This is a genomic window from Symbiopectobacterium sp. RP (genome assembly GCF_050472005.1).
Classification (GTDB): domain Bacteria; phylum Pseudomonadota; class Gammaproteobacteria; order Enterobacterales; family Enterobacteriaceae; genus Symbiopectobacterium.
Window position 1 is genome coordinate 453166 of the sequence record NZ_JBGOGS010000002.1, and the last position, 115343, is coordinate 568508.

A 115343-nucleotide genomic window follows, 5' to 3' on the forward strand; every position below is an offset into this window, starting at 1 on the left:
TGGTGCCCAGCCTGCCGGAACGTATTGATGGCGTGCTAACTTGCCCGAACAGTAACTGTATCAGCCGCAGTGAACCAGTCACCTCGTCGTTCAGCGTCAAGCAACGCGATGGCGATGCGCACCTTAAGTGCAAATACTGCGAGAAAGAGTTTGAACGTCAGGCCGTGCTGGCTGACCGCTAATCCGTTGTGCGACGTGTGCAGGGTCATCAATGCCATTGCCTGCGCCGCGCTTTTCTGAATAATGGTAAGTTGTATCCCGCCCGGCGCAGGCCCGGCGGGAATTGTCCCTTCGAAAATAGCCACGTCGAAATCTAGGAGAAGCCATGTCACGTAGCATCAGCACGGAACACGCCCCAGCCGCTATCGGCCCTTATGTACAAGGTGTCGATCTTGGCAGCATGATCATCACTTCCGGTCAGATCCCAGTAAACCCGAAAAGCGGCCTGATTGCCGAGGACATCGTCGCACAAACGCGTCAGTCTCTTGAAAACGTGCAGGCCATTGTGGAAGCGGCGGGCCTGAAAGTCGCTGACCTCGTGAAAACCACGGTATTTGTGAAAGACCTGCAAGACTTTGCCACCGTTAACGCGACTTACGAAGCCTTCTTTACTCAGCATCAAGCACCGTTTCCGGCGCGCTCCTGTGTGGAAGTGGCGCGTCTGCCAAAAGATGTGAAGATCGAAATCGAAGCCATCGCGGTACGCCGCTAAGCGCACTCGGGGCGATACCCTCGCCCCGTCAGACTGATGACAAAGCGCGTTGTTAGGTGAAGTGCGGCGATGGGGTCGTAGCGGCGTAAGCCGCCGGAGCGCCCCTCGTCGTGATTCACCGAGAAACACGGACACACCCAGCAATATTATTGCCTCGCTTATTGTTATTTCCCTACGTTTATTATGCTTTTTTGTTCGTAATTTGCCTTATGGCGCAGAGATAAAAAACTACTAATCAAATCAATACATTATTTTTATTTTGTACAACGCCATTGCACACCCTTTCTACGTTGCTCGAAATTCTTTGTTCTAGGTCAATAAATTGCGAATTTCTTTTCACCAAAAACTACATATAGTGTCTATCATGAATACAGGCACTATATGTAGTGCTTATCCACAATATCATCCACACCCCCCCGCAGCCCTTGTCCGCTGCGGATTCCGCTTGTGGACAACTCTGAGGAACGAACGTTGAAACCAGTAGTGATTAAACGGGACGGTTGCCAGGTGCCTTTTGATGAGATGCTCATCAAGCAGGCGGTCGAACGTGCTGCGCATGCAGCAGGAGTTGATGATACAGATTACTGTGCAACCGTGGCCTGTGCAGTCGCTCAACAAATGCAAGGGAAAGCACGTGTGGATATCAGTGATATCCAGAACGCCGTTGAAAACCTGCTAATGTCTGGCCAGTATAAGCAGCTTGCACGTACCTACATTGAGTACCGTCACGATCGTGGTGTCGCCCGCGAACAACGCGGCTGTTTGAATCAGGAAATTCGTGGTCTGGTTGAACAGAGCAACATGGCCCTGCTCAACGAGAACGCCAACAAAGACAGTAAAGTAATCCCTACCCAGCGCGACCTGCTGGCCGGTATCGTTGCCAAACACTACGCCAAGCAACATATCCTGCCGCGCGACGTGGTGCTTGCTCATGAACGCGGTGAAATTCACTACCACGATCTGGACTACTCCCCGTTCTTCCCGATGTTCAACTGTATGCTGATCGACCTTGAAGGCATGTTGACCAAGGGGTTCAAGATGGGTAACGCGGAGATTGAGCCACCAAAATCCATCTCAACCGCGACAGCAGTGACGGCCCAAATCATCGCTCAGGTGGCAAGCCACATCTACGGCGGCACCACCATTAACCGTATCGATGAAATTCTGGCACCGTTCGTCACCGCCAGCCATAAAAAGCACCGGGAAACTGCTGATGAGTGGCACATTCCCGATGCGGACGCCTATGCACTGTCTCGTACCGAAAAAGAGTGCTACGACGCCTTCCAGTCGCTGGAATATGAAGTAAATACGCTGCACACCGCCAATGGTCAGACACCGTTTGTCACCTTTGGTTTCGGTCTCGGCACCAATTGGGAATCGCGCCTGATTCAGCAATCCATCCTGCGCAACCGCATTGCTGGTCTGGGCAAAAACCGTAAAACCGCGGTGTTCCCCAAACTGGTGTTCGCTATCCGCGACGGTGTCAATCACAAGGCTGCCGATCCGAACTATGACATCAAGCAGCTGGCACTGGATTGCGCCAGCAAGCGGATGTACCCGGATATCCTCAATTACGATCAGGTGGTTAAGGTTACCGGCTCGTTTAAGACGCCTATGGGCTGCCGCAGTTTCCTTGGCGTGTATGAGGAAGAGGGTAAGCAGATCCACGATGGTCGCAACAACCTCGGGGTAATCAGCCTCAACCTGCCGCGCATCGCGCTGGAAGCGGAACATAACGAAGAGCGTTTCTGGAACCTGTTGGATAATCGTCTGCAACTGGCGAAAAAAGCGTTGATGACGCGCATCGCACGTTTGGAAAACATCAAAGCCCGTGTCGCTCCAATCCTGTATATGGAAGGTGCCTGTGGTGTGCGCCTGAAAGCGGACGACAACGTTGCTGAGATCTTCAAAAACGGTCGGGCATCGATCTCATTGGGCTATATTGGGGTTCATGAGACCATTAACGCGCTATTTGGCAACCAGACACACGTGTTCGACAATGAGCAACTGCGTGAAAAGGCGGTCGCCATCGTCGCACGCCTGAAAGCCGCGACCGATCAGTGGAAAGAAGAAACCGGCTACGGTTTCAGCCTTTACAGTACGCCGAGTGAAAACCTGTGTGACCGTTTTTGCCGTATCGACACCGCTGAATTCGGCGTGGTACCAGGCGTGACCGATAAAGGTTACTACACCAACAGCTTCCACTTGGACGTGGAGAAGAAGGTGAATCCTTACCAGAAAATCGACTTTGAACAGCCCTACCCACCGCTGGCAAACGGAGGCTTCATTTGCTACGGCGAGTATCCGAACCTGCAACATAACCTTAAAGCGCTGGAAGACGTCTGGGATTACAGTTATAGCCGTGTGCCCTATTACGGCACCAATACGCCGATCGATGAGTGCTATGAGTGTGGCTTCACCGGTGAGTTTGAGTGCACCAGCAAAGGCTTCACCTGCCCGAAATGTGGCAATGACGACTCCGCACGCGTATCTGTGACGCGTCGGGTATGTGGCTATCTGGGCAGCCCGGATGCACGTCCGTTTAACGCCGGGAAGCAGGAAGAGGTCAAACGTCGGATCAAGCACCTCGGCAATGGTCAACTGGGCTAAACAGCCCGCGCCGTGCCTGATGGTCGCAAGGATGCGACCAGCTTTGCACGTTTATCGGCGTCAACAGACGCCGGATATCTCTGCTTCGTAAACCATTACTCAGAAAACCATTATCCAGCAAACAATGCCATACCATGAATTATCATCAGTACTACCCGGTTGACGTGGTCAACGGGCCCGGCACGCGCTGTACGCTGTTTGTTTCCGGCTGCGTGCATCAATGTCCAGGTTGCTACAATAAAAGCACTTGGCGGCTCAATTCCGGCCAGCCTTTTACTCAGGCACTGGAAGACCAGATTATTGCCGATTTGCAGGATACGCAGATTCCGCGCCAAGGCTTGACGCTCTCCGGTGGCGATCCGCTCCATCCGCAAAACGTACCGGATGTGCTACGTTTGGTGGAACGCATTCATGCCGAATGCCCCGGAAAAGACATCTGGATGTGGACAGGCTACCTGCTCGCTGAGCTTACGCCCGCACAACAACAGGTTGTGGCACTTATCAACGTACTGGTAGACGGTAAATTTGTACAGGATCTCAAAGATCCTGCGTTAATCTGGCGCGGCAGCAGCAATCAGGTTGTCCATCGTTTGCGATGACAGCCGCAGACTTAACCGTGTAGCTCCGGCGCAAGCGGCGGGTTGCCCCAAGCGCGTAGTTCCTCGGCCTCGAGCACCGTTACACCGGCTTTTGGTTCGGGTGAAAAGGCGTGATTCATCAGTGCACGGGCCACGGCTTTTCCTTCAATCGCTCGCCATTTAGCAGGCATCCACTTGAGCAGCGGTGCGGAAAAGTGCTCCAGCGGCCATCGCGTTGTCCGTTCGCCCAACAGCAGTGAAGGGCGTACCAGTGTCAAATGTCGCCAGCCTTGCTGGCGCAACGCCACCTCCATCTCACCTTTGATACGTGAATAGAAAAACGGTGACGTAGCACTGGCACTCATCGCACTCACCGTGAGCAGGTGTGTAGCGCCCAGCGCCTTGACCCGCGCGGCACTGTCGAGCACCAGCGTATAATCCACAAAGCGAAACGCTTGCTTGCTGTCCGCCAGCTTGCGCGTGGTCCCTAGGCAGGAAAACACAATATCGATGATCGGTTCATGCAATTGCGCCAGCGCAACACGCACGTCCTCATGACAAGGATTGACCAGTTTATCCTGAGCGGGCAGTGGCCTGCGCGTAGGCGCATAGATATAGCTAAGCGACATTATTTTGATAACAATTAGCTGTATTTTTTTGCGACATATCAGGGCATTGGCTGTAATCATTTTTAAGTCGGTTGGCTATAACCTCTACCCTGCTATTGGCTTGCAGCAGCTTCAGCAATTCCTGCCCAATCAATCCTGTCGCGCCTAGCAGCAATACTCGACTCATGGCTCCTCCTGTTGCCAGATGCATTCAGTTATCCGTCGTTTTCCTCATCGCGGTGCCAATGGCGTTTGGTACCAAAACCCAGCGTATTGTCCGTCATCTTCAGGGTATCGATCCGCAAGCGCCAAACGGGTGAGGTCGTCCCCCGGGCGATAGGAAAACGCTGCGTGTAGCGCTCGCGGGCCGAAACCGCCTCTTCACCTTGTAGCAGTAATGCCTGACCGCTGAACTGCACGCCTTTGATCAGCATAACGGTTTTAGGTTGGCCGGCAATCGTCCCGGCAATCGCCGGATAACGCAGCATCATTTCACCATGGCGCGTTGAGGTTTCTGTCATGATGTAGAAAGCGACCTCATTTTCGTCATAAGTATAGAAGCAGCTCGCACACCATAATTCCGAATCTCTCCCTACGCATAGCGTCAACACATGCAGCTTTTTCATATAGCGGGAAATAATCGACAGCTCATTTCCTTTGCTCATCAGGCCTCTCCTAGTGCTATGACACGCATGACACACCCGCGCACGTTAAAACAAAAATCAGAATATTACGCATTACCGATTCCACCGCTATATACCCTGTGCTGTGTGTGATTGCACGGTAACACCTTATCGTAGTTCGATAAGTTACTCGTAAGCTCTCATAATGCGTCATGGCGGTGAAAAATCAACCTGTTGTAATCATTACGCCGTGCTGTATAGCCAACCGACTTAAAAATGATTACAGCCAATGCCCTGATATGTCGCAAAAAAATACAGCTAATTGTTATCAAAATAATGTCGCTTGGCTATAATGCAAACAGGCAGCGTCACCGCTGCCGAAAGCGCAGGCCATGTCTTCATGGGTAAAAAGCTAGTGTGGAATCGGGAATGACGGATGCGCGTTGCTGACGGCACACTTTACACGATGTGTTGGGGAGAGAGTTTGACGTTGATGGGGTTATAGGGGGACACCGTAGGCAAAGGGGCAATATACGCGTTTTACCTGAACACACAGTATGACAGGCTGTCCCGCCAGAAGCGCGGGACGGTACAGGCACTTATTTACCCGCTGATTCCATACCCACCAATCCGACCTTCAGATAGCCCGCCTTGCGCAAGGTATCCATAACACGCATCATGGTTTCGTAATCGACGGTTTTATCTGCTTGGAAGAAAATGGTGGTCTCTCTGTTGGCACCCGTTTGCTCATCCAGCAGGTTGGTAAGTCCTGTCTCACTCACGGCAATATCACCCACATACAGCTGTTTGTCCGCCTTCACCGTCAAATACACCGGCTTTTCGGGACGAGGTTGCGGCACCGCCGTGGATGCCGGCAAGTCGACACGAATATCGACAGTCGTCAGCGGCGCTGCCACCATAAAGATGATCAGCAGCACCAGCATCACGTCAATGAACGGCGTGACGTTGATGTCATGCATCTCGCTGTCACCGCTCGTATCATCGTGCAAATGCATCGCCATAACTTAACCCACCCGCAGTTTTTGATTAGCCGTAGTCAAACGGTTACCGTTACTCGCAGCCACATCCAAATCGCGGCTCACCAGCAAAAGCACCTGTGCCGCCACATCACCCATCAGCGCTTTATAGCTGCCAATTCCGCGAGCGAACACGTTGTAAATCACCACCGCCGGGATAGCAGCGACCAAACCAATCGCAGTGGCCAACAGCGCCTCGGCGATCCCCGGCGCGACGACGGCCAGATTGGTGGTTTGCGTTTGAGCAATACCGATAAAGCTGTTCATGATACCCCAGACCGTCCCGAACAGCCCAACAAAGGGGGCCACCGCCCCAACCGTTGCCAAATAGCCGTTACCGCGCCCCATTTGGCGACCGACAGCGGCCACACGACGCTCCAGACGGAAGGCGGTACGCTCTTTGATGCCATTATTGTCATCAGAACGGGTGGAAAGGGTTAATTCATTTTGCGCATCGACCAGTAATATCGCCGCTGTGCTATCGGCTTTAAAGGCCTCAACGATATCTGCCGCATCATCTAAGGTGCGCGCCTGCTCCAACGCCGCATATTCACGACGCAGGCGAAGTTTTGCACCCACCAGTTCGACGCTTTTACCGAAAAAGATCGCCCAGCTAACCACAGAGGCCAGCAGCAAACCGATCATGACGGATTTCACCACCAGATCCGCATGCTGATACATGCCCCAAACGGAAAGATCGGTTTTCATAATGTTGCCTGCACTGCCTTGCGGCAGAGCCAACGGCGATGCAGGCACCGCGGCAGCATCAGCGACGGTAGGGTCAGTCGCCGCAGGCGTCGATGCCGCAGCAGCTTCTTGTGCAGGTGCACTGGCGGCAGCGGTGTTGGCAATAGGTGTAGAAGCAGGTGCTGCGAACGCATTTCCACTTAGTCCTGCTGATGTGACCAGCCCCGCCGTTAAAACCAGAGCCATCAACATGCTACGGGAAAATGCGCTGAACGCGCCGCGTTGTGTAAGCCAGGCGGGCAATGCCTGGGAAGAAATATGACCGACAGCCGTTTTCACGCTGTGCCTCCACCTATACCAATGAATAGTACAACACCAATGAGCAGTGCAACGAATCGACGGGAAATGATAGCAAACTGAGCACGAATTGGTAGTATAGCCAAGCGACTTAATTTTGATTACACCATGTGGACTGAGAACAAAATCTCTGTATCGCAACCACTCTCTCTTTTTTTTGCTTTTTGCTTGTGCCCATTTATGCTCAATGGGGTTAAGATCTGGCCAATATGTAGGCAAATACTCCACCATATACCCTGCATCGATGATGACTTGTTGAATATTATGTTTTTTGTGAAAAGTTGCATTGTCCATCACGATTACCCTGCTTTTAGGGAGTACTGGGATAAGGACTTGTGTGACCCAGGAATAGAAAACATCGCTGTTAATATTGATATCAAATAATCCGATAGCAAACAGCGTTGTGCCTAATAAAGCGCCGATAACATTTGTTCTTCCTTTGGCTCCCCCGTTCTTCAGGCCAAAACACCGTTGACCTTTTGGGGAATAGCCGTGAGTCCGTGGGGTATCGTGTGGAAAACCACTTTCATCAATAAAAACAATAGGCTTACCTTCTTTTTCATACTGTTGTATTTTTTGTTGAAATGCTTGCCGGGCGCTTTCGTCGGCTTTCGGATGACGTAGAGTTTTTTTATAGGTCAATCCCAGCTTTTTAAGAGCTTGCCAAATGGCCTTCTGACAAACGCCAAAACGCTCTGCACGTTCTTTTTGGTAAGCATCTGGATATGGTTCAACATCTTTTATCAACTCGGATTTATCGCTCTTTCGCTGACGCGTGGTCGATGCTTTTGACGCTATTTGATTAATCCAACGCGATACAGAGGCAGGGCCAATCCGAAATTGCTTCGCTGTTTCCCGGATACTCAACCCTTCTTCTTCCCGTGTAGATATCACTTTACGTCTAAAATCAATTGAATAGCTCATTTAAATAATGTAATCAAAATTAAGTCGTTTAGCTATATTTGCCAAAACCTTTGATGACATCAGCCTTATCCCGACGTTTGTGCTGACGCCGTTAACCTACCTTGGCGGCGTGTTTTATTCGCTGACGCTGCTGCCGCCATTCTGGCAAGCGGTGTCCAAGCTCAATCCCGTGGTGTACATGATAAGCGGTTTCCGCTACTGCTTTCTCGGCATTCAGGATGTACCGCTAGCTTTCACCATGGCGGTGTTGCTGGTGTTTATTCTGGTGTTTTACGTGCTGGCGTGGTGGCTGATCGAACGCGGGCGCGGCCTGCGAAGTTGAGAGAAAAACGGGGCCATTATGGCACCGTTGCTTTTAGGCGACCTGAACCGGAATCGCCTTCGCCTAGCGCAACATCACGTTATCACCGGAGAAGTTATCACCGGAGAAATAGGCGACTTTCGGGTGATACGTGCGCGCTTCTTCGTCTGACATCTGTACATAGGAGCAGATGATCAGTTTGTCGCCGACGCAGGCGCAGCGTGCCGCCGCCCCATTGACAGAAATAATGCGTGATCCTCTTTCTGCCGCAATGGCATAGGTAGAGAAACGCGCCCCGTTATCCACGTTGTAGATATCGATGGCTTCGTATTCCAGAATGCCCGCTGCATCCATGAAATCCTGATCGATGGCGCAAGAACCTTCATAGTGGAGATCTGCTTGGGTGACTTTTACCCGGTGCAGCTTACCTTGTAGCATGGTGCGTATCACTGTCGGTTACCTCGGTTAATGTCTGTCATGCCAGTCAATCGAACAGAGCGACCTGCTGATTATCAATCAAGCGGGCCTTACCCAGCCAAGCTGCCATCAATACCACCGCGCGCGTGCTGGCCACAGTCAGTTCTTGCAGCGTATCCGCATCGCGAATGTAGAGCTCATCGGGCGTGAACCCGGCTTCGCGTAACGCTTCTGCGGCACTGGTTACTATTTCCTCAAGCTGGCGATCGCCGTTGCTGAGTTTATCTACCATCTGATCCATGATGCGTTTTAGCGCGGGCGCAGACTGGCGCTCTTCCGGGCTAAGATAACCATTGCGCGAGCTGAGTGCCAGCCCGTCCGGTGCACGGACAATCGGCACTCCGACGATATCAATGTCGTAGCCCATGTCGCGCACCATTTGGCGAATCAGCGCTAACTGCTGGTAATCCTTTTCACCAAAGCAGGCGATATCGGGTTGTACCATGTTAAACAACTTGCTGACAATGGTTGCCACACCGCGAAAATGGCCCGGACGGCTGGCGCCTTCCAGCATGGCAGACAACCCCGGCACCTCGACAAACGTTTGCTGGCCCAGTCCATGCGGATAGACTGTCTCTGGTGACGGTGCAAATACCAGATCCACGTTACAGCGGGTTAACTTTTCGCAATCCTCTTGCAAGGTGCGTGGATAACGTTTCAGATCATCGGGTTTATCAAACTGCATCGGGTTGACGAAAATGGAGACGATAACAATATCGGCGCGTGCCCGCGCCTCGTCTACCAGCGTCATGTGTCCGTCATGCAGATTGCCCATGGTAGGCACCAATGCAATGCGTTTCCCCTCTTGACGCCAGCGGCGAATCTCACGGCGTAATAGCAAAGGGGTTTCAAGAATCAACACGGTCTTGCTCCTTTGTACTCATCATTTTTATCAATACTTGCTGTGGTAAAGGGTTTAGCTTAACGGAACGAATGTTCCTCGGCAGGGTAAAGTCCCTGCTCAACTTCCTGCACATAAAGACGCGCGGCGGCGGGGATGTCGGCGCTATGTGCTAAAAAGTTTTTAGCAAATTTGGGTGTGTTCTCGCCGGTGATGCCGAACGCATCGTGCATCACCAGAATTTGGCCATCGGTGACGTTACCTGCGCCAATGCCGATAACCGGGATCGACAATGCCTCGGTGACACGCTGTGCCAGCGGAACCGGCACGCACTCCAGCACCAGCAGTTGGGCTCCCGCAGCCTCCAACGCTAACGCATCATCCAGTAATTGCGTCACCGCAGCCTCATCGCGTCCCTGAGCTTTGTAGCCACCGAAAATATTCACCGATTGCGGCGTCAATCCCAGATGGCCGCACACGGGTACCGCGCGCTCGGTCAGCATTTTCACCGTGGGGGTAAGCCATTGGTCGCCTTCCAGTTTAACCATGTTGGCACCGGCGCGCATCACTTCCGCCGCATTCGTAAACGTTTGCTCTGGCGTGGTATAAGCCATAAACGGCAGGTCAGCAAGCAGCAGGCACAGCGGGGCACCGCGCCGTACACAGCGGGTGTGATAGGCAATGTCACTGACGGTCACTGGCAGCGTGGAATCATGGCCTTGTAACGTCATGCCCAGCGAATCCCCCACCAGCATCACGCGAATGCCATTGTCGTAGAATAAGCGGGCAAAACTGGCGTCATAGGCGGTAATGGTCGCGAATTTACGCTTATCCTGCTTACACTTGCGTAGGTAGGTTAGGGTTGTCGGTTTCATTGGCAGCCTCCCAGAATCGAAAAAGTCAGGAGAGCATCTTAAAGGAAGCTTGCCTTAAGGCATAGCCGTTGAAGGGGGGAAATGCGACTTGGGTGATATCAGCCTTGCTCCTCCCACAGCGTCATGCCATTGCGTGGCACGGCGGACAGGCGCAATGCCAGTGCTTCACCGTCAGGAAAGTGCAAATCCGGGGCGATATCGGCCAGCGGATACAGTATGAATTCCCGGTTTTTCATGTCGTAGTGAGGAACGGTTAAACGCGCGGTGTGCAGGGTTTCATTGCCATACAGCAGAATATCCAGATCCAGCGTGCGCGGCCCCCAGCGGTGCGCTTTGCGCTCGCGGCCATGCTGCTGTTCAATGGCTTGGGTGTGGTCGAGCAGAATTTCCGGCGCGAGCATGGTGTCCAATGCCACCACCGCATTGAGATAATCGGGTTGATCTTGTGGGCCCAATGGACGGCTGCGATAAAACGGTGAGCAGCACTGCACGCGGGTGTGCGGCAGGTTGTCCAGCGCGGCCAGCGCGGAGTTAACCTGTTGTAGTGGATGCGCCAGGTTGCTACCCAGCGCCAGATAAACGCGTGTCACGAGGTTCTTTCTCTGCGCGGCGCACTCGGCTTACGGCGTCGAGAGTGGCGATGTGGCGTAGGGTCATCATCCAGCGTGCTGAGCATGGCTTGCTGGCGCGGCAGCGTGGCGACTTGGAATTCACCCCACCATTGAGAGAGACGTTGCAGCTCTGGCTGACGCTCAATTTCGGCACGCAGGCACAACAAATCGTAGGCAGCGCGGAATTTCGGATGCTCCATCAGCTTGTAGGCGCGTTTGCCCTGACGCCGTGACAGGCGCAACTGCAGCTGCCAGATATCACGCACTAACGAGGTGGTACGTTTGGGAATGGCAAGAGAACGGCACTGTTCGTCCAAAATGTCGTTCATGGCAAGGGCGAAGGAGTCGAAGTAGGTTAATCCACTCTCCTGTGCCAGTTTCTGTGCATGCTCGATCAACGGGTACCACAGCATGGCGGCAAACAGAAACGCCGGATTAACGCGCATGTCATTTTGCAACCTCTGGTCGGTATTCTTTAACACCAGCTCCACCATTTTTTCCAAATGGCTATCGCTGTTAGGCGTGAAGTGGCGGCTGATCAGCGGGAACAGTGGCTGAAACAGTTGGTATTCGCACAGCAAACGGTACGTCGGGTAACCGTAGCCAGCTTGCAACAGCTTCAGAGATTCCTCAAACAGGCGTGCGGCGGGGATATCGTGCAGCAATGTCGCCAGACGTGGAATCGGCTCGGCGGTTTCCGGGCTGATGGTCATGTTCAGTTTGGCGGCGAAGCGCACGGCGCGCAGCATGCGTACCGGATCTTCCCGATAGCGGGTTTCGGGATCGCCAATCAACCGGATCACGCCCTGACGCAGATCGTTTAATCCGCCGGTGTAATCACGCACGCTGAAATCGGCGACGCTGTAATAGAGGCTGTTAATGGAAAAATCGCGGCGTTGCGCATCTTCTTCAATGCTGCCAAAAATATTATCGCGTAACAGCATGCCGTTCTGTGCCTGCTGCGAAGTGGTTTTTAGCTGCTGCTCCTGATGTTGCTCGTGATGGCCGCGAAAGGTCGCGACTTCGATCACTTCAGGGCCAAACATCACGTGAGCGAGGCGGAAACGGCGGCCAACCAAGCGGCAATTGCGAAATAGTTTACGTACCTGCTCCGGCGTCGCATTGGTGGTGATATCAAAATCTTTTGGCTTTTTCCCTAGCAGCAGATCTCTTACGCCGCCGCCAACCAGATAAGCTTCATAGCCCGATTTGTTCAGGCGATAGAGTACCTTCAGCGCATTTTCGCTGATATCACTGTGCGAAAGGTTATGCTGGTCGCACGGAATCACGGCCATAGCCTGACGCACGGGCTCCGCGGTGGCCACGTCATTGTCGCGGCTGAGTACCTTGCGACAGAAATTAGCGACTCGGGTAAAGATGGTACACCTCGATAGTGATGAAAAAATAACGGTACAACAAAAAATAGCGGCTAATCATAGCTCACCGCGCCACCTTTGAGAATGCCGATGTTGCCTCAGCCACCCCGATTAACGGAATTGATGCGAGCGACCAATGGCTAATGGCCCATTGTAAAAGGCGCGGCAACGCCATGTCCTGCCACTGCTCCGGCACCGGCTGATTAAGAAAGCGCAGCGCGCTTAACAGTACCGGGCGCGGATCGCCATCCGGTAGCGCTGGTGTGTGGTTCTGCTTGGAAAGCTTATTTCCCTGCGCGTTGAGCGCTAGCGGTAAATGGATGTAATCCGGTACCGGATAACCTAGCTGTTGATAGAGCGCGATCTGCCGGACGGTGGGGGCGATCAGGTCTGCGCCGCGCACGATTTCCGTTACCCCTTGATCGTGGTCATCCACCACAACGGCAAGATTATAGGCGAATAATCCATCGCGGCGGTGAATGATAAAATCTTCCTGTGCCAGCGCCGGATCGGCATATAGCTCTCCACGCAACCTGTCGTGAAAGTGCAACACCGGGTTGTCTTGGCGCAAACGAAGGGCGGCGTGAGTAGGGCCCAGTTGGCGCGTACGGCAATGGCCATCATACTGCCCGCCCAGTGAATGAATGCGTTGGCGCGTGCAATCGCAGTAGTAGCACTGGTGGCGCGCTTTCAGTGTGGCCAGCACGTCCAGATAACGCGCATGCCGTTGGGACTGATAAAGCACTGGGCCATCCCACAGCAAACCGTAGTGTTCCAGCTGTGAAAGAATGCGGCTTGCCGCGCCGGCCACTTCGCGCGGCGGATCGATGTCTTCAATGCGCACCAGCCATCGGCCACGATGGGCGCGTGCCTGTAGGTAGCTGCCTAATGCTGCGATCAGGGAACCAAAATGAAGATCGCCGGAAGGCGATGGGGCAAAACGGCCGGTATAACGATGGTTGTCAGGCATACGGGTGAACAATGCCTGCACGTCACTCCCGCATTCGGTGCATAGGTATCTACACAAGCCTAAAAACTCCTTTAAAAACAGTTAGTTACTATTTCATGCTGTTTTTAATAACTTCCTAATTTATAAGCCATTTTTAGACTTGTGTAGATACCTATGCATTCGGTGCCGGGAGATGACGCTACGGCAAAAACGTAAAGCGGAACAGCTTTTCCGCCCTACTGTGGGATTATCCCGCCATCTGTTTCTCGCGGATTTCCGCCAGCGTTTTGCAGTCAATGCATAAATCGGCGGTAGGACGTGCTTCCAAGCGACGGATACCAATTTCAACACCACAAGAATCACAGTAGCCGAAGTCCTCGTCTTCGATTTTCTGTAGTGTTTTGGAAATCTTTTTGATCAACTTTCGTTCCCGATCGCGGTTACGCAGTTCCAGACTGAACTCCTCTTCCTGTGCGGCGCGATCGACCGGATCCGGGAAGTTGGCTGCTTCATCGCGCATATGGGAAACAGTGCGATCCACTTCATCCCTGAGTTGATTGCGCCATGCTTCAAGAATACGCTTGAAATGAGCCAATTGGGCGTCGTTCATGTACTCTTCGCCCGGCTTTTCCTGGTAGGGCTCCACTCCGGCAATTGCGAGAATGCTCAGAGAAGATGTCTTACGGTTTTGCTCTTCTTGCATGTTGCTTCTCCTACATAACACGACACGCACTATCGATCCCTAAGGGGGGAGAAAAACAGGCCGCTATAAATAGCAGATGGAACTGGGGTTGGCAATAATTCCTGTCACAGGCCTGATAAGGTGCCAGGAACCTCGTCGTCACATCCGATAATAAACAACAGGTAAAGGCACCTACCGTCTTTATCGCGTTACGGTTAACGGCAACGGGTACGTGAGCGTAATACCGTCAGGGCATAATGTGGTGGCATAGCAAAAAATTTCAACCCCCTTTTGCCGTGCTTCGCAAAATAATTCTGCATAACGGGCATCGATGTGCTGTGCAGGCGCAACTTCGGCGATGCCAGAGTGCAGCACCGCGAAAAACAGCACTGCATGTTCGCCGTTTTCAGCCACCTGCATCAATTCGCGCAGGTGTTTTTGCCCGCGCTGCGTCACGGCATCGGGAAAAAATCCCTAGTGAGGCGACATATACAACGGCGTTTGTTGCAATAATGTAACTGACTTCACCTCAATATATCAGTTAATCTGCCCCGGTGCCTGTAATAGCAGGTCAATGCGGCTGTTCTCCGTGCCGTATTTCACTTCGGGGGTGATTTGGCGGTAGCCGGCCAACTCAGGAATGCGTTGCGTCAGCAGCGCTTCATACACCAGATGATTGGCGCGCAGCGTATTGACACAAATCCAATGCCCCTGCGCGGTTTCTGTAAGTTCCCAGCTGTGCGCGTATTTACGCTTGAGGTTATCTGAGGTGGAGTACCACACTGTATAGCCAAGCGACTTAATTTTGATTACACCATATGGACTGAGAACAAAATCTCTGTATCGCAACCACTCTCTCTTTTTTTGCTTTTTGCTTGTGCCCATTTATGCTCAATTGGAGCCTGTTTAAGATTTTGTGTAAATGCCTTTCCTCAGAAGTGACCGTCAAGGCGGTCACCGAACTCGATAATAAAGCGACTCATTGCCATACGCCAGTCCTGTAAGGGCATCGTCCATTTCTGTGATGCCGCCTGGATTGCCAGCCATACGACCTTCTTCACCGAGTCATCAGTCGGGAACACCTTGCGTTTCTTGATTACATGCCGGATAGCGGTGATCCCATGTCCCACCGAACGTCTCCAGCGCCTGAAGCGCGGCCTCTTCGGTTGGAGCCTGATACACTGCTTTGAGGTCGCGTGTTACCGCCTTATCGTCCTTCCAGGCAACGAAGCGCAGACTGTTGCGCGCCATGTGCACGATGCACAACTGGATGCGGGCTTCCGGGTAGACCGTGTTGATGCCATCCGGGAACCCTTTCAGGCCGTCCACACAGCCAATGAGGATGTCGGTCAGGCCACGGTTTTTCAGTTCTGTCAGCACGTTCAGCCAGAACTTTGCGCCTTCATTTTCGGCCAGCCACATCCCCAGTAGCTCTTTCTGGCCTTCGATATTGATACCCAGCGCCAGGAACACAGACTTATTGATAACGCGGCTGTCCTGCCGGACTTTCAGAACGATACAGTCAAGGTAAACAATGGGATAAACCGCATCCAGGGGGCGATTTTGCCATTCAACAACCTGCTCCATAACGGCATCGGTGACCTTCGATACCAGGGCGGGTGAGACATCCGCGTCATATAGTCAACCGACTTAAAAATGATTACAGCCAATGCCCTGATATGTGGCAAAAAAATACAGCTAATTGTTATCAAAATAATGTCGCTTGGCTATATAGCTAAATAGCTAAACGACTTAATTTTGATTATATTATTTAAATGAGCTATTCAATTGATTTTAGACGTAAAGTGATATCTACACGGGAAGAAGAAGGGTTGAGTATCCGGGAAACAGCGAAGCAATTTCGGATTGGCCCTGCCTCTGTATCGCGTTGGATTAATCAAATAGCGTCAAAAGCATCGACCACGCGTCAGCGAAAGAGCGATAAATCCGAGTTGATAAAAGATGTTGAACCATATCCAGATGCTTACCAAAAAGAACGTGCAGAGCGTTTTGGCGTTTGTCAGAAGGCCATTTGGCAAGCTCTTAAAAAGCTGGGATTGACCTATAAAAAAACTCTACGTCATCCGAAAGCCGACAGAAGCGCCCGGCAAGCATTTCAACAAAAAATACAACAGTATGAAAAAGAAGGTAAACCTATTGTTTTTATTGATGAAAGTGGTTTTCCAGATGATACCCCACGGACTCACGGCTATTCCCCAAAAGGTCAACGGTGTTTTGGGCTGAAGAACGGGGGAGCCAAGGGAAGAACAAATGTTATCGGCGCGTTATTAGGCACAACGCTGTTTGCTATCGGATTATTTGATATCAATATTAACAGCGATGTTTTCTATTCCTGGGTCACACAAGTCCTTATCCCAGTACTCCCTAAAAACAGGGTAATCGTGATGGACAATGCAACTTTTCACAAAAAACATAATATTCAACAAGTCATCATCGATGCAGGGTATATGGTGGAGTATTTGCCTACATATTCGCCAGATCTTAACCCCATTGAGCATAAATGGGCACAAGCAAAAAGCAAAAAAAGAGAGAGTGGTTGCGATACAGAGATTTTGTTCTCAGTCCATATGGTGTAATCAAAATTAAGTCGCTTGGCTATATCAGAACAGAACATCGTGCACTGAGATGAAGAAAAAGGTACCCTGCGCGCCAGTCGACGTGAGTGCATTGGCTGCCTGACGTTGCGTTACCAGCCGCTGAATAAACCCTCTGATGAGGCGATGCAGCAGGCGCTGCTCAACTGGGTGCGCGAGCAGGGTCTGGCTGCGCTCAACTTGCAAAACGACGCGGAACAGCTGCGGATACGCGTGGCTTGCGCGCAGCGTTGGCTTGCCGAGGGCGACTGGCCCGCCGTGGACGATGAGGCTCTGCTGGCAAAGTTGGATACTTGGTTGTTGCCGTCGCTGCACGGCGTGCGCGATGTGCGTACACTGCGACAGCGGCTGGAAAGCGCGCTGCCGCGCCATTACACCGCACCGGGCGGCAGCCATCTGCCGTTGCGCTATCATTACGATCAGCCGCCGGCGCTCGCGGTGCGTATGCAGGAGATGTTTGGTGAGCGGCAGAACCCCACAGTGGCAGAAGGGCGCGTTGCCGTGGTGTTGGAACTGCTCTCTCCGGCGCATCGACCTTTGCAGATCACGCGCAATCTGGCCGCCTTCTGGCAAGGCGCATACCGTGAGGTGCAAAAAGAGATGAAAGGGCGTTATCCCAAACACGTATGGCCGGACGATCCTGCCAATACTGCGCCGACGCGGCGCACGAAGAAATACCAGACTCCCTGATACGTTATTGCAACGTATTTCAGACGGTTCTGCTTTTCTGAAACCGGGCGGAATAACAGAGTAAGTGACGACAGTCAGCGCCTACGTCTATAGTGGTGCTGTTATTGTCATTAACCTGACGGAGAAGTAACCGCAATGTCACAGGACGATCGTGAACCTATCGGACGCAAAGGAAGAGCGTCAGGACGAAAACCGCCGCGCGCTCAGGCGACCCGGCGTCGTAGTCGAAGGGATGACTATGAAGAAGAGGATGACGTCTATCAGGATGACATTGATGAAGAAGACGACGAGGACGAGATGAGCAAAAAACCGCGTAAAAAAAGACGCTGGCTTGGGTTGTTCATTAAGCTGTCGCTGGTCTTCGCCGTGGTGCTTGCGCTGTATGGCGTCTATCTTGACAGCCAGATTCGCAGCCGAATCGAAGGCAAAGTGTGGCAGCTGCCTGCGGCCGTTTATGGCCGCATGGTGAACCTCGAACCGGGCATGTCCTACAGCCAGAAAGAGATGATAAACCTGCTGGAAGGGATGCAATACCGTCAGGTATCGCGTATCACCCGGCCGGGCGAATTCAGCGTGCGTGGTAATACCATTGATATACTTCGTCGCCCGTTCGATTTCCCCGATGGTAAGGAAGGGCAGATCAATGCCCGACTGATCTTTACCAACGATCGTCTGGCTCAGATCCAAAACTTGGAGAACCAACGTAACTTTGGTTTCTTTCGTCTCGATCCGCGCCTGATCACCATGATGCAATCCCCTAACGGGGAGCAGCGGCTGTTCGTGCAGCGCTCCGGTTTCCCGGATTTACTGGTTGATACGCTGGTCGCGACTGAAGACCGCCATTTTTACCAGCATGACGGCATCAGCTTCCTGTCTATTGGCCGTGCTTTTCTGGCGAACATCACGGCTGGCCGCTCGGTGCAGGGCGGGAGTACCCTGACGCAGCAGCTGGTGAAAAACCTGTTTCTTACCAATGAACGCTCCTTGTGGCGTAAAGCGAACGAAGCCTACATGGCGTTGATCATGGATTACCGCTACAGCAAAGATCGCATTCTTGAGCTGTACCTGAACGAAGTGTATCTCGGCCAGAGCGGCAACGATCAGATTCGTGGTTTCCCGCTTGCCAGCCTTTATTACTTCGGTCGTCCTGTTAATGAACTGAGTCTCGATCAGCAGGCATTGTTGGTCGGTATGGTAAAAGGCGCTTCGCTGTATAACCCGTGGCGTAATCCGCAACTGACATTAGAACGCCGTAATCTGGTGCTGCGTTTGCTGCAAAACCAGCAGATTATTGATGAAGATCTCTACAACATGCTGAGCGCCCGCCCGTTAGGGGTGCAGCCGAAAGGAGGCGTGATCACACCGCAACCTGCCTTTATGCAACTGGTGCGTCAGGAGTTGCAGCAGCGACTGGGGGATAAGGTAAAAGATCTTTCCGGCGTGAAGATTTTCACCACGCTGGATCCGGTGTCGCAGGATGCGGCTGAAAAAGCGGTGGAAGAGGGGATTCCTGCGCTGCGTGCGGCACGCAACGTTAGCGATCTGGAATCTGCCATGGTGGTTGTCGATCGTTTTAGTGGTGAAATTCGCGCCATGGTGGGTGGGGCTCAAACCAAATACGCCGGTTTTAACCGTGCCATGCAGGCGCGTCGTCCTGTGGGTTCACTGGCAAAACCGCCGACCTACCTGACCGCATTGAGTCAGCCTGACACCTTCCGTCTCAATACCTGGTTGGCGGATGAACCACTCTTGCTCAAGCAGCCGAACGGGCAGGTGTGGCAGCCGAACAACTACGATCGCCAGTTCCGTGGACGCGTGATGTTGGTGGATGCATTAGCCAACTCGCTGAACGTGCCGACGGTCAATTTGGGGATGACGGTTGGGCTGGAGCAGATCAGCAATACGCTGCAACGTTTGGGTATCCAGAAAGAGGTGATCCAACCGGTGCCTGCCATGCTGCTGGGGGCCATCAGCCTGACACCGATGGAAGTGGCGCAGAAGTATCAAACCATCGCCAGCGGCGGTAATCGCGCGCCCTTGTCGGCGCTGCGTTCGGTGATCGCGGAAGACGGTAGCGTGCTGTATCAAAGCTTCCCGCAGGCTGAACGCGCGGTGCCGGCTCAGGCTGCGTACCTGACGCTGTATGGCATGCAGCAGGTGGTTGAGCGCGGAACTTCACGCTCATTGGCGGTGAAGTTCCCCAATTACCATCTGGCGGCGAAAACCGGGACCACCAACGATCTGCGCGACAGCTGGTTTGCCGGTGTTGATGGCAAAGAAGTGGCGATCACCTGGGTAGGGCGCGATAACAACGGTCCGGCAAAACTGACCGGTGCCAACGGTGCGTTAACGCTGTATCGCCGCTATCTGGAAAACCAGACGCCGCTGGCGCTGATGCTGACACCGCCGGAAGGCATCGCAACTATGACTGTCGATAGTGGCGGCCAGTTTATCTGTAATGGCAGCGCAGGCCGGGCATTGCCGGTGTGGACGGAAAACCCGCAAGCGCTGTGCCAGAGCGCACAACAGCAGCAACAAGTGCCCGCACAGCAAAACGACAGCGGTGTCGCTGATTGGATCAAAGAGATGTTTGGTCAGTAACCACGCCGTTTACGCTGATGAACAACGCCCCAACGCGATCTGTGCCGGGGCGTTGTGTTTTTTGGGATTAAAACTCTTGCGAGAGGGATCTTGTTACGCCTATCATTCCCGCTCTTGATAATAATCATTATCGTTCTCTTTTGCGTCGGTAGCACCACGCTAAAAAGCACTGCTATAGCCAAGCGACATTATTTTGATAACAATTAGCTGTATTTTTTTTCCACATATCAGGGCATTGGCTGTAATCATTTTTAAGTCGGTTGGCTATACCTGACAAACAGCGAACAGCAACAACGGGTTACGACGGTTATGCAAAATCCAGACACCTCTTCTCATGAATCGGTGCGGGCTGATAATGGGCCGGATACCACCCTTCGTCTCGACGATGTCAGCTTTGCTGTGCCTAGTCGCACCCTGCTGCATTCGCTTTCTCTGACATTTCCCATCGGTAAAGTGTGTGGATTGATTGGTCACAACGGTTCAGGTAAATCAACGTTGTTGAAGATGCAGGGGCGTCATCAAACGCCAAGTAGCGGCGTGATATCGGTCAAGGACACGCCGTTGCCCTGCTGGGACAGCAAATCCTTTGCCAGACAGGTTGCGTATCTGCCCCAACAACTCCCTGCCGCGGAAGGTATGACGGTGCGTGAGCTGGTTGCGCTCGGACGTTACCCGTGGCACGGGGCGCTTTGGCAGTACCGATCGCGAAAAGGTGGAAAACGCTATCGCCGTCGTGGGGCTGAAGCCGTTCGCTCACCGTTTGGTGGTGAGCGTCAACGCGCCTGGCTGGCAATGACGGTGGCGCAGGACAGCCGCTGTCTGCTGCTGGATGAGCCGACGTCAGCGTTAGACATTGCGCATCAGGTTGAGGTACTGGCCCTGATCCAACGCATGAGCAGTGAGCAGGGGGTGACGGTGATCGCTGTGCTGCACGATATCAATATGGCGGCACGCTACTGTGATTATCTGGTGGCATTGCGCGGTGGAGAAATGATTGCGCAGGGGACACCGGATGCCATCATGACGCCGCAGGTGCTTGAAGCGGTGTACGGCATTTCGATGGGGATCCTGCCGCATCCTGGCGGCGGTGCGCCAGTCAGCTTTGTGTGCTAAAGATGACTTTGTTATCCCATCGTATCAATGACGATCGCCGTCGCGTGCTGACGGCGTTGTTGCTTTCCCCCTGTGCTTCTCTGCCTAGGCAAAAACCGAGGCACCGCAAGACCTGCGGCGCATCGTGGCGCTCGAGTGGTTGCCTGCTGAACTGCTGCTGGCGCTGGGGGTTATAGCCAAGCGACATTATTTTGATAACAATTAGCTGTATTTTTTTTCCACATACTAGGGCATTGGCTGTAATCATTTTTAAGTCGTTTGGCTATAACGCTGTTGGGAGTGGACGATGGCGTGGCAAGTAATCTGGGCTTAGTCCTAGTGCTGGCGCGCTTAACCACGCTCGGTGTCGCGATTTTCCTCAACGCTCAGCTGGTGAACGTGGCGGGAATTATCGGCTTTGTTGGCCTGTTTGCCCCGTTGCTGGCCCGCATGCTGGGCGCTCGTCGCTTGTGGCAACGGCTCTGGCTGGCGCCATTGTAGGGGCGTTGCTGCTGGGATTGATCGATCAAACCGTGCTGTGGCTGCTGCCGCGCTTACGCCCCACGCACCAGCCTGCGTTGGCGAAAGCCGGAGAGATTAACGCCGTGGCCCCCCGCTGGGGCAGCTGGCAGGGATAATGCTGTTGCTGGGCGCTTTGGCAATAGCGCTGATGCTGGGTAAAGGTGCACAAGGCTGGCAATGGAGCTACGGTGAGGCGATGGCGGGCACACTGATCCAGAAACTGACGGCTAACCCGATGGGCAGCCCGGAAGTGTTATAGCCAACCGACTTAAAAATGATCACAACAGATGCCCTGATATGCGGCAAAAAAGCATAGCTGGCTGTTATCAAAATAATGTCGATTGGCTATAGGTATCAGCGCGGATGCCGCGACCGGGGTTATTCTGTTGCTGTTCCTGATACCGGGAGACGCCAGCGCATGGCAGCTGCTAGCGGGCAGCGCGGGTGCGGCGTTGAAACTGCTGGTGATGATCACCATTGCCAGTCGCGGTGGGTTTTCCACCCAGCGCATGCTATTGGCGGGGATTGCTCTGAGCACCGCATTTTCCACCGTGCTTACGCTGCTGCTTGCGAGTGGTGATCCACGTATGAGCGGTGTAATCACCTGGATTTCTGGATCGACATACGCCGTTGAATCTGAACAGGCGATCAACACTGCGGGTGTGGCACTGGTGTTGGCGCTAATGGTGCCCTTGTGCCAACGTTGGCTGCGCATTTTGCCGTTGGGCAGCGTGACCGCCCAGTCATTAGGCGTCGCTATCACGCCTGTGCGCTTGCTGATTTTGCTGTTGGCATCAGTGTTGACCGCTATGGCAACCCTGACGGTGGGACCGCTTAGCTTTGTCGGGCTGATGGCTCCCCATCTGGCGCGCATGATGGGGTTCTCCCGCGTGATCCCTCAACTTTGCTGTTCCGCACTGAATTGGCGGCATATTGATGCTGTTGGCCGATTGGGCGGGCCGCATGATCCTGTTTCCTAATCAGGTGCCTGCTGATCTGCTGGCGACCTTTATCGGTGCGCCTTACTTTATTTATCTGCTGCGTAAGCAAGCCCATTAACGACCTGTTGGCAGTGAAAACCTTGCCAACAGGTAAATCCTATTTATACATTAAATGCAAACCATTATCACCATGATTCTCATTACCTAATATAGTTAAACGACTTAATTTTGATTACATTATTTAAATGAGCTATTCAATTGATTTTAGACGTAAAGTGATATCTACACGGGAAGAAGAAGGGTTGAGTATCCGAGAAACAGCGAAGCAATTTCGGATTGGCCCTGCCTCTGTATCGCGTTGGATTAATCAAATAGCGGCTTTGTTGAATAATAGTGAGTCATGCTGTTCTGGCATGCTTGTTTTGGGCAAAAATGCTGGTCACACCGGGAGCACCACCAAGATCTTGGTGTAACATACTGATTTTACGTTAATGGAATCCGCAGCCTTTATGGCTGTGCAGTATAATATCTATTTATTCAACAAAGCGTCAAAAGCATCGACCACGCGTCAGCGAAAGAGCGATAAATCCGAGTTGATAAAAGATGTTGAACCATATCCAGATGCTTACCAAAAAGAACGTGCAGAGCGTTTTGGCGTTTGTCAGAAGGCCATTTGGCAAGCTCTTAAAAAGCTGGGATTGACCTATAAAAAAACTCTACGTCATCCGAAAGCCGACGAAAGCGCCCGGCAAGCATTTCAACAAAAAATACAACAGTATGAAAAAGAAGGTAAACCTGTTGTTTTTATTGATGAAAGTGGTTTTCCACACGATACCCCACGGACTCACGGCTATTCCCCAAAAGGTCAACGGTGTTTTGGTCTGAAGAACGGGGGAGCCAAGGGAAGAACAAATGTTATCGGCGCTTTATTAGGCACAACGCTGTTTGCTATCGGATTATTTGATATCAATATTAACAGCGATGTTTTCTATTCCTGGGTCACACAAGTCCTTATCTGTATTAGTCGCGACTAATACACTTAACCCAATTGAGCATAAATGGGCACAAAAAAAAAGCAAAAAAAGAGAGAGTGGTTGTGATACAGAGATTTTGTTCTCAGTCCATATGGTGTAATCAAAATTAAGTCGCCTGGCTATATTACAGCGCGCTTAGTGACAGCTATGCCTATGGCGCGCCGCGCAGCGTGTCCATGAGTGTGAATTACAACTTCTGATGCGCAAACGCCCCGATCGCACGATTGGGGCGTTTCTCTTGGCGTCGATTACAATTGGGCAAAACAGCGGCGTGCTGCCGCGATGGTGTGCTCAATATCCTGCTGGCTGTGCGCCAGTGACATAAAGCCCGCTTCAAACGCTGATGGAGCCAGATAAACGCCTTCGGCCAGCATCAGGTGGAAGAAACGCTTAAAGCGCTCCACGTCGCACTGCGTTACATCCTGATAGCAGGTTACGCTCGGTGCATCGGTGAAAAACAGACCGAACATGCCGCCCACGTGATTCACCACCAAAGGAATATGCTGCGCTTTGGCCGCTGCTTCCAGCCCCTGTGCCAACTGTGTGGTCAATGCGGTGAGGGTGTCGTGCACCCCGGGTTTAGCCACTTCGCTCAGGCAGGCAAAACCCGCTGCCATGGCAATCGGGTTACCGGACAGCGTCCCCGCCTGATACACCGGGCCAGTTGGGGCCAGCGCTTGCATCACATCACGTCGTCCACCAAAAGCGCCTACTGGCATACCGCCACCAATGATTTTACCCAGACAGGTCAGGTCGGGCACTACGCCGTAGTGCGCCTGTGCGCCGCCTAGTGCTACGCGAAAGCCTGTCATCACTTCATCGATGATCAGCAGCGCGCCGAATTCATCGCACAGTGCACGTAAGCCCGGCAGAAACTCAGGCAGTGGCGGAATACAGTTCATGTTGCCAGCCACTGGCTCAACGATAATCGCTGCAATGTCATCAGGGTATTGCTCGAAAGCCTGACGGACTGAATCCACATCATTATAGATGCAGGTCAGGGTATGACGGGCGAAATCAGCGGGTACGCCAGGGGAATTAGTCTGGCCCAGTGTCAATGCGCCCGAGCCCGCTTTGACCAGTAGGCAGTCCGCGTGGCCGTGATAGCAGCCCTCAAACTTGATGATTTTGTCACGGCCCGTGAAGCCGCGCGCCAGACGAATGGCGCTCATGGTCGCTTCGGTACCGGAATTCACCATGCGCACCATATCCATCGACGGCACCAGCGAGGTCACCAAGCGCGCCATGTGCACTTCCATTTCAGTTGGTGCACCAAAACTTAATCCGCGCTCTGCGGCGACGATCACCGCCTGACGAATGGCGGGATGGTTATGCCCGAGCACCATGGGGCCCCAGGAACCGACATAATCGATATGAGCGTTACCGTCCGCATCGTAGAGATGTGATCCTTCCGCCCGCTCGATAAACAACGGCACGCCGCCGACGCCGTTGAACGCGCGCACCGGCGAGTTGACGCCGCCGGGAATAAGCTGCTGTGCCGCAGCGTAGAGACTTTCTGATTTATTCATGGAAAGAGTCCTGAAAAGAGAGCGGAGTTTTGCCTATTGTAAACAACGCTGTCGCGTTATCAAATTTGCGTCATTGATGTCAGAGGGCATAGGTATCTACACATCTTTTGCAATATAGCCAAACGACTTAAAAATAATTACAGTAAATACCCTGATATGTGGCAAAAAAATACAGCTAATTGTTATCAAAATAATGTCGCTTGGCTATATCTGCTATTACGTTGCTGCATGATCTCAACTTATCCATCGGCGGGATTGATGCCCGCCTTAACCGGCGTTATCAGCGTCTGGTTAAGCAACACATGACTCCCCCAGCACCACTGGCGTCAGCCGTTAAAGACCTTGCCTGCGCGCAGAAAACAACATTCGCCACTACTCAGGCCGGTTGGCGTTTTTTTAATAATGAACGTATTAGCTTCAGTCAGCTCAATGAACCGATTATTTCGCTGGCTCTCCGGCAGGTTGCACTTAGCCCGCATCCATACGCTCTCGTCGTTCACGACTGGTCTCATTTACAGTTTCGTACCCACAATGGGAAAGAAGAACGTTTGAAAATGACGCATGGTGGCGACGTCGGTTATGAACTACAAACCCGCCTACTGGTTGATGCTGCAAATGGTTTACCAATAGCGCCCCTGTCTCAAACTCTAACCGATAGGGCGGGTTGTCGTTCAACGCTAACCGAGGGCTTGTCTGAGAGTCTGACTCATATGGATGCTTTGAGGGCTGATATCGCCCACGTTGAGTCTCTTGATACCGGGAAGAAGTTAGTTCATCTCATTGACCGTGAAGGTGACTTTATCGGGCATATGCGCACATTAAGCTCCCAGGGAATATGTTGGCTTATCCGGGGAAAGGAAGGGCATCGGGCCGAGTGGGGCGGTGACACCCGTAAAATTGGTGAAATTGCAGACGATCTGCCATTTATCGCAAACGGACAGGTTGGCTGGAAAGGGAAAAAAGCCAATATGGAGATCGGGGAAACATCCGTGATCATAACGCGAACAGCAAAACCGAAGCGGAAAGACAAGAGCACCGGACGGCGAGTGAAAGTTCAGCCAGGCGTAGCTCTGACACTCAGATTAGTTGTGGTTCGCCTTACCGATACTCACGGTAAATTTATCTGTACTAGCTCAGACCTGATCTGACAGTTACCGATTATTTATACAGGTGTCTGTCAGATTACATCTGGTTCAGATTCTTTTCTGCCCAGATCCGTTTTCCATCGAGTAAAGTGGCCATCGGCGTACGCCCGCAGCACATTTTTCCCTGATGAGTTCTCTCATTATTGTAATGCCACAACCAGTTGTCCAGATCTACCTGCAGGCTTTCCAGGTCTCCATATAACTTCTTGCCGAACGTAACCTGATAAAAATCCTGCAAAATGGTTTTATGGAAGCGCTCGCAGATGCCGTTCGTCTGCGGAGACGTCGCCTTCGTTTTCGTATGCTCGATATCGTTGATAGCCAGATAAAGCTGATAATCATGCTGCTCCACTTTACCACAGTACTCCGTACCCCTGTCGGTCAGTATTCTCAGCACCGGCAGTCCCTGAGCCTCGTAGAACGGGAGTACGCTATCATTGAGCAGGTCGGCGGCGGTGAGCGGTGTTTTATTCGTATACAGCTTGCAGTGCGCCACTTTCGAGTACGTATCCACGAACGTCTGCTGGTAGATACGGCCCACCCCCTTCAGATTGCCCACGTAGAAGGTGTCCTGCGAGCCCAGATACCCGGGATGTGCTGTCTCGATTTCACCGCAGGCCTCATCATCGTGCGCCTTCTTCTCCAGGGCTGCGATTTGAGCGTCGGTAAGGACAATGCCTTCTCTGGCGACCTTTTCCTCAAGCGCCTTCAGGCGTTTACGGAAGTTCTCCAGGTCGTGTCGTTGCCAGATGGAGTGCACGCCGCTGCCGGAGATAAATACGCCTTTTTTACGCAGCTCATTACTGGTCCGGTGCTGCCCATGGGGCGGGAACTCAATAGCATAATCAACAACCGCGCGTTTAGTGGCTTCGTCGGCGCGGTTCTTCAGGTTCGGAACCCGGCGGTTCTGGTTAAGCAGCGCATCAATGCCGCCTTCAGCAGCCAGTTCCTGATAACGGTAAAATGTATCGCGTGACACGCCCATGATCTTGCAGGCTTTTGATACGTTATAGCCAAGCGACATTATTTTGATAACAATTAGCTGTATTTTTTTGCCACATATCAGGGCATTGGCTGTAATCATTTTTAAGTCGGTTGGCTATACTGAGTTCTTCGGCGAGATTGAGCAGGCCGGCTTTGTGTTTGATAATGGGATTGTTAGTATGAAGCATGAGAGTTACCTCGCGTTTTGTTTAAGGATTAGACACCCATATCAAAACCGGTAACTCTCAACCTTTCAAGGTCCAGTGTCAGATCTAGTCGCGACTAATACAATTTATCGGACGCTGGACGCTGCTCACAAACGTTAGCAACGAGATCACCAGCGCGGAAGTCGCTCGCTGGTATTACTGGCGCTGGGGTATTGAATCCTTTTTTAAGCTGCTGAAAGGTGCCGGTCATGATGTAGAAAAATGGCTTGAGCGCAGTGCTGGTGCCCTGCTACGCAGGTTATTGATAGCTAGCATGGCATGTGTGCTGGTATGGCGGCTGCAACGCGCTGAAGGAGACGACAATGCGGCAGCCCGTCAGTTAATTTGCCGATTATCCGGACAACAACAAAAACGAGGGCGTAAAGAAAGCGCCCCAGCGCTGCTTGCCGGACTATCCATCCTGCTAAATACCTTGACGTTATTAGCAGACTATACCCCGGAAGAACTTGCCCACTTAGCTATGGTGGTTTTTAACCCTTTATGATGTGTAGATACCTATGGTCAGAGGGAGAGGGAGGCGTTATGTGATGGATGGGTGTATATAGCCAAGCGACTTAATTTTGATTACACCATATGGACTGAGAACAAAATCTCTGTATCGCAACCACTCTCTCTTTTTTTGCTTTTTGCTTGTGCCCATTTATGCTCAATTGGAGCCTGTTTAAGATTTTGTGTAAATGCCTTTCCTCAGAAGTGACCGTCAAGGCGGTCACCGAACTCGATAATAAAGCGACTCATTGCCATACGCCAGTCCTGTAAGGGCATCGTCCATTTCTGTGATGCCGCCTGGATTGCCAGCCATACGACCTTCTTCACCGAGTCATCAGTCGGGAACACCTTGCGTTTCTTGATTGCATGCCGGAGCACGCTGTTCAGTGATTCTATAGCGTTCGTCGTGTAGATTACCTTGCGAAGTTCCTGCGGGTACGAGAAGAATGTCGACAGGTTGGCCCAGTTTGACTGCCAGCTCCGGCTTATCTGCGGATAGCGGTGATCTCATGTCCCACCGAACGCCTCCAGCACCTGAAGCGTGGCCTCTTCGGTTGGAGCCTGATACACTTATGAGGTCGCGTGTTACTGCCTTATAATCCTTCCAGGCAACGAAGCGCAGACTGTTGCGCACCATGTGCACGATGCACAACTGGATGCGGGCTTCCGGGTAGACCGTGTTGATGGCATCCGGGAACCCTTTCAGGCCGTCCACACAGCCAATGAGGATGTCGGTCAGGGCACGGTTTTTCAGTTCTGTCAGCACGTTCATCCAGAACTTTGCGCCTTCATTTTCGGCCAGCCACATCCCCAGTAGCTCTTTCTGGCCTTCGATATTGATACCCAGCGCCAGGAACACAGACTTATTGATAACGCGGCTGTCCTGCCGGACTTTCAGAACGATACAGTCAAGGTAAACAATGGGATAAACCGCATCCAGGGGGCGATTTTGCCATTCAACAACCTGCTCCATAACGGCATCGGTGACCTTCGATACCAGGGCGGATGAGACATCCGCGTCATACAGTTCTTTGAACGCAGCGGCAATTTCGCGGGTGGTCATCCCTTTGGCATACAACGATAAAATCTGGTTATCCATCCCGGAGAGCCGGGTCTGGTTCTTCTTCACCAGCTGCGGTTCAAAGGAACCATCACGATCACGTGGTGTACGCAGTTCCAGTGGACCATCGCCGGTGGTAACAGTCTTTGTGGAGTATAGCCAAGCGACATTATTTTGATAACAATTAGCTGTATTTTTTGCCACATATTAGGGTATTGGCTGTAATCATTTTTAAGTCGGTTGGCTATAGCTATTGCGCGTGTTAGTTCCAGATTTGGACTGGTGCTTCTCATGCCCGAGGTGATGGGTCATTTCAGCATTAAGGGCAGCTTCAAAGCTAATCTTTTTCAGCAGGCGATCAAACGGGTTGAGAGCGTCAGGGGTTTTGAGATTTTTGGCCAGCTCGTTAGCCAGAGCCTGTAACTGTTTTTCGTCCATAAAGTAACCTGCTTTTGATGTTGGATTGAACATATAGCCAACCGACTTAAAAATGATTACAGCCAATACCCTAATATGTGGCAAAAAATACAGCTAATTGTTATCAAAATAATGTCGCTTGGCTATATCAAAATCAGGCAATTACACAATCTCGTGTACAGGCTCCAGCATAACGTTCTCCAATTCGCTTAAAAGCGATAATTATTTTGTGCTAAATCGCGCGTATGGTAGCGAAATGGCGCAGGGGTTCAATGTGAGCCACCGCTAAAATGTTACATTTTTATGACGGTCGTTCAATTATTGTGCTTTACTTAACAAAATGCCCCCCGATAGACCTCATTTTGGTGTGACTTTTATCACGAAACGGTTACATATCCGGTTCGTTATTTTCGCTTTTTGCTCGAATTTGCTCTTTATCAATCATTTCTTTTCTTTTCTGTGTCTGAATACCCTTAATGAAGATCCGGAAAGGTGACACCATCATGGAAAACAGCACAGCCTACCGCGAAACCGACGTTATCGTGATTGGCGGCGGCGCGACTGGCGCGGGAACCTTGCGTGACCTAGCACTCAGGGGACTGCGTTGCTTGCTACTGGAGCGCTTCGACATCGTGACAGGCGCGACCGGGCGTAACCACGGGTTGCTGCACAGCGGTTCGCGCTATGCGGTAACTGACAGTGAATCCGCGCGCGAATGTATTGAAGAAAACCAGATTTTACGCCGCATCGCTCGGCATTGCGTGGAGCCAACCGATGGCCTGTTCCTGACACTGCCTGAAGACGATCTGGCTTATCAATCCCAGTTTATCGCGGCCTGTCAGCAGGCGGGTATCAATGCGCAGGCGATTGATCCGCAGGAAGCGCTGCGCCTCGAGCCTGCCGCTAACCCGCAGTTGATTGGCGCGGTGCGGGTGCCGGATGGCACCGTTGATCCGTTCCGACTCACCACCGCCAATATGATGGATGCCTGCGAACACGGGGCGGAAGTATTGACCTACCACGAAGTACTGGAACTGATACGTCAGGGCGATCGTGTCACCGGCATGCGCGTTTTCGACCATAAACAACAACGTACTCTCGATCTCTATGCGCAGGTGGTGATTAACGCCGCTGGCATCTGGGGACAGCGCATTGCCGAATATGCAGATTTGCGCGTGCGTATGTTCCCTGCCAAAGGCGCATTGCTGATTCTCGACCACCGTATCAACAATATGGTGATCAACCGCTGCCGTAAGCCTGCCGATGCCGACATTTTGGTGCCGGGTGACACCATTTCTCTGATCGGTACCACCTCAACCCGCGTGGACTATGACCAGATAGACAACATGTCCGTCACGCCGCAAGAGGTAGAGATCCTAATGCGTGAAGGGGCGAAGCTGGCGCCGATGATGGCCCAAACGCGCATTTTGCGCGCCTACGCGGGCGTGCGTCCGCTGGTGGCAAGCGACAATGATCCGAGCGGGCGCAGCGTAAGTCGCGGCATCGTGCTGCTTGACCATGCCGGTCGCGACGGGTTGGAAGGGTTTGTCACCATTACTGGCGGCAAATTAATGACGTACCGCCTGATGGCGGAGTGGGTCACCGACAAGGTGTGTGAAAAGCTGAGGCACAGTGCGCGCTGCACCACAGCGGAACGACCACTTCCGGGCTCCTCCAGCGCGTCTACGCAACAACCTGCTGCCGCAACGTCTGGCACGCGCGTATTTTCTGCACCGCTGCGCGGGTCCGCGATTTACCGCCACGGCGATCGCGCCACGCGCGTGCTGTCTGGCGAGTATGCCGACAGCAGTCTGGTGTGCGAATGCGAAGCGGTGACGGCGGGGGAAGTTCGCTATGCCGTGGAAGCACTCAAGGTTAACAACCTGATTGATCTGCGGCGGCGTACCCGTGTCGGGATGGGAACCTGCCAAGGCGAGCTCTGTGCGTGCCGTGCCGCCGGATTACTGTGCAAGCTTGGGCAATCGACACCGCCACAAGCGTTGGCGCAGTTAAGTCAGTTTTTAAATGAGCGCTGGAAAGGCGTTCGCCCCATCGCATGGGGTAACGCGTTGCGTGAAAGCGAATTCACCAGTTGGGTGTATCAGGGCTTGTGTGGGCTGAGTATTGAGGATCAGCAGGAGGAACAACATGCGGTATGACGTCGTCATTATCGGTGGCGGGTTAGCCGGGCTCACCTGCGGTATTCGTTTGACGGAGCAAGGAAAACACTGCGCCATTGTCAGCTCAGGACAAAGCGCCTTGCATTTCTCTTCGGGATCGCTGGATCTGCTGTCCTTTCTGCCAGATGGTGAGCCGGTTCACCATCCCCTTGAGGCGCTGTCAGCGCTGGCAAGTCAGGCTCCCGAGCATCCCTATTCGCTGATGGGTGAGGCCGCTGTACGCCGTTGGGTGCCAGAAGCCGAAGCCTTATTGGCGCGCTGTGGCGCGACCATGACGGGCAGCCATCAACAAAACCACCTGCGTTTGACGCCGCTCGGAAAATATCGCCCGTGCTGGCTGAGTCCACCGGAAATTGTCACGCGGGAACAGGGCAAACCGCTGGCATGGCGCGCTCCGCTGATTGTGGGCATTGAAGGCTTTCTGGATTTCCAGGCCTCTATCGTGGCTGATGCGCTGCAAGCTCAGGGCATTGCGGCAAAGAGTGCCGATTTACATCTACCCGCGTTGGATCGTCTGCGCGGTAACCCCAGCGAGTTCCGTGCGGTAAATATCGCTCGCGTGCTGGATCTGCCGGAAAACGCCAGCGCATTGCTGGCGGAATTGACGCGGCTGAGCGCTCATCACGATGTCGTCATTTTACCGGCTTGCCTGGGACTGGATACGCCGGATGCCGTGGCTATGCTGCAAAGTGCCTTGGGCAAACCTGTCAGTCTATTGCCGACACTTCCGCCGTCGTTACCAGGGGTTCGCTTGCATCAGGCGATGGTGCGCCGTTTCCGCCAATTGGGCGGCATGGTGATGCCGGGCGATAAAGTCGAGCGTGCCGTCTTGGGAGCAACAGAAAAGGCGCTTTATACCCGTAATCATGTCGATATCCCGTTGCGGGCTCAGCAGGTGGTGCTTGCCAGCGGTAGCTTCTTTAACAACGGGCTGGTGGCAGAGTATGATCGCGTTGTGGAGCCGGTGTTTGGTTTTGATGTGCACTATGCCGCGCTGCGTAGCGACTGGAGCCGGGAACAGGTACTGGCACCTCAGCCGTATCGCCTGTTCGGTGTGAAAACCGACGAGAAGCTGCGCCCGCGTATCAAGGGCGTCACGGTGCCCGGCGTCTATGCGATTGGCGCAGTATTGGCAGGGTTTGATCCTCTGGCGCAGGGCTGTGGCGCGGGGGTATCTTTATTGAGCACGTTGTCGGTTGCCGATACGTTGCTGCAAGGGGAGGTTGCATGAGCCTGCTCAATGACACCAGTTTTGATAATTGTATCAAGTGTACGGTGTGTACCACTTACTGCCCGGTTTCCCGAGTGAATCCTCTTTATCCGGGGCCGAAACAGGCCGGACCGGACGGTGAACGCCTGCGTCTGAAAGATCCGGCGCTGTATGACGAGGCGCTGAAATATTGCACCAACTGCAAATGCTGCGAAGTGGCCTGCCCGTCGGATGTCAAAATTGGCGATATCATTCAGCGCGCCAAAGCACGCTATAACCCGCATCGTCCTTCACTGCGTGACACCATACTCAGTCATACCGACCTGATGGGAACGGTATCCACGCCGTTTGCGCCATTAGTGAACACAGCGACCGGGCTGAAACCAGTGCGCCAGTTGCTGGATAAAGCACTGAAAATTGACCATCGACGTCAGTTGCCTAAATACTCGTTCGGCACTTTCCGACGCTGGTATCGTCAACAAGCCGAAGCGCAAAAACAGTTTAGCGAGCAAATCGCGTACTTCCACGGCTGCTACGTTAATTACAACCATCCGCAGTTGGGCAAAGACCTGATCCGCATCTTCAATGCGATGGGGATTGGCGTGCAACTGCTGGAAAAAGAGAAGTGCTGCGGTGTACCGCTGATTGCTAACGGTTTTCATACCAAGGCCAGAAAGCAGGCGCAACAAAACGTGGGCTATCTGGAAGGCGCGGTTCAGGGTAAAAATCTTACTATGGTAGCGACGTCATCAAGCTGTACGGCAACGCTGCGTGACGAATACCCGCATTTGCTGGGGGTCAATAACCACGCGGTACGCGATAGCATTACGCTGGTGACACGTGAGCTGTATCGCCTGTTAGAACAAGGCAAAACGCTGCCGCTGAATCCGCTGCCGCTGCGCGTGGCTTATCACACGCCGTGCCATATGGAGAAAATGGGGTGGGCGTCCTACGCACTGGATTTATTGCGCCGTATTCCCGGGCTGGAACTGATGGTGCTGGAATCCCAGTGCTGCGGTATCGCCGGAACTTACGGTTTTAAAAAGGAAAATTACACTACCTCGCAGGGCATTGGCGCGCCGCTGTTCCGCCAAATAGAGGAGAGTGGAGTGGATATGGTGATCACGGACTGTGAAACCTGCAAATGGCAGGTAGAGATGTCGACCAGTAAACCTTGTGAGCATCCGATCACGTTATTAGCACGCGCACTGGCGACGGAAAAATAATCCCTTACAGACGCGAATGATACAGCTAAGCGACTTAATTTTGATTACATCATATGGACTGAGAACAAAATCTCTGTATCGCAACCACTCTCTCTTTTTTTGCTTTTTGCTTGTGCCCATTTATGCTCAATGGGGTTAAAATCTGGCGAATATGTAGGCAAATACTCCACCATATACCGGCTTTGTTGAATAAACATATTTTATGCTGCACCCCCGGTGAAACGACAGATCCTCGCAACGCAAAATCATGCAGTTAGGCCTCATAAGAAAACTGTAAACCTGAGGTGACAAGCATTTTCTACCAAAACTGGCTGACAAAACAGCATGACTCACTATTATTCAACAAAGCCCCATATACCCTGCATCGATGATGACTTGTTGAATATTATGTTTTTTGTGAAAAGTTGCATTGTCCATCACGATTACCCTGTTTTTAGGGAGTACTGCGATAAGGACTTGTGTGACCCAGGAATAGAAAACATCGCTGTTAATATTGATATCAAATAATCCGATAGCAAACAGCGTTGTGCCTAATAACGCGCCGATAACATTTGTTCTTCCCTTGGCTCCCCCGTTCTTCAGCCCAAAACAACGTTGACCTTTTGGGGAACAGCCGTGAGTCCGTGGGGTATCGTGTGGAAAACCACTTTCATCAATAAAAACAATAGGTTTGACTTCTTTTTCATACTGTTGTATTTTTTGTTGAAATGCTTGCCGGGCGCTTTCGTCGGCTTTCGGATGACGTAGCGTTTTTTTATAGGTCAATCCCAGCTTTTTAAGAGCTTGCCAAATGGCCTTCTGACAAACGCCAAAACGCTTTGCACGTTCTTTTTGGTAAGTATCTGGATATGGTTCAACATCTTTTATCAACTCGGATTTATCGCTCTTTCGCTGACGCGTGGTCGATGCTTTTGACGCTATTTGATTAATCCAACGCGATACAGAGGCAGGGCCAATCCGAAATTGCTTCGCTGTTTCTCGGATACTCAACCCTTCTTCTTCCCGTGTAGATATCACTTTACGTCTAAAATCAATTGAATAGCTCATTTAAATAATGTGATCAAAATTAAGTCGTTTAGCTATACCGCCTTATATAGCCAACTGACATTATTTTGATAACAGCCAGCTATGCTTTTTTTGCCGCATATCAGGGCATTGGCTGTAATCATTTTTAAGTCGGTTGGCTATATCAAAATCAGGCAATTACACAATATCGTGTACAGGCTCTCCACGCACAGCAAAAAGGGCTGTCCTCTCGGACAGCCCCTTCGCTATATTTAAAGCCTGGCAGTTCCCTACTCTCACATGGGGAAGCCCCACACTACCATCGGCGCTACGGCGTTTCACTTCTGAGTTCGGCATGGGGTCAGGTGGGACCACCGCGCTATCGCCGCCAGGCATATTCTATTTTATCTTACCCGTCCTCACGGACCAGCAAGACCAATCTGTCTACAAGCTGAACTTCACGAGTTCTGATTCTCTACACCAACACCAAAACACCTTCGGCGTTGTAAGGTTAAGCCTCACAGGTCATTAGTACTGGTTAGCTCAATGCATCGCTGCACTTACACACCCAGCCTATCTACGTCGTCGTCTTCAACGGCCTTTCAGCGTCCTCTAGGGACAAGGGAGAACTCATCTCGGGGCAAGTTTCGTGCTTAGATGCTTTCAGCACTTATCTCTTCCGCACGTAGCTACCGGGCAATGCCATTGGCATGACAACCCGAACACCAGTGGTGCGTTCACTCCGGTCCTCTCGTACTAGGAGCAACCCCCCCCAATTCTCCAACGCCCACGGCAGATAGGGACCGAACTGTCTCACGACGTTCTAAACCCAGCTCGCGTACCACTTTAAATGGCGAACAGCCATACCCTTGGGACCTACTTCAGCCCCAGGATGTGATGAGCCGACATCGAGGTGCCAAACACCGCCGTCGATATGAACTCTTGGGCGGTATCAGCCTGTTATCCCCGGAGTACCTTTTATCCGTTGAGCGATGGCCCTTCCATTCAGAACCACCGGATCACTAAGACCTACTTTCGTACCTGCTCGAGCCGTCACTCTCGCAGTCAAGCTAGCTTATGCCTTTGCACTAACCTCCTGATGTCCGACCAGGATTAGCTAACCTTCGTGCTCCTCCGTTACTCTTTGGGAGGAGACCGCCCCAGTCAAACTACCCACCAGACACTGTCCCCAGTCCGGATTACGGACCCAGGTTAGAACATCAAACATTAAAGGGTGGTATTTCAAGGTTGGCTCCATGCAGACTGGCGTCCACACTTCAAAGCCTCCCACCTATCCTACACATCAAGGCTCAAGGTTCAGTGTCAAGCTATAGTAAAGGTTCACGGGGTCTTTCCGTCTTGCCGCGGGTACACTGCATCTTCACAGCGAGTTCAATTTCACTGAGTCTCGGGTGGAGACAGCCTGGCCATCATTACGCCATTCGTGCAGGTCGGAACTTACCCGACAAGGAATTTCGCTACCTTAGGACCGTTATAGTTACGGCCGCCGTTTACTGGGGCTTCGATCAAGAGCTTCTCCTTGCGGATAACCCCATCAATTAACCTTCCAGCACCGGGCAGGCGTCACACCGTATACGTCCACTTTCGTGTTTGCACAGTGCTGTGTTTTTATTAAACAGTTGCAGCCAGCTGGTATCTGCGACTGCGCAAAGCTTCAGGAGCAAGTCCCTACACCTCGCACAGCGTGCCTTCTCCCGAAGTTACGGCACCATTTTGCCTAGTTCCTTCACCCGAGTTCTCTCAAGCGCCTTGGTATTCTCTACCTGACCACCTGTGTCGGTTTGGGGTACGATCCAATGTTACCTGATGCTTAGAGGCTTTTCCTGGAAGCTGGGCATCTGTCACTTCAGTACCGTAGTACCTCGTCATCACGCCTCAGTGTTTAATAGCAACCCGGATTTACCAAAGTCACCCACCTACACGCTTAAACCGGGACAACCGTCGCCCGGATGACATAGCCTTCTCCGTCCCCCCTTCGCAGTAACACCAAGTACAGGAATATTAACCTGTTTCCCATCGACTACGCCTTTCGGCCTCGCCTTAGGGGTCGACTCACCCTGCCCCGATTAACGTTGGACAGGAACCCTTGGTCTTCCGGCGAGCGGGCTTTTCACCCGCTTTATCGTTACTTATGTCAGCATTCGCACTTCTGATACCTTCAGCAAACCTCACAGTTCACCTTCAACGGCTTACAGAACGCTCCCCTACCCAACAACACTAAGTGTCGCTGCCGCAGCTTCGGTGCATGGTTTAGCCCCGTTACATCTTCCGCGCAGGCCGACTCGACCAGTGAGCTATTACGCTTTCTTTAAATGATGGCTGCTTCTAAGCCAACATCCTGGCTGTCTATGCCTTCCCACATCGTTTCCCACTTAACCATGACTTTGGGACCTTAGCTGGCGGTCTGGGTTGTTTCCCTCTTCACGACGAACGTTAGCACCCGCCGTGTGTCTCCCGTGATAACATTCTTCGGTATTCGTAGTTTGCATCGGGTTGGTAAGTCGGGATGACCCCCTAGCCGAAACAGTGCTCTACCCCCGAAGATGAATTCACGAGGCGCTACCTAAATAGCTTTCGGGGAGAACCAGCTATCTCCCGGTTTGATTGGCCTTTCACCCCCAGCCACAAGTCATCCGCTAATTTTTCAACATTAGTCGGTTCGGTCCTCCAGTTAGTGTTACCCAACCTTCAACCTGCCCATGGCTAGATCACCGGGTTTCGGGTCTATACCCTGCAACTTAACGCCCAGTTAAGACTCGGTTTCCCTGCGGCTCCCCTATGCGGTTAACCTTGCTACAGAATATAAGTCGCTGACCCATTATACAAAAGGTACGCAGTCACACCCCGAAGGATGCTCCCACTGCTTGTACGTACACAGTTTCAGGTTCTGTTTCACTCCCCTCGCCGGGGTTCTTTTCGCCTTTCCCTCACGGTACTGGTTCACTATCGGTCAGTCAGGAGTATTTAGCCTTGGAGGATGGTCCCCCCATATTCAGACAGGATAACACGTGTCCCGCCCTACTCATCGAGCTCACAACCTGTGCGTCTTCGTGTACGGGACTATCACCCTTTACTGTGCGACTTTCCAGACGCTTCCACTGACACACAAGCTGATTCAGACTCTGGGCTCTTCCCCGTTCGCTCGCCGCTACTGGGGGAATCTCGGTTGATTTCTTTTCCTCGGGGTACTGAGATGTTTCAGTTCCCCCGGTTCGCCTCATGCCACTATGTATTCATGACATGATAGTGCAACGAATTGCACTGGGTTTCCCCATTCGGGTATCGTCGGTTATAACGCTTCATATCAGCTTGCCGACGCTTTTCGCAGATTAGCACGCCCTTCATCGCCTCTGACTGCCTAGGCATCCACCGTGTACGCTTATTCACTTAACCTCACAACCCGAAAATGTCTCGGGTGTGAAAGCTTGAGAGAATCACAATATTGGTAGTGAGCCAATATTGCTCGTTTCAATTTTCAGCTTGTTCCAGATTGTTAAAGAGCAAAATACTTCGCAGCATACTGTCAAACAGTACACTCTGAAGTATTGGGTATCAAGACGGTAAATGGTGGAGCTATGCGGGATCGAACCGCAGACCTCCTGCGTGCAAAGCAGGCGCTCTCCCAGCTGAGCTATAGCCCCATCGAATAGTAAACCTTTGCCAAATCGCTCTCAGGCAAGGCGCGAGTTCGCGAAGCATACATCAGTATGCGAGTGGGCGAGCATACGCAGCATTGAGAACGATTTTGGTAGGCCTGAGTGGACTTGAACCACCGACCTCACCCTTATCAGGGGTGCGCTCTAACCACCTGAGCTACAAGCCTATAAGGTCTTCTAACCGCTCGATTTCTTTCATCAGACAATCTGTGTGAACACTTCACAGAATCAGTACCATCAGGTAAGGAGGTGATCCAACCGCAGGTTCCCCTACGGTTACCTTGTTACGACTTCACCCCAGTCATGAATCACAAAGTGGTAAGCGCCCTCCCGAAGGTTAAGCTACCTACTTCTTTTGCAACCCACTCCCATGGTGTGACGGGCGGTGTGTACAAGGCCCGGGAACGTATTCACCGTAGCATTCTGATCTACGATTACTAGCGATTCCGACTTCATGGAGTCGAGTTGCAGACTCCAATCCGGACTACGACGTACTTTATGAGGTCCGCTTACTCTCGCGAGGTCGCTTCTCTTTGTATACGCCATTGTAGCACGTGTGTAGCCCTACTCGTAAGGGCCATGATGACTTGACGTCATCCCCACCTTCCTCCAGTTTATCACTGGCAGTCTCCTTTGAGTTCCCGACCGAATCGCTGGCAACAAAGGATAAGGGTTGCGCTCGTTGCGGGACTTAACCCAACATTTCACAACACGAGCTGACGACAGCCATGCAGCACCTGTCTCAGAGTTCCCGAAGGCACCTTCGTATCTCTACAAAGTTCTCTGGATGTCAAGAGTAGGTAAGGTTCTTCGCGTTGCATCGAATTAAACCACATGCTCCACCGCTTGTGCGGGCCCCCGTCAATTCATTTGAGTTTTAACCTTGCGGCCGTACTCCCCAGGCGGTCGATTTAACGCGTTAGCTCCGGAAGCCACGCCTCAAGGGCACAACCTCCAAATCGACATCGTTTACAGCGTGGACTACCAGGGTATCTAATCCTGTTTGCTCCCCACGCTTTCGCACCTGAGCGTCAGTCTTCGTCCAGGGGGCCGCCTTCGCCACCGGTATTCCTCCAGATCTCTACGCATTTCACCGCTACACCTGGAATTCTACCCCCCTCTACGAGACTCTAGCTTGCCAGTTTTGAATGCAGTTCCCAGGTTAAGCCCGGGGATTTCACATCCAACTTAACAAACCGCCTGCGTGCGCTTTACGCCCAGTCATTCCGATTAACGCTTGCACCCTCCGTATTACCGCGGCTGCTGGCACGGAGTTAGCCGGTGCTTCTTCTGCGAGTCACGTCAATCAGCAAGGTTATTAACCTTGCTGCCTTCCTCCTCGCTGAAAGTGCTTTACAACCCGAAGGCCTTCTTCACACACGCGGCATGGCTGCATCAGGCTTGCGCCCATTGTGCAATATTCCCCACTGCTGCCTCCCGTAGGAGTCTGGACCGTGTCTCAGTTCCAGTGTGGCTGGTCATCCTCTCAGACCAGCTAGGGATCGTCGCCTAGGTGAGCCATTACCTCACCTACTAGCTAATCCCATCTGGGCACATCTGATGGCGTGAGGCCCGAAAGTCCCCCACTTTGGTCTTGCGACGTTATGCGGTATTAGCTACCGTTTCCAGTAGTTATCCCCCTCCATCAGGCAGTTTCCCAGACATTACTCACCCGTCCGCCGCTCGTCACCCAGAGAGCAAGCTCTCTTGTGCTACCGCTCGACTTGCATGTGTTAGGCCTGCCGCCAGCGTTCAATCTGAGCCATGATCAAACTCTTCAATTTAAAGTTTGATTTGCTTCTACTCGAGAAGCGATGCTCAAAGAATTATTACTGTCAGTTCGTAATGAATTAACTGTTGTTCACTCTTCAAGACTTTTATTTTTTTAAGCCCGAAGGCTTTACGATAAAGTCCTGTGAGTGCCCACACAGATTGTCTGATCAATTGTTAAAGAGCGTTGCCACATCTACCGTGGCGCGGGAGGGGCATACTACGCTGCACCGCTGAAAAGTCAACGTTAATTTTTTTTTCAATTTCGCGTTCGGCTTTTCTGTTTTACTTCTTACCGTTACCACAACCGCGTGTCGCTGTTGCCGTGTCAGTAGAGGCGCAGTATAGACACTTCTCGCGCCCTGACAAGGGCTAATTTCAATTTTATTTTCGAGTGGGTGTTTTTTCGGCAGAGCGTACTAAACATCAGCATTAAACGCGTTTTTTTTGCACCAAGCTGAGCAAATTCATGTGCGAAATGCTCAACCTGTTGCCAATCGGTGTATTCAATCTCTTTACTGCTGTCCGTCTCACCACCGGTCATTCTCATAATAAGCTGAATCATCACCCGGTCGAGCCAACCATAGCGCGGATAGCGCAGTGCACCGGCAAACACACCGCACAGTGCTGGCTGCCACGGGGAGCGCAGCAAAAACTTCCGGGTGTAGGGATTGGTTTGTGCCGTGCGCTTTTCTGGCTTACGCGCGGTCAGATTCACAGAGAAGAAGGCATTTGGCAGACGCTGCAATTCCCCCACGTGTTGTTTGATAAAAGCATAAACCTCGGGCTGGAAATGACCATAACGCACCGAAGCACCGATCAGAATGCGATCGTAATGCGCGGGTTCGATATTGTCAGCGGCTGTAATGTTCACCACATCGCACTCGACCTTACCCTTTAGCACCGTCGAGATATAAGAGGCGATAGCCTTGGTTTGACCATCCTTACTGGAAAAAAGTATCAACGCTTTCATAGGTCATTGCTCTTTGGCTTTTTGTTTTAGGTTATGCGCGCCAGAACGTAGGTGTAAACAACACCAGCAAGGTAAACACCTCAAGACGCCCGAACAGCATGGTTGAAATCAGAATCCATTTCGCTGCGTCATTCATGGTGGTGAAGTTATCGGCCACTACCCCTAATCCCGGCCCCAGATTGTTTAACGTCGCCGTGACAGCGGCAAAAGCAGAAAAATCATCCACACCGGTGGCTATAACTGCCAGCATACTGACAATAAACACCAACGCATAGGCGGAGAAAAAGCCCCATACCGCTTCGAGGATCCGCTCCGGCAAGGCACGACGTCCAAGTTTGATGGTATAGACCGCTTTAGGGTGCACCAATCGTTTGAGCTCGCGGTGTCCTTGCAAGAACAACAGCAGGATACGAATCACTTTTAAGCCACCGCCCGTCGACCCCGCGCACCCGCCGATAAAAGCAGAGCACAACAGCAAAACAGGCAAGAATAGCGGCCAGGCGGCAAAACTGCTGGTGGTAAACCCTGCGGTGGTCGCCATGGATACCACCTGGAAAAACGCCTGATTCAGCGTCTGGATACCGCTGCCATAAACATTATGGAACCACAGCACCAGCGTGCACACCGCCACCAGCGACATCTGAACGAAGATGAACATGCGAAATTCCGGATCGCGACCGTACACCTTGAGACTTCTGCCACTCAGCATGGCAAAGTGCAAACCGTAATTACAGCCAGAAATCAGCAGAAACACCGCGATGATGGTATTGATAGTAGGGCTGTTGAAATAGCCGATGCTGGCGTCATGGGTTGAAAAGCCACCGATGGCAATGGTGGAAAAGCTGTGCCCGATAGCATCAAACAGTGACATCCCCGCCAACCACAGCGCTACCGCACAGGCCACGGTAAGCAGCACATAGATCATCCATAATGTTTTCGCGGTTTCTGCGATGCGAGGCCGCATTTTATTATCTTTCAACGGGCCAGGCATCTCAGCACGGTAGAGCTGCATCCCTCCAACGCCGAGGATAGGCAGAATCGCCACCGCTAATACGATGATCCCCATCCCACCGAACCACTGCAACATCTGCCGGTAAAACAGAATGGCCTTTGGCAAAGAATCCAACCCGACCAGTGTGGTCGCGCCCGTGGTGGTTAAGCCGGAGAATGATTCGAAAAAGGCATCGCTGACGCTAAGGTTTGGATGTTCAGAGAAGATAAAGGGCAATGCCCCTACGCTACCCAGCACGGTCCAAAACAGCACCACAATCAAGAAGCCTTCTCGCGAGGCCAGCTCATGCTTGTGTTTACGATTGGGAAACCAGAGCGCGCTGCCGATAAACAGGGCAACCAGAAAGGTTTGCGTGAATGCCCGTCCTGCGCCGTCACGATAAATCAGAGCAACCAGGCCAGGGATAAACATGGTCCCGGAAAACAGAATAACCAGTAACCCAACAATGCGGGTAATGGCGCGCAGGTGCATGGATAAACATCCTTAACGAGTCATCAAACAGCGCTGAATTATTATCATATAATGGATATTTGCAACGTTCCCCTGCTTATATCGCCCAAACGGCGCACCGTTTCTTGGTAAGCACTGTCAGGGATCGCCACCTGCAACGTCACTTCTGCACCATAATCGCAGTGATTCACTTCACCACCCATCTGCCGAATCAACGCGCTGACGGGCGCATGTAAGGTATAGCCAAGCGACATTGCTTTTTCGATAACAATTAGTTGCATTTTTTTGCCACATATCAGGGTATTGGCTGTAATCATTTTTAAGTCGGTTGGCTATATAGTCGCATTGTAGCCGATACGCCGTGCGCAGCACTTTTTCCAGCGTTTCCACGTGCTTCAATGCGTGCTGGACACCGCCACCATACGCCTTGACCAATCCCCCAGTACCTAGCGGAATGCCGCCATAGTAACGCACCGAGGCAGCGGTTATCTCACCGATTCCGCTCCCCATCAGCTGCGCCAGCATGGGTTTTCCCGCCGTTCCTGAAGGCTCACCATCATCCGAAAAGCCCTCAATGAAAGGCCAAACACGCGTTTCATCATCCGGACTGTGGTGATGGCCATATCTGAGTAGTGGAGCGGTCGTCCACGCCGTTCAGTAGTGTTTTTTTCCGTCCATGCAGCAATGGCTGATTCATCTAGCCATACGGTTAGAGAACCGCGCTGCTTGAGGGCCTTGTTATAAGAGGGCCAGTTGGTAATTTTAAAATTTTGTTTTGCCATGGAGACCTGATTTTGAAACAACTGTGTTGATCTGCTCCGATGATTACCCAAAAGTTCTATTTATTCAACAAAGCCAACAATTAGCTGTATTTTTTGCCACATATCAGGGCATTGGCTGTAATCATTTTTAAGTCGGTTGGCTATCATTGTGCTATAACACACAAACCTCTGCATCCAACCATCAACAACATGCCCCTGACGGGGCGTATGAGGTTGCTGATAAACAGCCCGACTCCCACTGTCATTCCCGCGAAGGCGGGAATCTCTTGCCGAAGGAACGCGTTTATTCACACAGAGATCCCCGGCTTCCGCTGAGGATGACGAGGGGGGTAGAGTGACTTTGTCAGCAGTCTGCCCCCCTGACCCATAGGTATCTACACATCATAAAGGGTTAAAAACCACCATCAGCTAAGTGGGCAAGTTCTTCCGGGGTATAGTCTGCTAATAACGTCAAGGTATTTAGCAGGATGGATAGTCCGGCAAGCAGCGCTGGGGCGCTTTCTTTACGCCCTCGTTTTTGTTGTCGTCCGGATAATCGGCAAATTAACTGACGGGCTGCCGCATTGTCGTCTCCTTCAGCGCGTTGCAGCCGCCATACCAGCACACATGCCATGCTAGCTATCAATAACCTGCGTAGCAGGGCACCAGCACTGCGCTCAAGCCATTTTTCTACATCATGACCGGCACCTTTCAGCAGCTTAAAAAAGGATTCAATACCCCAGCGCCAGTAATACCAGCGAGCGACTTCCGCGCTGGTGATCTCGTTGCTAACGTTTGTGAGCAGCGTCCAGCGTCCGATAAATTGTATTAGTCGCGACTAGATCTGACACTGGACCTTGAAAGGTTGAGAGTTACCGGTTTTGATATGGGTGTCTAATCCTTAAACAAAACGCGAGGTAACTCTCATGCTTCATACTAACAATCCCATTATCAAACACAAAGCCGGCCTGCTCAATCTCGCCGAAGAACTCAGTATAGCCAACCGACTTAAAAATGATTACAGCCAATGCCCTGATATGTGGCAAAAAAATACAGCTAATTGTTATCAAAATAATGTCGCTTGGCTATAACGTATCAAAAGCCTGCAAGATCATGGGCGTGTCACGCGATACATTTTACCGTTATCAGGAACTGGCTGCTGAAGGCGGCATTGATGCGCTGCTTAACCAGAACCGCCGGGTTCCGAACCTGAAGAACCGCGCCGACGAAGCCACTAAACGCGCGGTTGTTGATTATGCTATTGAGTTCCCGCCCCATGGGCAGCACCGGACCAGTAATGAGCTGCGTAAAAAAGGCGTATTTATCTCCGGCAGCGGCGTGCACTCCATCTGGCAACGACACGACCTGGAGAACTTCCGTAAACGCCTGAAGGCGCTTGAGGAAAAGGTCGCCAGAGAAGGCATTGTCCTTACCGACGCTCAAATCGCAGCCCTGGAGAAGAAGGCGCACGATGATGAGGCCTGCGGTGAAATCGAGACAGCACATCCCGGGTATCTGGGCTCGCAGGACACCTTCTACGTGGGCAATCTGAAGGGGGTGGGCCGTATCTACCAGCAGACGTTCGTGGATACGTACTCGAAAGTGGCGCACTGCAAGCTGTATACGAATAAAACACCGCTCACCGCCGCCGACCTGCTCAATGATAGCGTACTCCCGTTCTACGAGGCTCAGGGACTGCCGGTGCTGAGAATACTGACCGACAGGGGTACGGAGTACTGTGGTAAAGTGGAGCAGCATGATTATCAGCTTTATCTGGCTATCAACGATATCGAGCATACGAAAACGAAGGCGACGTCTCCGCAGACGAACGGCATCTGCGAGCGCTTCCATAAAACCATTTTGCAGGATTTTTATCAGGTTACGTTCGGCAAGAAGTTATATGGAGACCTGGAAAGCCTGCAGGTAGATCTGGACAACTGGTTGTGGCATTACAATAATGAGAGAACTCATCAGGGAAAAATGTGCTGCGGGCGTACGCCGATGGCCACTTTACTCGATGGAAAACGGATCTGGGCAGAAAAGAATCTGAACCAGATGTAATCTGACAGACACCTGTATAAATAATCGGTAACTGTCAGATCAGGTCTGAGCTAGTACAGATAAATTTACCGTGAGTATCGGTAAGGCGAACCACAACTAATCTGAGTGTCAGAGCTACGCCTGGCTGAACTTTCACTCGCCGTCCGGTGCTCTTGTCTTTCCGCTTCGGTTTTGCTGTTCGCGTTATGATCACGGATGTTTCCCCGATCTCCATATTGGCTTTTTTCCCTTTCCAGCCAACCTGTCCGTTTGCGATAAATGGCAGATCGTCTGCAATTTCACCAATTTTACGGGTGTCACCGCCCCACTCGGCCCGATGCCCTTCCTTTCCCCGGATAAGCCAACATATTCCCTGGGAGCTTAATGTGCGCATATGCCCGATAAAGTCACCTTCACGGTCAATGAGATGAACTAACTTCTTCCCGGTATCAAGAGACTCAACGTGGGCGATATCAGCCCTCAAAGCATCCATATGAGTCAGACTCTCAGACAAGCCCTCGGTTAGCGTTGAACGACAACCCGCCCTATCGGTTAGAGTTTGAGACAGGGGCGCTATTGGTAAACCATTTGCAGCATCAACCAGTAGGCGGGTTTGTAGTTCATAACCGACGTCACCACCATGCGTCATTTTCAAACGTTCTTCTTTCCCATTGTGGGTACGAAACTGTAAATGAGACCAGTCGTGAACGACGAGAGCGTATGGATGCGGGCTAAGTGCAACCTGCCGGAGAGCCAGCGAAATAATCGGTTCATTGAGCTGACTGAAGCTAATACGTTCATTATTAAAAAAACGCCAACCGGCCTGAGTAGTGGCGAATGTTGTTTTCTGCGCGCAGGCAAGGTCTTTAACGGCTGACGCCAGTGGTGCTGGGGGAGTCATGTGTTGCTTAACCAGACGCTGATAACGCCGGTTAAGGCGGGCATCAATCCCGCCGATGGATAAGTTGAGATCATGCAGCAACGTAATAGCAGATATAGCCAAGCGACATTATTTTGATAACAATTAGCTGTATTTTTTTGCCACATATCAGGGTATTTACTGTAATTATTTTTAAGTCGTTTGGCTATATTGCAAAAGATGTGTAGATACCTATGCCCCCTGACAGGGGATATTGTCAGTGAAAATCACTGAGGTGCAGGTCCGTTTTTCTCTTTCTCCAGCAGTTTTTCCAGCGCATCACCACCAATATGGCGGAAATCCTGCCCTTTAACGAAGTAGAAAATGAACTCGCAGATGTTCTGGCAACGGTCGCCAATGCGTTCGATTGAGCGGGCGCAAAACAGCGCGGTCAATACGCTCGGAATGGTACGTGAGTCTTCCATCATGTGCGTCATCAGTTGGCGCACAATGCCTTCATACTCTTTATCGACCTTCTTGTCTTCGCGATAAATACGGATAGCTTCATCCAGATCCATGCGCGCAAAGGCGTCCAGTACGTCATGCAGCATTTCTACCGTATGACGACCCAACGATTCCAAGCTAACCAGCAAATGCTGATGCGAATATTTCTCCAATGCGGTGCGACAGATTTTATCCGCTACATCGCCAATACGCTCCAGTTCAGAAATGGTTTTGATGATTGCCATCACCAGACGCAAATCACTCGCCGTTGGCTGACGCTTAGCGATGATACGCACACAGGCTTCATCGATGGTCACCTCCATCAAGTTCACCTTGGCATCACCTTCAATCACGCGCTGGGCCAATTCCGCGTCACGGTTGTGCATTGCCGTAATGGCATACGTCAGTTGCTGCTCAACCAAACCGCCCATGGTCATCACTTGGGTGCGAATGTGCTCAAGCTCAGCGTTGAACTGCCCGGAAATGTGTTTGTTCAGATTCAGATTGTCCATGATGCTTCCTGTAATTAACCATAGCGACCGGTAATGTAGTCTTCGGTCTGTTTCTGTTTGGGCGCGGTAAACAGGGTATCTGTATCGCTAAATTCGATCAGTTCGCCCAAGTACATAAATGCCGTATGATCCGAACAGCGTGCCGCCTGTTGCATGTTGTGGGTGACGATCACCACGGTATAATCTTTCTTCAATTCGGAAATCAGTTCTTCGATACGGCCCGTAGAGATAGGGTCCAGCGCCGAACAAGGTTCATCAAGCAGCAATACATCAGGACGGATAGCGATACCGCGCGCAATGCACAAACGCTGCTGCTGACCACCCGAGAGACTGTATCCGCTCTGGTGCAGCTTATCTTTGGTTTCCTGCCACAATGCGGCTTTGGTCAATGCCCACTGCACGCGCTCATCCATATCGGTGCGGGAAAGTTTTTCGAACAAACGCACACCGAAGGCAATATTGTCATAAATCGACATCGGGAACGGGGTTGGCTTCTGGAACACCATGCCCACCTTGGCACGCAGCAACCCCACATCCTGCTTGTCAGTAAGAATGTTTTTACCATCCAGCAAAATATCCCCCTCCGCACGCTGTTCCGGATACAGCTGATACATTTTATTCAGCGTGCGCAACAGTGTGGATTTGCCGCAGCCAGACGGGCCGATAAATGCGGTAACCTGATTGGTGGCAATATCCAGCGTAATGTCTTTCAGCGCATGGAATTTTCCATAATAGAAATTCAAATTGCGCACCTGGATTTTGTAGTTGGATGTCTCGGTAGCCATACTCATTAAGACTTCTCTCTTTTAACTGGTGTGTCGTCCGACACACCGTTGAATCCATTAATGTTTCTTTTTCGCGAACAAAATACGCGCGACAATGTTCAGCAGCAGCACGCACAGCGTAATCAGTAGCACCCCCGCCCAGGCCAGCTGTTGCCACTCTACAAACGGGCTCATGGCAAACTTAAAGATGGTGACGGGCAGGTTAGCGATCGGGTGCATCATGTCGGTGTTCCAGAACTGGTTGGACAGCGACGTAAACAGCAACGGTGCGGTTTCCCCGGCGATGCGGGCGATTGCCAGCAGTACGCCAGTGATAATGCCGGAGACAGAGACTTTCAATGTGATGGCCGAAATCATTTTCCACTTCGGCGTTCCCAGCGCATAAGCCGCTTCACGCAGGCTATCGGGAACCAGTTTCAGCATGTTCTCTATGGTACGAATCACGATAGGCACCTGCAATAGCGCCAGCGCAATCCCCCCCGCCCACCCCGAGAAGTGCTGCATCTTTGTCACGACAATCGAGTAGACAAACAAGCCAACCACAATCGAAGGTGCTGACAATAAGATATCGTTAATAAAGCGAATCACTTCGGCAACAATGGATTTGCGACCATATTCCGCTAGGTAGATACCCGCCATAATGCTGAGCGGTGTACCAAAGACCGTGGCCCAGAAAATCAGCAATCCACTGCCGACAATGGCGTTGGCAAGCCCACCACCTGCGGTATTGGGTGGCGGCGTCATTTCGGTAAACAGCGCCAGCGACATGCCGTCGATTCCTCGCACTACGGTAGAGAACAGGATCCACACCAGCCAGAACAGGCCAAATGCCATGGTTGTCATGGAGAGGCATAGCGCAATGCGGTTCTTCTGGCGACGCCAAGCCTGCATTTTCTGCCGGGTACGCGCCAGAGTGGCTTCTTGTTCCATTCCTAACGCCGCCATTAGCGTGCCCCCTCATTTTTTGCCAAAAGCATAATCATCAACTTAGACAGCGCCAGCACGATAAAGGTAATCACAAACAGGATAAGACCAAGCTGCATCAATGCCGCCGTATGCAGGCCAGATTCCGCTTCGGCAAACTCGTTCGCCAGCGCGGAAGTGATACTGTTGCCGGGCATAAACAGAGACAGGCTGTCCAACTGGTAGGTGTTACCGATAATAAAGGTCACCGCCATGGTTTCACCCAGTGCACGCCCCAGCCCCAGCATGACGCCGCCAATCACCCCGTTTTTGGTGTATGGCAATACGATGCGCCAAATCACTTCCCAGGTGGTACAACCAATACCGTAGGCTGACTCTTTCATCATTACCGGTGTTTGCTCAAACACGTCGCGCATTACGGCAGCGATATAAGGAATGATCATGATGGCCAGAATCACACCGGCGGCCAGAATACCGATACCAAACGCAGGACCAGAGAACAGTGTGCCCAAAATAGGAATGCCGGACAGGATACTCCCAACCGGTTGCTGGAAGTATTTGGCAAACAACGGTGCGAAAATAAACAGACCCCACATGCCGTAAACGATACTCGGAATGGCGGCCAATAATTCGATGGCAACGCCCAACGGGCGTTTCAGCCAGTTCGGTGCTAACTCCGTCAGGAACAGGGCGATACCGAAGCTGATAGGAATAGCAATGATCAGGGCAATCAGCGAGGTCACGACGGTACCGTAAATCGGCACCAGCGCACCAAACTGCCCGGCAGGCGCGTCCCACTCTTTAGTCCACAGAAACGCAAAGCCAAACTTCTCAATGCTCGGCCAAGATGCCACAATCAGCGATACGATGATGCTGCCCAGCAGCAGCAGCGTGAGCAGCGCGGAGAATCTCACCAGTGCGCTAAAGATGACGTCGCCCAGCTTTCCGGGGGCTTTCATGGTTGGCTTATACTCAGCCATAGGGCTCTCTTCTTCAGTGTTAATCATTTAACAGGCAAAGGCAGACGGGCTTCCTGCCCATCCGCCATAACTTATGTCAGTGCCTTGTTAACCGCACAAGGGCTTGCATAGCGTTTCAATGCTTATTTAAACAGCGCGTTACCACTGCTGTCTTTTACACTGGTTTTCCATGCGGCACGAATCTGCTCAATCACTTCGGTTGGCAGCGTAGCGTAATCCAGCGCTACCGCTTGCTCACCTCCTTTCTTGAACGCCCAGTCAAAGAACTTCAGCACTTCAGCGCCCTGCTCTGGTTTTTCTTGTTTCTGGTGAACCAGAATGAAGGTGGTAGAGGTGATTGGCCATGCGTCAGCAGTGTGCTGGTTGGTCAGGTCCTGAGCAAAAGATTTGCTCCAGTCGATGCCTTTGGCCGCATTGCTGAATGATTGGCTGGTCGGTTGAACGGCTTTACCGTCGGCAGAAATCAGCTTGGTGTAAGCCAGGTTATTCTGCTTGGCATAAGCGTATTCAACATAACCGATTGAGCCTGGCAGACGCTGAACGAACGCGGCAATACCGTCGTTACCTTTACCGCCCAGACCGGTCGGCCAGTTAACCGTAGAACCAGCAGCAATTTTCTCTTTCCATTCAGCGTTCACTTTCGCCAGATAGCTGGTGAACACGAAAGAGGTACCGGAACCGTCAGCGCGACGAACGACGGCGATATCCTGATCCGGCAGTTTAACGCCCGGGTTCAGTTTAGTGATGGCCGCATCATTCCATTTTTTGATTTTACCTAGGTAGATATCACCCAGCGTTTTACCATCCAGCGTCAGTTCGCCAGATTTAATGCCCGAGACGTTTACCGCCAATACCACACCACTGATTACGGTAGGGAACTGGAACAGGCCATCTTCAGCCAGCTTCTCATCAGCCAGTGGTGCATCAGATGCACCGAAATCAACGGTTTTTGCTTGAATCTGCTTAACGCCGCCAGAAGAACCAATACCTTGATAGTTAACTTTATTACCCATTTCTTTCTGGTAAGAGTCTGCCCACTTGGCGTAGACCGGCGCTGGGAACGTAGCACCTGCACCGGTAAGGTTAACGGCAGCTGAGGCGTTGACCGCCGTCAGGGAAAAGGTTGCCATAACAAGACCGGCAACCGTGGTACGCATCAGTTTCATAATCCCTGTATGAACGCCTCCCCGTTTGCAAGGCTTCCGTTGTTCTGACATTGACGAGTAGTTGCAGCTCTGTATCCGGCCTTGTTGCAGTCACAGTGCTGCGGGCCACTATGAGATTCGCTGACCTGAGCCTTATTCTCCTGACGGACTTTATGTCCAAGGAAATATTCAGGTTTATCAGGTCACGGTCTTATCGTCTTTGTCATCACTCTGGCCGCCATAGCAACCTTTCAGCATTCACCCTTTTTAAGAGTAAATAGTTATCGGTATCAGCGAGTAATAGGGCCTGATACTGACATGATTTTTGTCGTACTTACGCTCATGGGCGGCTAGCGCCCACACAGTTCGCGCCAGCTTGTTTGCCATCGCCACGATAGCCACACTGGTCGGACGCCGTTTTTTCAGTTCTGTTATCCATGGTCCCGGCTCTTTCGCCACTAATGAAGCAGCCCTTGCTCCGTGGATAAACAGCATTCGCAAATAAGTGTCACCGCGTTTGCTTATCCCCAGCAGGCAAACTTTCCCTCCTGAACCCGTTTGTTTCGGTACAAGACCGACATAAGCAGCGAACTCTCGCCCTGATTTAAACGCGGATGCTTCTCCCATGGTGGCAACCGCCAACCGCCGCTGTAGCGATTAACGGTCCCACACCGGGAATTTCCATCAGCTGCTTACAGGTTTCATTCTGTCGCGCCACATTGTTAAGCTGTTTTCAAGGCCATCTATCAGCATGTCCAGCTCACTCAGTCTGTTGTACAGGTCTTCCAGCACGGTGATGAGATACGGCTGCAGCTTCGTTTTCAGCCGCTCCAGTGCAGCCGGTAGCTCCCTGTCCATCGCTGCCCGACCTTTATGGATGGTTTCGCCAAACTCCAGTAATGTTCCCTGCAGAGCGTTAATCTGTGCAGTTCTGAACTTCACCAGTTGTCTGCGTGAACGGTGCAGAACCAGTACCGATTGCTGTTCTTCCGTTTTTACGGCTATCGCCTTGCCTGGCTGCTGTACCGCCATCCAGATAGCGCGGGCATCCATGACATCATTCTTGTTGCCCATGACGAACGCCTTGACGAACCGTCCCTGCATCAGCCGGACTTTATGCCCCAGCTTTTCCAGTTCCCGGGCCCAGTGCTGAGAGCCTCCACAGGCCTCCATGCCAATCAGGCAAGGCTCCAGGTTACTGAAGAACGTCAGAAAATCCTTTCTGCGCAGCTGCTTGTCCACCACTTCACCTGTGTGCTCATTGACGAATGTGAACCTGAATCAGATGCTTTGCGATATCAACGCCAACCGGTGTATATTTCATGCTGTGGAGTCTCCAGTCTGAGGGAGCTTTATGCATCCCGTATTGGGCACTATGATGCCGAAAATCTGCGAGGCTCCACACCTGCCGACTTCACGCTTTCAACCATCATGCAGCTCCGAAATTAATGAGTGGGGGCGTTCATCTCATTTTCCTGTGGGATTTTTTAAAGGTGTCGACCCAGATTCTTTATTGATCAGAGTGTAGTTCGCAGGAGGAAAAATAGGACAATTACATGACAGTAAAATGTATTGAATGTGACAGTTTTATGACATTCAAAAAAATATTCACGATCAATTGCATTAAACGCGGCATTTTACCTGAATACGCGTGGCGTTGATTCAGGCCATAGCGCGTAACTAGGCCAATAGATCTGTATGAAAAGTATCAGGAAATAACGGGGAAGGCGACAGCAGGCAGTAACAGGAGCCCTCCTCAACGAACCCCAATGGCGCAGCCAGAACGCCACTGGCAATATCATCTCTGAGTAATTGCCATGGACCAATGGCAACCCCCAAACCGGCAACAGCAGCCTGTAAAGGCTTTGTTGAATAAATAGATTTTATGCTGGCAGCCCAGCGAAACGACGGATCCTCACAACGTAAAATCATGCAGTTAGGCCTCATGAGAAAAGTGTACACCTGAGATGACAAGCATTTTCAATCAAAACTGGCATGGAAAAACAGCATGATTACCTATTATTCAACAAAGCCGCCTGTAAACTGAAATAAAAGTGCTCGAAGGTTTGTCCATTATTGTCATGAAATGGGTATTGTGTGACCGAACTCCACGTTTGCCAAGCGCTTAAGCGCGTGCGGCTGTGTAAGCGCGGCGTAGTGGTGTGCAATGACATCCCGTTTTTAGCGGGAGAAAACCAATCAACCACGTTATCAGGCCGACACACAGGCCCGACTTTTTTACTGAACAGGTATTCTGCATGGTAACCGTCGGGTAACGGGAAATCATCGCGCCGAATGGCCAAATCAATGGCAGTGTTAAATGAAAATGCGCCTCCGCCCGCAACCAGATGAATATCCCGATCCGGATGTTTTGCCTGAAACGCTGGCCAACGAGGAATGAGCCAACGCATCAGCAATGTCGGTTCACATGACACTACCCAGCGCCGCGGCTGGCACGGAGTTCATTGGTGGCGCGCTGCATGACTGTCAGCCCTTCATTCACTGCCTGCGCCAGCGTGCGGCCTGCTTGCGTCAGAAAAACGCGGCGACTGCGCCGTTCAAACAGCGCAACCCCCAAATCATCCTCCAGCATACGCACCGCACGACTAATTGCACCGTGTGTAAGATGTAACGCTTCGGCGGCACGCGTGAAGTTCTCAAACCGTGCTGCGGCCTCAAAACAGCGCAAGGCTATCAATGAAGGAAGGCGGGTTTGATTGACGTCTGATGGTGAGTTTAACTCACATTATTGTCAGAAATCATCGTTAGTTATCCCTATCTTGTTTGCATAGCATATTGATATCTAATTTGATATTAAAAAGGTTATGTATGGTCGAGTATAGCCAACCGACATTATTTTGATAACAGCCAGCTATGCTTTTTTGCCGCATATCAGGGTATCTGTTGTAATCATTTTTAAGTCGGTTGGCTATATCTCGCTGTATTCACAATAACACTGTTTGCCGTTATTAGCTCTGGGCCTGATTTTGCCATGGTGACACGCAATAGCCTGATGCTGTCGCGCCGTGCGGGAATCCTAACGGCTGTCTGGATCGGTGACGGCATTCTGGTCCATGTGAGCTATACCCTGATAGGCATCGGGTTGATCATTCAGCAATCACAGTGGCTGTTCAACATGATCAAACTGATTGGTGCGGCATACCTCATTTGGCTTGGAGTGAAAATGTTACGAGCCAAACCCGTCAGCACCCAGCTCGATACCGGTATCGCCTCCGTCTCTGATTGGATATAGCCAAGCGACTTAATTTTGATTACACCGTATGGACTGAGAACAAAATCTCTGTATCGCAACCACTCTCTCTTTTTTTGCTTTTTGCTTGTGCCCATTTATGCTCAATGGGGTTAAGATCTGGCGAATATGTAGGCAAATACTCCACCATATACCCTGCATCGATGATGACTTGTTGAATATTATGTTTTTTGTGAAAAGTTGCATTGTCCATCACGATTACCCTGTTTTTAGGGAGTACTGGGATAAGGACTTGTGTGACCCAGGAATAGAAAACATCGCTGTTAATATTGATATCAAATAATCCGATAGCAAACAGCGTTGTGCCTAATAACGCGCCGATAACATTTGTTCTTCCCTTGGCTCCCCCGTTCTTCAGGCCAAAACACCGTTGACCTTTTGGGGAATAGCCGTGAGTCCGTGGGGTATCGTGTGGAAAATCACTTTCATCAATAAAAACAATAGTTTTGCCTTCTTTTTCATACTGTTGTATTTTTTGTTGAAATGCTTGCCGGGCGCTTTCGTCGGCTTTCGGATGACGTAGCGTTTTTTTATAGGTCAATCCCAGCTTTTTAAGAGCTTGCCAAATGGCCTTCTGACAAACGCCAAAACGCTCTGCACGTTCTTTTTGGTAAGCATCTGGATATGGTTCAACATCTTTTATCAACTCGGATTTATCGCTCTTTCGCTGACGCGTGGTCGATGCTTTTGACGCTATTTGATTAATCCAACGCGATACAGAGGCAGGGCCAATCCGAAATTGCTTCGCTGTTTCTCGGATACTCAACCCTTCTTCTTCCCGTGTAGATATCACTTTATGTCTAAAATCAATTGAATAGCTCATTTAAATAATGTAATCAAAATTAAGTCGTTTAGCTATATCTGGCACGTGGATACTGGGTTAAAAGGACGTTTACTGCGGCGATTGCGCCACGCCTGAGCGTAGCGCTTCTACAGTGATTACAGCAATGTAGGCACGGCTTCTCTGACGGGCTGTGGCCACACACCGCACTGCACCTGACCAATGTGCGCCAGTTGCAGTAGCAGCATCACCAAGCGGGACTGACCGATACCGCCACCAATGGTTTGCGGCATGTCACCACGCATCAGCGCCTGATGCCACTCCAGTGCCAGACGATCGACATCCCCTGTCAGTGTCAATTGACGTTGGAGCGCCTCAGCATCGACACGAATCCCCATTGAAGATAGCTCGAAAGCATCGTTTAACGCCGGGTTCCACACCAGGATATCGCCATTCAACCCTTTCAGACCCTGTTCACCCGCTGACGACCAGTCATCATAATCCGGCGCACGTACATCGTGACGCTCACCGTGAGACAATGCCCCACCAATGCCGATCAGGAATACGGCACCCAGCTCTTTGGCAATGGCACGTTCACGCCCTTTGGCATCCAGTTCAGGATAACGCTTGAGCAACGTATCGCTGTGGACAAAATGAATGGTTTCCGGCAGGAAAGGCGTCAGGCCAAACTTGCGGCTAACCTCTGCTTCGGTGCTTTTTATTGCCTGATAAATGTGGTTAACGGTGGATTTCAAATAATCGATGGAACGCTCGCCATCCCCCATTACGCGTTCCCAATCCCACTGATCGACATAAATAGAGTGGATCGGGCTCAAGCGATCTTCATCCGGGCGCAGCGCCTTCATGTGAGTGTAGATCCCTTCCCCAGCGCTAAAGTCATAGTCACCCAAGGTTTTACGCTTCCATTTCGCTAGGGAGTGCACCACTTCAAACGTGGCGTCAGGCAACGCTTTCACGTGTACCTGCACCGCTTTCTCGCTGCCGGAGAGGTTATCCTGAGTGCCATCGCCCACGCGGCTCAATATTGGGGCCTGAACTTCAATCAAACCCAGCTTCTGTGCCAACTGTGCAGAGAAAAAGGATTTCACAAACGCAATTTGTTGTTGTTTTTCGATATAGCTCTTTTTCATTTACCCATGTCCGTCGTCACTGTCTATAGCGCAATTAAGCAATAGAATGGTGGTGAAATTCAATAATCCAGCAAAGAAACAGGCATCATGGTTTTGATTCCTCATTTAACGCATGCTAAAAATGAGAAAGAACCAAATATAAGGAAAAATTATGACTGAAATTTATCAGATCGATAATCTCGATCGCGGCATCCTAAACGCTTTAATGGAAAATGCCCGCACCCCTTATGCCGAATTGGCCAAGCAGTTTTCTGTCAGTCCCGGCACCATCCACGTTCGCGTCGAAAAAATGAAGCAGGCAGGCATTATTGTCGGCACCCGGGTTGATGTCAGCCCCAAGCAACTCGGCTATGACGTGTGCTGCTTTATCGGCATCATTTTAAAAAGCGCCAAGGATTACCCCTCAGCCCTGGAGAAACTGAATAACTTGGAAGAAGTGGTAGAAGCCTACTACACCACCGGGCATTATAGCATTTTCATCAAAGTAATGTGCCGTTCCATTGACGCACTGCAACACGTACTTATCAACAAGATCCAGACCATCGATGAAATTCAGTCTACGGAAACCCTGATCTCGCTACAGAACCCGATCATGCGGACGATTTTCCACTAATGTTCAACATGGCCCGCAGCTGGACGACCTTCCGCAGAGCGGAGTATGGCTACTGGTGAGCTCAACCCACGGTGCCGGTGAATTACCGGATAACCTGCAACCGTTGTTTAAGCAGATTAGCGATCGGAAAGCGGATCGTGGCGCAAAAAGGATCGGCGAGCACGATATTCCCGAGGATCCAGCAGAAATCTGGTTGGCTCCGTGGGTTGAATTACTCAATTAAGCGGTTTATTTGGCCACTTAATTGTGTATAACTTTATGTATATCCGGGTGAAAACCGGTAGTTATCCCAATAACAACCGTTGTTCGTTTTTTGTCATGTGAATAACCAACAGTTTTGATCCCAAGCTATACGGTACAGGATCACAGATCATTCACAGCAAACGATCATCAACAATTTGTTGATCTTCATCTGGAAAAAGTACTTATCCACAATCAGTATGGATCCTAATAATAGATCCAATAAAAAGATCTCTATATAAAAAGATCTTTCTTTAACTACCGACGATCCAACGGGCTTGTCGTTTGCGTAAACTTGAGTAGAATCCCCTTCCCCAAGGCAAGCAATAATCTTAGGCACACATCGTTAACCCGACTATTCTCGTTAACACCACGCGAGGTGCAGTACCATGTTTTATCCAGATCCTTTTGACGTCATCGTGATAGGCGGTGGCCATGCGGGTACAGAAGCCGCCATGGCTGCGGCACGCATGGGGCGTCAAACCCTGTTATTGACACACAATATCGATACGCTGGGACAAATGTCCTGCAATCCGGCTATTGGTGGGATCGGAAAGGGACATCTGGTTAAAGAGATCGACGCCATGGGCGGCCTGATGGCTCGCGCTGTCGATCGGGGCGGTATTCAGTTTAGAATACTCAACAACAGTAAAGGTCCTGCCGTTCGTGCTACCCGTGCACAGGCGGATCGCGTGCTTTATCGTCAGGCAGTACGCACTGCGCTGGAGAACCAGCCAAACCTGACGATCTTCCAGCAGGCGGTTGACGATCTTATTGTCGAGAACGATCGTGTAGTCGGTGCTGTCACTCAAATGGGACTGAAGTTCCGTGCCAAAACGGTGGTGCTGACCGTTGGGACATTCCTTGATGGTAAAATTCACATCGGTCTGGATAACTACAGCGCTGGACGTGCTGGCGATCCGCCCTCCATACCGCTATCGCGCAGACTGCGTGAGTTGCCGTTGCGTGTCAGCCGCCTTAAAACCGGTACGCCACCGCGTATCGATGCACGCAGCATTGATTTCAGCGTGCTGGCACAACAGCACGGTGATAACCCAATGCCGGTATTCTCGTTCCAGGGGAACGCCAGTGAGCACCCGACGCAGATGCCGTGTTACATCACGCACACCAATGAAAAAACCCATGAGGTGATCCGCAATAACCTCGATCGCAGCCCGATGTATGCCGGTGTGATCGAGGGGATTGGCCCGCGTTATTGTCCGTCGATTGAAGACAAGGTGATGCGCTTTGCCGATCGCAATGCGCATCAGATTTTCCTTGAATCAGAAGGGCTGACCAGTAACGAGATTTACCCCAACGGCATTTCGACTAGCCTGCCCTTCGACGTACAGTGGCAAATCGTTCGTTCGATGCAAGGCATGGAAAACGCCAAGATAGTGCGCCCCGGCTATGCTATCGAATACGATTTCTTCGATCCGCGCGATCTTAAGCCCACGCTGGAAAGCAAATTTATCCACGGTTTGTTCTTTGCCGGACAGATAAACGGCACAACCGGTTACGAAGAGGCTGCTGCTCAGGGCATGCTGGCTGGCTTGAACGCCGCACGTCTGGCGTTCGATCAGGACGGTTGGTTCCCACGTCGCGACCAAGCGTATCTGGGCGTGCTGGTGGACGACCTATGTACGCTCGGTACCAAAGAACCCTACCGCATGTTCACCTCACGTGCCGAATACCGCCTGATGCTGCGCGAAGACAACGCCGATCTGCGTCTCACTGAAATTGGTCGTGAACTCGGAATGGTGGACGATTATCGCTGGGCGCGCTTCAACGAGAAGCTGGAACAGATTGAGCAGGAACGCCAGCGTCTACGTGAAATTCGTGTTCATCCCCACAGTGAACAGCGAGAGGCGGTGAACGCGTTGCTGAAAACGCCCCTGTCGCGCGAAGCGACCGGTGAGGAACTGCTGCGTCGTCCCGAGATGGATTACGCTACCCTGACTTCGTTATCGATGTTCTCGCCCGCGCTCACGGATGTTCAGGCGGCAGAGCAGGTTGAAATTCAGGTGAAGTATGAAGGGTACATTGCGCGTCAGCAGGACGAGATTGAAAAACAGCTGCGCAATGAGAGTACCGTACTGCCTGCGGATCTGGATTATGGCCAGGTGAGCGGGCTTTCCAACGAAGTGAAAGCCAAACTCAACGACCACAAACCGGGGTCCATTGGTCAGGCTTCGCGTATTTCGGGAATTACCCCAGCAGCGATCTCTATTCTGCTGGTTTGGCTGAAAAAACAAGGGCTACTGCGCCGCAGCGCCTGATAACCGAACAGATAGTGCACTACGGTGTGTCATTTTGTGGCTGTTCCTAGCAGCCACGTTTCATCAGATATGGCAGGTTAAGCGCGTGAAACACAAATTAGACGCTCTGTTGCAGCGGGCTGGCATTTTGGTCAGTGAACAACAAAAAAATTCGCTAATCCAGTATGTCGACATGCTGCACAAGTGGAACAAGGCCTATAATCTCACGTCAGTGCGCGACCCGCAGGAGATGCTGGTACGGCATATCATGGATAGCATAGTGGTTGAGGCGCATTTGCAGGGCGAGCGGTTTATCGATGTGGGTACCGGACCGGGATTGCCGGGTATTCCACTGGCTATTGTACGCCCCTCAGCGTCATTCACTCTGCTGGATAGCTTGGGAAAACGTGTGCGTTTTCTGCGTCAGGTTCAGCATGAACTCAAGCTGGATAATGTCTTTCCAGTGCAGTCTCGGGTCGAGGAATTCACTGCTGAACCGCCTTTCGATGGCGTTATCAGCCGCGCTTTTGCTTCTTTGCTTGATATGCTGGAGTGGTGCAAACACATGCCTGCACCGGCAACCGGATGCTTTTATGCCCTGAAAGGGATAGTGCCAGAAGAAGAATTAGCCGCATTGCCTACGTCGATAGTGGTAGAGCGTATTGTGCGTTTATCGGTGCCTGAACTGGACGGTGAACGGCATTTAGTGATTCTTAAACCAAACTAATTTTGCGTTTTATCAAATAAATTATAACTAATTGTATCAGAGAGACCTTTTAAGTCTGAAGGGTATTATCTGCGGAAAAATGGACACCGATCACCATTTTTTTACAAAACCTAGCAACCTTGCACTCTATTTGTTTTTCTTCGAATAGTAACCAGAGAAATTAATTGCTGTAGTTGATTGCAGATGAAAAACCCAGATGTTAAAGACATAAAAAAATAATGTTAATAATGTCAATATGCAGTGCACGGGATGTTTTCGGGGCGTTTTAAAAAGAGTCGTTATTTAACTAATTGAATTTAATTAAGATAAATAGCTATTTTTGCTAAAGACTTAAAAAAATCAGATCTGATATAAAACCTATATGTCATTTTTATGTGATTGATATCACATATTATCGGGTTATTGAAAGGCTTATGGGCTGCGGCGGCTGCCTCGATTGTTAGTAAAAATAGGGCTTGAATAAGAGATTTAAATTATTGTTCACCTTTTTGATACTTATCGATTGAATTCGCAGGCGTGAACCGTATAATTTGCTCGTTTTTTGCCGCTTGACTCGATGGAATAAAGGCAGTTTTATACGCCAGTCAGCCTCTGGAAAAGGAATGAAGAGCAAAACGCATGTCTGTCTCCCTTTACAGTGGAAAACCGGCCTTTTTGGGGTTGATGCTACAGGCGGCTACGTTCGTTTTGGTCAGCGCCGTTTTTTGCCTGCGGAGTGTTGAGGCGGGTGCTTCCGCTTTAGCCGGAGGGCTGGCGGTATGGCTGTCGAACGTGTGCTTTGTGCTGTTAGCCTTGCGTCATCAGGCGGGTAAGCCCATAGAAGGGCGTGTTGCCTAGTCGTTTGCCATTGGCGAGGCGTTGAAAGTATTTATCACCATCGCGTTGCTGGTGGTGGCGTTGGGTCTGCTCAAGGCGGCGTTTGTTCCCCTTGGTCTGACCTACTTGGCGGTGCTGATTATGCAGATAGTGGCGCCAGCCATCGTTAACCGTTACCGTATTAACAACAACAGGGTAAGGAACATCATGTCTGCATCTACTCCCCAAGAGTATATCGGTCATCACCTGAAACATTTACAGGTAGGTTCGGGGTTCTGGTCGATTAACGTCGATTCGATGTTTTTCTCAATCGCACTTGGGATCCTGTTTCTGGTCATTTTCCGCAAGGTTGCAAAGAACGCGACCAGCGGCGTGCCCGCTAAACTGCAAACCTTTTTGGAGATGATCATCGGTTTTGTTGATGGCAACGTGCGTGACATGTTCCATGGCAAAAGCAAACTTATCGCCCCTCTGGCGCTGACCATTTTCGTTTGGGTGTTCCTGATGAACGCCATGGACCTGTTGCCGATCGATCTTCTGCCCTTTATCGGCGAACATTGGATTGGATTGCCTTACCTGCGCGTAGTACCGACGGCGGATGTCAACATCACACTGTCCATGGCGCTAGGCGTGTTTATTCTGGTGCTGTTCTACAGCATTAAAATGAAAGGCGTTGGCGGTTTTGTAAAAGAACTGACCATGCAACCTTTCAACCATCCGGTCTTTATTCCCATCAACCTGATTCTTGAAGGTGTCAGCCTGCTGTCCAAACCGGTTTCACTAGGCTTGCGACTGTTTGGCAACATGTATGCGGGTGAGTTGATCTTCATCCTGATTGCCTGCTTGCTGCCGTGGTGGTCCCAATGGTTGTTGAATGTACCTTGGGCAATATTCCACATCCTGATCATTACGCTTCAGGCCTTTATTTTCATGGTTCTGACGGTTGTTTATCTCTCGATGGCATCTGAAGAGCATTGATTTTTCTTTCAACACAATAACGTTCTAACTGAAACAAACTGGAGACTGTCATGGAAAACCTGAGTGTGGATCTGCTGTACATGGCTGCCGCGTTGATGATGGGTCTGGCGGCGATCGGTGCTGCGATCGGTATCGGCATTCTGGGTGGTAAATTCTTGGAAGGTGCGGCTCGCCAGCCTGACCTGATTCCTCTGCTGCGTACACAGTTCTTTATCGTTATGGGTCTGGTTGACGCCATCCCGATGATTGCTGTTGGTCTGGGCTTGTATGTGATGTTTGCGGTCGCCTAACCCGGTATCGCCGGTTAGATATTTAACATCAATTAGTTAACTTAAAAGAGGCATTGTGCTGTGAATATTAATGCAACAATCCTCGGCCAAGCCATTGCGTTCGTCCTGTTTGTCTGGTTTTGCATGAAGTTTGTATGGCCGCCGTTAATGGCTGCCATCGAGAAGCGTCAGAAAGAGATTGCTGACGGTTTGGCTTCTGCGGAACGTGCCAAAAAAGATTTGAACTTAGCGCAGGCCAATGCCACCGATCAGCTGAAAAAAGCCAAAGCGGAAGCTCAGGTGATCATCGAGCAAGCCAATAAACGCCGTGCTCAGATCTTGGATGAGGCCAAAGCGGAAGCAGAAGCTGAACGTAGTAAAATCGTGGCGCAGGCGCAGGCTGAAATTGAAGCCGAACGTAAACGTGCTCGTGAAGAGCTGCGTAAACAGGTTGCCATGCTGGCGATTGCCGGTGCCGAGAAGATTATTGAACGTTCCGTGGATGAAGCTGCTAACAGCGACATCGTTGATAAACTGGTCGCTGAACTGTAAGGAGGGAGGGGCCGATGTCTGAATTTGTCACGGTAGCTCGCCCCTACGCCAAAGCAGCTTTTGACTTTGCGGTTGAACATCAGGCCGTTGAACGCTGGCAGAACATGCTGGCGTTTGCCGCTGAAGTCACACGCAATGAACAGGTTGCCGCTCTGCTGTCCGGTGCTATGGCACCGAATCTGCTGGCGAGCACTTTCATTGACGTGTGTGGCGATCAGCTGGATGAGCCTGGCCAGAACCTGATTAAGGTGATGGCGGAAAATGGGCGTTTACTGGTGCTTCCTGAAGTTCTGGAACAGTTTGCGCAACTCCGCGCCGCACAGGAGTCGACGGTTGACGTCGAAGTCACCTCCGCAAGCGCACTGAGTGAACCGCAGCTGGACAAGATTACTTCCGCCACGGAAAAACGCCTGTCACGCAAAGTGAAGCTGAATTGCAAAATTGATAAGTCTGTTGTCGCAGGCGTGGTGATCCGCGCGGGCGATATGGTGATAGATGGCAGCATTCGCGGCCGTCTGGAACGCCTCGCAGACGTCTTGCAGTCTTAAGGGGACTGGAGCATGCAACTGAATTCCACCGAAATCAGCGAACTGATCAAGCAGCGCATTGCTCAGTTCAATGTGGTGAGCGAAGCTCACAATGAAGGTACTATTGTTTCCGTCAGTGACGGGATCATTCGCGTATACGGCCTGGCCGACGTGATGCAGGGGGAGATGATCTCCCTGCCCGGCAACCGTTACGCTATCGCCCTGAACCTAGAGCGCGACTCCGTTGGTGCGGTGGTGATGGGTCCGTACGCTGACCTCGCCGAAGGCATGAAGGTCAAGTGTACCGGCCGTATTCTGGAAGTGCCGGTTGGCCGTGGTCTGCTGGGCCGCGTGGTGAACACCTTGGGTGCACCTATCGACGGCAAAGGCCCGGTTGAGAACGACGGGTTCTCTCCGGTAGAAGCGATCGCACCAGGCGTTATCGAACGTCAATCCGTTGATCAGCCGGTACAGACGGGCTACAAGTCCGTTGACGCCATGATCCCGATTGGTCGTGGTCAGCGTGAATTGATCATCGGCGACCGTCAGACGGGTAAAACCGCACTGGCTATTGACGCCATCATCAACCAGCGCTATTCCGGCATCAAGTGCGTGTACGTTGCCATCGGCCAGAAAGCCTCCACGATCTCCAACGTGGTGCGTAAACTGGAAGAGCACGGCGCATTGGCCAACACCATTGTTGTGGCCGCAACGGCGTCTGAATCTGCCGCACTGCAATATCTGGCTCCGTATGCCGGTTGTGCGATGGGTGAATACTTCCGCGACCGCGGTGAAGATGCACTGATCATTTACGATGACTTGTCCAAACAGGCCGTCGCTTATCGTCAAATTTCCCTGCTGCTCCGTCGTCCGCCAGGTCGTGAAGCTTACCCAGGCGACGTTTTCTACCTCCACTCCCGTTTGCTGGAGCGCGCGGCACGCGTTAACGCCGATTACGTAGAAGCGTTTACCAAAGGTGAAATTAAAGGGCAAACCGGTTCATTGACGGCGCTGCCGATCATCGAAACGCAGGCGGGTGACGTTTCCGCGTTCGTTCCGACCAACGTAATCTCGATTACCGATGGTCAAATCTTCCTGGAATCGAACCTGTTCAACGCCGGTATCCGTCCTGCAGTTAACCCCGGGATTTCCGTATCCCGCGTGGGTGGTGCAGCACAGACCAAGATCATGAAGAAACTGTCCGGTGGTATTCGTACCGCACTGGCGCAGTATCGTGAACTGGCGGCGTTCTCCCAGTTCGCTTCGGATCTGGATGATGCAACGCGTAAGCAGCTGAATCATGGTCAGAAAGTAACTGAACTGCTGAAACAGAAACAGTATGCGCCGATGTCGGTTGCGCAGCAGTCTCTGGTGCTGTTCGCTGCGGAACGTGGCTATCTGGCTGATGTTGAACTGGCGAAAGTAGGCAGCTTTGAAGCGGCGCTGTTGGCGTATGCCGACCGCGAACACGGCGATCTTCTGCAACAAATCGACCAGACTGGCGCTTATAACGGTGAGATCGAGGGTAAGTTCAAAACTATCCTTGATACCTTCAAGGCAACCCAGTCCTGGTAACGCCCGTAGGCCTGCCTGATGGCAGGCCTACGGGCATTGAGGAGATGCAAAGATGGCCGACGCAAAAGAGATACGTAGTAAGATCGCAAGCGTCCAGAACACGCAGAAGATCACTAAAGCGATGGAAATGGTCGCCGCTTCCAAAATGCGTAAATCGCAGGATCGTATGGCGGCCAGCCGTCCTTATGCAGAGACCATCCGCACGGTGATTGGTCACCTGGCGTTAGGGAATCTGGAATATAAACATCCGTACTTGGAAGAGCGTGACGTTAAGAGCGTCGGGTATTTGGTGGTGTCCACGGACCGCGGCCTGTGCGGTGGCTTGAACATTAACCTGTTTAAAAAACTGCTGGCAGACATGAAAACCTGGAGCGATAAAGGTGTGCAGAGCGATCTGGCGATGATCGGTTCCAAAGGGGTTTCGTTCTTCGGTTCTGTGGGCGGTAACGTTGTTACTCAGGTTACCGGCATGGGGGATAACCCTAGCCTGTCCGAACTGATCGGGCCGGTAAAAGTGATGCTGCAAGCCTACGACGAAGGTCGTCTGGACAAGCTGTACATTGTGAGTAACAAGTTCATCAATACCATGTCTCAGGAACCCCAAGTGGTTCAGCTTCTGCCTCTGCCGCCCGCGGACGATGGCGAACTGAAGAAGAAATCTTGGGATTACCTATATGAACCCGATCCTAAGTCGCTGCTGGATACCCTGTTGCGCCGCTATGTGGAGTCTCAGGTTTATCAGGGCGTCGTAGAAAACCTAGCCAGTGAACAGGCCGCTCGTATGGTTGCGATGAAAGCCGCAACGGATAACGGCGGTAGCCTGATCAAAGAGTTGCAGTTGGTTTACAACAAGGCTCGTCAGGCCAGCATCACGCAGGAACTCACCGAGATCGTATCGGGAGCCTCCGCGGTTTAAACTAGGTTTACGAATTACGTATTGTCGAATTACGTAGAGGATTCAAGATGGCAACTGGAAAGATCATCCAGGTAATCGGCGCCGTGGTCGACGTCGAGTTCCCGCAAGATGCCGTACCTAACGTGTACGATGCGCTTGAGGTTGAAAACGGTGCTGAAAAACTGGTGCTGGAAACGCAGCAACAGTTGGGCGGCGGCGTTGTTCGTTGTATTGCAATGGGTTCTTCTGACGGTTTGCGTCGCGGGCTGAAAGTGAACAGCCTAGGCCATCCGATCGAAGTACCGGTAGGTAAAGCCACGCTGGGCCGTATCATGAACGTACTGGGCGAACCGGTCGACATGAAAGGCGAGATCGGCGAAGAAGAGCGTTGGGCGATTCACCGTCAGGCGCCGAGCTACGAAGAGCTCTCCAACTCCCAGGAACTGCTGGAAACGGGTATCAAGGTTATCGACCTGATGTGTCCGTTCGCCAAGGGCGGTAAAGTGGGCCTGTTCGGTGGTGCTGGTGTAGGTAAAACGGTAAACATGATGGAGCTGATCCGTAACATCGCGATCGAGCACTCCGGTTACTCCGTATTTGCCGGTGTAGGGGAACGTACCCGTGAAGGTAACGACTTCTACCACGAAATGACCGACTCCAACGTTATCGACAAAGTATCACTGGTTTACGGCCAGATGAACGAGCCGCCAGGCAACCGTCTGCGCGTAGCACTGACTGGCTTGACCATGGCGGAAAAATTCCGTGATGAAGGCCGTGACGTACTGCTGTTCGTCGATAACATCTACCGTTATACCTTGGCCGGTACGGAAGTATCCGCACTGCTGGGTCGTATGCCTTCTGCGGTAGGTTATCAGCCGACGCTGGCGGAAGAGATGGGCGTGCTGCAAGAACGTATCACCTCTACCAAAACCGGTTCTATCACATCTGTACAGGCCGTATACGTCCCTGCGGATGACTTGACTGACCCGTCGCCAGCCACCACCTTCGCCCACTTGGATGCGACCGTGGTACTGAGCCGTCAAATCGCGTCTCTGGGTATCTACCCGGCCGTTGACCCGCTGGACTCTACCAGCCGTCAATTGGATCCGCTGGTGGTTGGTCAGGAACACTACGACGTAGCGCGTGGCGTGCAGTCCATTCTGCAACGCTATCAGGAACTGAAGGATATCATCGCGATCTTGGGTATGGACGAGCTGTCTGAAGAAGACAAACTGGTCGTTGCCCGCGCGCGTAAAATCCAGCGCTTCCTGTCGCAGCCGTTCTTCGTGGCAGAAGTATTTACCGGTTCTCCGGGCAAATACGTGTCACTGAAAGACACCATCCGCGGCTTTAAAGGCATCATGAACGGTGAATACGACCATCTGCCGGAGCAGGCGTTCTACATGGTTGGCTCCATTGACGAAGCAGTGGAAAAAGCCAAGAAACTGTAACGTCTGTTAGGAGGTTGATATGGCTATGACTTACCATCTAGATGTCGTTAGTGCAGAACAGGAAATGTTCTCCGGCCTAGTGCAAAAGATCCAGGTGACGGGGAGTGAGGGCGAACTGGGTATCTACCCAGGCCACGCCCCGCTGCTCACTGCCATTAAACCTGGTATGGTGCGTATCGTTAAGCAACACGGCGAAGAAGAGTATATCTATCTGTCCGGCGGCGTCCTTGAGGTGCAACCGAACTCCGTGACCGTGCTGTCCGATACCGCCATCCGTGGGCAGGACCTTGATGAAGCGCGCGCGCTGGAATCCAAGCGTAAAGCGGAAGATCACATTCGCAATTCGCATGGCGATGTGGATTTCGCACAGGCTTCCGCAGAATTGTCGAAAGCGATTGCGAAGCTGCGTGTTATTGACCTGACGAAAAAAGCGATGTAACTTGCGCATTCTGTAAAAAAAGGCCAATCTAGCGATCGGCCTTAATGAGATGGTCACCCCCACCCTGTGAGCGGTACGCTATAGCCAACCGACTTAAAAATGATTACAGCCAATGCCCTGATATGTGGCAAAAAAAATACAGCTAATTGTTATCAAAATAATGTCGCTTGGCTATAACAGGGTGTTTTTCTTTCTGAAGGGGATCATCATGCAAAACGTTACGCTTATTGGTATCGATCTCGGTAAACATTCCTTCCACGTTCACTGTCAGAACGAAAAAGGTCATGCGCTGCTGCGTAAAAAGTTTTCCCGCACTCAGCTGATTCATTTTCTTGTATCCTGCAAGGCGGCGACCGTGGTGATGGAGTCCTGCGGTGGTGCACACTTCATGGCTCGCCGAGTCGCTGATTTAGGCCATGAGGCAAAGTTGATTTCCCCACAGTTCGTTCGCCCTTTTGTTAAGAGTAACAAGAACGATTTTGTTGATGCAGAAGCTATAGCCAACCGACTTAAAAATGATTACAGCCAATGCCCTGATATGTGGCAAAAAAATACAGCTAATTGTTATCAAAATAATGTCGCTTGTTTATAACAGCGAGCCTGTTAGCCACACGCTTGGGGGATGGTAAAAACCATGCCAGCAGCCGTGATTTTGCGGCTTCGACAGGGCTGGTTCCCCGCCAGTACAGCACGGATGGGAAGACGACACTGATGGGTATCAGCAAGCGGGTATTTATGCAGCGGCTGGAATACAACCAAGGGCGTCTGGCAGAGTGGGTTACAAAGCAGCTTGTCAGCCATCACTCGAATGTGGTGGCGTGTGCGCTGGCGAACAAACTTGCGCGGATAGCCTAGGCGGTGACAGTCCATCAGGCGGCGTTCAGCAAATAAAAGAGCCACCGAAAAAAATCGCTGGCTCAGTGAGTTAACAGATTACTTTCTGGTTTTGCGAGAGCCTGTTTAAGATGTTGTGTAAATGCCTTTCCTCAGAAGTGACCGTCAAGGCGGTCACCGAACTCGATAATAAAGCGACTCATTGCCATACGCCAGTCCTGTAAGGGCATCGTCCATTTCTGTGATGCCGCCTAGATTGCCAGCCATACGACCTTCTTCACCGAGTCATCAGTCGGGAACACCTTGCGTTTCTTGATTGCATGCCGGAGCACGCTGTTCAGTGATTCCATATAGCCAAAAGACTTAAAAATGATTACAGCTAATTCCATTATATGCGACAAAAAAGCATAGCTGGCTGTTATCAAAATAATGTCGGTTGGCTATATCAAAATCAGGCAATTACACAATCTCGTGTACAGGCTCTTCTCAGTCCATATGGTGTAATCAAAATTAAGTCGCTTGGCTATATGATGACAAAAATGAAACACTGTTTCTTTTGTGTTTGTCACAAATGGAAACATATAAAACAAAAGTCTGTTTTTCCTGAAACCGGAATTCACTATTCTCCGTCGCGTTTTAGCCATTTTTTCGGAAAAGATGAATTAAAAAAACCACCAGTAAGGTTTAGACTTGGGTACACTTTCTTTTTCCTTGCCTCGCGCGGCATTGTGGTATTTTTCGTTGAAAAATATGTAGTAATCCGCAGCGATAACGGGTTTACTTTCATCCAATTGAATCCGTGGGTTATCAATTCGTTTCATCAGGGTGGTGCATGTCTAACAGTGTCATGAGCGTGGTTATCCTTGCCGCTGGCAAAGGAACACGTATGTTTTCCGATCTACCAAAAGTACTTCATCCGCTCGCTGGTAAGCCGATGGTTCAGCATGTGATTGATGCGGCTATGGAAACGGGTGCCAAACAGGTGCATTTGGTCTACGGACACGGCGGCGATTTACTGAAAGACAGGTTAACCAACCCGGATTTGAATTGGGTTCTGCAAGCGGAGCAACTCGGTACCGGGCATGCCATGCAGCAGGCGGCGCCGTTTTTTGCTGATGATGAAGATATTCTGATGCTGTACGGTGATGTTCCTTTGATATCACCCGCCACGCTGGTGCGCTTGCTGGCGGATAAGCCACAGGGTGGCATTGCGCTTCTGACGGTGAAACTGGACGACCCCACCGGTTATGGCCGCATTGTGCGCGATGATAACGGGTCTGTGGTCGGGATTGTCGAGCACAAGGACGCGACGGAACAGCAGCGTCAGATTAACGAAATCAACACCGGCATTCTGGCAGCAAACGGTCAGGATCTGAAACGCTGGCTGAGCCAGTTAAACAATAACAACGCGCAAGGCGAGTATTACATCACTGACATTATCGCTATGGCTGCTTCAGAAGGCCGCCGGGTTGAAGCCGTACATCCTGATAATCTGAGCGAAGTGGAAGGGGTTAATAACCGTCTGCAGCTGGCGACGCTGGAACGTGTCTATCAGCGGGAACAGGCCAATAAGTTGCTGCTGGCGGGCGTCATGTTATTCGATCCCTCTCGTTTTGATCTGCGTGGGACATTAACCCACGGACGTGATGTGAGTATTGATGCTAATGTGATCATTGAAGGCCAGGTCTCATTAGGGAATCGGGTTGAGATTGGTGCGGGCTGTATCATCAAAGGCAGCGTGATCGGTGATGACTGTGTCCTCAGCCCGTACACCGTGTTAGAAAATGCGGTTTTGGACGCTGAGTGTACGGTAGGGCCCTTTGCGCGCCTGCGACCGGGGGCCGAGCTGGCACAGGGTGCACACGTTGGCAATTTTGTTGAGTTGAAAAAGGCGCGTTTGGGTAAAGGTTCCAAAGCAGGCCATTTGACCTATCTTGGCGATGCGGAAATTGGTGATGATGTGAATATTGGTGCAGGCACCATCACCTGTAATTATGACGGTGCCAACAAGCACAAAACCGTGATTGGCGATCGGGTGTTTGTCGGCTCTGACAGTCAACTGCTGGCCCCTGTGACCGTAGCCAGTGGCGTGACCATCGGTGCTGGCACCACGGTAACGCGCGATGTGGAAGAGAATGCGCTGGTGATAAGCCGGGTAAAACAGCGTCATATTTCAGGTTGGGCGCGGCCTGTTAAGAAAAAATAAGTGATGTCGCCTCCCATTTTGTGGAGGCGGTTTTGCACAGTGTTTTAGGCTAAAGCACTCCGCAAAACATAATAATCCCCCACTCTCTACAAGGCTCGGGGACGCCGGAAAAACCGGCACGATCAGGTCTAAGACGTCGAAAGTGACACAATATGTCACGCGTATAGGAATACACATCCATGTGTGGAATTGTAGGCGCAGTTGCGCAACTCGATATTTCTGAAATTCTGTTAGAAGGGCTTCGCCGCCTTGAGTACCGTGGTTATGACTCTGCGGGGCTGGCGGTGGTTGACGCAGAGGGGCACGTTGCCCGCGTACGTCGCTTGGGTAAGGTACAGATGCTGGCACAAGCGGTGGAAGAGCATCCGCTGGCGGGCGGTACGGGCATTGCTCATACCCGTTGGGCAACGCACGGTGAGCTGTCAGAAGAAAATGCGCACCCGCACGTCTCCGGCCCTATTATCATCGTTCACAACGGCATTATCGAAAACCACGAACCGCTGCGTGAAACGCTGATCGGGCGTGGCTATCGCTTTGTTTCCGAAACCGATACCGAAGTGGTTGCGCACTTGGTGCACTGGGAACAGCAACAAACCGGCGGCGCGCTGGTTGACGTGGTAAAACGCGTTATCCCTCAACTGCGTGGCGCTTACGGCATGGTAGTGATGGACAGTCGCGATCCGAGCGTGCTGGTGGCTGCGCGTTCTGGGAGCCCGCTGGTGATTGGCCGTGGTGTCGGTGAAAACTTCCTTGCGTCTGACCAACTGGCTCTGTTGCCAGTGACCCGCCGCTTTATGTTCCTAGAAGAAGGCGACGTGGCTGAAGTGACGCGCCGCACTGTGCGCATTTTCAACCGCGCGGGCGAACTGGTTGAACGCGAAGAGATTGAATCCAAAGTCAATTATGAGGCGGGTGACAAAGGTGCATACCGCCACTACATGCAGAAAGAGATTTACGAACAGCCGTTGGCGATCAAAAACACCCTAGAAGGGCGTTTTAGCCACGGTGAAGTGAATCTGTCTGAACTGGGTCCAAAAGCGGATGAACTGCTGGCTAAAGTGCAGCATATTCAGATTATTGCCTGCGGTACGTCCTACAACTCAGGCATGGTATCGCGTTATTGGTTTGAAGCACTGGCGGGTGTGCCCTGTGATGTGGAAATCGCCTCTGAATTCCGCTATCGCAAACCGGCGGTGCGCGCCAATAGCCTGATGATCACCCTCTCTCAGTCCGGTGAAACTGCGGATACGCTGGCAGCGTTGCGCTTGTCCAAAGAGCTGGGGTATCTGGGATCGCTGGCTATTTGTAACGTGGCAGGATCATCGCTGGTTCGTGAATCCGATTTGGCGCTGATGACCAAAGCCGGTACGGAAATTGGCGTGGCGTCCACCAAGGCGTTTACCACCCAGTTAACGGTGTTGCTGATGCTGGTGGCGCGTATTGGCCGTCTGCGCGGTATGGATGCCCAGATTGAGCACTATATTGTCCACGGTCTGCAAGCGCTGCCTGCGCGTATTGAGCAGATGCTGTCACAGGACAAGCTGATTGAGTCTCTGGCAGAAGGTTTCTCTGATAAGCACCATGCGTTGTTTCTGGGACGCGGCGATCAGTACCCTATCGCAATGGAAGGAGCGCTAAAGCTTAAAGAGATCTCTTACATTCATGCAGAAGCGTATGCGGCCGGTGAGTTGAAGCACGGCCCGCTGGCGTTGATTGATGCGGATATGCCTGTGGTGGTGGTTGCGCCCAACAATGAGCTGTTGGAAAAACTGAAATCCAACATCGAAGAAGTGCGCGCACGCGGCGGTGAGCTGTATGTGTTTGCCGACGAAGAAGCGGGCTTTACCAGCAGCGAAAACATGCGCATCATTCCGCTGCCGCATGTGGAAGACGTTATTGCCCCAATCTTCTACACCGTGCCTTTGCAGTTGCTCTCCTACCACGTGGCGCTGATTAAAGGCACCGACGTTGACCAACCGCGTAACCTGGCGAAATCGGTGACGGTAGAGTAACTGCCGCTATGCTGAGCTGCATAACTGGACCTGCCCTATAGGCATAGATATCTACACATCTTTTGCAATATCTGCTATTACGTTGCTGCATGATCTCAACTTATGCATCGGCGGGATTGATGCCCGCCTTAACCGGCGTTATCAGCGTTTGGTTAAGCAACACATGACTCCCGCAGCACCATTGGCGTCAGCCGTTAAAGACCTTGCCTGCGCGCAGAAAACAACATTCGCCACTACTCAGGCCGTTTGGCGTTTTTTTAATAATGAACGTATTAGCTTCAGTCAGCTCAATGAACCGATTATTTCGCTGGCTCTCCGGCAGGTTGCACTTAGCCCGCATCCATACGCTCCCGTCGTTCACGACTGGTCTCATTTACAGTTTCGTACCCACAATGGGAAAGAAGAACGTTTGAAAATGACGCATGGTGGCGACGTCGGTTATGAACTACAAACCAGCCTACTGCTTGATGCTGCAAATGGTTTACCAATATCCCAGTACTCCCTAAAAACAGTGTAATCGTGATGGACAATGCAACTTTTCACAAAAAACATAATATTCAACAAGTCATCATCGATGCAGGGTATATGGTGGAGTATTTGCCTACATATTCGCCAGATCTTAACCCCATTGAGCATAAATGGGCACAAGCAAAAAGCAAAAAAAGAGAGAGTGGTTGCGATACAGAGATTTTGTTCTCAGTCCATATGGTGTAATCAAAAATTAAGTCGCTTGGCTATATGGTCGAAAATGGGCTTTGTTGAATAAATCAGAACTTGTAACAACTGCGCACCATACGGGTCGATTGTTATGTGATGCGAATACTGTTCGGCATTCCTAATAGCGTGATCAGGTTAAGCGCTTTGACCATGGCCATGGCTTCACCCACCTGACCATCGTAGTCTCTCAGACTTAGATAACCACCCAGAAGCCTTTTGAACTGGAACATGGCCGTTTCAGCCACTGAGCGCCGGTGATAGCCCACTTTCTTTTTCCAGATATCGTTACTACCGCTAATGCGCTGATTTGCAACAGCGTGGTAGCGATCTTGCCAATATTGCGCCCCCTTCGTGGCGGGATAAGCGGCCTTATTTTCTTCCTCAGCAGAACATCATAGCAGTAAACTGTATCGTAAGCGCCGTCAGCCGATGCCTCTCTGATTTTCCGGTGGGTCTGGTTTATCAGCGCCGGTAGAGCTTGGGCATCAGTCGTACCACTGAGCGACAAATCCGCACAGATAATCTCATGCGTCACACTGTCTACTGCCAGGTGCAGCTTACGCCATACCCTGCGTCTGTCGGCACCATGCTGCCGGACTTTCCATTCGCCTTCGCCAAAGACCTTCAGGCTGGTTCCATCAATGACCAGATGTGAGATTTCACCACGGGTTGGCGTTTTTATGCTGATGTTCACTGTCTTTGCTCGCTTGCTGAGCAGCGAATAGTCTGGACAATGGAGCGACAATTTAATCAGTTTAAAAATCGAGTCAACAAAGCCCTGTAAAGCCCTCAATGAAAGGCCAAACACGCGTTTCATCATCAGGACTGTGGTGATGGCCATATCTGAGTAGTGGAGCGGTCGTCCACGCCGTTCAGTAGTGTTTTTTTCCGTCCATGCAGCAATGGCTGATTCATCTAGCCATACGGTTAGAGAACCGCACTGCTTGAGGGCCTTGTTATAAGAGGGCCAGCTGGTGATTTTAAAATTTTGTTTTGCCATGGAGAGCTGATTTTGAAACAACTGTGTTGATCTGCTCCGATGATTACCCAAAAGTTCTATTTATTCAACAAAGCCTCGAAAATGTGCAGGATGCCAGGTTTTCCATGTTGTGACATCGCAACGGCATGAAAACGATGGTGGTGTTGTTGCTGTCGTTGCCGAACGCGTTGCACGGTCTCTTCAGGCAAGCGCTGTGCGATGAAATCAGAAATCATCACCGCATCGGCATCATGCCACACATCATCTTCCAGTTTGTCCAGCAGCGCTGACATATAGCCAAGCGACTTAATTTTTGATTACACCGTATGGACTGAGAACAAAATCTCTGTATCGCAACCGCTCTCTCTTTTTTTGCTTGTGCCCATTTATGCTCAATGGGGTTAAGATCTGGCGAATATGTAGGCAAATACTCCACCATATACCCTGCATCGATGATGACTTGTTGAATATTATGTTTTTTGTGAAAAGTTGCATTGTCCATCACGATTACCCTGTTTTTAGGGAGTACTGGGATAAGGACTTGTGTGACCCAGGAATAGAAAACATCGCTGTTAATATTGATATCAAATAATCCGATAGCAAACAGCATTGTGCCTAATAAAGCGCCGATAACATTTGTTCTTCCCTTGGCTCCCTCGTTCTTCAGGCCAAAACACCGTTGACCTTTTGGGGAATAGCCGTGAGTCCGTAGGGTATCGTGTGGAAAACCACTTCCATCAATAAAAACAATAGTTTTTCCTTTTTTTTCATACTGTTGCATTTTTTGTTGAAATGCTTGCCGGGCGCTTTCGTCGGCTTTCGGATGACGTAGCGTTTTTTTATAGGTCAATCCCAGCTTTTTAAGAGCTGGCCAAATGGCCTTCTGACAAACGCCAAAACGCTCTGCACGTTCTTTTTGGTAAGCATCTGGATATGGTTCAACATCTTTTATCAACTCGGATTTATCGCTCTTTCGCTGACGCGTGGTCGATGCTTTTGACGCTATTTGATTAATCCAACGCAATACAGAGGCAGGGCCAATCCGAAATTGCTTCGCTGTTTCTCGGATACTCAACCCTTCTTCTTCCCGTGTAGATATCACTTTACGTCTAAAATCAATTGAATAGCTCATTTAAATAATGCAATCAAAATTAAGTCGTTTAGCTATAACGCCAAATCGTTGTTCTGGTTGACGCCAATCGGATGCGCCAGAATATGGCGTGCAATGTCCTGAGCCTCTTCCAGAGAGTGCATCTCATAGGTGCCGCACTGGAACTCGTTTAGCTCAGGGATTTTGCGTTGATCGGTCACTTTGAGCACATCCTCCATCGCCGCGCTCCAGGCTTTAGCCACGCGTTGCTCTGCCGGTGTGCCAATCAGGCTCATGTAGAATCCCGTGCGGCAACCCATCGGAGAAATATCGATAATTTCAACGCCATCACCGTTGAGATGGTTGCGCATGAAGCCGGCAAACAGGTGCTCCAGCGTATGAATACCGCGCTCCGGCATCACCTCTTTATTCGGGCGACAGAAACGCAGGTCGAATACGGTAATGGTGTCGCCATGAGGGGTTGTCATGGTTTTAGCCACTCGAACCGCCGGTGCTGCCATGCGGGTATGGTCTACGGTGAAGCTATCTAATAACGGCATGTTGCCAGCTCCTCATAAAAAAATGACTTTTTTCATCTTTCCAAGAAACTTTTTGGTTCCCAACGAGTCTGACTCTATGAAAGACGCTCATTTATTATCATCCCTATTTCTCAGAGATGTTTTTCGGCCACTGCTTATACCGTGGCCTTTTCTTTAATCTAGTGTCTGCTCAAGCCTGAGTCGCTGCCAGATAGGCCTCGAACGACAGCGTATCTTGCGCTTCCAGCGTGTGCTGTTTTTGCCAGGCGCGTTCACTCTCGGCAACAAACTGCGCCTCCGTCAACACCGCTAAAGGCTCTTGACTGAGCTGCTCACGATAGCGGTCTGCCAACGTCAAGCCAAGATTACCGCAGCCCTGCGCTTTCAATAGCGGCAACAGACGCCCGGAGAACGTATTTTCCGGCTTATCGAACCCTACGCTCAACTCGTCACAGACCTGCTGATAATAGGGCTGTTCATGTTCTCTATCCAGCACTTCTGCCACGCGCCGCAGATCGCGGAACAAGGCATGTCCGACATCGGCCAATGGCTGCTGCCGCGTTTCACATCCCATACCAACGGTCAACCCCGGTTTGCGCCCTTCCAGAATAATACGGTTCCAGTTTTTACGGGTACATTGCAGTTCGGCGCTATCCATTTCCGGCGCATCAGCCAGTGCGCACCAGATCAGGAACAGATCGAGGAAACGCACCTGGTCGGCGCTGACCCCCGACGGGGTAAAGGGATTGATATCCAGTGAGCGTACTTCAATATACTCAATGCCGCCGCGCATCAGCGCATCAGAGGGCGTTTCGCCACTGCGAGTTACACGTTTAGGACGGATCGGCGCATACAGCTCATTTTCGATCTGCAACACGTTGGTATTGAGCTGCAAGTAGCGATCGCCTTGTTTAACCCCCATCGCGGCATATTCCGCTGACGGCGTTTTGATCGCACGCTTCAGCGCTGCCACATATCCATCCAGCTTATTAAACGTGATGCCCAGATTGCTCTGTGATTTGTTGGTGTAGCCCAGATCGCTCAAACGCAACGAGGTCGCGTAGGGAAGATAATAGAGCCCGTTTTCGCCACGTTCAAACGGCAATGCCGTTTCACGCCCCTGCAAAAAAGAAGAGCAGATCGCGGGCGAGGCGCCAAACAGATAAGGAATCACCCATCCAAAACGGTAGTAGTTACGGATCAAACGAAAATAACCGGCGGATATCTCCTGCTTACCACTTTCAGCGTCAGCGACGCCTGCACGCGCTTGCCAGAATGCCAGCGGCAGTGAAAAGTTATAATGCACGCCGGAAATGGTCTGCATCAACGCGCCATAGCGGTTTTTCAACCCCTCACGGTAGAGCGTTTTAAACCGGCCAATGTTCGATGTGCCGTACTGAGCCAGCTCGATATTTGTCTCATCGGGAATAAAACACGGCATGCTAAACGGCCATAACCGCTCAGAACCGATGTTACGCACGACATAGCGGTGAATGTCCTGTAAGAATGCCAACAGGTGATCGACATCCCGATCTACAGGCGTAATAAATTCTAATAAGGATTCTGCGAAATCCGTTGTGATCCAGGGATGGGTTAATGCCGCCCCTAAATTTTCTGGGTGCCCTGTCTGTGCCAAATGTCCATTGGGCTGTACGCGTAACGTTTCGCGTTCAATACCGCGTTGAATCCCCTTCACCGCATCAGGGTGATGTTCAAGCCAGGCCAACGCTTGTGATATATCCGGGATCAAATCGACCTCCCGCTGTTAGATGTAATTATTGTTCGCATAATGAAATCGTATCATCTCTACTAAAATACAGTGCTACACGTTATGACCACAAAGTCATTCCTTGTAATGCCACGATGGCCACCACGATATAACGCAGCGCTTTTCCGATACAGATAAAAAGCGTGGAGTACAACCACGGCATGCGCAGCCATCCCGCTGCCACGCATAGCACGTCGCCAATAACCGGTACCCAACTCAACAAAAGCGCCACCGGACCATAACGCTGCAACCAGCGTAGCGCCGTCAACGTGCCGGTACGCGGCTTTGGCCGTGGCAGAATACGCCCCAGCACCAGATTGGTCATACCGCCCAGCGTATTGCCTATTGTTGCCACGACAATCAGCAGCACCGCGCCGGTAACCTTCGCCACCAATAAAGAGACCAGCAGCACTTCAGAGCTGCCAGGTAATAATGTCGCGCTGAGAAAACTACTCCAGAAGAGAGAAACCAGTCCCCAGAAGGCACTCACAGCGTGCGCACATCGACAACAGCCATGTTTGCGCGCTGCGCTGCCTGAATGCCAAAATCCGCATCTTCAAATACGACGCAGGTTTCAGGCTCTACCTGCATAAGCTGGGCGCAGCGCAGGAAGGTGTCAGGAAACGGTTTATGATGCAGTACATCCTCCGCGCCGACAATACCAACAAAGTAGTCGCGCAAGCCAAGATGACGTAGCAGCCTGTCAGCCAGATGGCGTGGGCTACCGGTGCCAACCGTCATAGGTCGACATCCCTGGTACGCTTTCACCACGTCAATCAAGGGCAACGGCGTAACCGTATCAAACAGCATCTCTTCCACCAGCACCAGCTTTTCAGTGGCCAGCGCCTTTGGGTCCATATCCACGTTATGCCGGGCCAGGATCACCGCTGCGATTTTCTCAATGGGAGCACCATTGTACGCCACCATTTCTTGAGCATCATAGGTCATGCCGTACTTGCCCAGAATGTTATGCCAGGCTGCGCGGTGTGTGGGCTCAGTATCGAGGATGGTGCCATCCATATCAAAAATAAGACCTTGATAACGATCGTACATCGTGACTCCGTGAATAGCGCAAAAGAGCCGTTACTTTAGCGCAAAGTCAAAATGATGTCGCTGGTTCAATAAAACCACAAAAAGCAAGGCTATCGGTGTATAAGCGGTTAGTAAGGGGGGATTAGCAACATGCAGGCAACGCTGGGGATAAAATCAAAGGGAAAGTATGGGATATTATGATTCACAACATGAGGAATGGTGCATCCGGGAGGATTCGAACCTCCGACCGCTCGGTTCGTAGCCGAGTACTCTATCCAGCTGAGCTACGGATGCATAGTAAATGGCGGTGAGGGAGGGATTCGAACCCTCGATGCAGCTTTTGACCGCATACTCCCTTAGCAGGGGAGCGCCTTCAGCCTCTCGGCCACCTCACCAACACGCTAACCTTCGAACCACGATGATGATGTTTCCTTCATCGTGCTCACCGGTACTGCGTGGCGCACATATTACTTTCCCGGACTTATAAGTCAAACAATTTTTCCTAACTCTTGGTTGTTTGAACAAATCACACCCAACACGCACAGATTCACAGCGAAAAGTCTATTTTATCAACAGCGTTAACGGCTATTGATGCCTGTGACAAAACGTACTCATAGGAAACTAAAACGGCATGGGAGGATATTCAGGGAAGCTAAAACGAACGCGTCCCTCCTGAGAGGCGAGACGCTTGGTAAATCAGTAGGACGTTGGTTGCGACTTTTCCGCTTGGATCCGCTGGTAAATCTCTTCGCGGTGAACAGAAACTTCTTTCGGCGCATTAACACCAATACGAACCTGGTTGCCCTTTACCCCTAGCACGGTAACCGTCACCTCATCGCCAATCATGAGGGTTTCGCCAACTCGACGAGTCAAAATAAGCATTCTTTGCTCCTTGAAAGATTATAAAGAGTCGGGTCTCTTTGTCTCCCCGCCATTCTCCATCATGCGCCGTGAAAACATAAACCTAAATGGGGAAACGCACTCCGCCATCTTACTCCAGTGTATCGTTACTTTTAGTTTAGTCGATGTCAGCCGTTTTCGCTGTTTTATCACGACATTTGTTATCACAACAAAGGGCTACGGCATGCTCCGCTTACCAACACAAGCTCGGCAGACCGATATTTCCCCCCCAGCGCACGTCCCTAGCCTAAGGGGAAAACGCCAAAATAAATATTTTGGCGTTTCGTTGAGATAACACACTATTTATAGTTATAGCCTATCCGTTACCCATGTTTCAACGCTAGATAGTGCCGAAGGTAAAGCGGCTGGGTTGTTCCCACCGGCTTGTGCCATATCAGGACGTCCCCCCCCTTTACCACCGACCTGCTGAGCGATAAAGCCAATCAATTCACCGGCTTTAACACGATCGGTCAAATCCTTCGTGATACCGGAAATCAAGCTGACTTTATCTTCTGAGACGGTTGCCAGCACAATGATGGCTGAACCGAGCTGGTTCTTCAGATCGTCCACCATAGTACGCAATAATTTCGGGTCGGTGTTATCCAACTGTGTTACCAACAGTTTCGCACCCTTGATCGTTTTCGCCTTCGAGGAGAGCGAGGCACTTTCTTGGGCTGCCTGCTGTTCTTTCAACTGTTGCAGCTCTTTTTCTAACTGACGAGTACGATCCAGCAGGGAACGCACTTTTTCCGCCACGTTATGGCTATCGCCTTTGACCAGTTGGGTCACATCCTGTAATACGTCACTTTGACGATGCAGCGCCGCCAGTGCCCCACTGCCCGTTACGGCTTCAATGCGTCGAATACCCGCCGCCGTCCCTGATTCGGAGACAATCTGGAACAAACCGATATCCCCGGTACGTTTGGCGTGCGTACCACCACACAGCTCAATGGAGAAATCGCCCATGGTCAATACACGCACATGATCTTCATATTTCTCGCCGAACAGGGCCATTGCACCTTTGGCTTTTGCATCCGATAGCGCCATCACATCAGTGTCAACGTCGTGGTTACGACGAATCTGCGCGTTGACAATATCTTCCACCTGACGGATTTGCTCTGCCGTCATGGCTTCCGGCTGCGAGAGGTCAAACCGCAGGTAGTTATCGTTAACCAACGAGCCTTTCTGGGCAACGTGCTCGCCCAGTACCTGGCGCAGCGCGGCATGCAGCAAATGAGTGGCAGAGTGGTTAAGACGAATACGATCGCGACGCTCACTATCTACATCAGCATTCACCGTATCATTGACGCGCAGCGTACCCTGAGTCAGAGACCCCAAGTGACCAATTGCCTGACCAAACTTTTGGGTATTCCCAACGGTAAAGCACACGTTGGCATTATGCAGCGTCCCGGTATCGCCGACCTGACCGCCCGATTCCCCATAGAACGGTGTTTCATTGAGGATAACCACGCCCTCTTCACCGGCATTGATCGCTTCGACCGCCTGCCCGTTTTGATAGAGTGCAATAACCGTAGCCTGCTGCTGTGTCTTGTCGTATCCCGTAAATGGCGTGGCCACATCAACACGAATCAGGGTGTTATAATCGATGCCGAACCCACTGGTTTCACGTGCGCGCTGGCGTTGTGCTTCCATCGCACGCTCAAAGCCGTCCTTATCCACCGTAAGATCGTGCTCACGGCACACGTCTTCCGTTAAATCGAACGGGAAGCCGTAAGTGTCATACAGCTGGAACGCCGTCTCACCGTCCAGTACGTTCCCTTTCAGGTTTTTGATCTCTTCATCCAGCAGGCTAAGGCCGCGTTCCAGCGTGCGGGCAAACTGCTCTTCTTCCGCTTTCAGCGCCTGTTCAACCACCGCTTGCTGCTGTTTCAATTCATCAGCCGCCGCCCCCATGACCTGAATCAATGGCGCAACCAATTTATAGAAGAAGGCCTCTTTGGCATCGAGGAAATTACCGTGACGCACCGCGCGACGAATAATACGGCGCAGAACATAACCACGGTTTTCGTTGGATGGCATGACGCCATCAGCGATCAGGAATGCGCAGGAGCGGATATGGTCAGCGATAACGCGCAAGGACCTGTTGCTCAAATCCTGAGTGCCAATAATGCGCGCCGCTTCTTGGATCAATGTGGTAAAGACATCGATCTCGTAGTTGGAATTGACGTGTTGCAATACCGCAGTAACACGCTCCAGCCCCATCCCGGTATCAACAGACGGTTTAGGCAACGGAACCATGGTGCCATCCGCCTGACGGTTGAACTGCATAAATACCAGGTTCCAGATCTCGATATAGCGATCACCATCTTCATCCGGGCCTCCCGGAGGACCGCCTTGGATATGGTCGCCATGATCGTAAAAAATTTCCGAACACGGACCACATGGGCCAGTATCACCCATCTGCCAGAAGTTGTCAGACGCGTATTGACCGCCCTTGTTGTCACCAATACGGATAATGCGCTCGGCGGGTACGCCGACTTCGTTTGCCCAGATGTCATAGGCTTCATCGTCGGTGGCATATACCGTTACCCATAATTTCTCTTTGGGCAGGTTAAACCATTGCGCACCAGTCAGCAGTTCCCATGCATATTGGATGGCATCACGCTTGAAGTAGTCACCGAAGCTGAAATTACCCAGCATTTCAAAGAAGGTGTGGTGACGCGCGGTGTACCCGACGTTATCTAAATCGTTATGCTTACCGCCTGCACGCACGCAGCGCTGTGACGTGGTAGCACGCACATAGTTGCGCTTGTCCAGCCCTAGGAAAACATCCTTGAACTGGTTCATTCCCGCGTTGGTAAACAGCAATGTCGGATCGTTATTCGGAACCAGTGAAGTACTGGAAACGATCTGGTGTCCTTTACTCTGGAAAAAATCGAGAAACGCTTGACGGATCTCAGCGGTGCTCTTGCTCATAATTGTCCTGGAATGAAACTAAAAAAACAGATCGTGGGCAAGGCTAGTGCAGCATAGTGACGCTACCCGTGCAACTCACGAACAAAAAGTGGGAATAAGATAAATTTTCTTCGGGGGGAAGTAAAACACCGGATGCATTCAATGCGAAAAATTCGTACAGAGAGCCTGTACTCGAGATTGTGTAATTGCCTGATTTTGATATGTTCAATCCAACATCAAAAGCAGATTACTTTATGGATGAAAAACAGTTACAGGCTCTGGCTAACGAGCTGGCCAAAAATCTCAAAACCCCTGACGCTCTCAACCCGTTTGATCGCCTGCTGAAAAAGATCAGCGTTGAAGCTGCCCTTAATGCTGAAATGACCCATCACCTCGGGCATGAGAAGCACCAGTCCAAATCTGGAACTAACACGCGCAATGGCTACTCCACAAAGACTGTTATAGCCAACCGACTTAAAAATGATTACAACAGATACCCTGATATGCGGCAAAAAAGCATAGCTGGCTGTTATCAAAATAATGTCGGTTGGCTATACCACCGGCGATGGTCCGCTGGAACTGCGTACACCACGTGATCGTGATGGTTCCTTTGAACCGCAGCTGGTGAAGAAGAACCAGACCCGGATCTCCGGGATGGATAACCAGATTTTATCGTTGTATGCCAAAGGGGGCTTTGTTGAATAAATAGATTTTGTGCTGGCAGCCCAGCGAAACGATGGATCCTCGCAACGTAAAATCATGCAGTTAGGCCTCATGAGAAAAGTGTACACCTGAGATGACAAGCATTTTCAACCAAAACTGGCATGGAAAAACAGCATGATTACCTATTATTCAACAAAGCCGCCAAAGGGATTGAGTTATGCTCATTTCTGGTGTACGGGGTTTCGGGGAGGGTGGTGTATCCTGCTGATTGATTTCGTGGATGATTTCAACAACAGAGAGATGATACCCCATGAAAAAGTCTACCCTACAGGTCTCCGCAGAACCAGATATTGCCGGTGATCCCTTGCATGAACTCATTCGTAATGGTGCCAGGCAACTGATAGCTGCCGCCGTTGACGTTGAGCTCGAAGCCATGCTGCAACAACATGCTGAACGCCGCCTTGACGACGGGCGTCATGCTGTCGTTCGTAACGGCTATTTGCCACAGCGAACCATACAGACGGGTATTGGGGATGTTGAAATTAAAGTGCCTAAGGTCAGGGAGCGCAGCGGCAACGGAATATGCTTCAACAGCGCGTTGTTGCCGCCTTATCTGAAACGTGCAAAAAGCGTCGAAGAGTTGCTACCATGGCTGTACCTGCGAGGCATATCCACCGGTGATTTTCACGAAGCCCTGAGGGCGCTTCTCGGTGAAAAAGCTAATGCCCTCTCTGCCAGTACCATCAGCAGACTGAAACAGCAATGGCTTGAAGAGCACAGGCAATGGTGCCTGCGTGATTTAAGCGATACGCGCTACGTTTATTTCTGGGCCGATGGCATATACAGCCATGTCAGGCAAGATGATTGCCTTTGCCTGCTGGTCATTATAGAAAAACGACTTAAAAATGATTACAGTCAATACCCTGATATGTGGCAAAAAAATACAGCTAATTGTTATCAAAATAATGTCGCTTGGCTATAAAAAAGGTCTACTAAAATGGCAGGGGAAAGGTTAATCGGAATGAGACCATCTTTTGCGATTGACGCTAACGGCGTTTTCGCTCAAGCCTAAGCAATGACCAGTGTTTGTTGCGATGTCTCATTCAGATGAGAAAGTATTAAAGGACAAAGGAGAAGTCTGCGAAATGGTGGGTCGTGCAGGATTCGAACCTGCGACCAATTGATTAAAAGTCAACTGCTCTACCGACTGAGCTAACGACCCGCAGAAGTGGTGGGTGATGACGGGATCGAACCGCCGACCCCCTCCTTGTAAGGGAGGTGCTCTCCCAGCTGAGCTAATCACCCAATTTCACTCTTTCTTACATCGTACTTCCGTGCTAACACAGTCGTACTTCATACCATAATACTCAACGATATGATATTTCACACAACGCACACTCAACGTGAGTGGTGGGTGATGACGGGATCGAACCGCCGACCCCCTCCTTGTAAGGGAGGTGCTCTCCCAGCTGAGCTAATCACCCTCGCTGTGTGGAGTCGCATTATAGGGATAGTTGAAAGTGAGTCAACGCTTTTTAAATGCAAAATGTGTGTTCGTTGTAAAATTAGGCAACACGTCGTTTTTCTGGGCATTCGTGGTCAATAATTCGGCGTGTTGTTAGTCCTATTCAACACGCAATGCGGTTACAGCGTTGAGGAATCAGGGCAGAGTGATAGAATATCGCCAACTTTTGGCTGGAACCGTCGCTGGTGTCTGCCAGTCGCCCTTAAGTAACAAGGCTTATTATCCCAATGAAAATCAAAACTCGTTTCGCGCCAAGCCCCACTGGCTATTTGCATGTCGGCGGCGCTCGTACTGCGCTTTACTCTTGGCTGTTTGCCCGTCACCATCAGGGTGAGTTTGTTTTGCGTATCGAAGACACTGACCTAGAGCGTTCAACGCAGGATGCCATTATGGATGGCATGAACTGGCTGAACCTAGATTGGGATGAGGGTCCGTACTACCAGACCAAACGCTTTGACCGTTACAACGCGGTGATTGATGAAATGCTGGTGCAGGGCACCGCCTACAAATGCTATTGCAGCCGTGAGCGTCTGGAAGCGCTGCGTGAAGACCAAATGGCGAAGGGTGAAAAACCACGCTATGACGGCTGCTGTCGTGATTATCATGCGCATCATGCCGATAATGAGCCTCACGTGGTGCGTTTTCGTAACCCGCAAGACGGTTCTGTTATTTTCAACGACCGTATTCGTGGCCCGATCGAATTCAGCAATCAGGAACTGGACGATCTGATCATTCGCCGCACTGATGGTTCGCCAACCTACAACTTCTGTGTAGTGATCGACGACTGGGATATGGAAATCACGCACGTTATTCGTGGTGAAGATCATATCAACAACACCCCGCGCCAAATCAATATCCTGAAAGCGTTGGGGGCGCCGGTGCCGGAATACGCCCATGTGTCGATGATCTTGGGCGATGATGGCAAAAAACTGTCCAAACGTCATGGTGCCGTGGGCGTGATGCAGTATCGCGATGATGGTTATCTGCCAGAAGCGCTGCTCAACTATCTGGTCCGTTTAGGGTGGTCACATGGCGATCAGGAAATTTTCTCCATTGATGAGATGATGCAACTGTTTACGTTGGATGCCGTAAGCAAATCGGCCAGCGCCTTCAATACCGAGAAGTTGCAGTGGCTGAACCATCACTATATCAATCATCTGCCAGCTGAATATGTGGCAACGCATCTGTCATGGCACATTGAGCAGGCAGGGATCGACACCCGCACCGGGCCGCAACTGTGCGAACTGGTGACGCTGTTGGGCGAGCGCTGCAAAACACTGAAAGAGATTGCGGCGTCCTGCCGTTATTTCTATGAAGATTTTGCCGAGTTTGATGCCGATTCTGCCAAGAAACACTTGCGTCAGCTTGCTCGCCAGCCATTGGAACTGGTGCGTGAGAAGCTTGCTGCTATTAGCGACTGGACTGCGGAAAACATCCATCACGCCATTCAGGGCACGGCGGACGAACTGCAACAAGGCATGGGTAAAGTCGGTATGCCGCTGCGTGTGGCGGTAACTGGCGCGGGCCAATCACCGGGCGTCGATGTTACGGTACACGCGGTGGGTCAGCAACGTGCATTGGCACGCATCGATAAAGCATTGGCCTTTATCGCTGAGCGTGAAGCGCAGCAATAATCGCGTAACCCAGCGATCGAAACGCCCCGAGTTATGCTCATTTCTGGTGTACGGGGTTTCGGGGAGGGTAGCGTATCCTGCTGATTGATTTTGTGGATGATTTCAACAACAGAGAGATGATACCCCATGAAAAAGTCTACCCTACAGGTCTCCGCAGAACCAGATATTGCCGGTGATCCCTTGCATGAACTCATTCGTAATGGTGCTAGGTAACTGATAGCTGCCGCCGTTGAGGTTGAGCTCGAAGCCATGCTGCAACAACATGCTGAACGCCGCCTTGATGACGGGCGTCATGCTGTCGTTCGTAACGGCTATTTGCCACAGCGAACCATACAGACGGGTATTGGGGATGTTGAAATTAAAGTGCCTAAGGTCAGGGAGCGCAGCGGCAACGGAATATGCTTCAACAGCGCGTTGTTGCCGCCTTATCTGAAACGTGCAAAAAGCGTCGAAGAGTTGCTACCATGGCTGTACCTGCGAGGCATATCCACCGGTGATTTTCATGAAGCCCTGAGGGCGCTTCTCGGTGAAAAAGCTAATGGCCTCTCTGCCAGTACCATCAGCAGACTGAAACAGCAGTGGCTTGAAGAGCACAGGCAATGGTGCCTGCGTGATTTAAGCGATACGCGCTACGTTTATTTCTGGGCCGATGGCATATACAGCCATGTCAGGCAAGATGATTGCCTTTGCCTGCTGGTCATTATCGGCGTCACTGAGCATGGACGTAAGGAGCTGGTTGCGGTTGAAGATGGTTATCGAGAGTCAGAAGCAAACTGGGCCGAACTTCTTAATGGCCTGCGAGCACGTGGCCTAACCCGTATCTCCCAAGCTGGCTACGGGAGACGGTGCCCTTGGTTTTTGGAATGCAATGGCAAATATATAGCCAAGCGACTTAATTTTGATTACACCATATGGACTGAGAACAAAATCTCTGTATCGCAACCACTCTCTCTTTTTTTGCTTTTTGCTTGTGCCCATTTATGCTCAATTGGGTTAAGATCTGGCGAATATGTAGGCAAATGCTCCACCATATACCCTGCATCGATGATGACTTGTTGAATATTATGTTTTTTGTGAAAAGTTGCATTGTCCATCACGATTACCCTGTTTTTAGGGAGTACTGGGATAAGGACTTGTGTGACCCAGGAATAGAAAACATCGCTGTTAATATTGATATCAAATAATCCGATAGCAAACAGCGTTGTGCCTAATAACGCGCCGATAACATTTGTTCTTCCCTTGGCTCCCCCGTTCTTCAGGCCAAAACACCGTTGACCTTTTGGGGAATAGCCGTGAGTCCATGGGGTATCGTGGGCTTTGTTGAATAAACATATTTTATGCTGTACCCCCGGTGAAACGACAGATCCTCGCAACGCAAAATCATGCAGTTAGGCCTCATAAGAAAACTGTAAACCTGAGGTGACAAGCATTTTCTACCAAAACTGGCTTGGCAAAACAGCATGACTCACTATTATTCAACAAAGCCGGTATCGTGTTGAAAACCACTTTCATCAATAAAAATAATAGGTTTTCCTTCTTTTTCCTTCTTTTTCCTTCTTTTTCCTTCTTTTTCATACTGTTGTATTTTTTGTTGAAATGCTTGCCGGGCGCTTTCGTCGGCTTTCGGATGACGTAGCGTTTTTTTATAGGTCAATCCCAGATTTTTAAGAGCTTGCCAAATGGCCTTCTGACAAACGCCAAAACGCTTTGCACGTTCTTTTTGGTAAGTATCTGGATATGGTTCAACATCTTTTATCAACTCGGATTTATCGCTCTTTCGCTGACGCGTGGTCGATGCTTTTGACGCTATTTGATTAATCCAACGCGATACAGAGGCAGGGCCAATCCGAAATTGCTTCGCTGTTTCTCGGATACTCAACCCTTCTTCTTCCCGTGTAGATATCACTTTACGTCTAAAATCAATTGAATAGCTCATTTAAATAATGTGATCAAAATTAAGTCGTTTAGCTATATTCATCATCACAGCCCCGTCGCCACGGCAAGACACACCGCCGCCACAATCACTGCCCGACGCAGTTGGGCTGCCGCAAACACCTGATGGCAGCCGCTGCGCACTGTATGTCAGCCTTGCGCCACCTCGAGGTGGTCATGGTGCAGGTATTGATCGGGACGAGCCTTGGGGAACAGCGAACGGTCAAGCCAGTAACCGACCACCGCCGCTAGGGTGATCAAGGCCAGCTTGTATAGCCAAGCGACATTATTTTGATAACAATTAGCTGTATTTTTTTTCCACATATTAGGGTATTGGCTGTAATCATTTTTAAGTCGGTTGGCTATAGATCACCACCGGTAATTGCTGCGGTGACACCAGACCAATCACCAGCAACAGACCGGCAGCGGTCAGTAACCAGCCGCTTAATCGCGGGGTTTTTAATGGCGGTAAGGTCAATTTTTTTCGCGTTTTCATTACCATCTCCCTGAAAATCAGGCAGACAGTGTGACAAGGCAGGTCGCTAAACGCTTTTAAAGCGGTTTACTAGTGGGGATACGGGGAAGCGGTTAGGTTAGGCGCAGTGATTAGCCTCGACAGGGGCAAGGGAAAAAGCGCGACCCGCCCGGTGCGATAACACCGGACAGGCCGTCAACACACAGACACGACCTGTGAGTCAACCGTGGCGCTTTCCGTCCTCGAGGACAGGAAAGAGCTTACACTAATTTCCATTAGTGAAAAAGGCGAACAGTGAATGCAGCAAAATTTCTTACCGATATAGCCAACCGACTTAAAAATGATTACAGCCAATACCCTAATATGTGGAAAAAAATACAGCTAATTGTTATCAAAATAATGTCGCTTGGCTATATAACAAGGCCCTCAAGCAGCGCGGTTCTCTAACCGTATGGCTAGATGAATCAGCCATTGCTGCATGGACGGAAAAAAACACTACTGAACGGCGTGGACGACCGCTCCACTACTCAGATATGGCCATCACCACAGTCCTGATGATGAAACGCGTGTTTGGCCTTTCATTGAGGGCTTTACAGGGCTTTGGTGACTCGATTTTTAAACTGATTAAATTGTCGCTCCATTGTCCAGACTATTCGCTGCTCAGCAAGCGAGCAAAGACAGTGAACATCAGCATAAAAACGCCAACCCGTGGTGAAATCTCACATCTGGTCATTGATGGAACCGGCCTGAAGGTCTTTGGCGAAGGCGAATGGAAAGTCCGGCAGCATGGTGCCGACAGACGCAGGGTATGGCGTAAGCTGCACCTGGCAGTAGACAGTGTGACGCATGAGATTATCTGTGCGGATTTGTCGCTCAGTGATACGACTGATGCCCAAGCTCTACCGGCGCTGATAAACCAGACCCACCGGAAAATCAGAGAGGCATCGGCTGACGGCGCTTAGGATACAGTTTACTGCTATGATGCTCTGGTGAGGAAGAAAATAAGGCCGCTTATCCCGCCACGAAGCATAGGTATCTACACATCTTTTGCAATATCTGCTATTACGTTGCTGCATGATCTCAACTTATCCATCGGCGGGATTGATGCCCGCCTTAACCGGCGTTATCAGCGTCTGGTTAAGCAACACATGACTCCCCCAGCACCATTGGCGTCAGCCGTTAAAGACCTTGCCTGCGGGCAGAAAACAACATTCGCCACTACTCAGGCCGTTTGGCGTTTTTTTAATAATGAACGTATTAGCTTCAGTCAGCTCAATGAACCGATTATTTCGCTGGCTCTCCGGCAGGTTGCACTTAGCCCGCATCCATACGCTCCCGTCGTTCACGACTGGTCTCATTTACAGTTTCGTACCCACAATGGGAAAGAAGAACGTTTGAAAATGACGCATGGTGGCGACGTCGGTTATGAACTACAAACCAGCCTACTGGTTGATGCTGCAAATGGTTTACCAATAGCGCCCCTGTCTCAAACTCTAACCGATAGGGCGGGTTGTCGTTCAACGCTAACCGAGGGCTTGTCTGAGAGTCTGACTCATATGGATGCTTTGACGGCTGATATCGCCCGCGTTGAGTCTCTTGATACCGGGAAGAAGTTAGTTCATCTCATTGACCGTGAAGGTGACTCCATCGGGCATATGCGCACATTAAGCTCCCAGGAAATATGTTGGCTTATCTGGGGAAAGGAAGGGCATCGGGCCGAGTGGGGCGGTGACACCCGTAAAATTGGTGAAATTGCAGACGATCTGCCATTTATCGCAAACGGACAGGTTGGCTGGAAAGGGAAAAAAGCCAATATGGAGATCGGGGAAACATCCGTGATCATATAGCCAAACGACTTAAAAATGATTACAGCCAATGCCCTGATATGTGGCAAAAAATACAGCTAATTGTTATCAAAATAATGTCGCTTGGCTATAACGTGAACAGCAAAAGCGAAGCGGAAAGACAAGAACACCGGACGGCGAGTGAAAGTTCAGCCAGACGTAGCTCTGACACTCAGATTAGTTGTGGTTCGCCTTACCGATACTCACGGTAAATTTATCGGACGCTGGACGCTGCTCACAAACGTTAGCAACGAGCTCACCAGCGCGGAAGTCGCTCGCTGGTATTACTGGCGCTGGGGTATTGAATCCTTTTTTAAGCTGCTGAAAGGTGCCGGTCATGATGTAGAAAAATGGCTTCAGCGCAGTGCTGGTGCCCTGCTACGCAGGTTATTGATAGCTAGCATGGCATGTGTGCTGGTATGGCGGCTGTAACGCGCTGAAGGAGAGGACAATGCGGCAGCCCGTCAATTAATTTGCCGATTATCCGGACGACAACAAAAACGAGGGCGTAAAGAAAGCGCCCCAGCGCTGCTTGCCGGACTATCCATCCTGCTAAATATAGCCAACCGACTTAAAAATGATTACAGCCAATGCCCTGATATGTGGCAAAAAATATAGTTAATCGTTATCAAAATAATGTCGCTTGGCTATACGTTCATTATTAAAAAAACGCCAAACGGCCTGAGTAGTGGCGAATGTTGTTTTCTGCGTGCAGGCAAGGTCTTTAACGGCTGACGCCAATGGTGCTGCGGGAGTCATGTGTTGCTTAACCAGACGCTGATAACGCCGGTTAAGGCGGGCATCAATCCCGCCGATGGATAAGTTGAGATCATGCAGCAACGTAATAGCAGATATTGCAAAAGATGTGTAGATACCTATGGCCTGAAGCGCGGCCTCTTCGGTTGGAGCCTGATAAACTGCTTTGAGGTCGCGTGTTACCGCCTTATATAGCCAACCGACTTAAAAATGATTACAACAGATACCCTGATATAGCCAAGCGACATTATTTTGATAACAATTAGCTGTATTTTTTGCCACATATCAGGGCATTGGCTGTAATCATTTTTAAGTCGTTTGTCTATACCTTGACGTTATTAGCAGACTATACCCCGGAAGAACTTGCCCACTTAGCTATGGTGGTTTTTAACCCTTTATGATGTGTAGATACCTATGGCCACGAAGGGGGGCGCAATATTGGCAAGATCGCTACCACGAGCGTAACCACGCTGTTGCAAATCAGCGCATTAGCGGTAGTAACGATATCTGGAAAAAGAAAGTGGGCTATCACCGGCGCTCAGTGGCTGAAACGGCCATGTTCCGGTTCAAGAGGCTTCTGGGTGGTCATCTAAGTCTGAGAGACTACGATGCTCAGGTGGGTGAAGCCATGGCCATGCTCAAAGCGCTTAACCTGATCACGCTATTAGGAATGCCGAACAGTATTCGCATCACGTAACAATCGACCCGTATGGGGCGCAGTCGTTACAAGTTCTGATTTATTTAACAAAGCCCGTGGACAACTACATTATCCATAAAAGCCGGGAAACATAACGCTGGCTGAAGGAAAATCCGAAGTTCAGGGTGATTTATCAGTCGGTTTACTCACTTGGGTGAATCACGTTGAGCTGCTATGGCAGGCGTTTCACGACACGATATAGCCAAGCGACATTATTTTGATAACGATTAGCTGTGTTTTTTGCCACATATCAGGGCATTGGCTGTAATCATTTTTAAGTCGGTTGGCTATAACACGCAACCATCAGCGCCGTTCGATGTGGCAACTGTTGAAAAAGGTTCGCTATTTTATGGAAACCGTCAGCCCATTCCCCGGAGGTAAACATGGGCTGGCAAAAGTGTAGCGGTATTAGGCACAGCTATTTAGCATTGAATAAACTAGCATAGAGAGTGAGCTTACGTAATTGTTACCATATCCACAGGCTATAATGACCCTGTTAACCCAATCTAACTTATAATTATTAATGGACGACAATCATGAAGTGTCATGCATTTGTTAAATGTGTAGTTTAAATGCGAGTGGTGATATTATTAATATCTGGTAGAAATTTATAATTTATTAAGAAAATTAATGTAACCGTTATGGGGAGCCTGTACACGAGATTGTGTAATTGCCTGATTTTGATATGTTCAATCCAACATCAAAAGCAGGTTACTTTATGGACAAAAAATAGTTACAGGCTCTGGCTAACGAGCTGGCCAAAAATCTCAAAACCCCTGACGCTCTCAACCAGTTTGATCGCCTGCTGAAAAAGATCAGCGTTGAAGCTGCCCTTAATGCTGAAATGACCCATCACCTCGGGCATGAGAAGCACCAGTCCAAATCTGGAACTAACACGCGCAATGGCTACTCCACAAAGACTGTTACCACCGGCGATGATCCGCTGGAACTGCGTACACCACGTGATCGTGATGCTTCCTTTGAACCGCAACTGGTGAAGAAGAACCAGACCCGGCTCACCGGGATGGATAACCAGATTTTATCGTTGTATGCCAAAGGGATGACCACCCGCGAAATTGCCGCTGCGTTCAAAGAACTGTATGACGCGGATGTCTCACCCGCCCTGGTATCGAAGGTCACCGATGCCGTTATGGAGCAGGTTGTTGAATGGCAAAATCGCCCCCTGGATGCGGTTTATCCCATTGTTTACCTTGACTGTATCGTTCTGCAAGTCCGGCAGGACAGCCGCGTTATCAATAAGTCTGTGTTTCTGGCGCTGGGTATCAATATCGAAGGCCAGAAAGAGCTACTGGGGATGTGGCTGGCCGAAAATGAAGGTGCAAAGTTCTGGCTGAACGTGCTGACAGAACTGAAAAACCGTGGCCTGACCGACATCCTCATTGCCTGTGTGGACGGCCTGAAAGGGTTCCCGGATGCCATCAACACGGTCTACCCGGAAGCCCGCATCCAGTTGTGCATCGTGCACATGGTGCGCAACAGTCTGCGCTTCGTTGCCTGGAAGGACTATAAGGCGGTAACACGCGACCTCAAAGCAGTGTATCAGGCTCCAGCCGAAGAGGCCGCGCTTCAATGGGATCACCGCTATCCGCAGATAAGCCGGAGCTGGCAGTCAAACTGTGCCAACCTGTCGACATTCTTCTCGTACCCGCAGGAACTTCGCAAGGTAATCTACACGACGAACGCTATAGAATCACTGAACAGCGTGCTCCGGCATGCAATCAAGAAACGCAAGGTGTTCCCGACTGATGACTCGGTGAAGAAGGTCGTATGGCTGGCAATCCAGGCGGCATCACAGAAATGGACGATGCCCTTACAGGACTGGCGTATGGCAATGAGTCGCTTTATTATCGAGTTCGGTGACCGCCTTGACGGTCACTTCTGAGGAAAGGCATTTACACAAAATCTTAAACAGGCTCGTTATGCATCTAAGCATCCAGACCTCTCTTTGATGTAAATATTGAGTGTTATACCACATATTTAGTATTAATAGTTGAACTCCATCATTATGATATGTTCTTATATATAACGTTCTAAATCGCTAGGAGATACAACTCTGTACTTACGTAAAATAACTCTATTTTTTATCTTTTTACTTTCTCCATTATATTTATTCGCAAAGGACAGGAATGTTATTCATTTTTCCGGTAGTATAATATCATTACCTTTTAATGCCACCAAGCGCTGTATTAAGGACGCTGCAGAACGAAAAATTTCTCAAGAGTGTTCTGGGAAATCTGAGCAGGCAACAAGTGTAAGTTGCCACGTTAAGGATTATATCTCGAAAAAAATAGTTCACCCAAGCGTGAAATAGCACTAACGTATCATTAATTTATTTAAGCAACTTAACTTTTGTGCTATTGCTCTTATAAAAAGTACAAAAGGTATGGGGAGTGTTTTACTCTATGGCCCTCCATCAACTACGTATACCCGTGATCATTGAAGATGCTTGATTTTACGCGGTAAGAAGATCATGCTCACCCGCTATGAAGATATTTATTACCGACAAGCAAAAAGCCGAACTCGAACACCTTCATGACACCAGTCGTGATAAGCGTGTTTGTGATCGCATCAAAGCCGTCCTGCTGGCCTCCGAAGGCTGGAGCTCTGCGATGATTGCGCAAGCTCTGCGTCTGCACGAAACGACGGTAAACCAACATATCAACGATTACGTCAACACTCGCAAACTTAAACCTGAAAACGGTGGGTCTGCAAGTCGGCTTTGTGCTGAAAAGACTGCGCTCTTAATCAGCTAGTTATCTCAACATCTCTTCCATTATACCCACGACATCGTGGCTTATGTCGAACATCGCTGGGCTATCCGATTCAGTATTCCCGGCATGAACAAGTGGTTGCACCGTCATGGTTTCTCCTACAAAAAACCGGCGGGCGTACCCCATAAATTCAGTGAAGAAAATCAGAAGCATTTCATTGAATATTATGAGAATTTAAAGAAAACAGCCAGCAATGAGGCGATTCTGTTTATCGATGCGGTTCATCCGACACAAGCCACAAAGCTCAGTTATGGATGGATACGAAAAGGGCATAAAAAGTCAGTTAAAACAACGGGAAGTCGAACCCGTCTGAATATACTGGGTGCGCTGAATCTGAGCGATATCGGCGGTACGGTTATTCACGATTACAAAACAATTAATGACTACAACATTGCTCGTTTTTTCATTGAGATACGCAAACGTTACCCTGATTACCGACAGAGAATCCATGTAATACTGGACGGTGCAGGTTATCACCGAACCCAATTGATTAAGGATTGGGCCTTTGTCGTGAACATAGAGCTTCACTATTTACCGCCTTACAGTCCGAATCTGAACGCGATAGAACGCCTGTGGAAAGTGATGAATGAGCATACACGGAATAATCGCTATTTTGAAAACACCCGCGATTTTCGGGATGCAATATTCAATTTTTTCACCAATACGCTACCAGAAATAGCGGACTCGCTGACGTCCAGAATTCACGATTGTTTTCAGGTGCTCAAACCTGCATCTTGAGGTTTATTGGGTATATAAATATATGAAAACTGATAGCTATGATATACTTTTTATCTCTATTGAGCTTGACTGTTTTATTTTTAGCAGTCAGCCATAGGTATGCGACTGCAAGCAAGGCTTACACGCACGTTTCCTTAGCAATAACAGCTCATTGCATTGCGCATACCTAGGAAAGAAGAGCCAAGGTGAATTATGCAATAAGTTGCAGTAAAAATATTCCTTACAAAATTTCAATATTTACTTTTGAAGATAATACCGGAAGGCAAACTTTTAATTAGTTCAGGAAGTGCGGTATCCGATACTTTGGGTTTAATCAGAACCGTTTTCCCATTCTGGTCAACGCAGTGGACAGCAAACTCCGTCATAAAGGCGGTTGCGGCCTACGAAGGGGGAAGCATCGCCCTTTAGGGCTGTGAGCAGTCACTATCGGCGGAAGTAACAATCCTAAACGTCAGAACGAGGGTTTTTGCGTTCGCATTCGCCCAGCACCCAAGCGACCGCTAGTAAGTCGGCACTTCCGCCGGGGCTTAAATTCCGCGCAATAAACTGCCTGTCTATCTCTTTGAGATCGCGTATATTCCAACCATAAACCAGTAATTCCCCGGCATATCGCTGCACATAACTCATCCCTGTTATTCCGCCCCTAGAAACCAGATTGCTGTCGGGATTTACTGCCATCAAACGCAGCAGCATTTCATGCATTGCACGCGGATTCCAGTAAGGCAACACATGTTGCATCACCGTAGCAAAACCACTTTCCGCCTCGCCGCGCGCGCCGGTCAGGCCGAACTGGTGGAACTGTTTTTCACCTGCAGTCGCTCTACTCTGGCGGCTGGCTAATTCTCGCTGAACCATTCCCTGGCATAACCCGCTTACCTGCGAGGAAAGCGACAATGCATTAATCTGTATCCCTTTTTCCGCCAGACGTCCGGCGGCAAAGCAAAGCAGCCCTAACGCGAAAATACCGCCTTTATGCGTGTTCACCCCGTTGGTTGCGCGCAGCATGGCCTGTTCGCAGGCGATGCCGATGGGTCGCAGCAAGGGGAGCTGCTCGCTATCGGTATGCAGGGCAAACGCGCGCCCCGCGTCTTCAAAGCGAGCAAACCACGGCGAGATGGCCTGAATACTTCGCACAAACAAAACGTGGTCCATGTCACGATGCGAGCCGTTATTGTTTTTATCCACCAACCCCGGCTTCGGCGTCAGTTCAAGTTCCTGCCACAGTGCCTCTTCTGCCAGCGCCGCCACGTTGATGACACGGGATTTAATCGCGAGCAAACCAGCCATCAATCAGGCCCTCCACGCGGGCGACAACTCCTTCAACCGGATGGGCGCGTGAGCGGGCACAGGCGTGCGCCGCTTCGTCGCAAATCAGGCAACGGCGCATATGGGAACCCAGTGATAAGCGTCCTACGTGCCCATTTTGCGGGCAAATCACGTCTAAATCCCACAGACGCCCCAGCGGATGAGTTTGCTCCAGCGCCGCACAGTGCGCTTTAATTTCCGGAGCCTGATGCGCGACGCACCACAGCGCTTCCGGGCCCGTGGGCAGCCATAGCACCTGGCGGGCGAGAACCTTCCAGCCGTTACGCCACAGCATCTGGTCGCAAGCCTGCAGTGCCACGCCCATCGTATTGCGATAGCGAATGCTGTCTTTCATCGCGCCGGGCGTCACCAGCGTTAGCGAAATCAGCGATTGTTGATAGTGTTGCAACCAGTCAGTCTGACGCGCGGCGCGGCGCTCTTTTGCCGCCAACAGCGCATCGAGACTGACGCCCTCACAAACGGGCGTCATCGTTTCCATTATGTGTACTCCTTCACCTGACGGACGACGTCAATCACGCTACCGTCGCGATAGCGGATCACGCCGACGATTTTGTCGGTAAATTCAATCGGTTTCGGATTGCCGCTCAGGGAAATTGCGCGTTGATAAAGGTCGTCTATATCCGCCACTTTTAGCCCCGACGCCAGCAGGCGCTCGCGAATGTCCGGGCGAGCCGGATTCACAGCGATACCGTGGTCGGTCACCAGCACATCAACGCTTTCGCCGGGCGTTAAGCGGGTCGTCACGTGTTTCACCACGGTAGGAATACGGCTGCGCAGAAGCGGTGCCACAACAATCGTGAGATTGGCCGCTGCCGCGACGTCACAGTGTCCGCCAGATGCCCCACGCATCACGCCGTCCGAACCTGTGATAACATTGACGTTAAAATCAACGTCAATCTCCAGCGCGCTCAGGATAACCACATCAAGCTGGTCGCAGCAGGCAGCTTTACTGTCTGGGTTAGCATAAACGTTAGTGGAGATTTCGACGTGATTCGGGTTCCGCGCCAACGACGCTGCGGCCTGACCATCGAAGCACTGGGTATCAAGCAGTTTGCCAATCAGTCCTTTCTCGTGAAGATCGACCAAGCTGCCGGTAATTCCGCCGAGCGCGAAACTGGCTTTGACGCCGCTGAGCTCCATTTTCTCTTCCATAAAGCGCGTGCAGGCGGTCGCCGCCGCGCCGGAACCGGTTTGCATCGAAAAACCCTCGCGGAAGTAGCCGGAGTGCTCAATCACCTCCGCCGCATAACGTGCAATCATCAGTTCGCGCGGGTTGCTGGTAACGCGCGCCGCCCCGACGCTGATTTTCGCCGGGTCGCCGACGCTCTCAATCTTCACGATGTAATCCACCTGATCCTGCACTAGGCTTGCCGGCATATTGGGGAACGGCACCAGTTCTTCAGTCAGCAGCACCACTTTGCGGGCAAACTGTGCATCAACCATCGCATAGCCCAGTGAACCGCAGCACGATTTTCCCTGCGTACCATTGGCGTTGCCGAATTCATCGCTGCATGGCACACCAAGAAACGCGACGTCGATATTCAGCTCACCGTCTTGGAGCAGCTTCACGCGGCCCCCGTGAGAGTGGATTTGCACCGGCTCATCCATCAGACCGTGGGAAATAGCGTCCGCCAGTTTACCCCGCATGCCGGAAGTATAAATCCGCGTAATCACGCCGCTCTCGATGTGCTCAATCAACGTGTCGTTACAGGTCATCAGCGAACTGGAGGCTAGGGTTAGATTTTTAAAACCCATTTTCGCCAGCAGTGCGACCACGGTGTTAATTACCCGGTCGCCTTCGCGAAACGCATGGTGGAAGGAGATGGTCATGCCGTCACGCAGGCCGCTACGTTCAATCGCCTGTTCCAACGAGTCGCAGAGTTTGCGCTGGTGTTTCGATTCCAGATTATCCAGCCACGGCGTGGTGCTGTGCGCAGTATCAAAAGGTTTTAACGCCCGCAGATGCGGGAAATTCACATGAAGAAGTTCTGTCTGATTCATTTTTCTGTCCTTAACGACGCACGCCGGACGCGGTGGCGCGTTCCAGCACTAGCTGCGCGTGGTTAATAATCGGAGCATCGACCATTTTTCCGTTGAGCGACACGACGCCCAAGCCGTTACGTTCGCCCTCTCCCGCCGCTTCAATGACGCGCTGCGCATGGTCCACTTCCTGCTGCGTTGGCGCATAGGCGTTATGGAGCAGGTCAATCTGACGTGGGTTAATCAGCGATTTGCCGTTGAAACCTATTTTGCGGATCAGCTCGACTTCGCGCAGAAAACCGGCTTCATCATTGACGTCTGACCACACCACATCAAAGGCATCAATCCCTGCGGCGCGGGCCGCATGCAGGACGGCGCAACGCGCGTAGAACAACTCGCTGCCATCGCCGCGCTCGGTTTGCATATCCATTACGTAGTCAAACGCCGCTAGGGCGATACCAATCAGACGCGGGGAACTGCGGGCAATCGCCACGGCATTGATTACGCCCACAGCGGATTCAATCGCCGCCATCACGCCCGTAGAACCCACTTCGCGCCCGCATTCACGCTCAATGCGCTCAAGGTGACCTTCGAGTTCGAAGATATCTTCCGGAGTATCGGTTTTTGGCAGGCGAATTACGTCAACACCCGCACGGACCACCGCTTCGAGATCCGCCAAGCCAAACGGAGTACTCAGCGGGTTAATACGCACAACGGTTTCGATATCCTGATACATCGGGTGTTGCAGAGCATGGAACACCAGCAAACGCGCGGTATCTTTCTCGCGCAGAGCCACAGCGTCTTCTAGGTCGAACATGATCGAGTCGGGGCGGTAGATGAATGCGGTAGAGAGCATGGCGGCGTTCGCGCCGGGTAAAAACAGCATACTGCGGCGAAGTTTGTTCATGAGAGGGCCTCCCAAGAGATCGCTTTTTCATCGGCGGCGCGCAGCAGCGCACTCTGCAAACGGGCACGGATGACACAATCCAACGCGCCTTTGTCTTCGATGATAATGAGCCCTTGCGCCACGCCCATACGCTGTAACGTCTCTTCAACAACCCGGCGGATCTGTTCGCCAAACTGTTTAATCACTTCACTGTGGATGATAATCTCCAGCTCGCCGTCGGCAGGGGCGATTTTCACCATCAGGTCGCTGGACTCCTGCGTGCCGGCCAGCGCCTCCCTTACTATTTTCATGATGTATTCCCTGAATGTTTAAGCCACTTCCACCGCGCCATAATGCGCTTCCAAGTGGGCAAGAGTGGTTTCTGGTACGATCTCCCGAATACGGGAAAACTGTTCTGTTTTTAATAACCTGCGCACTTCTGATGCAGAAATCGCGCTGTCGGTAGCCCAAATACGCGGCACTTCCACCACCTCGACACTGCCGTCCAGTAACTGATGCAGTGTTTCGTTGTACTGCCGCGTGACGTCGCAAAAAGGTTCAGAGCCGATAAAACGGTGAGTAATGCCTAACGCTTGGGCGATATGGTCGCGAAAAATCAGTGCATCGATTTCACTCCATGCGCGCTGCACCTTGCCGGTTTCTTTCAAAAAGTAGGCCGGGAAGGTGGCACGGGAGATGATGTACTGCGAACCTTCATGTACCGTGACATTCGGCAGATGGGCAACTCCTGCGCGCACCATGGCCAGCCGGGCGCTAAACGGGAAGAATGATGCATCTTCTCGTACGACAAAGAGATGCAGCCAGTCGCAGCGCGATGCCGCCAGTTCAACCAGATGCCGATGCCCCAGCGTGAACGGGTTGGCGTTCATCACGATGGCGCCCGTCCGCGCGCCTTCATGGCAATAACGTTGCAGCGAGCGGCAGTAGCGTGCGATACCCTGAGGCGTATTTTCCATCAGCACGGCATTACTGCCGCTTTGCGCAATTGGCCAGAAGCCGCTGCGCTGAAAACGCTCCGCATTGCAGGGGCGGGTGTAAAGGAAGAGCTGAAAGTGACCGTGATCCACGGCCACGTTTTCCACTTCCGCCAGCAGCTTTGCGCTGAGGTTTTCACCGCGAAGTTGCTTATCTACTGCCACGCATTTGATAACGTTAGCGGCAAGGCCAGCGCAGCCCACCAGCTGCGAATTGAACCAGGCTTCAACAAACAACGTGATGTCGGCGTCCATGTCCAGGCCGCTGTCTGCCAGAAGCTGGCGGATCTGAATCAGACGTACCGGGTGTTTAGCGACTTCCGTCACCCTGAAGTCGATTGCGGATTGCGACTGCATCCTGTCACCTGCCGGTTAGTGTGCTACCGTCAGCGTCTGTGCTGGCGCTTCCATAATCACATTGCTGAGGTGACCGATATGTTCGATCTCGACTTCAATGCGATCGCCTTCGTGCATAAACAGCGGCGGATTGCGTTTTTTACCGACGCCGCCAGGCGAGCCGGTGATGATCACATCGCCCGGGCTTAAGCGGGTGAAGGTACTGATGTACTCAATCAGTTCGGCCACTTTGTGGATCATGCTGCTGGTATTGTCTTCCTGCACCATGCGGCCATTGAGCCAGGTGCGGATCGCCAGTTGATGCGGGTCAGGGATTTCGTCAGCCGTCACCATCCATGGGCCAAAGGCCCCGGTCTGACGCCAGTTTTTCCCGGCGGTAAACCAAGTGTGCTGCCAGTCGCGGGCGGAGCCATCCATATAGCAGCTGTAACCCGCCACGTGGTTCAGGGCATCATCACGCGTAATATTTTCGCCGCCTTTGCCAATGATGACTGCCAGTTCACCTTCGTAATCGAACTCATTGGAGCTACGCGGTTTCAGCACTGGCGAGTTGTGACCGGTTTGCGAATCCGGGAAACGCACAAACAGCGTGGGCGCAGGGTTGTGCTGGTCAAACTCTTTGCGTTTTTCGGCGTAGTTCATGCCCACACAGAGGATTTTTTCCGGATGCTCAATTACCGGTAAGAAGGTGATTGCCTCCATTTTGAGATCTGCCGGTTCATTAGCGAACAGGCGGGCCTGGGTTAAACCATCGCCCTGTAACAGGGCCTTGAGGTCGCAGTAGCGGTCGCCAAGACGGCGACCTAAATCCACCACACCTTCGGTATTAACGATGCCGTAGCTGCGAATACCCTGATAAGTAAAGCTTGCGAGTTTCATTGTTTTGTTCCTGCGTACATCAATTAAACAAAGAAGTTGCCGAGTATCAGCAGCGAGACGGAGACGTTAATCGCGCCGCCGATACGCGTGGCAATCTGGGCGAATGGCATCAGGCTCATACGGTTGCCCGCGGTCAGAATCGCCACGTCGCCGGTGCCGCCCTGGCCACTCTGGCAGCAGGAGACGATTGCGACATCAATAGGGTGCATACCGATCTTTTTACCAACGAAGAACCCCGTGGCGACCAGTGCAGAGACGGTGCTGACAATCACCAGCAAGTTGCTGATGGTGAAAGCATTAACCAGTTCCTGCCATGGCGTAATCGCTACGCCAACGGCGAAGAGAATGGGGTAAGTGACTGAGGTCTGGAAGAATCTGTAGACGACCTGCGAGCCTTCCAGCAGGCGCGGAGACGCCCCGTTGCACAGCTTGACCAGCACCGCGATAAACAACATGCCAACCGGTGCAGGCAAACCAATCAGTTTGTGGCCGAGCATACCGATCATGTAGAGCAGCACCGCCAGCAATGCGCCAGACGCAATGGCGGTGACATCCGTTTTGCCAGAAACAACAGGCTGTGAAGAGGTGGTATCTGCATTAGCACGATTCGGCATCAACTGGCCTTCACCGGTCAGATGCGGATAGCGTTTACCCAGTTGGTTAAGGCAACCGGAGATAATAATCGCCGTCAGGCCGCCGAGCATAACCATTGGCAGAACACGTCCCAGCGCAACGCCCTGGTCCATATGCAGCAGCGTGGCATAACCGATGGAAAGCGGGATCGCCCCTTCCCCGACACCGCCCGCTATAATCGGCAAAATGATAAAGAAGAAGATCTGGAACGGTTCCATCCCCAACGCTAGGCCGACGCCCATCCCCACAATCATGCCGACGATTTCGCCGCACAGCATAGGGAAGAAGATACGCAAGAAGCCCTGAATCAGCACCGTGCGGTTCATGCTCATAATGCTGCCAACGATAATGCAGCAGATATAGAGATAGAGAATGTTGGTCGATTTGTAGAATTTGGTGGTGGACTCCACCACGACATCCGGCAGCAGCCCGTAGTAGACCATCGCGGAGGGGATGAAGGTGGCGCAAATCGCTGCCGCGCCCAGCTTGCCGACGACAGGCAGGCGTTTACCAAATTCACCACAGGCAAATCCAAAGAACGCCAGAGTAGCGACCATCACCACGATATCAGCTGGCAGCTTACCGCCTAAGCAGTCAATGGCAATCAATACGCCTGCCAGTAAGAACAGCGGCAGCGGGATAATACCCACTTTCCACGTATCCATAATGTGCCACCATCGCTCTTTTAGCCCCGGACATGGCATATTTATTGGGTCTTGAGGTACAGAGAAAGAATCATCAGTTGTGCTCATAATAAGCCCCTTGGTTATTTTTCACGTCCAGCTTAGGGCTACGAAGTCCTACTTTATGTGAGGGAATGCATATTAAAACCAGAGTGTTAATGGCATTTATGGTTTTTAAGGCATCTTTTATTTTGTGTGACTTACCGCTTATTCATTAGTGTGGTTTTTATGGTTTCTTTTATTAACACCTTGAATAGCAGTTTTTCCAGGAAATCATTTCTCATTCAGGACATGACGGATGTGCAAAGGCTCACAACTTTCCGCAAAAAAAAGAAGCCACCTGCATAAAAGGTGGTACATTAGGCGTTCCAACTGTTAACGAACATGATAGTCATGAGGTTGTCATTTCAGATAAAACTGTTTATATCGCTGGTTGCCTTTTTCTCAGTGCTATTTGCATTGCTGGGTTGCTGTTATTATGTCGATATGGAAAGACAGCTTTATCAGGAAATGAGCGGGCGCGCCAGAATACAGACAGAAGAGATTGCGCTTATTCCTTCACTGCGTCAGGAAGTCGCCGATAAAGATATTGCAGCCATTAAAACCTATATGCAGAAATTGGCCTCGCACAGTGATGCCAGTTTTATTGTGATTGGCGATAATAAGGGAATGCATCTCTTTCATTCGGTGTTTGAAGATCGGGTAGGAAAAGAATTGGTGGGCGGCGATAACACCGAGGTACTTGCTGGCAAAAGTACCACCACCATTCGCAAAGGTGGGCTTGGGATCTCGCTGCGCAGCAAAGCGCCTATTCTGAATGATGCAGGTCAGGTGGTTGGGATTGTTTCGGTGGGGTATCTCACCAGCTATCTTGACGCGATTACGGTGAACAAAGTCGTCAATATTCTGCTGGCCGCCGTTCTGCTGCTGATTGCCCTGTTTATTTTTTCATGGTTCTTCACCCGCAGTATTAAAAAGCAGATTTTCTCGCTGGAGCCACGCGAAATTGGGCTGCTGGTCCGCCAGCAAAAGGCGATAATGGAATCCATCTATGAGGGAGTCATCGCCATTGATAAAAATTGCCGGATCGAAGTGATTAACCAGGCCGCGCGGAAACTGCTTTCGTTGAGTCAGCCGACGCGCCATATTCGAGGACAGCTTATCAGCGAGGTTATCTCGCACGTTCCATTTTTTGCACCTGAAACTATGCTCGCCTGCAATACACATGACGAAATCTGCCACTTTAATCAATCGATAGTTATCGCCAGCCGGGTACGCATCATGCTTGAGGAAGAGCTTCAGGGCTGGGTGATCACCTTCCGCGATCGTAACGATATCGATTCGCTGAACGCGCAGCTTAGCCAAGTGAAGCGCTATGTCGATAACCTGCGCATCATGCGCCATGAACAGCTTAACCGTATGACAACCTTATCCGGCCTGCTGCATATGGGCCGCTACGAAGAAGCGATTGGCTATATCCAGACTCAGTCAGAACATGCGCAGGAACTGCTTGATTTTATCTCCTCACGCTTTGCTTCGCCGACTTTGTGCGGGCTGCTGCTGGGTAAAGCCGCACGCGCACGTGAGAAAGGCGTCGAGCTGGCATTTGATCCTGCCTGCCTGATGGATAAGCCCTTCCCAACGCTGAGCGAAACGGAGATCATTTCGATTATCGGCAACCTGCTGGACAATGCGATTGAAGCAACCCAGCGCTCTGTGCTACCGCACGCGCCGGTTGAAGTACTGATAAAACTCACTGAACACGAGCTGATTATTGAAGTGGCGGACCAGGGCGTCGGCATTACGCCTGAACTCCGTGAACGCATTTTTGAACGCGGTATTTCCACCAAAAATCACGGCGACCATGGCATTGGTCTCTACCTGATTGAACGCTATGTTACTCAGGCGGGCGGTGCGATAGAAGTGGCGGATAACACGCCGTGTGGTGCCATTTTTTCTCTTTTCATCCCCGCAGGATGAAAGGTTCGATGTGCCAAGCCAGCATAGAAAGAGACTGATTATGCAACATAAACTTATCGATGTATTGATCGTTGAAGATGAAAATGAACTTGCTCAACTACATGCGGAACTGATATGCAAACATCCGCGATTGCGCCTGGTGGGGATCGCCGGATCGCTGGCCGAGGCGCAAGCCCTGCTGACGGAAAAGCAGCCGCAGCTGGTTTTGCTGGATAACTATTTGCCGGATGGAAAGGGCATCACGCTTATCAATAATCTCCTGGTGGTGCGGGCTAACTGTTCGGTGATTTTCATTACCGCCGCCAGCGATATGGACACCTGTAGCCAGGCCATTCGCAACGGCGCATTCGACTATATTCTCAAACCGGTGTCGTGGAAGCGATTGAACCAGTCCTTGGAGCGCTTTGTGCAGTTTAACGAGCAACAACGCGTGTGGAAGATAGTCGACCAGCATAACGTTGACTCGCTCTACCAGTTACAGGCGAAAAATTACCGCCAGAACAGCGGCAATAAAGGCATTGAAGAGAATACACTGGCACTGGTGCAAAAACTGTTTAATGACCAGCCATCATACTGTTTTTCGGTTGATGAGGTGGTAAGCGCCACTGGGCTGAGCAAAACCACCGCGCGCCGCTATCTGGAGCATGGCGTGGATAATAGCTTTTTAAGCGTTGAGATGCTGTATGGCAAGATAGGGCATCCTCGCAGGATGTATAAAAAAGCAGGATAATGTTTGCGTAAGGCATAGTGTGGGGATATTACGGTCAACAATCTGGGAGGCAAAGATGACCAGACCGTCAATTTATTAAGGGGTCCACCACCACAGATACCGTTGCCTTCAGCAACAGTAAGCTATTCGGCCGGTCTCTGTAACTACGCCTTGGTGGAGTAAGGCAGTAACATCTACCTGACCAGTGACGGAAGCAACACCGGATTCGGTGCCAATGTAGTCCGACGCAGATGCAGATAAGGGTATCAGCAAGGCTGCCGATCAGCAACCTTGCGGCTGCAAAAGAAATCTTAATCACCCGACCTTGACGGCGGCACAGAATATATCAACCCGTTGGACGGAAAACGGGACATTTCCAGACTTTGGCTGAGTAAGGAAAGCGGGCATAATCGCTCACGGGCTGACAGTCTACAGATCACGGTGAACCACTACGCGTGCAACCGGAGCCGTTTTACCAATACAGACCGCTGGGATATAGTGTTGATGGCGGATTATGCAAACCAGAAAGACACGAATGCCTCAAACCGCAGCTGATATAACACGTGCACCCTGTCACAAATGCACGGTTACATAGCGAAGCCTGCTAAGCGTCACTAATTCTGCGTGATTACATCAGATCACAACATAACCCTTGTTGTATAGTCCTCAGCGCAGGAGCCTGTACACGAGATTGTGTAATTGCTTGGTTTTGATATGTTCAATCCAACATCAAAAGCAGGTTACTTTATGGACAAAAAACAGTTACAGGCTCTGGCTATAGCCAACCGACTTAAAAATGATTATAGTCAATGCCCTGATATGTGGCAAAAAAATACAGCTAATTGTCATCAAAATAATGTCGCTTTACTATAACGAGCTGGCTAAAAATCTCAAAATCCCTGACGATCTCAACCAGTTTGATCGTCTGCTGAAAAAGATCAGCGTTGAAGGTGCCCTTAATGCTGAAATGACCCATCACCTCGGGCATGAGAAGCACCAGTCAAAATCTGGAACTATAGCTAAACGACTTAATTTTGATTGCATTATTTAAGTGAGCTATTCAATTGATTTTAGACGTAAAGTGATATCTACACGGGAAGAAGAAGGGTTGAGTATCCGAGAAACAGCGAAGCAATTTCGGATTGGCCCTGCCTCTGTAGATTTATGCTCATTTCTGGTGTACGGGGTTTCGGGGAGGGTGGCGTATCCTGCTAATTGATTTCGTGGATGATTTCAACAACAGAGAGATGATACCCCATGAAAAAGTCTACCCTACAGGTCTCCGCAGAACCAGATATTGCCGGTGATCCCTTGCATGAACTCATTCGTAATGGTGCCAGGCAGCTGATATAGCCAACCGACTTAAAAATGATTACAGCCAATGCCCTGATATGTGACAAAAAATACAGCTAATTGTTATCAAAATAATGTCGCTTTGCTATAGCTGCCGCCGTTGAGGTTGAGCTCGAAGCCATGCTGCAACAACATGCTGAACACCGCCTTGATGACGGGCGTCATGCTGTCGTTCGTAACGGCTATTTGCCACAGCGAACCATACAGACGGGTATTGGGGATGTTGAAATTAAAGTGCCTAAGGTCAGGGAGCGCAGCGGCAACGGAATATGCTTCAACAGCGCGTTGTTGCCGCCTTATCTGAAACGTGCAAAAAGCGTCGAAGAGTTGCTACCATGGCTGTACCTGCGAGGCATATCCACCGGTGATTTTCATGAAGCCCTGAGGGCGCTTCTCGGTGAAAAAGCTAATGGCCTCTCTGCCAGTACCATCAGCAGACTGAAACAGCAGTGGCTTGAAGAGCACAGGCAATGGTGCCTGCGTGATTTAAGCGATACGCGCTACGTTTATTTCTGGGCCGATGGCATATATAGCCAAGCGATATTATTTTGATAACAATTAGCTGTATTTTTTTGCCACATATCAGGGCATTGGCTGTAATCATTTTTAAGTCGGTTGGCTATACCGGGAAGAAGTTAGTTCATCTCATTGACCGTGAAGGTGACTCTATCGGGCATATGCGCACATTAAGCTCCCTGGGAATATGTTGGCTTATCCGGGGAAAGGAAGGGCATCGGGCAGAGTGGGGCGGTGACACCCGTAAAATTGGTGAAATTGCAGAAGATCTGCCATTTATCGCAAACGGACAGGTTGGCTGGAAAGGGAAAAAAGCCAATATGGAGATCGGGGAAACATCCGTGATCATAACGCGAACAGCAAAAGCGAAGCGGAAAGACAAGAACACCGGACGGCGAGTGAAAGTTCAGCCAGGCGTAGCTCTGACACTCAGATTAGTTGTGGTTCGCCTTACCGATACTCACGGTAAATTTATCGGACGCTGGACGCTGCTCACAAACGTTAGCAACGAGCTCACCAGCGCGGAAGTCGCTCGCTGGTATTACTGGCGCTGGGGTATTGAATCCTTTTTTAAGCTGCTGAAAGGTGCCGGTCATGATGTAGAAAAATGGCTTCAGCGCAGTGCTGGTGCCCTGCTACGCAGGTTATTGATAGCTAGCATGGCATGTGTGCTGGTATGGCGGCTGCAACGCGCTGAAGGAGACGACAATGCGGCAGCCCGTCAGTTAATTTGCCGATTATCCGGACAACAACAAAAACGAGGGCGTAAAGAAAGCGCCCCAGCGCTGCTTGCCGGACTATCCATCCTGCTAAATACCTTGACGTTATTAGCAGACTATACCCCGGAAGAACTTGCCCACTTCGCTATGCTGGTTTTTAACCCTTTATGATGTGTAGATACCTATGGCCTGAAGCGCGTCCTCTTCGGTTGGAGCCTGATACACTGCTTTGAGGTCGCGTGTTACCGCCTTATAGTCCTTCCAGGCAACGAAGCGCAGACTGTTGCGCACCATGTGCACGATGCACAACTGGATGCGGGCTTCCGGGTAGACCGTGTTGATGGCATCCGGGAACCCTTTCAGGCCGTCCACACAGGCAATGAGGATGTCGGTCAGGCCACGGTTTTTCAGTTCTGTCAGCACGTTCAGCCAGAATTTTGCGCCTTCATTTTCGGCCAGCCACATCCCCAGTAGCTCTTTCTGGCCTTCGATATTGATACCCAGCGCCAGGAACACAGATTTATTGATAACGCGGCTGTCCTGCCGGACTTTCAGAACGATACAGTCAAGGTAAACAATGGGATAAACCGCATCCAGGGGGCGATTTTGCCATTCAACAACCTGCTCCATAACGGCATCGGTGACCTTCGATACCAGGGCGGGTGAAACATCCGCGTCATACAGCTCTTTGAACGCAGCGGCAATTTCGCGGGTGGTCATCCCTTTGGCATACAACGATAAAATCTGGTTATAGCCAACCGACTTAAAAATGATTACAGCCAATGCCCTGATATATGGCAAAAAAATACAGCTAATTGTTATCAAAATAATGTCGCTTGGCTATAGTTCCAGATTTGGACTGGTGCTTCTCATGCCCGAGGTGATGGGTCATTTCAGCATTAGGGGCAGCTTCAACGCTGATCTTTTTCAGCAGGCGATCAAACTGGTTGAGAGCGTCAGGGGTTTTGAGATTTTTGGCCAGCTCGTTAGCCAGAGCCTGTAACTGTTTTTCGTCCATAAAGTAACCTGCTTTTGATGTTGGATTGAACATATCAAAACCAGGCAATTACACAATCTCGTGTACAGCCTCTAATAAAGCGCCGATAACATTTGTTCTTCCCTTGGCTCCCCCGTTCTTCAGGCCAAAACACCGTTGACCTTTTGGGGAATAGCCGTGAGTCCGGGGGGTATCGTGTGGAAAACCACTTTCATCAATAAAAACAATAGGCTTACCTTCTTTTTCATACTGTTGTATTTTTTGTTGAAATGTTTGCCGGGCGCTTTCGTCGGCTTTCGGATGACGTAGCGTTTTTTTTATAGGTCAATCCCAGCTTTTTAAGAGCTTGCCAAATGGCCTTCTGACAAACGCCAAAACGCTCTGCACGTTCTTTTTGGTAAGCATCTGGATATGGTTCAACATCTTTTATCAACTCGGATTTATCGCTCTTTCGCTGACGCGTGGTCGATGCTTTTGACGCTATTTGATTAATCCAACGCGATACAGAGGCAGGGCCAATCCGAAATTGCTTCGCTGTTTCTCGGATACTCAACCCTTCTTCTTCCCGTGTAGATATCACTTTACGTCTAAAATCAATTGAATAGCTCATTTAAATAATGTAATCAAAATTAAGTTGTTTAGCTATATACCTGTGATCATTGAAGATGCTTGATTTTACGCGGTAAGGAGATCATGCTCACCCACTATGAAGATATTTATTACCGACAAGCAAAAAGCCGAACTCGAACACCTTCATGACACCAGTCGTGATAAGCGTGTTTGTGATCGCATCAAAGCCGTCCTGCTGGCCTCCGAAGGCTGGAGCTCTGCGATGATTGCGCAAGCTCTGCGTCTGCACGAAACGACGGTAAACCAACATATCAACGATTACGTCAACACTCGCAAACTTAAACCTGAAAACGGTGGGTCTGCAAGTCGGCTTTGTGCTGAAAAGACTGCGCTCTTAATCAGCTATAGCCAACCGACTTAAAAATGATTACAGCCAATGCCCTGATATGTGGCAAAAAAATACAGCTAATTGTTATCAAAATAATGTCGCTTGGCTATATTTATCTCAACATCTCTTCCATCATACCCACGACATCGTGGCTTATGTTGAATATCGCTGGGCTATCCGATTCAGTATTCCCGGCATGAACAAGTGGTTGCACCGTCATGGTTTCTCCGGCTTTGTTGAATAATAGTGAGTCATGCTGTTTTTCCAGCCAGTTTTGGTAGAAAATGCTTGTCACCTCAGATTTACAGTTTTCTTATGAGGCCTAACTGCATGATTTTGCGTTGCGAGGATCTGTCGTTTCACCGGGGGTGCAGCATAAAATATGTTTATTCAACAAAGCCGGTTTCTCCTACAAAAAACCGGCGGGCGTACCCCATAAGTTCAGTGAAGAAAATCAGAAGCATTTCATTGAATATTATGAGAATTTAAAGAAAACAGCCAGCAATGAGGCGATTCTGTTTATCGATGCGGTTCATCCGACACAAGCCACAAAGCTCAGTTATGGATGGATACGAAAAGGGCATAAAAAGTCAGTTAAAACAACGGGAAGTCGAACCCGTCTGAATATACTGGGTGCGCTGAATCTGAGCGATATCGGCGGTACGGTTATTCACGATTACAAAACAATTAATGACTACAACATTGCTCGTTTTTTCATTGAGATACGCAAACGTTACCCTGATTACCGACAGAGAATCCATGTAATACTGGACGGTGCGGGTTATCACCGAGCCCAATTGATTAAGGATTGGGCCTTTGTCGTGAACATAGAGCTTCACTATTTACCGCCTTACAGTCCGAATCTGAACGCGATAGAACGCCTGTGGAAAGTGATGAATGAGCATACACGGAATAATCGCTATTTTGAAAACACCCGCGATTTTCGGGATGCAATATTCAATTTTTTCACCAATACGCTACCAGAAATAGTGGACTCGCTGACGTCCAGAATTCACTCGTTTTCAGGTGCTCAAACCTGCATCTTGAGGTTTATTGGGTATATACCGATAAAATGTGTTAACCCGTTGACAATGCGCTCATGAACTAGTTAGCTAGTACTAAAGTTCAGCAAATAGATGGAAATGTGATAATGGCAACACACTTTCTCTCAATGGTAAATAGCAGCCTGCACGGCAGCTTCAAAACCGGTGGTTGGTGGCGCCCTTCCCTGTGGTGGGTGGAGTATTAACGCATAGCTGTTATCACAACATGCAAAATCTCTAACCCCGCTTAATTCGGGGTTTTTTTATGACTTACTGCTGTGCGATGACGTAAAACTGACATAAAACAAACAGCAGACAACCAGAGTAGCGACGATGCAAACATCAGCAACGATATAGCCAACCGACATTATTTTGATAACAGCCAGCTATGCTTTTTTGCCGCATATCAGGGCATCTGTTGTAATCATTTTTAAGTCGGTTGGCTATATCTTCATCCACCGATAAGCCGCAGCTTGAACTGCTGCGCATCGAAGCCGCTTATCGCGATAATCCGAGCGCGGTTTTCCATCAGTTGTGCGGCGCCCGGCCAGCCACGCTGCTGCTAGAATCCGCTGAAATTGATAGTAAACAGGATCTGAAAAGCCTGTTGATCATTGATAGCGCACTGCGTATCACCGCACTGGGGCAGCAAGTCTCCATTCAGGCATTGACTGCTAACGGCACGACACTACTGCCACTGCTTGACCAACTGTTACCGGCAGATATTGATGTCTCCGTGCGCCCCAACGGCCGTGAATTAATCTTCCCTGCGGTTGATACCCTGCAAGACGAAGATGCGCGTCTGCGTTCTCTGTCCGTGTTTGACGCACTGCGTCTGCTGGAGTTATTAGCAAATCTGGTGTATGGCGATCAGGCTACGTTCCGCTCTGATGCTTCGTGAATCTGTTCTCCATCCTTAAATTGGACGTTGCTTACAACCAGGGTCAGCAGGTCAAATCCTCTTAGTCGGTTCCAGCTTTTCTGAGCTGACTGGAGCAGCTTAAATACCATTGACAGGGTTGTTTCTCTCGAACCACCGTTCTTCGCGCCTCTGCTTCGTAGCCTCACAGTCGCAAAAGCCGATTCAATCGGATTTGTCGTTCTTATTGACGCCCAGTGCTCTGACGGGAAGTCGTAGAATGCCAGCAGTTCTTCTCGAGCTTTCTCCAGCTTCTTCATCGCTGCAGGATACTTCGCTGAAAACCTTGCCAACAAACATCAAAGGCTTCATTAGCGGCATCGCGGCTCTCTGCTAGCCAAACCTCCCGCAGCTCAGCCTTAACTTTCGGTTGCATGGCTTTGGGGAGTGAAGCCAACACATTAGCGGTTTTGTGCACCCAACAGCGTTGGTGCTGGGTGTCCGGGAATATCTTTGCCATTGCATTCCAAAAACCAAGGGCACCGTCTCCCGTAGCCAGCTTGGGAGATACGGTTAGGCCACGTGCTCGCAGGCCATTAAGAAGTTCGGCCCAGTTTGCTTCTGACTCTCGATAACCATCTTCAACCGCAACCAGCTCCTTACGTCCATGCTCAGTGACGCCGATAATGACCAGCAGGCAAAGGCAATCATCTTGCCTGACATGGCTGTATATGCCATCGGCCCAGAAATAAACGTAGCGCGTATCGCTTAAATCACGCAGGCACCATTGCCTGTGCTCTTCAAGCCACTGCTGTTTCAGTCTGCTGATGGTACTGGCAGAGAGGCCATTAGCTTTTTCACCGAGAAGCGCCCTCAGGGCTTCATGAAAATCACCGGTGGATATGCCTCGCAGGTACAGCCATGGTAGCAACTCTTCGACGCTTTTTGCACGTTTCAGATAAGGCGGCAACAACGCGCTGTTGAAGCATATTCCGTTGCCGCTGCGCTCCCTGACCTTAGGTACTTTAATTTCAACATCCCCAATACCCGTCTGTATGGTTCGCGGGGGCAAATAGCCGTTACGAACGACAGCATGACGCCCGTCGTCAAGGCGGCGTTCAGCATGTTGTTGCAGAATGGCTTCGAGCTCAACGTCAACGGCGGCAGCTATCAGCTGCCTGGCACCATTACGAATGAGTTCATGCAAGGGATCACCGGCAATATCTGGTTCTGCGGAGACCTGTAGGGTAGACTTTTTCATGGGGTATCATCTCTCTGTTGTTGAAATCATCCACGAAATCAATCAGCAGGATAGGCCACCCTCCCCGAAACCCCGTACACCAGAAATGAGCATAACTCGGGAAGAACAAATGTTATCGGCGCTTTATTAGGCACAACGCTGTTTGCTATCGGATTATTTGATATCAATATTAACAGCGATGTTTTCTATTCCTGGGTCACACAAGTCCTTATCCCAGTACTCCCTAAAAACAGTGTAATCGTGATGGACAATGCAACTTTTCACAAAAAACATAATATTCAACAAGTCATCATTGATGCAGGGTATATGGTGGAGTATTTGCCTACATATTCGCCAGATCTTAACCCCATTGAGCATAAATGGGCACAAGCAAAAAGCAAAAAAAGAGAGAGTGGTTGCGATACAGAGATTTTGTTCTCAGTCCATATGGTGTAGTCAAAATTAAGTCGCTTGGCTATAATGACGGGGATGCAACGGCAGTTGGACAGCGCTCTCTATGTTACCCATGATGAACGCCGCTATTGGCAAACGCTGACGTTGGCCGAATCATCGCTACAATGGGGCATTGGGCAGGTATGGCTTATGGGCAGTCGTAGCGGTGAACAATGCCTCAACTCTGTAACAGAAGGGCTGCGAGTCTGTTTACGACAAGTGCTTAGTGAATACTATATATTGCTGCGCGGTGAGGGGCATCTTTCCGGCTCTTCATCGGTGATGGTGCTCTATCAGCGTGTGGTACCCATTGAGCCTGACGGTGATACCAGCCCGTTGAAGCCCATCGCGGGGGGCTGGTTGGATTTTTGCCTCGAAAGGCAGGAGGCCATTTGTGGCGGATAGCCTGAGAATCCCTTCTGGAGGATGTCGACAACGACAACGTCAACAAGGGGGTGGGTTGGTGGAAACCGCCATCGCCACGCTGTTTTTTGCCATATCGGTGTTAGGATTACTGCAATATCATCAGCGGTTGCAGCAAGCCTTTGCACATCAATGGCAGCAACGGCAAGCATGGC

General features: G+C 50.8%; 92 protein-coding genes, 7 tRNA genes, 3 rRNA genes, 39 pseudogenes and 1 other annotated feature (2 of these 142 only partly in view). Of the genes and pseudogenes, 65 read left to right on the top strand and 76 right to left on the bottom strand.

Features of this window, described 5'->3' with window-relative positions; translation table 11 throughout:
* From pyrI to nrdG, 4 genes are all read left to right on the top strand, one after another.
* A protein-coding gene (gene pyrI, locus ACD630_RS20545; RefSeq protein ID WP_195314358.1) for an aspartate carbamoyltransferase regulatory subunit crosses the window boundary here: on the top strand, positions 1–182 show its end. Its footprint begins 283 nt before the window's first position; only the last 182 of its 465 coding nucleotides appear in the window; its start codon lies beyond the left edge, outside the window; it ends in the stop codon at positions 180–182.
* A 143-nt stretch (positions 183–325) separates the two neighbouring features.
* Positions 326–712, top strand: a complete 387-nt coding sequence (gene ridA / locus ACD630_RS20550) for a 2-iminobutanoate/2-iminopropanoate deaminase (protein WP_430360478.1) — start codon at positions 326–328, stop codon at positions 710–712.
* A 471-nt stretch (positions 713–1183) separates the two neighbouring features.
* The gene (nrdD, locus tag ACD630_RS20555; RefSeq protein ID WP_430360479.1) at positions 1184–3322 is read left to right on the top strand and encodes an anaerobic ribonucleoside-triphosphate reductase; all 2139 of its coding nucleotides are present in this window, start codon (positions 1184–1186) and stop codon (positions 3320–3322) included.
* A gap of 134 nt (positions 3323–3456) precedes the next feature.
* Positions 3457–3921, top strand: coding sequence for an anaerobic ribonucleoside-triphosphate reductase-activating protein (gene nrdG, locus ACD630_RS20560; protein WP_222159266.1), 465 nt, complete (start codon positions 3457–3459; stop codon positions 3919–3921).
* An 11-nt stretch (positions 3922–3932) separates the two neighbouring features.
* Here nrdG and ACD630_RS20565 read toward each other — a convergent pair.
* Together ACD630_RS20565 and ACD630_RS20570 are read right to left on the bottom strand one after the other, a co-directional pair.
* Positions 3933–4695: pseudogene (locus ACD630_RS20565) on the bottom strand (hypothetical protein).
* 28 nt (positions 4696–4723) lie between these two features.
* Positions 4724–5173 (bottom strand): YhbP family protein, encoded by a 450-nt coding sequence (locus ACD630_RS20570; protein WP_430360480.1) that lies wholly within the window; start codon positions 5171–5173, stop codon positions 4724–4726.
* A 234-nt stretch (positions 5174–5407) separates the two neighbouring features.
* Between ACD630_RS20570 and ACD630_RS20575 the strand changes: the two genes are divergently transcribed.
* A complete protein-coding gene (locus ACD630_RS20575; RefSeq protein ID WP_430360481.1) occupies positions 5408–5539 on the top strand; it encodes a hypothetical protein in 132 nt (43 codons plus the stop codon).
* A gap of 191 nt (positions 5540–5730) precedes the next feature.
* Here the strand turns inward: ACD630_RS20575 and exbD are convergent, their stop codons facing one another.
* The 3 genes and pseudogenes from exbD to ACD630_RS20590 form a co-directional block, all read right to left on the bottom strand.
* Positions 5731–6153 (bottom strand): TonB system transport protein ExbD, encoded by a 423-nt coding sequence (gene exbD / locus ACD630_RS20580; protein ID WP_430360482.1) that lies wholly within the window; start codon positions 6151–6153, stop codon positions 5731–5733.
* Between the two features lie 3 nt (positions 6154–6156).
* On the bottom strand, positions 6157–6876 hold the full coding sequence (exbB, locus tag ACD630_RS20585) for a tol-pal system-associated acyl-CoA thioesterase (RefSeq protein WP_430361221.1): 720 nt from the start codon (positions 6874–6876) through the stop codon (positions 6157–6159).
* 495 nt (positions 6877–7371) lie between these two features.
* A pseudogene (locus ACD630_RS20590) lies at positions 7372–8136 on the bottom strand (IS630 family transposase); the annotation flags it as partial.
* A 31-nt stretch (positions 8137–8167) separates the two neighbouring features.
* Here ACD630_RS20590 and ACD630_RS20595 point away from each other — a divergent pair.
* Positions 8168–8458, top strand: a pseudogene (locus ACD630_RS20595) (ABC transporter permease); the annotation flags it as partial.
* A 63-nt stretch (positions 8459–8521) separates the two neighbouring features.
* Here ACD630_RS20595 and panD read toward each other — a convergent pair.
* The 9 genes and pseudogenes from panD to ACD630_RS20640 form a co-directional block, all read right to left on the bottom strand.
* A complete protein-coding gene (gene panD / locus ACD630_RS20600; RefSeq protein ID WP_430360483.1) occupies positions 8522–8887 on the bottom strand; it encodes an aspartate 1-decarboxylase in 366 nt (121 codons plus the stop codon).
* Positions 8888–8921: 34 nt separating this feature from the next.
* A complete protein-coding gene (gene panC, locus ACD630_RS20605) occupies positions 8922–9776 on the bottom strand; it encodes a pantoate--beta-alanine ligase (RefSeq protein ID WP_430360484.1) in 855 nt (284 codons plus the stop codon).
* 59 nt (positions 9777–9835) lie between these two features.
* Positions 9836–10630, bottom strand: coding sequence for a 3-methyl-2-oxobutanoate hydroxymethyltransferase (gene panB / locus ACD630_RS20610; RefSeq protein ID WP_430360485.1), 795 nt, complete (start codon positions 10628–10630; stop codon positions 9836–9838).
* Positions 10631–10728: 98 nt separating this feature from the next.
* Positions 10729–11220: a 2-amino-4-hydroxy-6-hydroxymethyldihydropteridine diphosphokinase gene (gene folK, locus ACD630_RS20615; protein WP_430360486.1), complete on the bottom strand. Its 492-nt coding sequence runs from the start codon at positions 11218–11220 to the stop codon at positions 10729–10731.
* Positions 11217–12620, bottom strand: coding sequence for a polynucleotide adenylyltransferase PcnB (gene pcnB, locus ACD630_RS20620; protein WP_430361222.1), 1404 nt, complete (start codon positions 12618–12620; stop codon positions 11217–11219). Before pcnB ends, folK begins: the two co-directional genes overlap by 4 nt.
* A gap of 61 nt (positions 12621–12681) precedes the next feature.
* The gene (gene gluQRS, locus ACD630_RS20625; protein WP_430360487.1) at positions 12682–13587 is read right to left on the bottom strand and encodes a tRNA glutamyl-Q(34) synthetase GluQRS; all 906 of its coding nucleotides are present in this window, start codon (positions 13585–13587) and stop codon (positions 12682–12684) included.
* A 226-nt stretch (positions 13588–13813) separates the two neighbouring features.
* Positions 13814–14269: an RNA polymerase-binding protein DksA gene (dksA, locus tag ACD630_RS20630; RefSeq protein ID WP_196905643.1), complete on the bottom strand. Its 456-nt coding sequence runs from the start codon at positions 14267–14269 to the stop codon at positions 13814–13816.
* 180 nt (positions 14270–14449) lie between these two features.
* Positions 14450–15040 (bottom strand): annotated as a pseudogene (gene sfsA / locus ACD630_RS20635) (DNA/RNA nuclease SfsA); the annotation flags it as partial.
* A 140-nt stretch (positions 15041–15180) separates the two neighbouring features.
* Positions 15181–15889, bottom strand: a pseudogene (locus ACD630_RS20640) (IS256 family transposase); the annotation flags it as partial.
* 134 nt (positions 15890–16023) lie between these two features.
* On the opposite strand from ACD630_RS20640, the gene ACD630_RS20645 reads away from it, so the two are divergent.
* The 4 genes and pseudogenes from ACD630_RS20645 (at position 16024) to ACD630_RS20660 (ending at position 21267) form a co-directional block, all read left to right on the top strand.
* On the top strand, positions 16024–16845 hold the full coding sequence (locus tag ACD630_RS20645; RefSeq protein WP_430360488.1) for an IS630 family transposase: 822 nt from the start codon (positions 16024–16026) through the stop codon (positions 16843–16845).
* A gap of 21 nt (positions 16846–16866) precedes the next feature.
* Positions 16867–17553, top strand: a pseudogene (locus tag ACD630_RS20650) (ATP-dependent helicase C-terminal domain-containing protein); the annotation flags it as partial.
* Positions 17554–17688: 135 nt separating this feature from the next.
* Positions 17689–20154, top strand: a complete 2466-nt coding sequence (gene mrcB / locus ACD630_RS20655; protein ID WP_430360489.1) for a bifunctional glycosyl transferase/transpeptidase — start codon at positions 17689–17691, stop codon at positions 20152–20154.
* 309 nt (positions 20155–20463) lie between these two features.
* Positions 20464–21267: an ATP-binding cassette domain-containing protein gene (locus tag ACD630_RS20660; RefSeq protein WP_430360490.1), complete on the top strand. Its 804-nt coding sequence runs from the start codon at positions 20464–20466 to the stop codon at positions 21265–21267.
* Here the strand turns inward: ACD630_RS20660 and ACD630_RS20665 are convergent.
* Positions 21251–21514, bottom strand: a complete 264-nt coding sequence (locus ACD630_RS20665; RefSeq protein ID WP_430361318.1) for a hypothetical protein — start codon at positions 21512–21514, stop codon at positions 21251–21253. The two genes, ACD630_RS20660 and ACD630_RS20665, sit on opposite strands and share 17 nt — an antisense overlap.
* A gap of 17 nt (positions 21515–21531) precedes the next feature.
* Here ACD630_RS20665 and ACD630_RS20670 point away from each other — a divergent pair.
* The 4 genes and pseudogenes from ACD630_RS20670 to ACD630_RS20685 form a co-directional block, all read left to right on the top strand.
* Positions 21532–22827, top strand: a pseudogene (locus ACD630_RS20670) (iron ABC transporter permease); the annotation flags it as partial.
* Between the two features lie 127 nt (positions 22828–22954).
* Positions 22955–23182 carry an IS630 transposase-related protein gene (locus tag ACD630_RS20675; protein ID WP_430360491.1) on the top strand — a complete coding sequence of 76 codons (228 nt, stop codon included), beginning with the start codon at positions 22955–22957 and terminating at the stop codon, positions 23180–23182.
* A 36-nt stretch (positions 23183–23218) separates the two neighbouring features.
* A complete protein-coding gene (locus ACD630_RS20680) occupies positions 23219–23743 on the top strand; it encodes an IS630 transposase-related protein (protein ID WP_430360492.1) in 525 nt (174 codons plus the stop codon).
* Complete coding sequence (locus ACD630_RS20685; RefSeq protein ID WP_430360493.1) at positions 23691–23843, top strand: hypothetical protein; 153 nt, start codon at positions 23691–23693, stop codon at positions 23841–23843. Before ACD630_RS20680 ends, ACD630_RS20685 begins: the two co-directional genes overlap by 53 nt.
* Before the next feature lie 148 nt (positions 23844–23991).
* Here ACD630_RS20685 and hemL read toward each other — a convergent pair whose 3' ends face one another.
* Positions 23992–25272 (bottom strand): glutamate-1-semialdehyde 2,1-aminomutase, encoded by a 1281-nt coding sequence (gene hemL / locus ACD630_RS20690; protein ID WP_430360494.1) that lies wholly within the window; start codon positions 25270–25272, stop codon positions 23992–23994.
* A gap of 221 nt (positions 25273–25493) precedes the next feature.
* On the opposite strand from hemL, the gene ACD630_RS20695 reads away from it, so the two are divergent.
* Positions 25494–26420 carry a hypothetical protein gene (locus tag ACD630_RS20695; RefSeq protein ID WP_430360495.1) on the top strand — a complete coding sequence of 309 codons (927 nt, stop codon included), beginning with the start codon at positions 25494–25496 and terminating at the stop codon, positions 26418–26420.
* 34 nt (positions 26421–26454) lie between these two features.
* On the opposite strand, the pseudogene ACD630_RS20700 reads toward ACD630_RS20695, so the two are convergent.
* Positions 26455–27589 (bottom strand): annotated as a pseudogene (locus tag ACD630_RS20700) (IS481 family transposase).
* Positions 27590–27881: 292 nt separating this feature from the next.
* On the opposite strand from ACD630_RS20700, the gene ACD630_RS20705 reads away from it, so the two are divergent.
* Positions 27882–28112, top strand: a complete 231-nt coding sequence (locus tag ACD630_RS20705; protein WP_430360496.1) for a hypothetical protein — start codon at positions 27882–27884, stop codon at positions 28110–28112.
* Positions 28113–28315: 203 nt separating this feature from the next.
* Here ACD630_RS20705 and ACD630_RS20710 read toward each other — a convergent pair.
* A pseudogene (locus ACD630_RS20710) lies at positions 28316–29615 on the bottom strand (IS256 family transposase).
* A 482-nt stretch (positions 29616–30097) separates the two neighbouring features.
* Between ACD630_RS20710 and glpA the strand changes: the two are divergent.
* The 3 genes from glpA to glpC are packed head-to-tail and all read left to right on the top strand — an operon-like array spanning position 30098 to position 34210.
* Positions 30098–31753: an anaerobic glycerol-3-phosphate dehydrogenase subunit A gene (gene glpA / locus ACD630_RS20715; RefSeq protein WP_430361223.1), complete on the top strand. Its 1656-nt coding sequence runs from the start codon at positions 30098–30100 to the stop codon at positions 31751–31753.
* Entirely contained in the window at positions 31743–33005 is a 1263-nt protein-coding gene (glpB, locus tag ACD630_RS20720) for a glycerol-3-phosphate dehydrogenase subunit GlpB (RefSeq protein ID WP_430360497.1), read from the top strand. Before glpA ends, glpB begins: the two co-directional genes overlap by 11 nt.
* Positions 33002–34210, top strand: a complete 1209-nt coding sequence (glpC, locus tag ACD630_RS20725) for an anaerobic glycerol-3-phosphate dehydrogenase subunit GlpC (protein ID WP_430360498.1) — start codon at positions 33002–33004, stop codon at positions 34208–34210. The genes glpB and glpC overlap by 4 nt, the downstream gene beginning before the upstream one ends.
* A 44-nt stretch (positions 34211–34254) precedes the next feature.
* Here glpC and ACD630_RS20730 read toward each other — a convergent pair whose 3' ends face one another.
* From ACD630_RS20730 to ACD630_RS20785, 12 genes and pseudogenes are all read right to left on the bottom strand, one after another.
* Positions 34255–34383 carry a transposase gene (locus ACD630_RS20730; protein ID WP_430360499.1) on the bottom strand — a complete coding sequence of 43 codons (129 nt, stop codon included), beginning with the start codon at positions 34381–34383 and terminating at the stop codon, positions 34255–34257.
* A 166-nt stretch (positions 34384–34549) separates the two neighbouring features.
* On the bottom strand, positions 34550–35257 hold the full coding sequence (locus tag ACD630_RS20735; protein WP_430360500.1) for an IS630 family transposase: 708 nt from the start codon (positions 35255–35257) through the stop codon (positions 34550–34552).
* A gap of 235 nt (positions 35258–35492) precedes the next feature.
* Positions 35493–35608, bottom strand: a 5S ribosomal RNA gene (rrf, locus tag ACD630_RS20740).
* Between the two features lie 114 nt (positions 35609–35722).
* Positions 35723–38629: ribosomal RNA gene (locus tag ACD630_RS20745) — 23S ribosomal RNA — on the bottom strand.
* Between the two features lie 172 nt (positions 38630–38801).
* Positions 38802–38877, bottom strand: a tRNA-Ala gene (locus tag ACD630_RS20750).
* A 105-nt stretch (positions 38878–38982) separates the two neighbouring features.
* A tRNA-Ile gene (locus ACD630_RS20755) sits at positions 38983–39059 on the bottom strand.
* A 75-nt stretch (positions 39060–39134) separates the two neighbouring features.
* Positions 39135–40676: ribosomal RNA gene (locus ACD630_RS20760) — 16S ribosomal RNA — on the bottom strand.
* Together the 16S, 23S and 5S rRNA genes with 2 tRNA genes alongside form the textbook arrangement of a ribosomal RNA operon.
* 431 nt (positions 40677–41107) lie before the next feature.
* Positions 41108–41635: pseudogene (gene hemG, locus ACD630_RS20765) on the bottom strand (menaquinone-dependent protoporphyrinogen IX dehydrogenase); the annotation flags it as partial.
* A gap of 31 nt (positions 41636–41666) precedes the next feature.
* The gene (gene trkH / locus ACD630_RS20770) at positions 41667–43118 is read right to left on the bottom strand and encodes a Trk system potassium transporter TrkH (RefSeq protein ID WP_430360501.1); all 1452 of its coding nucleotides are present in this window, start codon (positions 43116–43118) and stop codon (positions 41667–41669) included.
* A 44-nt stretch (positions 43119–43162) separates the two neighbouring features.
* Positions 43163–43748 (bottom strand): annotated as a pseudogene (locus ACD630_RS20775) (YigZ family protein); the annotation flags it as partial.
* Positions 43649–43879: pseudogene (locus tag ACD630_RS20780) on the bottom strand (transposase); the annotation flags it as partial. The pseudogenes ACD630_RS20775 and ACD630_RS20780, both read right to left, overlap by 100 nt.
* Positions 43880–44270: 391 nt before the next feature.
* On the bottom strand, positions 44271–44492 hold the full coding sequence (locus tag ACD630_RS20785; RefSeq protein WP_430360502.1) for a hypothetical protein: 222 nt from the start codon (positions 44490–44492) through the stop codon (positions 44271–44273).
* Between the two features lie 292 nt (positions 44493–44784).
* Here ACD630_RS20785 and ACD630_RS20790 point away from each other — a divergent pair.
* Positions 44785–45919, top strand: a pseudogene (locus tag ACD630_RS20790) (IS481 family transposase).
* A gap of 34 nt (positions 45920–45953) precedes the next feature.
* On the opposite strand, the gene ACD630_RS20795 reads toward ACD630_RS20790, so the two are convergent.
* From ACD630_RS20795 to ACD630_RS20840, 10 genes and pseudogenes are all read right to left on the bottom strand, one after another.
* Positions 45954–46880: a hypothetical protein gene (locus ACD630_RS20795; RefSeq protein WP_430360495.1), complete on the bottom strand. Its 927-nt coding sequence runs from the start codon at positions 46878–46880 to the stop codon at positions 45954–45956.
* Between the two features lie 164 nt (positions 46881–47044).
* Positions 47045–47773, bottom strand: coding sequence for a phosphate signaling complex protein PhoU (gene phoU / locus ACD630_RS20800; RefSeq protein WP_430360503.1), 729 nt, complete (start codon positions 47771–47773; stop codon positions 47045–47047).
* Between the two features lie 14 nt (positions 47774–47787).
* Positions 47788–48564: a phosphate ABC transporter ATP-binding protein PstB gene (gene pstB / locus ACD630_RS20805; RefSeq protein WP_430360504.1), complete on the bottom strand. Its 777-nt coding sequence runs from the start codon at positions 48562–48564 to the stop codon at positions 47788–47790.
* Between the two features lie 51 nt (positions 48565–48615).
* Entirely contained in the window at positions 48616–49503 is an 888-nt protein-coding gene (pstA, locus tag ACD630_RS20810; protein ID WP_430360505.1) for a phosphate ABC transporter permease PstA, read from the bottom strand.
* A complete protein-coding gene (gene pstC, locus ACD630_RS20815; RefSeq protein WP_430360506.1) occupies positions 49503–50462 on the bottom strand; it encodes a phosphate ABC transporter permease PstC in 960 nt (319 codons plus the stop codon). The genes pstA and pstC overlap by 1 nt, the downstream gene beginning before the upstream one ends.
* Positions 50463–50584: 122 nt before the next feature.
* The gene (pstS, locus tag ACD630_RS20820) at positions 50585–51628 is read right to left on the bottom strand and encodes a phosphate ABC transporter substrate-binding protein PstS (protein ID WP_430360507.1); all 1044 of its coding nucleotides are present in this window, start codon (positions 51626–51628) and stop codon (positions 50585–50587) included.
* Positions 51629–51874: 246 nt separating this feature from the next.
* Positions 51875–52931, bottom strand: a pseudogene (locus ACD630_RS20825) (IS110 family transposase).
* 356 nt (positions 52932–53287) lie between these two features.
* A complete protein-coding gene (locus ACD630_RS20830; protein WP_430360508.1) occupies positions 53288–53539 on the bottom strand; it encodes a hypothetical protein in 252 nt (83 codons plus the stop codon).
* Between the two features lie 80 nt (positions 53540–53619).
* Positions 53620–54018, bottom strand: coding sequence for a hypothetical protein (locus tag ACD630_RS20835; RefSeq protein ID WP_430361224.1), 399 nt, complete (start codon positions 54016–54018; stop codon positions 53620–53622).
* A gap of 23 nt (positions 54019–54041) precedes the next feature.
* Positions 54042–54305: a LysR family transcriptional regulator gene (locus ACD630_RS20840; protein ID WP_430360509.1), complete on the bottom strand. Its 264-nt coding sequence runs from the start codon at positions 54303–54305 to the stop codon at positions 54042–54044.
* A 252-nt stretch (positions 54306–54557) separates the two neighbouring features.
* On the opposite strand from ACD630_RS20840, the pseudogene ACD630_RS20845 reads away from it, so the two are divergent.
* A pseudogene (locus tag ACD630_RS20845) lies at positions 54558–54800 on the top strand (LysE family transporter); the annotation flags it as partial.
* Here the strand turns inward: ACD630_RS20845 and ACD630_RS20850 are convergent.
* From ACD630_RS20850 to asnA, 3 genes are all read right to left on the bottom strand, one after another.
* Positions 54719–54955, bottom strand: coding sequence for a hypothetical protein (locus ACD630_RS20850; protein WP_430360510.1), 237 nt, complete (start codon positions 54953–54955; stop codon positions 54719–54721). The pseudogene ACD630_RS20845 and the gene ACD630_RS20850 sit on opposite strands and share 82 nt — an antisense overlap.
* Positions 54880–55701, bottom strand: coding sequence for an IS630 family transposase (locus ACD630_RS20855; RefSeq protein WP_430360511.1), 822 nt, complete (start codon positions 55699–55701; stop codon positions 54880–54882). Before ACD630_RS20855 ends, ACD630_RS20850 begins: the two co-directional genes overlap by 76 nt.
* 116 nt (positions 55702–55817) lie before the next feature.
* Positions 55818–56810, bottom strand: a complete 993-nt coding sequence (gene asnA / locus ACD630_RS20860; RefSeq protein WP_430360512.1) for an aspartate--ammonia ligase — start codon at positions 56808–56810, stop codon at positions 55818–55820.
* Positions 56811–56961: 151 nt separating this feature from the next.
* On the opposite strand from asnA, the gene asnC reads away from it, so the two are divergent.
* From asnC to ACD630_RS20930, 14 genes and pseudogenes are all read left to right on the top strand, one after another.
* Complete coding sequence (gene asnC, locus ACD630_RS20865) at positions 56962–57423, top strand: transcriptional regulator AsnC (RefSeq protein ID WP_430360513.1); 462 nt, start codon at positions 56962–56964, stop codon at positions 57421–57423.
* Positions 57413–57646 (top strand): annotated as a pseudogene (locus ACD630_RS20870) (FMN-binding protein MioC); the annotation flags it as partial. The gene asnC and the pseudogene ACD630_RS20870, both read left to right, overlap by 11 nt.
* Before the next feature lie 406 nt (positions 57647–58052).
* A complete protein-coding gene (gene mnmG, locus ACD630_RS20875; protein ID WP_430360514.1) occupies positions 58053–59942 on the top strand; it encodes a tRNA uridine-5-carboxymethylaminomethyl(34) synthesis enzyme MnmG in 1890 nt (629 codons plus the stop codon).
* Between the two features lie 85 nt (positions 59943–60027).
* Positions 60028–60648 carry a 16S rRNA (guanine(527)-N(7))-methyltransferase RsmG gene (gene rsmG / locus ACD630_RS20880; protein ID WP_430360515.1) on the top strand — a complete coding sequence of 207 codons (621 nt, stop codon included), beginning with the start codon at positions 60028–60030 and terminating at the stop codon, positions 60646–60648.
* A gap of 618 nt (positions 60649–61266) precedes the next feature.
* Positions 61267–61644: pseudogene (gene atpI, locus ACD630_RS20885) on the top strand (F0F1 ATP synthase subunit I); the annotation flags it as partial.
* Positions 61645–61671: 27 nt separating this feature from the next.
* On the top strand, positions 61672–62442 hold the full coding sequence (gene atpB, locus ACD630_RS20890) for a F0F1 ATP synthase subunit A (protein ID WP_430361225.1): 771 nt from the start codon (positions 61672–61674) through the stop codon (positions 62440–62442).
* A 50-nt stretch (positions 62443–62492) separates the two neighbouring features.
* Entirely contained in the window at positions 62493–62732 is a 240-nt protein-coding gene (atpE, locus tag ACD630_RS20895) for a F0F1 ATP synthase subunit C (RefSeq protein ID WP_005976545.1), read from the top strand.
* A gap of 60 nt (positions 62733–62792) precedes the next feature.
* The gene (atpF, locus tag ACD630_RS20900; RefSeq protein ID WP_430360516.1) at positions 62793–63263 is read left to right on the top strand and encodes a F0F1 ATP synthase subunit B; all 471 of its coding nucleotides are present in this window, start codon (positions 62793–62795) and stop codon (positions 63261–63263) included.
* Between the two features lie 14 nt (positions 63264–63277).
* The gene (atpH, locus tag ACD630_RS20905; protein WP_430360517.1) at positions 63278–63811 is read left to right on the top strand and encodes a F0F1 ATP synthase subunit delta; all 534 of its coding nucleotides are present in this window, start codon (positions 63278–63280) and stop codon (positions 63809–63811) included.
* A gap of 12 nt (positions 63812–63823) precedes the next feature.
* Entirely contained in the window at positions 63824–65365 is a 1542-nt protein-coding gene (gene atpA, locus ACD630_RS20910) for a F0F1 ATP synthase subunit alpha (protein WP_430360518.1), read from the top strand.
* Positions 65366–65417: 52 nt separating this feature from the next.
* Positions 65418–66281 (top strand): F0F1 ATP synthase subunit gamma, encoded by an 864-nt coding sequence (atpG, locus tag ACD630_RS20915; protein ID WP_430360519.1) that lies wholly within the window; start codon positions 65418–65420, stop codon positions 66279–66281.
* 47 nt (positions 66282–66328) lie between these two features.
* Positions 66329–67711 (top strand): F0F1 ATP synthase subunit beta, encoded by a 1383-nt coding sequence (atpD, locus tag ACD630_RS20920; RefSeq protein ID WP_430360520.1) that lies wholly within the window; start codon positions 66329–66331, stop codon positions 67709–67711.
* 19 nt (positions 67712–67730) lie between these two features.
* Entirely contained in the window at positions 67731–68150 is a 420-nt protein-coding gene (locus tag ACD630_RS20925; protein ID WP_430360521.1) for a F0F1 ATP synthase subunit epsilon, read from the top strand.
* Positions 68151–68358: 208 nt separating this feature from the next.
* A pseudogene (locus ACD630_RS20930) lies at positions 68359–69005 on the top strand (IS110 family transposase).
* Between the two features lie 131 nt (positions 69006–69136).
* Here the strand turns inward: ACD630_RS20930 and ACD630_RS20935 are convergent.
* Both ACD630_RS20935 and ACD630_RS20940 read right to left on the bottom strand, forming a co-directional pair.
* Positions 69137–69334, bottom strand: a pseudogene (locus tag ACD630_RS20935) (IS256 family transposase); the annotation flags it as partial.
* 312 nt (positions 69335–69646) lie between these two features.
* Positions 69647–69805 carry a hypothetical protein gene (locus tag ACD630_RS20940; RefSeq protein ID WP_430360522.1) on the bottom strand — a complete coding sequence of 53 codons (159 nt, stop codon included), beginning with the start codon at positions 69803–69805 and terminating at the stop codon, positions 69647–69649.
* Between the two features lie 11 nt (positions 69806–69816).
* Between ACD630_RS20940 and glmU the strand changes: the two genes are divergently transcribed.
* The 4 genes from glmU to ACD630_RS20960 all read left to right on the top strand — a co-directional run bounded on the left by glmU (position 69817) and on the right by ACD630_RS20960 (position 73916).
* A complete protein-coding gene (glmU, locus tag ACD630_RS20945) occupies positions 69817–71190 on the top strand; it encodes a bifunctional UDP-N-acetylglucosamine diphosphorylase/glucosamine-1-phosphate N-acetyltransferase GlmU (protein ID WP_430361226.1) in 1374 nt (457 codons plus the stop codon).
* 179 nt (positions 71191–71369) lie between these two features.
* The gene (gene glmS, locus ACD630_RS20950; RefSeq protein ID WP_430360523.1) at positions 71370–73202 is read left to right on the top strand and encodes a glutamine--fructose-6-phosphate transaminase (isomerizing); all 1833 of its coding nucleotides are present in this window, start codon (positions 71370–71372) and stop codon (positions 73200–73202) included.
* Between the two features lie 82 nt (positions 73203–73284).
* Positions 73285–73719, top strand: a complete 435-nt coding sequence (locus ACD630_RS20955; RefSeq protein ID WP_430360524.1) for a hypothetical protein — start codon at positions 73285–73287, stop codon at positions 73717–73719.
* A 5-nt stretch (positions 73720–73724) separates the two neighbouring features.
* The gene (locus ACD630_RS20960; RefSeq protein ID WP_430359251.1) at positions 73725–73916 is read left to right on the top strand and encodes a transposase; all 192 of its coding nucleotides are present in this window, start codon (positions 73725–73727) and stop codon (positions 73914–73916) included.
* A gap of 92 nt (positions 73917–74008) precedes the next feature.
* Here the strand turns inward: ACD630_RS20960 and ACD630_RS20965 are convergent.
* From ACD630_RS20965 to alaS, 11 genes and pseudogenes are all read right to left on the bottom strand, one after another.
* A pseudogene (locus ACD630_RS20965) lies at positions 74009–74919 on the bottom strand (IS5 family transposase).
* A gap of 56 nt (positions 74920–74975) precedes the next feature.
* Positions 74976–75185: pseudogene (locus ACD630_RS20970) on the bottom strand (ATPase RavA stimulator ViaA); the annotation flags it as partial.
* Entirely contained in the window at positions 75134–76030 is an 897-nt protein-coding gene (locus ACD630_RS20975; protein WP_430360525.1) for an IS630 family transposase, read from the bottom strand. The pseudogene ACD630_RS20970 and the gene ACD630_RS20975, both read right to left, overlap by 52 nt.
* 32 nt (positions 76031–76062) lie before the next feature.
* The gene (gene luxS / locus ACD630_RS20980) at positions 76063–76548 is read right to left on the bottom strand and encodes an S-ribosylhomocysteine lyase (RefSeq protein ID WP_430360526.1); all 486 of its coding nucleotides are present in this window, start codon (positions 76546–76548) and stop codon (positions 76063–76065) included.
* A 169-nt stretch (positions 76549–76717) separates the two neighbouring features.
* Positions 76718–78277 (bottom strand): glutamate--cysteine ligase, encoded by a 1560-nt coding sequence (gene gshA / locus ACD630_RS20985; protein WP_430360527.1) that lies wholly within the window; start codon positions 78275–78277, stop codon positions 76718–76720.
* Between the two features lie 79 nt (positions 78278–78356).
* Positions 78357–78785: a YqaA family protein gene (locus tag ACD630_RS20990; protein WP_430360528.1), complete on the bottom strand. Its 429-nt coding sequence runs from the start codon at positions 78783–78785 to the stop codon at positions 78357–78359.
* Entirely contained in the window at positions 78782–79348 is a 567-nt protein-coding gene (gene yqaB / locus ACD630_RS20995) for a fructose-1-phosphate/6-phosphogluconate phosphatase (protein ID WP_430360529.1), read from the bottom strand. Before yqaB ends, ACD630_RS20990 begins: the two co-directional genes overlap by 4 nt.
* 196 nt (positions 79349–79544) lie before the next feature.
* Positions 79545–79621: transfer RNA gene (locus tag ACD630_RS21000), tRNA-Arg, on the bottom strand.
* Between the two features lie 8 nt (positions 79622–79629).
* Positions 79630–79722 (bottom strand) — tRNA-Ser (locus ACD630_RS21005).
* Between the two features lie 301 nt (positions 79723–80023).
* On the bottom strand, positions 80024–80209 hold the full coding sequence (csrA, locus tag ACD630_RS21010; RefSeq protein WP_005972168.1) for a carbon storage regulator CsrA: 186 nt from the start codon (positions 80207–80209) through the stop codon (positions 80024–80026).
* 327 nt (positions 80210–80536) lie between these two features.
* Positions 80537–83164 carry an alanine--tRNA ligase gene (alaS, locus tag ACD630_RS21015; RefSeq protein WP_430360530.1) on the bottom strand — a complete coding sequence of 876 codons (2628 nt, stop codon included), beginning with the start codon at positions 83162–83164 and terminating at the stop codon, positions 80537–80539.
* Between the two features lie 233 nt (positions 83165–83397).
* Here alaS and ACD630_RS21020 point away from each other — a divergent pair.
* Positions 83398–83833, top strand: a pseudogene (locus tag ACD630_RS21020) (transposase); the annotation flags it as partial.
* Positions 83834–84116: 283 nt separating this feature from the next.
* Positions 84117–84695: pseudogene (locus ACD630_RS21025) on the top strand (transposase); the annotation flags it as partial.
* 257 nt (positions 84696–84952) lie between these two features.
* Here ACD630_RS21025 and ACD630_RS21030 read toward each other — a convergent pair.
* The 3 genes from ACD630_RS21030 to ACD630_RS21040 all read right to left on the bottom strand — a co-directional run bounded on the left by ACD630_RS21030 (position 84953) and on the right by ACD630_RS21040 (position 85290).
* A tRNA-Lys gene (locus ACD630_RS21030) sits at positions 84953–85028 on the bottom strand.
* Between the two features lie 7 nt (positions 85029–85035).
* Positions 85036–85111: transfer RNA gene (locus ACD630_RS21035), tRNA-Val, on the bottom strand.
* Positions 85112–85214: 103 nt separating this feature from the next.
* Positions 85215–85290: transfer RNA gene (locus ACD630_RS21040), tRNA-Val, on the bottom strand.
* A 268-nt stretch (positions 85291–85558) separates the two neighbouring features.
* On the opposite strand from ACD630_RS21040, the gene gltX reads away from it, so the two are divergent.
* Positions 85559–86965: a glutamate--tRNA ligase gene (gene gltX, locus ACD630_RS21045; RefSeq protein WP_430360531.1), complete on the top strand. Its 1407-nt coding sequence runs from the start codon at positions 85559–85561 to the stop codon at positions 86963–86965.
* Positions 86966–87091: 126 nt separating this feature from the next.
* Positions 87092–87839, top strand: a pseudogene (locus ACD630_RS21050) (IS256 family transposase); the annotation flags it as partial.
* Between the two features lie 28 nt (positions 87840–87867).
* Here the strand turns inward: ACD630_RS21050 and ACD630_RS21055 are convergent.
* The 3 genes and pseudogenes from ACD630_RS21055 to ACD630_RS21065 all read right to left on the bottom strand — a co-directional run bounded on the left by ACD630_RS21055 (position 87868) and on the right by ACD630_RS21065 (position 89393).
* A complete protein-coding gene (locus ACD630_RS21055; RefSeq protein WP_430360532.1) occupies positions 87868–88338 on the bottom strand; it encodes a transposase in 471 nt (156 codons plus the stop codon).
* 98 nt (positions 88339–88436) lie between these two features.
* Positions 88437–88901, bottom strand: coding sequence for an IS630 transposase-related protein (locus ACD630_RS21060; RefSeq protein ID WP_430360533.1), 465 nt, complete (start codon positions 88899–88901; stop codon positions 88437–88439).
* A gap of 44 nt (positions 88902–88945) precedes the next feature.
* Positions 88946–89393: pseudogene (locus ACD630_RS21065) on the bottom strand (putative holin).
* A 344-nt stretch (positions 89394–89737) separates the two neighbouring features.
* On the opposite strand from ACD630_RS21065, the pseudogene ACD630_RS21070 reads away from it, so the two are divergent.
* The 3 genes and pseudogenes from ACD630_RS21070 to ACD630_RS21080 form a co-directional block, all read left to right on the top strand.
* Positions 89738–90397: pseudogene (locus ACD630_RS21070) on the top strand (IS5 family transposase); the annotation flags it as partial.
* 42 nt (positions 90398–90439) lie between these two features.
* A complete protein-coding gene (locus ACD630_RS21075; RefSeq protein WP_430361319.1) occupies positions 90440–91219 on the top strand; it encodes a hypothetical protein in 780 nt (259 codons plus the stop codon).
* A gap of 138 nt (positions 91220–91357) precedes the next feature.
* Complete coding sequence (locus ACD630_RS21080) at positions 91358–91648, top strand: hypothetical protein (protein ID WP_430360437.1); 291 nt, start codon at positions 91358–91360, stop codon at positions 91646–91648.
* A gap of 186 nt (positions 91649–91834) precedes the next feature.
* Here ACD630_RS21080 and ACD630_RS21085 read toward each other — a convergent pair whose 3' ends face one another.
* Complete coding sequence (locus ACD630_RS21085; RefSeq protein ID WP_430360534.1) at positions 91835–92056, bottom strand: hypothetical protein; 222 nt, start codon at positions 92054–92056, stop codon at positions 91835–91837.
* Positions 92057–92390: 334 nt separating this feature from the next.
* On the opposite strand from ACD630_RS21085, the pseudogene ACD630_RS21090 reads away from it, so the two are divergent.
* The 4 genes and pseudogenes from ACD630_RS21090 to ACD630_RS21105 form a co-directional block, all read left to right on the top strand.
* A pseudogene (locus tag ACD630_RS21090) lies at positions 92391–92669 on the top strand (transposase); the annotation flags it as partial.
* A gap of 44 nt (positions 92670–92713) precedes the next feature.
* A pseudogene (locus tag ACD630_RS21095) lies at positions 92714–93072 on the top strand (hypothetical protein); the annotation flags it as partial.
* Positions 93073–93411: 339 nt separating this feature from the next.
* Positions 93412–94572, top strand: coding sequence for an IS256 family transposase (locus ACD630_RS21100; RefSeq protein WP_430361227.1), 1161 nt, complete (start codon positions 93412–93414; stop codon positions 94570–94572).
* A gap of 601 nt (positions 94573–95173) precedes the next feature.
* Positions 95174–96199 (top strand): annotated as a pseudogene (locus ACD630_RS21105) (IS630 family transposase).
* Positions 96200–96447: 248 nt separating this feature from the next.
* Here the strand turns inward: ACD630_RS21105 and ACD630_RS21110 are convergent.
* From ACD630_RS21110 to ACD630_RS21150, 9 genes and pseudogenes are all read right to left on the bottom strand, one after another.
* Positions 96448–96564 (bottom strand): annotated as a pseudogene (locus ACD630_RS21110) (IS110 family transposase); the annotation flags it as partial.
* Between the two features lie 79 nt (positions 96565–96643).
* On the bottom strand, positions 96644–97486 hold the full coding sequence (gene citG / locus ACD630_RS21115) for a triphosphoribosyl-dephospho-CoA synthase CitG (RefSeq protein WP_430360535.1): 843 nt from the start codon (positions 97484–97486) through the stop codon (positions 96644–96646).
* Positions 97464–98003 carry a citrate lyase holo-[acyl-carrier protein] synthase gene (gene citX, locus ACD630_RS21120; RefSeq protein ID WP_430360536.1) on the bottom strand — a complete coding sequence of 180 codons (540 nt, stop codon included), beginning with the start codon at positions 98001–98003 and terminating at the stop codon, positions 97464–97466. Before citX ends, citG begins: the two co-directional genes overlap by 23 nt.
* On the bottom strand, positions 98003–99526 hold the full coding sequence (citF, locus tag ACD630_RS21125) for a citrate lyase subunit alpha (RefSeq protein WP_430360537.1): 1524 nt from the start codon (positions 99524–99526) through the stop codon (positions 98003–98005). Before citF ends, citX begins: the two co-directional genes overlap by 1 nt.
* Positions 99527–99536: 10 nt before the next feature.
* The gene (citE, locus tag ACD630_RS21130; protein ID WP_430360538.1) at positions 99537–100412 is read right to left on the bottom strand and encodes a citrate (pro-3S)-lyase subunit beta; all 876 of its coding nucleotides are present in this window, start codon (positions 100410–100412) and stop codon (positions 99537–99539) included.
* Positions 100409–100702: a citrate lyase acyl carrier protein gene (citD, locus tag ACD630_RS21135; RefSeq protein ID WP_430360539.1), complete on the bottom strand. Its 294-nt coding sequence runs from the start codon at positions 100700–100702 to the stop codon at positions 100409–100411. Before citD ends, citE begins: the two co-directional genes overlap by 4 nt.
* An 18-nt stretch (positions 100703–100720) precedes the next feature.
* On the bottom strand, positions 100721–101743 hold the full coding sequence (gene citC / locus ACD630_RS21140) for a [citrate (pro-3S)-lyase] ligase (protein WP_430360540.1): 1023 nt from the start codon (positions 101741–101743) through the stop codon (positions 100721–100723).
* Positions 101744–101758: 15 nt separating this feature from the next.
* Positions 101759–102622, bottom strand: a complete 864-nt coding sequence (locus ACD630_RS21145) for a fumarylacetoacetate hydrolase family protein (RefSeq protein WP_430360541.1) — start codon at positions 102620–102622, stop codon at positions 101759–101761.
* Positions 102623–102645: 23 nt separating this feature from the next.
* Complete coding sequence (locus ACD630_RS21150; RefSeq protein WP_430360542.1) at positions 102646–104007, bottom strand: 2-hydroxycarboxylate transporter family protein; 1362 nt, start codon at positions 104005–104007, stop codon at positions 102646–102648.
* A gap of 324 nt (positions 104008–104331) precedes the next feature.
* On the opposite strand from ACD630_RS21150, the gene ACD630_RS21155 reads away from it, so the two are divergent.
* The 7 genes and pseudogenes from ACD630_RS21155 (at position 104332) to ACD630_RS21185 (ending at position 109386) form a co-directional block, all read left to right on the top strand.
* The gene (locus tag ACD630_RS21155; protein WP_430360543.1) at positions 104332–105918 is read left to right on the top strand and encodes an ATP-binding protein; all 1587 of its coding nucleotides are present in this window, start codon (positions 104332–104334) and stop codon (positions 105916–105918) included.
* Between the two features lie 40 nt (positions 105919–105958).
* Positions 105959–106648, top strand: a complete 690-nt coding sequence (locus ACD630_RS21160) for a response regulator (protein WP_430360544.1) — start codon at positions 105959–105961, stop codon at positions 106646–106648.
* Between the two features lie 693 nt (positions 106649–107341).
* Entirely contained in the window at positions 107342–107500 is a 159-nt protein-coding gene (locus ACD630_RS21165) for a hypothetical protein (protein WP_430360545.1), read from the top strand.
* Positions 107484–107642 (top strand): annotated as a pseudogene (locus ACD630_RS21170) (IS256 family transposase); the annotation flags it as partial. The gene ACD630_RS21165 and the pseudogene ACD630_RS21170, both read left to right, overlap by 17 nt.
* A gap of 36 nt (positions 107643–107678) precedes the next feature.
* Positions 107679–107846, top strand: coding sequence for a hypothetical protein (locus tag ACD630_RS21175; RefSeq protein WP_430360546.1), 168 nt, complete (start codon positions 107679–107681; stop codon positions 107844–107846).
* A gap of 212 nt (positions 107847–108058) precedes the next feature.
* Positions 108059–108514, top strand: a pseudogene (locus tag ACD630_RS21180) (transposase); the annotation flags it as partial.
* A 56-nt stretch (positions 108515–108570) separates the two neighbouring features.
* On the top strand, positions 108571–109386 hold the full coding sequence (locus tag ACD630_RS21185; protein ID WP_430361228.1) for a transposase: 816 nt from the start codon (positions 108571–108573) through the stop codon (positions 109384–109386).
* Here ACD630_RS21185 and ACD630_RS21190 read toward each other — a convergent pair.
* The 3 genes and pseudogenes from ACD630_RS21190 to ACD630_RS21200 form a co-directional block, all read right to left on the bottom strand.
* Positions 109384–110215 (bottom strand): annotated as a pseudogene (locus ACD630_RS21190) (IS256 family transposase); the annotation flags it as partial. The gene ACD630_RS21185 and the pseudogene ACD630_RS21190 overlap by 3 nt on opposite strands.
* Positions 110216–110281: 66 nt before the next feature.
* Positions 110282–110533: a transposase gene (locus ACD630_RS21195; protein ID WP_430361229.1), complete on the bottom strand. Its 252-nt coding sequence runs from the start codon at positions 110531–110533 to the stop codon at positions 110282–110284.
* Positions 110457–110822 (bottom strand): IS630 transposase-related protein, encoded by a 366-nt coding sequence (locus ACD630_RS21200; protein ID WP_430360547.1) that lies wholly within the window; start codon positions 110820–110822, stop codon positions 110457–110459. The genes ACD630_RS21195 and ACD630_RS21200 overlap by 77 nt, the downstream gene beginning before the upstream one ends.
* A 96-nt stretch (positions 110823–110918) precedes the next feature.
* Here ACD630_RS21200 and ACD630_RS21205 point away from each other — a divergent pair.
* The 4 pseudogenes from ACD630_RS21205 to ACD630_RS21220 form a co-directional block, all read left to right on the top strand.
* Positions 110919–111050 (top strand): annotated as a pseudogene (locus tag ACD630_RS21205) (IS630 family transposase); the annotation flags it as partial.
* A pseudogene (locus ACD630_RS21210) lies at positions 111045–111411 on the top strand (winged helix-turn-helix domain-containing protein); the annotation flags it as partial. The pseudogenes ACD630_RS21205 and ACD630_RS21210, both read left to right, overlap by 6 nt.
* A gap of 160 nt (positions 111412–111571) precedes the next feature.
* A pseudogene (locus ACD630_RS21215) lies at positions 111572–112217 on the top strand (IS630 family transposase); the annotation flags it as partial.
* A gap of 160 nt (positions 112218–112377) precedes the next feature.
* Positions 112378–112480 (top strand) — a sequence feature (Trp leader region).
* A 178-nt stretch (positions 112481–112658) separates the two neighbouring features.
* Positions 112659–113069: pseudogene (locus ACD630_RS21220) on the top strand (anthranilate synthase component I); the annotation flags it as partial.
* Between the two features lie 14 nt (positions 113070–113083).
* Here ACD630_RS21220 and ACD630_RS21225 read toward each other — a convergent pair.
* Positions 113084–114333 (bottom strand): annotated as a pseudogene (locus ACD630_RS21225) (IS256 family transposase).
* 114 nt (positions 114334–114447) lie between these two features.
* On the opposite strand from ACD630_RS21225, the pseudogene ACD630_RS21230 reads away from it, so the two are divergent.
* From ACD630_RS21230 to ACD630_RS21245, 4 genes and pseudogenes are all read left to right on the top strand, one after another.
* Positions 114448–114660, top strand: a pseudogene (locus ACD630_RS21230) (transposase); the annotation flags it as partial.
* A 32-nt stretch (positions 114661–114692) separates the two neighbouring features.
* Positions 114693–114842, top strand: a complete 150-nt coding sequence (locus ACD630_RS21235) for a hypothetical protein (protein WP_430360548.1) — start codon at positions 114693–114695, stop codon at positions 114840–114842.
* Entirely contained in the window at positions 114814–115170 is a 357-nt protein-coding gene (locus ACD630_RS21240) for a YgdB family protein (RefSeq protein WP_430360549.1), read from the top strand. Before ACD630_RS21235 ends, ACD630_RS21240 begins: the two co-directional genes overlap by 29 nt.
* A 58-nt stretch (positions 115171–115228) precedes the next feature.
* Positions 115229–115343: the beginning of a prepilin-type N-terminal cleavage/methylation domain-containing protein gene (locus ACD630_RS21245; RefSeq protein ID WP_430360550.1), read on the top strand. The gene runs 236 nt beyond the window's last position; the window shows 115 of its 351 coding nt (coding positions 1–115); its start codon is at positions 115229–115231; its stop codon lies off the right edge, out of view.

Excerpts from the sequence above, each read along its gene's own strand:
- ridA (WP_430360478.1), top strand. The coding sequence starts at position 326 with ATGTCACGTAGCATCAGCACGGAACACGCCCCAGCCGCTATCGGCCCT.
- nrdG (WP_222159266.1), top strand. The coding sequence starts at position 3,457 with ATGAATTATCATCAGTACTACCCGGTTGACGTGGTCAACGGGCCCGGC.
- ACD630_RS20570 (WP_430360480.1), bottom strand. The coding sequence starts at position 5,173 with ATGAGCAAAGGAAATGAGCTGTCGATTATTTCCCGCTATATGAAAAAG.
- ACD630_RS20575 (WP_430360481.1), top strand. The coding sequence starts at position 5,408 with ATGATTACAGCCAATGCCCTGATATGTCGCAAAAAAATACAGCTAATT.
- exbD (WP_430360482.1), bottom strand. The coding sequence starts at position 6,153 with ATGGCGATGCATTTGCACGATGATACGAGCGGTGACAGCGAGATGCAT.
- exbB (WP_430361221.1), bottom strand. The coding sequence starts at position 6,876 with ATGAAAACCGATCTTTCCGTTTGGGGCATGTATCAGCATGCGGATCTG.
- panB (WP_430360485.1), bottom strand. The coding sequence starts at position 10,630 with ATGAAACCGACAACCCTAACCTACCTACGCAAGTGTAAGCAGGATAAG.
- gluQRS (WP_430360487.1), bottom strand. The coding sequence starts at position 13,587 with ATGCCTGACAACCATCGTTATACCGGCCGTTTTGCCCCATCGCCTTCC.
- dksA (WP_196905643.1), bottom strand. The coding sequence starts at position 14,269 with ATGCAAGAAGAGCAAAACCGTAAGACATCTTCTCTGAGCATTCTCGCA.
- ACD630_RS20645 (WP_430360488.1), top strand. The coding sequence starts at position 16,024 with ATGAGCTATTCAATTGATTTTAGACGTAAAGTGATATCTACACGGGAA.
- mrcB (WP_430360489.1), top strand. The coding sequence starts at position 17,689 with ATGTCACAGGACGATCGTGAACCTATCGGACGCAAAGGAAGAGCGTCA.
- ACD630_RS20660 (WP_430360490.1), top strand. The coding sequence starts at position 20,464 with ATGCAAAATCCAGACACCTCTTCTCATGAATCGGTGCGGGCTGATAAT.
- ACD630_RS20665 (WP_430361318.1), bottom strand. The coding sequence starts at position 21,514 with ATGATTACAGCCAATGCCCTAGTATGTGGAAAAAAAATACAGCTAATT.
- ACD630_RS20675 (WP_430360491.1), top strand. The coding sequence starts at position 22,955 with ATGAGCTATTCAATTGATTTTAGACGTAAAGTGATATCTACACGGGAA.
- ACD630_RS20680 (WP_430360492.1), top strand. The coding sequence starts at position 23,219 with ATGGCTGTGCAGTATAATATCTATTTATTCAACAAAGCGTCAAAAGCA.
- ACD630_RS20685 (WP_430360493.1), top strand. The coding sequence starts at position 23,691 with ATGTTTTCTATTCCTGGGTCACACAAGTCCTTATCTGTATTAGTCGCG.
- hemL (WP_430360494.1), bottom strand. The coding sequence starts at position 25,272 with ATGAATAAATCAGAAAGTCTCTACGCTGCGGCACAGCAGCTTATTCCC.
- ACD630_RS20705 (WP_430360496.1), top strand. The coding sequence starts at position 27,882 with ATGGCATGTGTGCTGGTATGGCGGCTGCAACGCGCTGAAGGAGACGAC.
- glpA (WP_430361223.1), top strand. The coding sequence starts at position 30,098 with ATGGAAAACAGCACAGCCTACCGCGAAACCGACGTTATCGTGATTGGC.
- glpB (WP_430360497.1), top strand. The coding sequence starts at position 31,743 with ATGCGGTATGACGTCGTCATTATCGGTGGCGGGTTAGCCGGGCTCACC.
- glpC (WP_430360498.1), top strand. The coding sequence starts at position 33,002 with ATGAGCCTGCTCAATGACACCAGTTTTGATAATTGTATCAAGTGTACG.
- ACD630_RS20730 (WP_430360499.1), bottom strand. The coding sequence starts at position 34,383 with ATGGTGGAGTATTTGCCTACATATTCGCCAGATTTTAACCCCATTGAG.
- ACD630_RS20735 (WP_430360500.1), bottom strand. The coding sequence starts at position 35,257 with ATGAGCTATTCAATTGATTTTAGACGTAAAGTGATATCTACACGGGAA.
- trkH (WP_430360501.1), bottom strand. The coding sequence starts at position 43,118 with ATGCACCTGCGCGCCATTACCCGCATTGTTGGGTTACTGGTTATTCTG.
- ACD630_RS20785 (WP_430360502.1), bottom strand. The coding sequence starts at position 44,492 with ATGGCATGTGTGCTGGTATGGCGGCTGCAACGCGCTGAAGGAGACGAC.
- phoU (WP_430360503.1), bottom strand. The coding sequence starts at position 47,773 with ATGGACAATCTGAATCTGAACAAACACATTTCCGGGCAGTTCAACGCT.
- pstB (WP_430360504.1), bottom strand. The coding sequence starts at position 48,564 with ATGAGTATGGCTACCGAGACATCCAACTACAAAATCCAGGTGCGCAAT.
- pstA (WP_430360505.1), bottom strand. The coding sequence starts at position 49,503 with ATGGCGGCGTTAGGAATGGAACAAGAAGCCACTCTGGCGCGTACCCGG.
- pstC (WP_430360506.1), bottom strand. The coding sequence starts at position 50,462 with ATGGCTGAGTATAAGCCAACCATGAAAGCCCCCGGAAAGCTGGGCGAC.
- pstS (WP_430360507.1), bottom strand. The coding sequence starts at position 51,628 with ATGAAACTGATGCGTACCACGGTTGCCGGTCTTGTTATGGCAACCTTT.
- ACD630_RS20830 (WP_430360508.1), bottom strand. The coding sequence starts at position 53,539 with ATGATTTTACGTTGTGAGGATCCGTCGTTTCGCTGGGCTGCCAGCATA.
- ACD630_RS20835 (WP_430361224.1), bottom strand. The coding sequence starts at position 54,018 with ATGCGTTGGCTCATTCCTCGTTGGCCAGCGTTTCAGGCAAAACATCCG.
- ACD630_RS20850 (WP_430360510.1), bottom strand. The coding sequence starts at position 54,955 with ATGGGCACAAGCAAAAAGCAAAAAAAGAGAGAGTGGTTGCGATACAGA.
- ACD630_RS20855 (WP_430360511.1), bottom strand. The coding sequence starts at position 55,701 with ATGAGCTATTCAATTGATTTTAGACATAAAGTGATATCTACACGGGAA.
- asnA (WP_430360512.1), bottom strand. The coding sequence starts at position 56,810 with ATGAAAAAGAGCTATATCGAAAAACAACAACAAATTGCGTTTGTGAAA.
- asnC (WP_430360513.1), top strand. The coding sequence starts at position 56,962 with ATGACTGAAATTTATCAGATCGATAATCTCGATCGCGGCATCCTAAAC.
- mnmG (WP_430360514.1), top strand. The coding sequence starts at position 58,053 with ATGTTTTATCCAGATCCTTTTGACGTCATCGTGATAGGCGGTGGCCAT.
- atpB (WP_430361225.1), top strand. The coding sequence starts at position 61,672 with ATGTCTGCATCTACTCCCCAAGAGTATATCGGTCATCACCTGAAACAT.
- atpE (WP_005976545.1), top strand. The coding sequence starts at position 62,493 with ATGGAAAACCTGAGTGTGGATCTGCTGTACATGGCTGCCGCGTTGATG.
- atpH (WP_430360517.1), top strand. The coding sequence starts at position 63,278 with ATGTCTGAATTTGTCACGGTAGCTCGCCCCTACGCCAAAGCAGCTTTT.
- atpA (WP_430360518.1), top strand. The coding sequence starts at position 63,824 with ATGCAACTGAATTCCACCGAAATCAGCGAACTGATCAAGCAGCGCATT.
- atpG (WP_430360519.1), top strand. The coding sequence starts at position 65,418 with ATGGCCGACGCAAAAGAGATACGTAGTAAGATCGCAAGCGTCCAGAAC.
- atpD (WP_430360520.1), top strand. The coding sequence starts at position 66,329 with ATGGCAACTGGAAAGATCATCCAGGTAATCGGCGCCGTGGTCGACGTC.
- ACD630_RS20925 (WP_430360521.1), top strand. The coding sequence starts at position 67,731 with ATGGCTATGACTTACCATCTAGATGTCGTTAGTGCAGAACAGGAAATG.
- ACD630_RS20940 (WP_430360522.1), bottom strand. The coding sequence starts at position 69,805 with ATGAAACGAATTGATAACCCACGGATTCAATTGGATGAAAGTAAACCC.
- glmU (WP_430361226.1), top strand. The coding sequence starts at position 69,817 with ATGTCTAACAGTGTCATGAGCGTGGTTATCCTTGCCGCTGGCAAAGGA.
- glmS (WP_430360523.1), top strand. The coding sequence starts at position 71,370 with ATGTGTGGAATTGTAGGCGCAGTTGCGCAACTCGATATTTCTGAAATT.
- ACD630_RS20960 (WP_430359251.1), top strand. The coding sequence starts at position 73,725 with ATGGACAATGCAACTTTTCACAAAAAACATAATATTCAACAAGTCATC.
- ACD630_RS20975 (WP_430360525.1), bottom strand. The coding sequence starts at position 76,030 with ATGAGCTATTCAATTGATTTTAGACGTAAAGTGATATCTACACGGGAA.
- luxS (WP_430360526.1), bottom strand. The coding sequence starts at position 76,548 with ATGCCGTTATTAGATAGCTTCACCGTAGACCATACCCGCATGGCAGCA.
- yqaB (WP_430360529.1), bottom strand. The coding sequence starts at position 79,348 with ATGTACGATCGTTATCAAGGTCTTATTTTTGATATGGATGGCACCATC.
- csrA (WP_005972168.1), bottom strand. The coding sequence starts at position 80,209 with ATGCTTATTTTGACTCGTCGAGTTGGCGAAACCCTCATGATTGGCGAT.
- alaS (WP_430360530.1), bottom strand. The coding sequence starts at position 83,164 with ATGAGCAAGAGCACCGCTGAGATCCGTCAAGCGTTTCTCGATTTTTTC.
- gltX (WP_430360531.1), top strand. The coding sequence starts at position 85,559 with ATGAAAATCAAAACTCGTTTCGCGCCAAGCCCCACTGGCTATTTGCAT.
- ACD630_RS21060 (WP_430360533.1), bottom strand. The coding sequence starts at position 88,901 with ATGAGCTATTCAATTGATTTTAGACGTAAAGTGATATCTACACGGGAA.
- citG (WP_430360535.1), bottom strand. The coding sequence starts at position 97,486 with ATGGCTGGTTTGCTCGCGATTAAATCCCGTGTCATCAACGTGGCGGCG.
- citX (WP_430360536.1), bottom strand. The coding sequence starts at position 98,003 with ATGGAAACGATGACGCCCGTTTGTGAGGGCGTCAGTCTCGATGCGCTG.
- citF (WP_430360537.1), bottom strand. The coding sequence starts at position 99,526 with ATGAATCAGACAGAACTTCTTCATGTGAATTTCCCGCATCTGCGGGCG.
- citE (WP_430360538.1), bottom strand. The coding sequence starts at position 100,412 with ATGAACAAACTTCGCCGCAGTATGCTGTTTTTACCCGGCGCGAACGCC.
- citD (WP_430360539.1), bottom strand. The coding sequence starts at position 100,702 with ATGAAAATAGTAAGGGAGGCGCTGGCCGGCACGCAGGAGTCCAGCGAC.
- citC (WP_430360540.1), bottom strand. The coding sequence starts at position 101,743 with ATGCAGTCGCAATCCGCAATCGACTTCAGGGTGACGGAAGTCGCTAAA.
- ACD630_RS21145 (WP_430360541.1), bottom strand. The coding sequence starts at position 102,622 with ATGAAACTCGCAAGCTTTACTTATCAGGGTATTCGCAGCTACGGCATC.
- ACD630_RS21150 (WP_430360542.1), bottom strand. The coding sequence starts at position 104,007 with ATGAGCACAACTGATGATTCTTTCTCTGTACCTCAAGACCCAATAAAT.
- ACD630_RS21155 (WP_430360543.1), top strand. The coding sequence starts at position 104,332 with ATGAGGTTGTCATTTCAGATAAAACTGTTTATATCGCTGGTTGCCTTT.
- ACD630_RS21160 (WP_430360544.1), top strand. The coding sequence starts at position 105,959 with ATGCAACATAAACTTATCGATGTATTGATCGTTGAAGATGAAAATGAA.
- ACD630_RS21165 (WP_430360545.1), top strand. The coding sequence starts at position 107,342 with ATGTTCAATCCAACATCAAAAGCAGGTTACTTTATGGACAAAAAACAG.
- ACD630_RS21200 (WP_430360547.1), bottom strand. The coding sequence starts at position 110,822 with ATGAGCTATTCAATTGATTTTAGACGTAAAGTGATATCTACACGGGAA.
- ACD630_RS21235 (WP_430360548.1), top strand. The coding sequence starts at position 114,693 with ATGGGCACAAGCAAAAAGCAAAAAAAGAGAGAGTGGTTGCGATACAGA.